Here is a 115,343-nt window from a genome sequence, read left to right as displayed (position 1 = left end):
CGATCTTATACATTCCCGCGCGTTTCACGTCGATGTTGTATTTGAGCCATTCGCCAGCCTGGTTCCATCCGACGTTAAGACTGTTGAAATTATTGTTCGTACGGATATCGACGGAATCGCCTCGATAGGCACCGCCGATGTTTTCAGGCGTATTATCATGGTAGGCTATACCTTCACCGCCCGTATTGTAGAAAGGCGCTTCGATGATACCCGGGACCGGCTTGGGAATGTCAAACGGAGTTGCTTCCCCGGTATCTACCCGCCAGCCCTGTTCGAATTTCATCCAGTCAGAATCGTTGCCGTCATTGAAATCATCGGATAGGGGGATCGCTGCAGCGGAGCGGCCCAACTTCAGAGAGGCAACATCAAACGCCCCCCCGACGGCTATCACTTTGAGCTTATGCAGCCCTTGCGGAAGCTTGACATCCTTTATCACCAGATTGTTCCATTGATCCGCACCGCCTGTCGAAGGAAGCCGTACCATGTCCGTCAGTTCGGTTGATTCATCGAGTTCAAGCTTCACTCGCGCATCGGCTGCTGCGGCATACCTGATTACGACATCATAGGTACCCGCTTCGGATACATTTACGTTATATGACAAATTCCCCTTATTGAACAATGCGACATGGTAACCGCCATCCGGATCTTCGGCGATTTTGGATTGATCGGCATTGCCATCGGACTTGCCATTTCCATTTGGGTTGAAATGAACGGCCTGGATCTCGCCGGGAATCGGCTTGTAAGCGGCGTTGGCGCTGTTTCCGCCCACCTTATTGCTAAACGCGACATATCCGAAATCCGCATGGGCATCCGTTGTCGTGTAACCGATCTTGCCCTTGCCAAGACGTTCGACGGGACGGGTTTGTTTCAACATGCCGTCTACATGGATGCGATAGTCGGAGCCCTCCTTCTCCACACGGATCTGATGCCATTTCGTATAATTATAGCCATCTGGAAGAGGAGTAGTTACCCGGTCTGTATCCTTGCCATCCACGCGGAACACGGTCTCCAAACGATTTTGTTTGGGGTTAAGCACGGCAATACCATAATTGTTCTCATTCGTGTAGGAGAATACTGCACCCATCAGCGGGTTCGCACTGTTCCCCTTATCTGATTGCTTCAGGTTGAACTCCGCCGTGAAGTTGTCATCCGTCGCTTTCTGGGATAGAAGTTTATGAGATTGTTCCGGTTCACCCATTGCATCTTGATACAATGTACTACCGTCCCGGATTCCCCAATTTCCTCCGCCTACAACCCTCCAATCATCACCCAGTCCATTTCTTTGGAACCGGTCACTGAACTCAGGCATTGCCGGGTCGGGCTGTTCGGATGTCGTGGGACCCAGCACGAGCAACTTATCCCCGTTCCATACGATTCGGTCCAGGTTCAGATTTCGCCCCGGTTTGGCATGACTGTGGTATACCATATAATCGGAGTCCAGATCGGGACCACGAACAATGGAGTTATGCCCAAGCCCGACATGGTCTCCTTCCGTATCGAGAAGAATCGGGTTCTGGGATGTGGCTGGCACGAAACCCGTAACCGGATTCGTGCTGCTTGCATAATCCACCCTATATGCATCGCTCCATATGTGGTTTCCGGTATATGTCATATAGTATTTTCCATTGCGTTTGATTAACGTCGGACCCTCGGTCCAACCCTTCATCACGGCTCCCGTATTCACTTTCTCTCCGAACGTATACGGATCGGACATCGGACGAACGTCGATATTGCCATTGCCCGTGCTGTAGAAGTACCATTGTCCGTCATCGTCAATGAATACGTGCCCGTCAATGCCATTTACCTTGTTGCCCGTTTGGGCTGTAAAGGGACCTGTAGGACTTGAGCTCTTCAGCACGCGATGACCTCGCTGCGTGGTACCGTCATCCCGAAGCAGAGCCGTATACATGTAAAAATCGCCGTTCCAGTAAACAACCTCAGGGGCATAGGCTCCCATAGTAACAGGTTCCTCAGCGCACAGTCCGCGATATTCCCAATGCAACAGGTCTTCCGACGACCAAACCTTCACACCCGGCTTATCGTCTACCGTACTGGTGTATAGATAGTAGACTCCGTTAAATTTCAGGATGAACGGATCGCCTTCCCCATAAAAATTCCCATTTTCCCAACGCCATGAGTCCGGAACGATTTGCGGATTGCTGTAAGAGAATCCTGATGCAGGAAAAGAAAAGAGTAAGACAAAAGCAAGCAGTCCCATCAACCATTTTTTCATTTATAATCAGCTCCTATTCATTGGGATTCATGAGAGTACCAGGATCGCTGGAAAGACCGTCGCCCTTGTTCGACAGGACCACGGCATCGCTGCCGTCAGGCGTTATTCCCGAACGAATGACCGGATTGCCGTCGCGAACATCATGAACGGCTTCCATCGCGCCGGGTACCGGTTTGATCGCCTTCATATCTTTAATCTGTAGCATCCGTTTATCCTTTACTCCCGTTAGCGAGTGATTTCTAATACATAGACGGATGACGCCTTCAGCTGACAGGTCACTTGAGATTTCATTACTGATAATTCATGAGCTTCGCAGACCACCGCATCCGGATTTTGCACACTATTTATTGATTCATAATCGTCCGCTGTTACTTCCAACAGACGAGCTGTGCCCGACTCTGCAAATCCGTCCAACTGCACGTCGGTTAGCGTATCTTCGAGACTTCGATTCACCATAAAGATTGTCAGTTTATCGCCACGATCATTCGTACAAGCCACGACGTCCAAATTCGGCAGGTTATCAAGCTGTGGTGCAGCAGGCGCAAGGCTACCCACTTGAAAGCTGCCGCAATCGGTATGGCTCTCCACCACATAGCCCAAGTCTCGGTTCGCATACATTTTCATGACATAATAGCTTGGAGTGCCGTACACGGTCAAGGAATTCTCGCTTCTGCCAGCGGACTTACCCCGAAACTGATCCGCATAGAAATCCCCTACTCGGATACATCCGCCAAGCCAGCCGTTGACGAGGTCGGAGAAGCTGCCTATTTCAATCAAATCGCTATTTCGAATGTATTCATTCAAATTCGCTGCATTTGCAGCCGCTGCTTCTAAGGTGTGTTCATTCGGAAGACCCTTGCGGATGGTATTCGGATAATACATCATATTGTACTCGGTGATCGCCAATTTCAGGTGAGCATAACGGGCGGATGTTCCGAACATCTCCCTTAATTGCCTTACGGTCTCCCTCGTCCATTCCGGATAAGAGAGGATGGCCTTATAGCGCTCTTCTTTCGGCGTATGAGCATTCATCCCAAAACGGTTATATCCGTGATACAAATGCAAGGTTAAGTAATCGATCTGCTCAGCAGCTCGTTCCAGCAAGGTTATGTTCCAATCCATTTTCTCATTACCGCAAGCGAGCAGCCTAATCCCTGGATCGATTGCTTTCATAGATTGGGCAAATCGCATGTAGCGTTCTGTGAATTGCTCGGCGCTGCAATGCCCGACCTGCCATGCTCCCCAAACTTCGTTGCCGATCTCCCAGTACTTCACACCATACGGCTCGGCGTGCCCATTAGCAGCCCGCAGTTTTCCCATAGGGGAATTCGTATCGCCATTGCAATACTCAACCCACTCGGCAGCTTCCTCCGGAGTACCTGACCCGTCGTTTACACAAATCAGAGGCTCCACATTCAGTTCACGGCAAAACCCAATAAACTCATCCGTACCAAAATACTTATTGGTCCATCCTCCCCATGCTTCATTGACTACACAGGGCCGCTCATATACAGGGCCAATCGCCTGCTGCCAATGATAGGCACTAATATAATTCCCTGCAAGCCGCATCATGCCGGCGTTTAAGTCCCTAGTCATATCCATGACTTCTTTACGAACATTGCCTACGCTGTCAGAAGGCAAGAGTGAAATATGATCAAGCCAAAGCATCCCCGTGGATACATGATCCAGCCAGCGCTCATGATCCGAAGGTACATATAATCTGAACTCCGCTTGCTCACAAGACCGACTGACCGTCAGTCGCGATTCATAATGCTTCCAGTTATGGCTAACCAGATCTATTCGCGTCCGCCCAAGCACTTCTCCACTCGTCGTATCTACAATCTCTGCTACAACATACTTGATTTCGATAGAAGCTCGTGCATACAGAGCCAAATAATAGCCATCCCGATCTTGTTTCACAGCAATCGCTTGACTTATACCTGCGTATTCCTCGTCGTCACTATAGATACGTACCAACTGACTATGTCCGGAATGATGCGCAGCAGCAGACTCAAGGCCATACATGGTGCTTTTCCCATTCGTATAAGGACGCCAGCGTCCGGAGAGCCCCCTACATGTCACGTCTGCACTTTCAAAATCCATATCCGCAAGTGGATAGGCCAACATCGCATTCATATGATCACGGATATCTTCCACAAAATGTCCGAATATGTAAGGATTAATTCTGTCTTTACGGACTTGATTCGTCTTCACCTGGATCTTAGCTCTTGCTTGCATAAACACAACGCTTCCTTCCATCCATTATCCTTTTAATGAACCAATCATAACGCCCTTCACAAAATGCTTCTGTACAAAAGGATACATTAGCAGTACCGGTAAGCTAGAAATAATAATAACCACATATTTGATACTCTCAGCCAGCAGTACTTTGGATTCCAGTCCCACATTGCTGTCAACCGCATCCGCCTGACTGACCATCAGCACTTCACGCAGCACAAGTTGTAACGGGTACATATCTTTGCTCCGAATATAGATCAAGGCATTGAAGAATGAATTCCAGTGACCGACAGCGTAAAACAGGATCATGACTGCCAAGATCGGCTTGGAAAGCGGCAATATCACGTGTGTCAAAAGCTTCCAGTTCGAACATCCGTCGATGTGTGCCGCTTCTTGGATCTCCCAAGGGATATTGGATTGAAAATAAGTTCTCATGACAATCAGATTATAGGTGGCAATTGCGCCAGGTATCACTAGCGCCCACATCGTATCCACCATACCTAAGTTTTTAACGAGGAGATAAGATGGAATGAGCCCCCCGCTGAAAAACATCGTAAGCGTTACGAAAAACATGATAACACCCCGCCCAGGCAGGTCTGGTCTTGAAAGCGGATAGGCCGCTAATGTTGTCATGATTAGATTGATCGCCGTACCAACAATCGTATACACAATGGTATTTCCATATCCGTTCCATATTTGAGCGTTTTGAAATACATTCTTGTATGCCTCTAAAGTAATCTGTTTAGGAAGTAAAAGCACTTCGCCATTCAGCACCAAAGCTGGGTCACTGAAGGATGCACTAACGATAAATAGTAACGGGTAGAGCACCACTACCAATATAATGACAGCCAATGAGTTAACGACAGCATCGAATATTTTCTCATCCGAATTTCTTTTCTTGGGCGTTTGTTCCCTCATCACATAGCCCCTCCTTACCATAAGCTTGTCTCTGCCTTTTTACGGGCAAAGCGATTTACGAGTATCAGCAGCATTAAGTTAACAATAGAGTTAAACAGGCCAATTGCTGCTGTATAGCTGTATTCTCCTTTAAGAATACCTGCTGAATAGACGAAGGTAGATATGACATCACTAGATTCCAAGTTCAAATTATTTTGCATTAACAAAATTTTCTCGAAACCGACATTCATGAAATGTCCAACATCAAGAATGAGCAGGATGACGATGACAGGGAGAATGCCTGGAATGGAGACATGCCAAATGCGCCGCAATCGACTTGCACCATCCATTTTGGCCGCCTCGTACAGCTGCGGGTTGACTCCGCTAAGAGCCGCAATATAAATAATCGATTGCCACCCCATATTTTGCCATATGTTAGATCCAATAAAGATGGACTTAAACAAGCCAGCTGAATCCAGAAATCGAACCGGTGCCCCGCCAAATGCTTCAATGATCGTATTCACAGGACCCCCTTGCGGAGATAAAAACACCATCAGCATGCCTACCATGACGACGACAGATATAAAATGAGGGATGTAAGTAATGTTTTGCACAATTTTGCTGAATGCTTTGTTACGGATTTCAGTAATAAGTAAAGCCAGCAGTATTGGAATAGGAAAAGCAAACAATAGGGAGAACAAGTTTATCGAAATGGTGTTCCACAGGAGCCTCCAGAAATAATAAGATTCTACAAAGCGTTTGAAATGATCCAAACCCACCCATGCACTGCCACTGATCCCCTTGGCCGGGCTGAAGTTTTTAAATGCAATCTGCAAACCATACAAAGGTCCATAATGGAACACAAGGTACCAGGCGATAGGTATCAGCAGCATCAGGTAGAGATCGTATCGACTACCCATCGATTTTAAGAGGCTGGAGCGCCTCGTTTTGGATCGAGACGCAACGCCCACAGTATTTGCCGTACTCTTCATCTGTAGTCCTCCAGCCTTTATGAGGCGCTTATTTTTACTTTTTGAGGTTATCGTAAGCGGCCTGATACAGCTTTTGCAGCTCGTCTATTTTCATTTTCTTCAAAGTGGCCTGGAACTCTCCCCACTTATCGAAGCTAAGGGCGCCTGCAATAAACTTGGTGCTCTGCTCATCGTAATATTTATCAATATCGTTCCGCAGCATATTGATTTGTTGGGCTGTTTGCTCGTCAAACATAGGCGCTGCATAGCGAATCTTCGGCATGAAAGGATCGAGTTTCTTTTGAGCTTCCTGGACCTGTGGCGGATTGATGTAAGAAGCAACCTTCTCGCTGATCAGATGCGGTGCCCCGCCTCCAGCGTAAGGGGTGATTTTGGATTGATTGCCTGTCGCCAAAAAGGCATCTGTATAAAAGGGAATCCCATTGCGCATTTCATAATTCTCATTCAGACGACCGAATCGCAGCAAAGTGGAACCTTCGTCGCCGTAGAAATAATCTACCCATCGCATTGTTGCTTCCGGATTCTTGTTAACCGAGGTGATGGCAAAAGCTCCAAAATCCCTTGGTACCGGAGCGGCTAACTGCAGTCTGTCACCATGCGGTCCCTTAACCGGGGCTATGCCAATATATTGATCTGCAACTTTCGTGTCCAGCATGGGATTGTTCGTCTGATCAAAGAAGAAGCCGGTATTTCCTGACCCTTGCTTGGCCAGATATTGAGCTTCTTTCGCAGTAAATAGTTCCTGATCCAGCAGTTTTTCCGAGTACAGCTTGTTTAAATACATCAATAATTCTTTATTCCGATCACTGCCCATCCAAATATTAACCTTGTTATTCTCCAAGTTAATGTTATAACCTAACTGAAAATCCAGACCAAAAGATCCGGCCATGATAGGTACGATACTTAAGGCGTTGCGTGCTGTCATCGGAAGCTCGTCTTGCTTACCGTTGCCATTAGGATCTTTATCCCGGAAAGCTTTTAGCACCTCGTACAGATCGTCCGTAGTCTCAGGTTCCTTCAGGTTCAGCTTCTTCAGCCATGCTTGATTCATCCATCTTTTGTCAGTTCTGGCAGCGTTGACGCTTACAATACCCGGGATGGCATAAATATGGCCTTCGGGTGTTGTAATGGCTGAACGAATCTCAGGATAGGTATCCATTAATTTTTTCAGGTTTGGAGCGTACGAATCAATCAGCTTCTCGAGCGGAATTAATTGGCCGCCTGAACCGTAGCGGATTGCTTCTAAAGGTGTAAGGCCTGAGCGGTACATCGCATCAGGGAGCTCATTAGATGCAAACAAAAGGTTCTTTTTCTCAGGAAAACCATCGGTTGGCGCCTCGATAAATTCAACCTGAATATTGCTCAATTTTTCATAGTCCTGGAACACCGGCATATCCTTAAAGGGTCCGTTGGATGGCGCAATTCTTGTGAACATCTTCAGCTTAAGCGGTTCATTGACAATGGGAAATCCGGCTGTAGACACACTTTTCTCTGCATCTGTATTGGATTTGTTCTCATTCTCCTTGCTCGTCGTATCCGAGCTGCATGCGGTAAGTGTCATACCTGAAACTACTAATGTGGAAAGCAGTAAAGTCCCCCAATTTCTTTTCATGCTTACGTTCCTCCGTTCGAGATGTTTTCTTCCCCCTAAAGAAAGCGTTTTCTTAGGGTTGATCTAATTATAGTCAATGTTTTTCTCTTTATGGTTCAACATATATGACTTTCCATTCTACTTTTTTGACTGTTTGAGGTTATCCATGTACACCTGAGGTGTCATTCTGTTTATGATTTTAAAAACTTTAAAATAGTAAGTATAACTCAAAAAACCGACTTGACTGCTAATCTCTTTCAAAGAATAAGAGCCGGATTCCATGAGCATGCAGCTTGTTTTAATACGAACTCGGTTCAAATATTCCGTGAACGTCAAATGCGTTTCCTCTTTGAACAATCTGCTTAAGTAGGAAGGATTCAAATTAAGGGCACTCGCCGTGATGTCCAAAGAAATGTTGGAAGCATAGTTGTCCGTAATAAATTGTATGGCTTTCGAAATATGACGCGAATAGGGTCCTCCTGCATGCTGTTGCTTGATGACTTCAACCATACGTGCATAGTAATTTAACAACCATTGCTCAAGCTCGGCAATGCTTCCTATTCGCCCAAGTTCACTCCGTGAAGGGATGAGTTCGTTTTTTTCTATGGGTGTATGAGGAAAATGCCGCTTCAACGATATTTCAACAATATGCAGCATTTCGCTTACAATGATTTGCACCGTCATGGCGTAGACAGGCAGACTCCGTACTCCAGCAAAAATGGTTGAAATGATATGGTTAATCCTTTCCCCATCCAACTGTTCCAGAAAAAGCAGTAATTGCTTCTGCTCTTCAATAAACAGTGAATCCTTCAGGATGGATGTATGCGAGGTTTGATAGAACATGTCGTTCATATCCTGGTTAGCTTTGCTATAACTGACACCAAGCTGTCTTAAACTTCCGCATAGCTGCCCTATCGCATAGACACATTTTAAGTTAAGGAATTTCTCGAGAGAATGGGAAAGGCTGCTCATAGCTTGATTGATTTGGGTTGTAATCGTGTGCTCGCTTCGATCCGCAGAAGAAAATAGGACAATAAAGCGTCCCTCCCCCACATAGCCAACCGTCCGCTTCTGAATGTCACCAATTGCCATCTGCATGACATCCGTAGCCTGCTGTACAAAGCGATTCTTCTGTACATCGGTCAAGGACTCCGTCAACAACAGAAAAGGAACGATTTGTACGGCAGCGGTTCCATAATTTATGGAATGGGTATAGAGCTCATTGTCCCGTGCATAAGACTGCAGCTCTTCACCGGCTTCTTGGACATCTCTAGCCAAATTAGCTACGTGCTCGCGAAGTATAACCGGACTTAGACGTTCAATCATTTTGGTTTGAGCACTGCGAGCTTCATGCTCCCGTTCTTCACTCTTCAATTCCTGAACCGCTTTATTCAGAAGCGACAAAAGCGCAGCCGGGTTCAAGCGATGTTTGAGCAAATAATCCATAGCACCGTTCATTAAGCAAGTCCGAACATAATCGTAATCGTCAAAGCTGCTCAGCATGATCATTTTAACCTTGGGAAATCTGTCTTTGATCATACGGCTCAATTCCACCCCATTCATTAAGGGCATACTTACGTCCAAAATGGCGATATGCGGAGCATTTTGCTCCATCATGGAAAGTGCCATAGATCCGTTATGTGCTTCACCACATATGGTGAACCCATGCTTTTCCCAGTCCAATATGCTCTTTATATCGTTGCGTGCCAAGGCCTCGTCATCCACCAATAATACTTGAAACATCTATCATTCCCCCTTTTGCATACGATCCGCACTCGGCAGCAATGGGAATCTGATCTGCACGTTGGTATACGAATCAGGCTCACTATAGAGGAACACGCCGTAAGGCTCCCCGAACAGTCGAACGATGCGTTCGTGCACATTACGAACTCCCATGCCGCTGAAGCGTGTGCTGGTCTGGTCTTTATTTACTTCTAAAAGAGCATCGATCTGTTCCTTCGACATTCCTTTTCCATTATCTCTGACTTCGATTCTCAGTTCTTTGTTTTCCTCATAAATGCGAATTAACACCAGACCTTCATGCTCCGAAGATGATATGCCATGAATGATGGCGTTTTCCACAAGAGGCTGCAGCATTAACTTTAAAACGCTGTATTGTAAAAGCTCTTCATTTTCGACTTCTATGTTCACATGTAAGGGTTCCACATATTTATATTTTTCAATATTTACGTAGCTGCGGACATACTGCAGTTCTTCTTGCAGGGAGAGAAATTCATTCGTATTCCCCAATACACCGCGCATGAGTTCAATCAAAGATTCCGATACCTCAACAATATTCGGCACCCCGTTAAGCTTAGCCAAATACTTTACCGTATTCAGCGTGTTATAAAGAAAATGGGGACGGATTTGAGCCTGCAAAACAGCCAACTCCGCTTCACGCTTCTCCTTCTCGGTGGTCACGATTCCCTCAAGTAAACGCTTTAATTCTTCCACCATACTTTTGAATACCTGATAGAGCTGACCTATTTCATCCTTAGAATGAATTTCTATGGACGGGAGCGTCATGTTGCCTTCCATGACATGCATCATCATGGATCTCAGCCTTCGAATATTTCTTGTAATTCTTGATGAAACTTGTAAAGTGGCGATTACGATAATCATAAACACTATAATGGCTACTGTGGCTAATACATTACGGATCCGCGTTGTTTCCGTTAAAAGCGACTTCATCGGAACGAGTGCTACCGTGGACCATCCTGTATAATCCGATTTTCGCGTGACGACCAGATAAGATTTCTGGTCGATGACCCTTTCAACCGAACCGTCTGTACCGGCCAGCTCCTGTTTTAGCCCCATGATCGTTTCCTTGTCAAGGGCGCTTGTTTGGGGTTGATAAATGAATTCGTTGTTCCTGTCAACCACAAACAACATACTATCCGACGTAGGTTTGACATCATATATTTTCTTAATGAACTCGTCATTCAGATCGAACATCACCATACCGATTAAATTACGGTTATATCGGAGCTCGCGCCCGGTCACAATGGAGTCACTGACGCCGGTTTGATGAAAATAAGCATGACCTGAGCCATTTTGAAGTAGATAATCCATCATTGGTGTGTATAAAACGTTTTTGTCGAGCCAAGGGGAGCCGACGAAAAACACCTTTTCGTTCAACCCGATGACGGCAACGCGTGAAATATATGGCTTATAGGCAATCAAAGCGGATAAAAACTCCTCGATACGCTTTTGCTCCTGGAACCACTCGTAGCTTGGTTCCTCCGTCTTGCTAAGCAGCGTATCCAGCACTGTTTTATTGGTAGCGACCACCGTATTTAAGCGACTAACTTCCTCCAGCCGAAGATTTAATGATTCGTCCGCTTGTCGTATGCTTTCCATGACGGAAGTAATCGCATTATTCTTGACCGTTTCTCTCATATACAAATAAACAATACTCGTCACAGCAACGATTCCAAACAGAGTAACCAGACTGAATGCGACAAAGATTTTCCCCTGAATGCTTACAGTAGGTGAAATCAGCTTTTTTATGGAGAATAACTTCATTAACCGGCACCTCCTTTTCATATGATCAATTAGTAGAAAAAACATGAATCCAGCCCGAACAGGAGCTTGATTCATGTTTTTATATTACTCATAACAAGGTGCAATGCATAGCCCCTGTCCATCCTCTTCAGCAATATCCTCACTCTGCCAAGGAATTGCTTGTTCTCTTTTTCCGGTATTCCCCCGGAGTAATCCCCTCTATCTTTTTGAAAAAACGGATATAGCTGTTTACATTGTTGTAGCCAACCGCCATGGAGATATCATTCAAGTTCATATTTGTATCCATTAACAGCTTTTTGCTTTCTTCCATTCTTTTCAGCGTTAGATACTCAAGGATGGTTTGGCCCCTATGCTGCTTGAATATACGGCTCAAATAAGAAGAGTTAAAGCCTACACCTATGGCAATCATTTCGATGGACAAGTCTGTTTGATAGTGTGCATGAATGTATGCAACGACTTTTTCTACGGTTTTATTGTTTTTATTGTCCTGCTCTTGAATGAATGTTGTGATTTGGGCAACAATACCCGAGATCCACTGGTGGATATGATCAATGGTTTCCCGTTTGGCCAGCTCCCGGTAAAGTATGATATCTGGACCGAATAATTGACGCGGGTGGCCATTATGTTCGAGTAACGCTTCAATACTGGCTTCAAGTACACGATTATAAGCCATATAAACCGATTCTGATTGAAGCTGCTTTTGTGTAATTTCCGTTTTCAGCTTTTCTAGAATCGACAAAACCTCTTCCGTGTTTCCCACCTTTAGGTTATTCGTGATCTGCTTCTCGGTCTGCAACAATGGATAATAGTCTCTATCCTGCTCTTGAATGTGTATTTCGTTTAATTCGTACAAAAGTACAGATTTAGCACCATGGAGAAGCTTGCTTTTAAGTACCTGGAGTGCCTCTTGATAAGATTTATGCGTTTGGGTGATATCCAGATAGACACTGCCTATGCCGATCGAAATCGATAATTTTAATAGTTCACCAATGACAGACTGCACATGCCCGGCGAGCTCCCGAAGCTCTTCCGCCTCCATTATATCGAAAACATTGATAATAACGGCCTGCTGGTGCTCCGATACATCCGTGATGACAAATCGATAATGGGTTTGCGTCTGAATCAACTCTGAAATGATATTCGAGATCGCATATTGATACAAATTCAATTCTTTACTTGAAAAACGCTGCGTTAATTCGGCGGCATAGTCCATTTCGATGAGCATAACGACATACCCTCGCATCGACAGCTCCAAACGATAAAGTTCAATTTGCTCTTGAATGTCCGAATGATCTGTTAATCGTTGATGCAGCAGCGCCATCGCAAAGCGATCGAGCATTGCCGGTGTCTGCTTGAGAAAAAGCTGGTCCAGCAGTTTCTTTTCCCCTATGGCTGTCTTCAGTACATCGGATACCAAACTCAGTTCGTTTGTATGAAGTAACGGATTTTCTAAAGAGAGCTCCTCCATGTATGTTCTTGTTCGCTCCATCAATTGTTTGATCGGATCGTACATTTTACGTGAAAGCCAATATGAGATCACAATGCCAATTATACTTAACATCACGCAGAATCCTAATGTGAGCCACCCAATATAGGAAAGTCTTTCGTAAATATTGGTTAGAGGCGTTTGGGACACAAGCCTCCATCCATTCCATAGTTGGGTCGAATAAGCGACCAGCAAATGCGGCTGATGGGCTTTATCTGTAAAAAAGCCCTCACCTGCAGTCGAAGCAACTTGCTTCATATTTGCTTGAGTCACGTCATTGCCTATATTCGCCTGCTTGTATGACGTAATAAATTGACCGTCCGATGCGACGATATACGTGTTAATGTGCGCAATATTTTGCATTTGCGTAAGCAGTTCCTGCAGTTGATCCTCATAAAGATGTATCGCCAGATATCCGATTTTTTCATGGTAGCTGATAGGTACCTTGCTAATAAATGTGATAATACTTTTTTCCTGTTCGTCATTATTGCTTATTAGCCTGGGGGGAAGCCAAAGATGATCATGATCCGTTCTCCGAATCGCCTCCACCCAACGGTCAGCCATGCTGCCTTGGTAAGGATGAATGAACACATCGGAAGAAATCATTACCTGACCGGATTCGAAAAAAAGCTGGATGGATTGAATCTTCTGATCCTGTGCGACGGCTTGCTTGAGCATATCTTGAAACTCATTAAGCAAGTAACGATTTTCATGATCGGCGGAATAACTGTTCAATCTCCCATCCAAGCCAATAGCCACTGTCAGCGAGTTGATTCTTCTTAGTGTATCGTCAAATGTTGCCACCGTGTGCCGCAATGAATTAGTATGAGAACGGCTGATTTCATCTACAGCCGTGTACAAAGCAAGACGATATGAAAAGAAACCGATTCCAACAACAGGCATGAGAATAACAATTATATAGGAGATGAAATATAACAACAGCAACCGATTCGTTTTTTTCCATTGTGTCCATTGCCGAGTAAATGTTCTCATGATAGTTACCTTTCTTTTTATGCAATATGCCTTAATTATGCCATAACTCATCCCGTTTATGATATAAAGTGTCAGAAAATCATGACGCACGTCAGTAATGTATGATGCTGAGATATGACTTTTCGAGATGAACATACGAATACTTCCCATATACAGCTAAGAATCAAGAACGATATGATAAATGTGCAAGTCAATTACTTGTCAGGGGGATTGAAAATGAGAAAATATGTAAGCATTGTATTAACGGGCTGCTTAACAGTTTCATTATTAGCTGCTTGCTCGTCACAGGGAAATAAACCGAGTGAATTGCCAAAAGGGAATGATCAAGCATCTGCACCCAGCACTTCCAGTTCACCCGTTACATTAAAGTTCGCAAGCTGGAGTATTAATGAAGCAGCAACCAAGGATGCGCTGCAGCAAATGGCTGACACTTACATGAGTTTGCATAAGAATGTCAAAATCGAATTTATTGGTATTCCGTTCGGAAACATTAAAGATCAAACCTTTGTGATGGCATCAAGCGGCGATGCTCCTGATATCATCCAAACATTCACCGCTTCATTCCCAACCTATGCCGCCTCCGACATCGTGGAACCGCTTGACGATTTGCTTGGAAAAGATTACGTAAATGATCTACTTCCTTCCTATAAAGATGATTATACTTATAATGGCAAGCTGATGGGGATTCCGTGGGCAGCTTCGCCTTACGTTCTGTATTGGAATAAGGAACTGTTTAAAAAGGCGGGATTGGAGCAAAAACCGCCGAAAACCATGGATGAAATGCTGGATATCGCCCGTAAAATTTCCAAGCTAAAAACCGACAGCGGAGAAAATATATATGGGCTGGGCGAACCGACGGATAAGCTGCCCATCAACGGTATGATCTTCTTAAAGACGCTTTACAGCTTTGGCGGCTCTATCTTAGATACGAACGGTAAGGTAAACGTAAATACACCGGAAACAATCTCTGCCTTTAAGTACTATCAGACATTGATAAGCGAGAACTTGTCGCCACAAGCGGCGAAACTGAAAGACCTGCGCAATCTGTTCGCGATCGGACGTCTCGGCATGTATGCGGACGGATATTACGGTAAAGCCGTGTTCCGTTCGTTAAGCGGTAAAGGAGAAGCGTTCGATAGCACTTGGGAAGCAGCTCTGATGCCTGCTGGCAAATCGGGCAAAAGCGTCTCCATAGGCGAAGCCCATGGACTCGTCATCACCAAAGATTCCAAAAATAAGCAAGAAGCAGCCAATTTCATCAAGTTCTTAACCGACAAAGACATGATGCTGCTTTATCATCAAAAGAGTGATGTCGTTTCCGCCAGAAAATCGGTAAGTTCACTGCCCGAATTCAACAGTAGTCCTTTCGATAAAGCGTTAAACCAACAAATGGGTGCTATTAACGCATTGCCCAAAAATAATCAGGGCCTAGAGCAATCGTATCTGGATATGGCGGATTCCATTCTAAAAGTTACTATTGCTAAAGAATCGCCGGAAAAAATAGCGTCTGATTTGGATGCCAAGCTTAAACAAGCGCTGAAATGACCCCTTATAGAAAGAAGTGAACAACTTTGAAAAGCATAGCAGATACAAGTGTGAAACTCGAGAAACCTTTCAGAAATGCGTGGTTATCGAGTCGCGCCAAAGACAGATGGTTTCTTTTCTTTTTGTTAGCGCCACCTATGGTGCTGCTACTGCTGACCCTCGGCATTCCCATCGTCAAATCGATTTATATGAGTTTCTTTGATGTCACACTGGTGCGAATGAATGACTACAGGTGGAATAACTTCGCCAACTACTTACATTTGTGGACCGAAAATGACTTTATTCAAGCACTGCGAACAACTCTGATATATGTCGTAGGTATCGTGATTCTTCAATTTGTACTAGGTATCCTTCTAGCGTCGATGCTCAATCATGTGGTTCGAATGCGTAAATTGCTGCGTACTGCCATCCTGATTCCATGGACGATTCCGACAATTGTAGTCGCATTATTATGGATGTGGCTGTTTCAGCCTCAATACGGTGTTTTGAACTATATCCTTGTAAATTGGGGGATTATCGATAAACCTTACGAATGGCTGAGCAGTCTCCATCTTGCATTGCCGGCTGTTATGGTGGCTGCCCTTTGGCGGCAGCTGCCCTTCATGAGTACCATGCTGCTTGCCGGTATGCAGGGAATCTCCGCGGAAATTTATGAAGCATCCAAAATTGATGGAGCGGGCAGCCGACAAACGTTCTGGTACATTACGCTTCCGCAGTTGAAGAATACGATCAAAACGGTCACTTTGATCTCCATGATCGAGAATTTCAAAATGTTTCCGTTATTCTGGATTATGACTGGCGGAGGACCGCTGAACGCAACCACAACGTTAGCGATTCTAAGCTACAAAACTGCGTTTATCAAATTAAACTTGGGCGAAGGCGCAGCTATTGGCGTATTATGGCTTCTATTGTTACTTTTCATATCGTGGGGCTATAATAAGCTATTTTCGATTGGTGAAGACAATCAGGCAAGGGGGCACTAACATGAATAACACCTGGAAAGAACGATTGCTGCGCTTAGTCGCGACCCCTGCTCTGCTGACCGTTTATCTCGCATTTTTTCTATTCCCCCTTTATTGGATGGCAATCACGTCAATAAAACGCAATTCCGAGCTTTTCGTGCTGCCACCCAAATGGATCGTCATTCAACCTGTCTTTGAACATTACGTCAAACTGTTAAGTGAATCGGCATTTCTCATCTATTACAAAAATAGTCTGATCGTCAGCCTGTCGACAACGTTATTAACGCTGCTTCTTGCCATCATGGCAGGGTATGCCTTCTCTCGGTTCCGGTTTCCTTTCAAAGGCTTCGCCATGCTAACGATCATGTCGACGCAAATGCTGCCCGTCGTTTCCTTGCTCATCGCGCTGTATGCGATGTACAAATCATATGGGCTCCTTAACACCCATTTAGGGCTTGTTATTGCCCTAACGACGTCTGCGCTGCCATTCTCCATCATGATGTTGAAAGTATTTTTCGATCATATTCCCATCTCTTTGGAGGAAGCTGCTAAAATGGACGGCGTAAGCCGTACGGGGATCTTGTTTCGAATCGTGATACCTTTATCCAAACCCGGTATCTTTGCAGTGGGCATCTATTCGTTCATCATGTCTTGGGACGATTTGCTGTATTCTCTCACGCTCATCACCAAGGATGCTCTGCGAACACTAAATCCTGGTATTTCCATTCGCTATATGGGCGAAGTCGCCTACGATTGGGCCAACATTATGACGGTTTGCGTCGCTTCCACCATTCCCATTATGCTGCTATTCTTATTTTTCCAAAAATATATGGTCTCCGGCATGACCGCAGGTGCGGTTAAGGAATAAAGAACTTCACCGTATCGACCCGAACAGTCGATACGGTGCTTTTTTTTGCGGTACCGCTTCATAGACATGAGGGTAATATTCATTCACATGTCCCTAATACTCACCTTGGCATCGTTATTCCACATTCACTTGCACATGGTGAACCTGATACAATCTGGATTGATTGCGTTTACAAATGATGAAAGGGTGATCCGTTTGAACAAAAGTTGTAGGAGAAGACTTTGGGTTGCATTCATGTCAATTGGAGTCGCTTTGACTTCCACATTAGTCCCTAGCGGGGTACAGGTGCAAGCTTCAGGCACCGTTCCTTTGCAAAATTATTTTACTGTCGATTCGGGAGGCGATCAGGGAAAAAAAATGCCTTTGTATGACGGGACCATTGAGAAATATAATGGTTTCTATTATGTGGCGGGAACGGGAACAACCGGCAACCTGTACAAATCAAAAGATATGGTTCATTGGGAAGGCCACACTCGCTTTATATCAACCGACCCGGCTACTTTGCCTCCCTTTGCTCCGAACGATCTCACATTCCCGAGATACGGCGCATCGGATTTCCTCTTTCATAACGGCGTTATGTTTTACGGTTTCAACAGCTCTAATCTGATTCATGGAAACCCTGCGACGATGTCCACAGACCATCCTGATTTCAGGCACAGCTTCTGGGATAAGCAGTATGACCGAGGGATTGATCTCCAATTTTTTATCGCCCCCAACGGAGATCAGCTTTATTTGCGCAAATTGAATCCAGGGGAGTCTGATCCTAATGTAGGCGGAGCCGCCTTAGGCCGTCCGGGCGTTTGGCTGTGGAACGTCAAATCATTTTTCAATGAGCTTGGTAATCCGGACCGAGGACTTGGGAAAGAGTTGCTCTTCACTTCGCCCGGATATTGGAGCAATCTGAACCATTTTAACTTTGAAGGGCCTGAGCTTTACTATCGGAACGGCCAATATTACTTGTTATATGCTTCCAACCAAATGGATCCCCGGTCGGGACTGTATGATACAGGCATTGCTCAATCCGATGATTACAACACCTTCAACAACAGCAAAAATCTACCTAATAAGCTTCTAGGTCGTAATATAGAGAGACTGCTGCTGAAGTATACTCCGATCTTGCCAACTGCGGAATTCGGCAGTCAGACGTACACCTTTACCTACGATAAGCCAGGTGACGGCTGGCAAAACATCGATTTTGATACTGCAAGCTGGAAAACCGGTAACGGCGGATTCGGTTATCCGATCTATACAGTAGCACCGGCCAGAGTACCGAGTATTTATACAACATGGGGTTCTTCAGATACACCTGAAAATCTGTGGACTCGAAGAACATTTACATTAACCTCTGTCCCGGATACCGTGGTGCTCCGTCATCGATTGGAGGGTTATGGCAAGCTGTATATTAATGGTCAAGAGGTGGTTAGCCAACAAGGAATCCAGCCCGGTTATGCCATGGTCGAAGTGCCTAAGGGCATTCTCAAAACCGGAACGAATGTCATTGCCGCCACGATGAGCCGAACCGGTCCTCAGGTTTTAGCTGACTATCACCTCGATTTCGGTCTTTATGATACAAAAGGCGAGCCGGTAGAAGCGGATATTGTCGGACCTTCGCAGCCTAACATCATTGAAGGACCTAACGGCTTTGAGACATGGATCACTTACAAAGCATTTTGGGATGGTGTGAACGGCCAAGGCAAAGACCGGGTCTACTTCTGGGGTGACGAAATGGTCGTTGACGGGCCGACATCATCCACCTCATCAGGCGTACACTTTGATGCCTCCGCCCCGTCCTTTGAAGATCGGTTCAACAATGAATCCAGCTTGAAAAACTATATGCATGTACCTGCTGATACTCGCATCCATGAAGGCGTTCTATCGATAAACAGCCGGCAAGGTCAGAAGCAAATGCTCCTGAAAGAGGGGGCGTTATCCAATTATTATTTGGAATCCAATATTCGATTTGATGACTCTAAAGGGCTTGCAGGAGTAACGGTATGGTACCGGAACGATGCTAACCAAATCCAATTGCAAATTGATCGTGAGAGAAGAAAATATGTAATAACTACGATTCTAAACGGTCAAGCCTCGACTCAGGAAGCGGAACTCCCTTATACGTACCAATTCCTTCATGAAGACCCGCGCGCAGCCGATTTCGGCGAGCAATTTCATACGCTTAAGGTATATAAGAATGGCTCCAAGCTGTTCGCGGAACTGGATCATTATAAACTGAATAACGATCTGCCTGTCATGGAAAATGCTTTGTTGAACAAACCCGGCAAGGTGGGGCTTGTGTGCCAAAACTCCGTGTGCAGCATAGATAACGTCTCCTTGACATCCGGCTGGAGCGAGTCAGGAAACCAGATCAACAATTGGAGCAGCCCATGGACTTTGACCGGACAAGGCCTAACCTCATCTGCTGCCGGTCCGTCTCTGAATGTAAAAGGTGATGCTTTAAGCGAGTATGAGTTTTCAGCTAACGTTAGCACGGATACACTCCCTGCAACAGGCAAAGCCGGCATTATCGTTGAATATATAGATGAAAATAATTACGTAGCAGCATTCACTAATTTTGAAACCCGGCAATTCGAGTTATACAAAGTCGTGAATGGTCAAAGCGAGCTTATTCAAAGCGCTTCAACCGCTCGCGATACGATTTATGGACATAACAATTACGATCCGGCTAATTACAATCTAAACTGCGGTGGAACCGCTACGCCGGCATGCGATATTGGGCAGCGGGAATATATGTATAAGCTGCGGGCGCCAGCTGAAGTGTCCCGCGCGAACATTCTTTGGACCGCTGGAGAGTTCAAATATTTAAAAACCACGTTCTTACTGCCGAATGTGACTTCATCTAATTTTGGATTCGATTCATGGAATAAAGACACGGGGCCTGGTCTCCTGCTGGATTTACATACGATGGCAACGGTAAGAAGGGCATCTACCAGACCGCCACATTCAATTCGAACCTGACGACAGATCAAATCCGCCTCAAGGTTCCGGCAAAAATCAATCGCCCGTTTGCGTTCTCCGTTCATGAGGAAATAAGCGCCCAAAACTTTTACCGCACGGTTCGCAAAGATGGGCAGCTTTACGTATGGGTTAACAATCAACTCATCTTTAAGCAAGCCGATCCGTTTGCCGGCTCACCGGCAAAGGCAGGGTTGTATTCGAACGATTTGGCCGCCAGATTCAATTCTATCACTACATTCGAAATGAACCCCCCCGGTTGGAAGTCTTCGCCCCCAAAGCGGATCTAGCCAACGGAGAGCTCGTTTCAGGTACGAGCGTAACCTTGTCCACCTACACGGAGGGAGCCCGTATTTATTATTCTATGGATGGAAGCGCGCCAAGCCCAAGCAGTCAGAAATATAAAGGACCAATATCCATTACAAAGCCTGTAACGCTGAGAGCCATCGCTGTGAAGGGCGGAATGAATGAGAGTGAAGAATTAGTTCAGAATTATTCGGTACTTGTACCATCCGCTCCCTAACTACACCCTGTGATTCTTGGATTTAGCAGCGAAAGACGCCTCCATCCCCACTCAGATCGTGGTAATGGAGGCGTCTTTCATGGATTACGGACATGAAGGAGCTAGCCCTTCGACTGATTTCTAAATTTCACAACAAGGCTCTATGCACAACCCCTGTCCATCCTCTTCGGCTTGAAGGAGGACAATTCCCACACGGGTCCGAAATGGAGCCGTTCGATCATTACCGAAAAATGTAGACAGGAGTCTGCCGTCATGATCGATAAACATCGTTCCGTGGCCACCGTGAGGTACCGCCAACTGTCTCGGGGTATAAGGGCCGTACAAATCATCAGCAACGGCATACATCAAATCGTAAGTGCCGTCCACTCGTTTATCGCCATTCCATTCCGCCGCACCAAGAATATACTTACCTTTATACTTCACGATAAATGCACCCTCATATCCAACGCGCTGTCCATCTGAGCTTAACAGCTTACGGGGGTCTTCTGCAAAGCCCGTCATATTCTTCTTCATCCTGGCAATTTTACCGTCCTGCCATACAAAATACACTTGACCATCATCATCCTGGAACAGACTGGAGTCGATATCCGTATTCGTCATTCGTCCCATATCGATATACGGTCCCTCTGCATGTCCGGATACACTTTTAATCAACCCGGTGCCTCCGCCTTGAAGAGAATAAGTGATCCAGAAGGTTCCGTACAAATAGATCATCTCCGGAGCCCAGAGACAAGGATTCTCATAGATGTTGTTCTCCCATGTACCATTTTCGGCTAAATCCCATACTTTCGCCACACGATTCCATTCCTTCAGATCTTTAGAACTCCACAAGTGAAGCTGGTTATTCCGGTCCCAGAAATTTCGATGCGGCATGTCTGAAGTCCCCGTCAAATAATATGTTCCATCCGGTCCTTTGCTAATATGAGGATCCCGAATCAGAAAGTCCGCGACAGGTTTAAGACTTCCCACAAGTCCCTTCTCCAGCACCGCTTCCTCAATCGGCCTTATGAATTCCGGGCTTACAAAGGACATGGGTACAACGGAAGGAAAATGCTCAACCGGTGAATAGCTGCCGCAGCCCGTGAAGGAAGCGTATAATTGATTGTCCGGTCCTATAAATAAGGAGACTTGTCCGCCATGAGGAAGCGCCAGATACCGCCTGCTGTATGGACCATAGATCGATTGGCTCACTGCCACAAAGGTATCAACAGCATCGCTGCCCATCCTCTCAAGCGCATCTGCACAAAACATAAAGTAGTACCCATCCCGCTTGTATAAAAAAGCCCCGTACGTTCCTACCTGTAAATTCCGGGTGTACGATGGATGATCCTCTCGCCCCGCGACCTTCCAAGGCTGCACTTCTACCATCCGGGGAATTTCCGCAAGTCCTGTCATGTCCTCATTCATTCGGGCAATCCTGCCATTGCTGTAAACCCAATACACAACCCCGTCTTCATCCTCAAATAAAGAGGCATCCTTCCCGTCAGAAGTTATCTTCCCCATATCCTGGTAAGGGCCATTGACGGAGGCAGACAAGCTTTTGAGCAGGCCGGTGCCGCCTTGATTCAATCCATAGGTGATCCAGAACGTTCCATTCACATAGTGGATTTCAGGAGCACAAATACGAGAGAGGTCCTTGCTCTCCTTTTGCCACGTTCCCTCTTGCTCCAAATTCCATACTACGGCAGGTCCCGTCCATGACTTTAAGTCCGTAGATATCCATACCTGCAAGCATGTGCCATCTGTCGTTCCGGTCATATAGTACGTCTGATCCGGGCCTGTGCAAATACTGGCATCTTTGAATGACACATCCAAAATTCGTTCTATCATTACTGCAGAGTCAGAATAGCCTGTACAGGCGGACCATTCCGTTTCAGGATGAGGCGGCTGGATGATAAAATCGCTGTTCATTGTTTTCTTCCCTTCCTATCGTTTTGAGAATCTTTTAGGAGCCTGTAATTAAACGAATATCCTCGCTCTGCAGTGGAACAGAGTAGATACGCACATTCCTCATTCCTCCGTCAAAAGCGTCTTTGCTTCCTTGGTCGCCAAAGGCATCTGTTCCAAATCTTCCACCGTAGCCGCCTGCGCTATCATGGGTTCTTACTAAAGCAAACGAAGCGTTGCCTTCACCGACAAGGGTTCCGTTTATATACAGGCACAGGTTTCCTTCATCATAGGTCATCGCAACATGGCTCCATTGCGCTAGTTCCAGCTGCACTGGCTCACCGGAAACGAATAATTGGTTACCGTTAGAGCAAACCGCTGCTTCCAAACGTCCATCCCGTATACGAAGCGATAGACCGTTTGTTGAATCACCTTCATCCAGCAAAACGTGAGTGCCGGAAACAGACTGCGGCTGAATGTCCATCGTAAAGGATCGCATGGAAAAGGCATCGTGGAAAAAGCCGTACGTTCCCTCCGCTGCAACTCTGACAGGCGAAAAAGTCGGCGTCCTGTACTGTACCAGCAAAGCATACTTATCCAACAGAAGCTGAAGCTCCTGTTCACTGATAGGAAACATGGTTGCATGTCTCGCACGGTAAGGGAACCGAATCATCTCCTCATCCAATTCATTGGACCAGTGGATCATATCTGTAGATTCCATCACGCCGAACTTGCCATAAGCCCAATAATCATAGTACAACAACCATTTCTTCTCGCTGTCCACCCAAAGAAACTCCGGCCCCTCTGTGTAATCCGGTGTTTGAACACCCGCAATCCTTTCATAAGGACCTTCTAGTTGATCAGATACAGTCAAAAAGTTCATCGGCGGATGCGTATATGTTATTGGCTCATAGACATGACTTTCATCTTTAATGGCCATGTAATATTTCCCTTCATGCTCAGCGAGACTTGCGTCAATCGTTTGAAAACCCGGGTCATAGAACAATTCCGTCTTGGAGAATGTTTTCCAATCTTTCGTTCGCGTGCAATAGTGCTTGCTGTTACTAAGGTCTTTGCCTACGCTGGAAGCCCAGTAAATAAGAAAATCCTCCTGAACAGGATCATAGGCAAACTCAGGTGCCCAACTGTTGAAGGTATCTGGAATATCCTTCATGACAGGCAGCGCTTTTTCTTCTTTCCAGTGGATTAAATCATCCGAGGTCGCATATCCGATCGATGGCCCAAGAGGGCGAATCGTAAATACAAGATGCCATTTACCATCTGGCCCCTTGCTAATAAACGGATCTCTCAAAATACCTTCCCCTAAACTGGAGGCCCAGACCGGTTCATTATCGTTAAGTTCATACCAATGCAAGCCATTGCGACTATAGGCATAATGCAATTCTTCAACCTTGTGACTCTGCCCGGGACCAGAGCGAAAATACCCCATGAGAAATGTGCTTTGATGATTATTGCTTGAAGTAAGCATGGATGTTTACCCCTTTCGTGATTGTGTTTAGGTTAAGTATATCGTGGTTTGTACAACATTAAAATGGAGAAAACGGTACGTTAGGTGAGGAAAATGGACATAACAACGTAAAGAATCAAAATTTCATCATCCAGAGACGGTCGGTCGGGTGAGGATTATGGACGCCTATTATTGTTCCATAAAACAAAAACATGCCGTGAAGAATCATTCACAATTCCTGAACAATTCGCGGCATGTTTATTAGATTTTAATAAATTGCTTTCGGAAGTCGCTTGGTCTCACTCCGGTTTTGCTATGGAACAGGTTCGAAAAATAATGGGGATCGACATAACCAAGCTTATAACCAATATCACTTATGGTCAGATGTGTGTCGAGTAGCATCAGTTTAGCGGATTCTATCTTTTTGGAGATGACATAGTTATAGATGGTAGTCCCGATTTCTCTTTTAAACAAGCGATTTATCTGCTTATTGGAAATGCCCATCTGTGAAGAGAGCTGGGTAGGATCGAAAGGATGAAGGATGCTGTTATCCAAAAATTGCTTTATAGCTTGAACCGTTGATGTTAACGCTTCCCCTTTTTTACGTAAAGTTTCGGAGAGGCTGACGATAATTCGCATAAGGATGATCTGAAGCTCACTTTGCATTTCTTCTACTGATTTTTGCTTAGCGCTTTCAATAGCCTCTTTAAACAAGCGCTCCAATCCACTATCGGACGTCACGACATGTAAAAGCAGATGGTAGACTTCAAGCATCTTCAGAATCCAGCTTCCGCTAATGTTTAGCCATATATAACTCCATTGCTCCTTGTGGTCTAGGTCTGAAGCAACTTCATGGTAATAGCCTGCAGGTAGGATGAACATGTCTCCCTGACGAGCCATATAGGCTTGGGGACCGACCTGAACACTGCCTTGCCCTGATAGTACAAAACCGAAAACGGTAATTTTTGAAATCTTTCGAATATTGCGGTAATCCGTATCACAGTAATTAACCCCTAAGAACTGGACGCTCAGAGGAGGCTCTCCTAACGGAGGCAGGTGATATACGGGCCCATGCTTGCCGGGTTTATTTATCATCGTCATTGGACCTCTCTTAACAACTTGGTTCCTAGTTCCCATGACTATATTTTAGCACAATTTCAAGTATGGAGACATGGAGTTGGATGGAAGAAAGAGCATTTAGGTCCTACATCTCCCTTTCCATCCGAGCTATGGTAACGCTATCATTTTATCCGTTCGTCTACTTCCTGACAATACGATGAAAGTGGCTGTCCAAAAAGTAGTCGAAGATGTCTAAGAGATAGGCAGTTCACACAGAGTTTGCCGACTTGTGACGCAATGATGAAAAGTATCGTTACAGCATTAAAACGATGATTGAGCTCCATTGCAACAATGTAAACCATCGTTCCATCAACCTTATATGAACAGTTATTCGCCCAATCTCCCTCGTAACGATGTAAAACATCGATGCAGCAATCGTAATTACCTCAACTTGAATCTAACAATGAAATACATCATTGCAACAAAAGTGGTTGTGCAAAAAGTCGCCGACTTTCGCTTGCCCACAACTTACTGAAGAAAGCGGCAGTGGACGCCAAAAACAAAGGAGCTAAGCACATACAAGCCGCTTAGCTCCTTTTTCATTCAAGTATTCATTATTTTTAAACAATTGGATCTGTCCCACACATCAATAATGTTACTTTCGAGTCAGCCTCTTGTTCCAAGCGAAAAGCTGAAGTTTATTGTTCCATGAAATAATGCTGCTGTTTCCAGCCTAGAACTGCTTTGATCTTAGCATTCGATAGAAAGCTGGCACGTCCAGGCAAATGTTGGACGTGTTTAGCAAGCTCAGGCATAAACCTATGAACTAGCTCTTCACTAGACAGATCGGATGAAGTATCGTCAGCTGCCAAAATGAGTGATTGTGCGCCAAGCCCATCTTTCTCCACAGCCAATCTACAGGCTACTGCCATATCCCTAACATCGATATAGCTCCAAAGAATGCGAATTCGTTCTTCTGGATTAGCGAAGGTTAGCCTTACTCGCGGATAATCCTTCGGTTCCAAAATATTTCCTAGACGGAAGGAAATGACCTGCATGCCTGTCCTTCGATGGAAAGCTTCCCCAGTCATTTCATTAACCATCTTGGATAATCCATAGCTATCTTCCGATAATTGAGGATGGCTTTCATCAATTGGAAGGAAATTCGGCGCGAAAAATTGATTTGCAAACACGATACCATAGGATGATTCGCTGGATGCGAGTACCACCTTGCGGATACCGAGATTCGCTGCAGCCTCCAAGATGTTATACGTATTCATAACATTATTCCGAAATGTCACGTCATTCGGATAAATAAACGCTTCCGGTATCGCAGCGAAATGAATCACCGCTTCCACGGGTTGTCTATTCCTGACACTGTATTGTGATAAGGCATTGTGAACCTGACCCAAATCGTTCAGATCTACAATCTGTGTCTTGCATAAGGGTTCTTCCGGCAGCTTCCAATCCAAATTCAATACCTCATACCCCTGCTCAACCAACTCTTTCACAATCCATTTACCGGCTTTTCCGCTTCCGCCTGTCACGATTATTCGCTTTTTCATCGATATATCGCACTCCTAGTTTCATATCGTCGGCATTACGTTGCCGCCATTCACGGGAATAAATGCTCCCGTAATAAAACTCGCCAAATCTGATGCCAGAAACGCTACCACATTGGCGATTTCCTGATCGGTGCCGCGGCGTTTCAGCGGTACATTGCTTTCATACGACTCTTGGCGTTCCGTAAGATTTTCCCGATCCTTATCACTGATCGTCCAGCCTGGCGCCACTTGGTTAACAGTCACCTGATGTTCGCCGACTTCCTTTGCCAGTACTCGGTACAGCCCGTCCATCCCTCGTTTGCCGCTCACGTAAGCGGATTGGGAAGGGAAGTTTTGCATGGAGCATTCCGTATTAATACCGATAACTCTGCCCTTTTTGCGTTTCACCATGTCCGGCAAGAATGCTTTTGCGAGCAGTACACTTTGTAAAACGCACGATTCAAACTGGCTGATGTAGTCTTCCATTGGCTGATCGAGTACCGATGTCCATTTGTACTGTACAACGGCATTGGCAACGACAATATCTACAGCCCCCGTAAGTCCGAGCGCGCGCTCCTTCATCGCGGTGACCTCATCCGCTTTGGTCACGTCGGCTTGAACAATAACAGCCCGGCTCCCGATACCTTCGATCTCAGCCTGTAACTCTGCCGCCTTCAACTCATTCTGATTGTAGTGAATGACAATATCCGCTCCACATAGAGCCAATGTTCGGGCCATGACACGGCCAAGCTGTCCTGAAGCCCCGGTAATAAGCGCTGTTTGACCTCTCAAATCAATGTTCATAAAGACTCTTCCTCCGATCTGGATGAACGTGTGTTTATAGCAGAGTGTGTCATGCCTTATTCGACAGCTATTGTACGAATTTCCGCAAGTGTAGCTTCATCCAAAGTCACATCAATGGCTGGCAGTACGCTTAAGATGTGGCTCGGCTTCCGAACGCCTACAAGAGCGCTGGTCAAAGCTGGATGAGCGAGATCATACGCAATGGCAAGCTGAGGCATGGTCATGCCGAACCGGCTCGCGATAACTTTCAACTTCTCGACGCGATCCACGTTTTTCCTCAAACCTTCCCCGGTATGTGCAGCGTTGCGGGAGCGCCAATCATCATCTGAGAATTTGGTGTCGTAGGTATAATTTCCTGACAGGAGACCTGAAGTTAGCGGACTGTAGGCGACGACACCGATACCTTTCTCCAGACAGAACGGCAGAATTTCCTTCTCAACGGCAGGCCTCAGGATGGAATACGGCGGCTGAAGAGAATCAACATGTCTTACGGAAAGCGATGCTTCCAATAACGAAACATTGTAATTGCTTACGCCTACATAACGTACTTTTCCATCTTGTACAAGCTTATCCATGGCGCGCATAGTCTCTTCCGCCGGAGCATTAGCATCTGTATCCGGCCAGTGCATTTGGTACAAATCGATATAATCGGTACCGAGACGACGCAGCGATGCTTCCGCTTCGCGTAGGATGGAATCGTAGGTTCCGTTCTTGGAAATGTTTTGGTTCTCGTCCCAAACCAGACCGCATTTGGTCGCCAACACCACTTTGTCACGGTCGCCCTTTAACGCTTTCCCGATAACTTCCTCGGAATGGCCCAGACCATAGACAGCCGCAGTGTCAAAAAAGTTGATCCCGTTGTACAAAGCAACGCGCACGCTTTCGGCTGACTGATCATCGTCCTGGTTGCCCCAAGCGCTGGCCCAGCCTCCTCCACCGATTGCCCAAGAGCCGAAGCCAATAACTGAAATTTCCGGACCATTCTTGCCAAGTTTACGATATCTCATGAGTATAACTCCTCTATTTTTTAAAATATTCCGCTCGTTTCATAAAAATCTGCTCGACGCGTTCAACAATTTTCCCGTCCTGCTCGGATTGTTGTTTCACTTCGTTCCATTCCTTGTCCTGCGAGAAAGTTTCCCACTGTCTTGTCCGTTCCTCCATGCTTTCGTATTTCATCGTGTAATATAGCTTGGGTTGTTCCTCCAAATCGTCCTCCCAGAAATCACACACCTGCATGCCGAGTCTGACAAAAATACCAAACGTATGATCGGAAAAGCGCTTTCGAATCGCATCTATTCTTCCGGGAAGAATCGTATAAATTCTCAATTCGTAAATCATTCGTCATTCACCTCCGATCACGTACATTTTCAATTATAAATAATGATTTCTGTCATGAGAAGAAGTGAATAAATTTAAACTAAGTTACTTTAAGTTAACTGTAGGCATAAAATAGGCAATAAATCAGATCACCAGTTGCTAAGATGTGCCCCGGCCTATGCAAATACTACGCGGTTGCTTTCGTGGAAAAATGAGAAAAAACGGCCCATGTTCGCATCTATTTCGCGATAGGCCGTCTTTATTTTTTTTGATATTTTTTTGTTGGATTAAATATTAAATTACAAAAGCTGATGTGATGATGACCAAAAGAATAAAAAGAACCAAGATAAATGCGCTTGAACGTCCATAACCTTCATAACCTACTGCTCCCATGTGTACTCATTCCCCTCGGTGATTTTTCACTACGGTATAATTATATGTACGGTACATACTGCTTGCTTGGACGTTTGCCACTGGGAGGCAAACGCCCAGGAAAAGCGAAAACGTATATAAGTAACGGCAAGTTATGTCCGCCATATAAAAGCCCTTACTGAGAGGGCTTGATGCATTCTTTTAACCTAGCAAAGTTCAACTTTCGATGACTCAAGGTTAACAGGAATATGCGGGTCCAGTCTCAGCTTTCACCGATTGTATATCTCAATAATTTTTTATCATTTACACACAATACTTGTTCTTATTTTTGAAAAAGCAGTTCGATTCCCTCAGTAGTCCCATGATTAATTTTGCTCTGAATTGACAGTTACCTTGATCTTGGACGAAGATAACCAAGCCTTGGTTGGATTGATTTTGGAATGATATTTGTATCCCCCCCCCATTAGGCATAGACTCTATCTTCAAAAACGACCACCATCCTGATTGTGTATAGCGTTACCTTATCTAATCCGATATTCTTGGAAATATTTAGGGATAATTGTCGTCGAAGCACCTGGCATTTGAGGCAGTACATAATGCCCTTCCTTCACCGTAGCCGGCTCTTCAAAAATATGACGAATCCATGGAATGTACTCAAGCATAATTGCATTTTGTGTAGATGCTACAAGGTGTTGGTGAATTTGGCCCATATCACCCACGTGCGGACAGATCGGCACATCATAAGAAGCTGCTAAACCTGCTACTTGCAGCCATTCTGTAATACCCCCGACACGCGTTACGTCAACTTGGCAATATTCAATTGCGCCTTGGTGAATATAATCTCTGAACGCATATTTGTTATAGACATGCTCTCCTAAAGCAATCGGAACATTTAACTCGTCTGCTAGCTTTTTGTGGCCCATAATGTCATCAGGATTAAGTGGCTCTTCCAACCAGAACAAATCGAATTCTTCAAGCTTTTTGCCCCACGTCATTGCGGTATTAATGTTCCACTGTTGATTGACGTCGATCATGAATATCACATCGTCACCAATCGCCTTACGTACTGCCTTACAACGATCATAATCCTCACGCGAATCCGGTTTACCGACTTTGATTTTAACACCCGTAAAGCCTGACTCTACAATTTCAGCACAATCTTTAACCAAACGCTCTTTCGACCAGTTCAACCAGCCGCCGTTCGTATTATAGGCTTTAATCGGTTTCGATTTCGCCCCGCCAAGGTACTGCCATAGCGGCTTATTGGAAGCTTTTGCCATAATGTCCCATATCGCGATATCCACAGCTGCAAGCGCCATGTGCGTTACGCCGGATCTGCCGATCCAGTGCATTTTGCCAAAACGCATGTCATTCCATAGTTCTCGTACCATAAATGGATCTTTCCCAACCAAAAGCGGCGCATAGTATTTATCGATCGTATCGACGATCATATCATCACCATGGGCACAAGTACCTGTGTAACCGTATCCAACAAAGCCTTCGTCTGTATAGATGCGAACACCAGCTAATCCCCAGTGTGTAGCTACGTTGATGGCGTCTGTAATTGGCGGTGTAATCGGTACATGCAAAACAAAGCTTTCTACTTTTGTAATTTTCATTGAATCCATCTCCCTAGTTTTTATGAGTACATTCTATTAGTAGCCAAGTGAAGCTCCACCATCGACGGGAAGAGCAACACCTGTAATGAAACCGGATTGAGCGCTTGCAAGAAACAACGCAGCTTGAGCAATTTCTTCCGAAGTTGCCGGTCGGCCAATGGGATGCATATCATTCAAAATCTGAATCGTCGCAATCGGATCATCCTGCTCTTGAATCCAATTCTGCAGCAGAGGAGTAGAGACACCGGCCGGGCAAATACAATTCACCCTGACGCCATCTGGCGCATAGTCGAGTGCTAATGCCTTGGTCATGGCGACGACACCGCCTTTCGTTGCAGCATAAACGGGATTCATCTTTTGCCCAACCAAACCGTTTAGGGAAGCCATGTTAACGATAGCACCACGCGTTTTTCTTAATTCAGCAATGGCGTGCTTGATCATCAGGAACACACTTTTCAAATTGATATGGAAGAGTCGATCCCACTCCTCCTCCTCGACGTCTTCCAGAAACTTAGGTAAAATAACCGCTGCATTATTGACTAGTACATCTAGCTGCCCAAACCTATGTAGGGTTTCTTGAATAAGCTCCCGGACATCCGAATCTCTTGAAACATCGACTTTTACCGCCACGACTTGATGTCCGGAAGATGTTAATTCCTCAGCTAGCTGCGATGCCCCCTTCTCATTCCAGTCGGCTATGATAACCGCTGCGCCTCGCTCAGCGAACAAGCGGACAATCGCTTCGCCGATACCCGAACCGCCTCCCGTTACAATGGCTACCTTACCTTGTAGGTTCATTATCGTTGCCTCCATTCTTTCAAATCATATATCGTGTGTCGCGGGCGAGTTGATCAATATTGATTTTTCCACCAGAAGTAATTTCATGGTTAAGGATTCGTTCCTTTATTAATGTATAGATTTCATCGGTTAATACATAGCGGCTTAGGCTCTTTTTCATATCAATCGCCTCAATATCTTGATGGGATTTATGTTATTAATTTCCACTTCACTCATATCGTATATCATACATGATTTATTCGATGAAATAAATAGATTTTCTGATGCAAAGAAAAAAAGCAGTCCGATGCGTGAACATTTTGGCGCTTCTTTTCGTATTTGTACTTTTCTCCTTCCTTGGGATAGCGGATTAAGCTTCCATATACTTTGAATTCAATCAAGTTTGTCGATTTTGTTAGTCTATTAATCCCTTTCCGTTGACTTATACAGTTTTTTCAAAACATTTCTTGCCCCTTCTCCCTCGGGCCAACTATTCATTTTTCTGAAATCTGTATTGTCTGTAATCTGATCTATATTACCAATCAAACATTTGTGGGATAACTTTTTAATGTCTGAATCACTGATTTTATTTGCTATGAGGCTAGCAACTTCTGAACCATTCATTACTTTAAAGGGACGATCAAAAAAGAATGAAACTTCTTCAGGAATCCTTTCTGTTATCCCAAGTCCATTATGCATTCTTGATAAATGTGTGTAAGCATTATTCAATGCATGCTCACGTTCTCTCCAATGAGTTCCTGTTTGAGCCTCCCATAAATAAGGCATCATTTGATCACTGCACTTCAGATGCTTAAATGCCGTTCCAAACCATTTTGGATACGGAGCATATTGACGCTCCATAAAAAAGCAGAGATTCATAATATCTCGAATAAGGCGTGAAGCTATAATTCCTGAGCCAAGCTCGTCACCAATAAAACCAGAACGCAGCATCAGATGTTCTTCTTGACCGATTCGCTGCCAACTGGATGCCATAAGGTACAACCAAATATCCGGAGGGTAATATTCAAATTTATTGCGTAACGCGGAAAGTTGACCGTTATCGTCCTTATATACTTCTCCCCTAATTATTTCGAGAAGTGATTGTGAAGGAAACGTAAGCCAATCCACTAATTCGAATGGTTCATTTATGTTAATAGCCAAGTAATTTTCGATGAAACTCGGCACCGTTGTAATTAGACTCTTCCTTAAATCGATCGGGAAGCCATAGAACTGTTCCGGAGCTCTCTCTTGCAGAGATATTCGTATTTGTTCTGAATATCCAACATCTTGTTGGTTAAGAAAAAGATATGTTCGAGGCACCCAATCGTGATCCGTTGACATCTCCGTATCATATCCGAGTACTTCACTACCGGGACCGATAAGAGCTGATGAATAGGATAAGAAAGAATAGGAATCCGTCATTACAGGTTCGACGATTTCCATATGAAACCGACGGCATAATTCTATTCCTTTAATAAAAGACATTCGCCACGCCTCCTTATTCGTCGTCCAGTTCTTCATACAGTTTAACACCAGTTAAGCCCGGTGTCGGCATGTCTTTTAGACAAACCTCACCGGGCATTCCTAACATTTTATACTCAAACTACTTTTGAGCCGACCGCTTCTTGTACTCTGCATTCATTTCTTCTATTATTTTTTGATAATTAGCGTCCTTTTTAAGCTGTTCGACGTATTTATCCCATTCCTCCATAGGAATTTTTCCGATAATGACCTGCGTTTTCATATCCGCAATTTTCTTCGTGTAGTCTGCCCCCATCTTAAGCTCCGTCTCAGAAACCAAACCAATGGCCGGATCACCAGTAGAAATTTTGCCTCTTTCTTCAGCAATTTTCATGTTTCTTTGATAAATCTCTTTAGGCATACCTGCCGCATATTGCCATAAATCCACCACAGGCGTGCTGAACATTTTCCCCCAAGAAGCGGTTCCTACACTGTCTGCTACGGCCTTGTCGTTAGCTACCTTCAGACCGTCCACAACACTGTAATGAACATCTTTAATACCATAAAGTGTCAAATCGAGACCATCACCACCTGAGCCGTAATTAATGAATTTCAAGATAGCTTTCATCTTTTCCTCAGGCACTGTTTTCGGTATAGCCAGAACGCCATTCATGCCAGTGCTCTGAGATACGTATGCCTTTCCTCCGGCTTTAGGACTTAAGGACACCATTGGGGTCCATGCTACATTCGGGTCTTTCTTCCATTGGTCCAATGTATATCGGAACAACGCCTCAGGAGTTTCTACTGTAACCCCTGCTCTTCCGCTAGTTGCGAGCTCCCAAAATTGTGTTTCTTTCAGGACAGGGAAATCTTGCGGAATCAATCCTTCTTGATACAATTTGCGTTGATAATTTAATGACTCCTTTACCTCAGGCTCAAGATTCATGTTGATGAGCTTGCCATCCTTCTCTTTCCATTTGCCAACCGTCCCTGTAAACACTTCCTCTATAACATTTGCGCCTCGCATTGTGAAGCCTACCGTATCTTTTTTACCGTCAGGTGCCTGATCCTTGAAAGCCTTCATTACGGTATAAAGCTCATCCATCGTCTGAGGCATTTTCATGCCGAGCTTATCCAACCAATCTTTACGAATAGAGAAGAATCCTCCCCCGTTCAGAGGCCGTCCGGCTGGAACTGCATAGTTTTTGCCATCGATTTTAGTATTGTTCCATACTTTAGGATCTAGTGACACTAAGTTCGGATAGTCCTTTACAAAAGGAGTCAGATCCCAGAATGCGCCCTGCTTCACCATTTGACGGAATAAAGGAGTTGTGATGCTTGGGATTTTAATTAAATCAGCAATATCCCCTGCAGCCAGCGCCACATTAACACGATCCGCATAATCGCCCCCTGGCACCCATTGAACCGTCAGCTTCGTATTGGTTCTTTTCTCAAACTCCTTCAGCACCGGATTATCGGGTGATGGAGGCTGAGCTATCGTGTAGTCCGCCATGATTCTGATCTCAGATGGCTTGCCAGGTTCTTTGGCCTCCCCTTTCCCGCTCGCCTCGTTGGTGGGTGCAGTTGTCGGGCTGGAGCATCCTGCAGCAAGTGAAGAACAAATAACTAGGATGGATAAAAAGGTCGTTGCCGGCTTCTTCAGAATACCTGTATCACACATTTTCATAGTTATTTCATCCTCCTCATATCATCGTTGAAACGCTCACAAGGTACGCATGACTATACGATCCAACCGTTTTCACGGACCTTACTAGTATAGTTAGCTTCGTCTATATGCAATCCGAACCCCGGAGCGGAGGATACTTCTATTCTGCCATCCTTAATCGAATAGCCGGACGTATCAATTCCTGGAATTTCGGCCTGATCCCATTCTACAAACATAAATCCTTCAATAGCAGGATACACCTGGGCGGAAGCAAAGTTGCCATAGAAGCCGCCGTAATTATGCGGAGCCGCTTTAACACCGCTTTTGGCAAGTCTTTGGCTAAGCTTCAACCAGTTGACAATGCCATAGTCCTTCAAATCATACTGGATGGCATCGATCAGGCCTTGCTCCGCCCATTCAACGATAGGTCCGGCTGCTAGTCCCTCCCCATCCGTAATTAGAACATTTAGCTTCTGTTCGGCCAGCCATTCCTTTAGATTACGGTACAGCCTGTCATCCTCATGAAAGGCTTCCTCGATCCAGAGCAGCTTGGACTGAGCCGTCTCTTTCAATACGTGCTTTGTCAGGTTCAGATTGTATCCGTTGTTTGCATCGATGGAGATATGACAGTCTGGACCTACCACATCTCTGATCCCATTGACGATGGCGATATCTCTTTTCGTACCCTCCATCAAATCCATATGCATGGCGCCGCGGCCCACTTTGATTTTGAAGCCCCTGAATCCTTCATTATAGCCCTGCATTGCTTCTTCTTGAAGTAAGCGTACCGCATCGGTCTCTGAGCTCAGATGTAGGTCATCAAAATAAAGGGAAGTATCATAGCATGGAACACTCAGCGGAGTTGTCCACTGTTTATTCGTCAGCAGCTCATAGACTGGAACTTCCCTTACATGTCCAAGCCAATCGAATAGCGGGAACTGAATTTTCTGAAAGCGATCCTGAATCCAATGCTCCTCCGAGAAGATCTCGTTAACAGTTGCCCCAATCAAATCTTTTGCGGCTTCACACGAAATATTGGACCAACCATAACCTGCAATTCCACCTATTGTAATCCGGAGCAGCGGGAAGCTGACTTCTTTGCCGTGAACTCCCAGTCTAGCATTACAGCCTGCCAATCTCCGGCGTTCCCCCTTCATAAGCACACGCTCAATTTTCTCAATTCGCCAGCTGCTTTCCAAGTTATTTTTCATTTTTTCATTCTCCTTTTCTTATGTGTATAGTATCTTTTTTCATTTTAATAATAGAGCGTGCCTATCCTTTGACAGACCCTAACATAACTCCTTTGGTAAAATGCTTTTGCAAGAAAGGGTATACCATTAATATGGGAAGGGTGGATACAACAACAGCGGCCATCTTGATCGTTTGAGTAGGAAGCTGTTTATCCGAAGCCATTTCCACTGCCGACGCTCCCCCCATTGCGGTATCGGAGTCAATGAGCATATTGCGTAAAACGATCTGTAAAGGCACTTTCGTAAAATCATTTATATAGAGTACAGCGCTAAAGAAGGTATTCCAGTAGGCTACGGCATAAAATAACCCGAACGCAGCGAGCGAAGCGGCAGAAAGCGGCAATATAATTCTGAAAAAAATGCTCAAGTCATTACAGCCATCTATCAAAGCCGCTTCCTCCAGCTCAACAGGGATGCTGTCAAAGAAGCTCTTCATTAGGATCACATACCAGCCGCTGGTCAAAACAGGAATGATCAAGGACCACACACTGTTGATTAGACCCAAATCACGCACCAACAGGTAGATAGGAATAATCCCAGGATTAAAAAGAATCGTGAACATAACCAAGAACAGCATCAGCTTTCTGCCACGCAGTCTTTTCCGGGATAACCCGAATGAGAAGGCGGATGTCACTATGAGGCTTAAGACGGTCCCAACCGTTGCGAGAAAAGTGCTGATTCCGGTAGCCCGTATAAAAGCCGAAGTAGACATTAAATACTCATAGGAGCTTAAGCTCCATTTGCTCGGAAAAAGTACAAATCCATACTTTTCGATGTATTCATGAGGCTCCGTAAAGGAAACGACGAATACATAGTACAAGGGAAACAAGGTAACGATTCCAACCATAACCAGCAGCACGATGTTAGCTATGCCAAATAGGCGATCCCCTAGGCTTTCTCTCATTTCTGGCTCCCTCCTAAAAGTTTTCTTAGAAGCTTACTCGTAACTCCATCTGCCTCTCCTTAATACACACCTTCTTCTCCAAAACGCTTCGCCATCCAGTTGGCACCAACAACAAGCGCTAATCCAATAACAGATTTAAATAAACCGACGGCTGTTGTATAGCTGAATTGACCCTGCTGAATGCCGTTTCGGTATACATAGGTTTCAAATACGTCAGAGACATTCGATACCGCCGCATTAGACATCAGAAACACCTGTTCAAAACCAACATCCATAATATGACCGAGCCGCAAAATTAATAAAATAATAATGACATTGCGAATACCCGGCAGTGTTATGTGCCAGATTTGCCTTATCCGGTTTGCTCCATCCATCTTCGCTGCTTCATACTGCTGAGAGTCGATTCCTGTTATGGCAGCCAGAAAAATAATGGTTCCCCAGCCGGTATCCTTCCATATATTCTGTCCTGTAAGCAACCCCCAGAAGAAGCTCTCGCTCGTTAGAAAAGGAACCTTACTGTATCCCATGTATTCGAGCATCAGGTTGATGATGCCATTGGACTGGGAAAACAGTAGAAAAGAGATCCCTGCGATAATAACCCAGGACAGAAAATGCGGTAGATACACAACGGATTGAATAACTCGCTTAACATATTTGTTTCCCACCTCATTCATGCAAAGCGACAGAACTATAGGTAAAGGAAAGAAGAACACCAAGCTTAGTAAGCTGATCATCATCGTATTTCGAAACAGAATGTAGAAGCTTGGATTTGTGAAAAATCGGATAAAGTTCTCGCCCCCTACCCAAGTGCTTTTCAATACGCCCAGATATGGGGAGTAATCTTGAAAGGCTATGACGATGCCCCACATCGGATAATATTTGAAAATAAGAAAATAAAGGATTCCCGGTAACACCAGCAGATATAAATACTTATCACGTCTAAGATCTGACCAGAGCATCGTCTTCCTTTTTCTTTTGGCAAGTGGCTGTGAAATGGACTTCGTTACTTCAATCGCCATCTCCCTTTTCCCCCTTTCTTGTTCATACAATGATTAGCTGCTGTCTTCATTTCCTAAGGCATTTCCTTTAACATTTGAAGTGAATAGATTGATTCCCCCTCTTCCATTTGGCAGTCTGTGCTGTGTGATCTGGTGACATCTCAAACTTTAGAGCGCTTTCAATCAAACCGCAATAATAATAAATTATCGCTATGTCTTTTAAAAATTTCCGGCCATCGTCTTTTTTTGAAATGAACAAAAAAAGCCCTTCATACCGTATGAAGGGCGCCTTATTACGCAGACGAATCTGCTTGATTTCCTTGGGTGTGCTTTTCGCGATACTGCCTCGGAGTAATCCCTTCACTTTTCTTAAAGATACGAATTAAATGGGAAGGTTGATAGTGAAGCAGCTCAGCAATGTCATTAATTTTCATGTCCGATGTGACCAACAGTTCTTTACATTTCTCAATTCTTAAACGAATAACAAAATCGATAAAATTAGTGCCATGGATATGCTTGAACGCTTTACTGAGCTTGGATGAGCTCAACTGCAATTGCTCCGCATACATGTCAAGTGAGATATCAAGGAGAATGTCATTCTCGATTTGCCTCATCAGCTTATCCATGATTTCTCTCGTATTGCTATCATAAGCTATGCTGAGCGTTTTGATAAAAGGGTGAATCAACTTCCCTTGAAACCAGTCAACAATTTGCTCCGGCTCCGATATCTGCATCAGCTGCTCATAGAGATGAACCCCTTCATATAACGTGTACAGGTTCACATCATGCTTGATGATCGTATCGTGCAGAGTGCCTAACAGCTTCATCATCCCTTGATGAACCATTAATTCGGTGCTGTTGTTGCTCTGCAGCTCATGCATAAATTGCTTAATAAGACGTACTGCTTCCTCTTCAAGACCCATGTTTACCGCATGCACGATATCTCTTTCTAGTTCCGATGGAAAATGCTTCTGACTCGTTGGCTCCATCATAAATTGATTCATGTCCAGCATTTGGTTGGAAGTATGGAGATCCCGGAAACGCAGCGCTTTGCGTGTTTGATCGAGCACACTCGGCATCTCCAGGATAGAATCGGAAATTCTTCCCATAACAATCGTAATCTTGAGACGAAGAACGTTATTCACCGCAACGATATAGTCATGAGCCAGCTTATTGAGTACGGCCTTAATCTCCTCATTGGAATAGCTTTTGTCCAGTACGAAGAAAACACCTGCCGACAAATCCTGAAAGTTGATGACGTGGACCATCTTCAGCTTCTCTGAGCAAAGTTCCAAAATGATATTGGAAGCAGCGAACGTAATAAGCTGCGCATCCCGCTCCATAAATTTCCCGCCTAGCTCCGAAAGGCCGTGCAGCTGCGCGACCATAACAGCAAACCTTTTATCCTTAACATCCCAATCCAGCTGCTTCATCTTGTCGATAAGCTCTGATTCCGTGTGGGTGTAAAGATGACCCTGCAAAAATTGCAGAATAAAGCTTTCCCGCAGCGCTGGAATGGATTGTTTGATTCTTAAAGCTAGCGCTTGCTGTTCTTCCAAATGCTGCTTCCATTGATTTTCAATATAAATAATTTCATCCTTTTCTTCTGTCCTACCATTTTTAGAAGTCTCGAACAATCTCTTCAATCGATGGATCGGGGCATACATTTTATTGGAAGCGAACCATGACAGGAGTAGCCCAATTGAAAGTCCTACTATACTGATCCATAAAATGAGACTGGATAAGTAAGTCACGGGAGCTGTGATTTGTGACATCGGAGTTGCGGAAACAACCGTCCATTTGCTGCCTAGCTTAGCTATTTTCCCATACGAAACTGTATAGGTTTTATGCTGCCAGTCAAATTTGAACATATGCTCATTAAAATTTTCTTCCATAATTCGTTTTTTTAACGCATCCTCCAGAGTCAGCTGATGAACGTTCTCCCCTTGAACAGGAGGTGTAGTTAAAAAGTCACCATATTCGTTAAATAAAAAAGCAACCCCTTCTCCTGAAACGAGCTTATGTACCATCGCATTTAATTTATCCTGATCCAAATAAATAATAAATGCGCCGTAAGAGCCGTACATTTGTCCCCCGGGAAGCTTGATAATGATGGCTTTATTCTGGGATTCCGGTCTATTGATCTTTCTTAATGAATAATCCCAATAGATCGTTCGCTCTTTATCCAACAAGGCATTCAGGACCCTCCGGTCCTCTTCGCTTCCTATGGATTGAAATCCGACCTCATCGCCAATCAGTTTATTGGCATCACGCAGATATAAGCCTACACTGTTAATAAGAGAATTCGATTCGGTTATTAATGAGAACGTTTTCATTAATTCGTTTGTTTTACTGAATTCTTGAATTAAATCCATATGCTCTAGCATTTCGTCCAAGCTTCGATCGAAGGCAAGCCTCACGACAGAATGCTCCAGATTAATCAAGTAATCATTCATTTGCTGAATCGACTGATTGAGCTGATTCTGGTGAGCTCTGTTCACTTCCGCTTCGATTCGGCTTGTTCCCATGGAATATAGAATGGCGCCTATGAAAGCAATAGGGATGCAGGTAATCAGTAGAACCAGGCCTAAATTTTTCCAGAAAATAATCCCTCTACTTTTACCTTTCGCCTTGCTCAATTTCTCACTTCACATCCTATCGCATAAAGGTCAGAATATTCGAAGTTCATATATATACTGCCATAGTCTTCTCGGATTGACAACTCTTCCTCCAACTCCAAACAAAAGAGAGCCGACTCCATTGTCAGCGCTCATTCTATCTCGACTAACGTCACAACACTTTTACTGCTTTTTCCTGGTCACCTTTCTAACAACATATCGGGCATCGCCCCCAACTCCACGCAGTGTTGCAGAGGCAATTGATCTTTGCCCAGATAGTCCAACAATATATAACCCATCCGTAACATGACTCACTCCAACCTTATGTTTTGGAAAACCACGATCATCCAACGCATTCAATCCCGCCAAAAAAGATAAATTCGGCCGAAAGCCCGTTGCAAAAATAATTGCATCAACGCTCTCTTTCTCCCCATCTTCCCATATAACACCATCCTCGTACAACGAGGTAAACATTGGTCTTTGATTTGGCTTTCCGCTCTCTAATCGTTGTTTAAACCCTGCTGAATCAATAACAGTAGTTGGCTCAGGCACAGAACGGCCAAACAAAGGAAACGGGAATTTATCTAAACCGGTAGCTATCAACCAAAAGTGCAGATCACGCCCAAATTTAACCTGGGGTAGAAGTTTAACCGGTGTCCGAACCGCTAGGGTCGTAGTGGATACTTCCGAGAGTTCAACACCTATCTGAACCGCTGAGTTCCCACTCCCGACTACAATAACACGTTGACCTTGATAGGGAGTAGTATTCTGATACGCAGAGGAATGAATAACTTCACCTCGAAACTCTGGTAATCCAGGGATGTCAGGAATATAAGGTTTATGAAATGAGCCCGTTGCACAAATAACGGATTCAGCTTCAAGAATCTCCCCACTCGTTGTCGTAACTTGAAAACTCCCATTAAATTTCTCTACTCTTTCAACACGAGTGTTTGTCTTCACCGGCATATTATACTTAGATGCATATTCTCGAAGGTATGAAATCACTTCATCCCGCGAGGGATAACGATTGCCCCCACCTGGGAATGGGAAACCTGGCAAAGAAGAATACTTAGCGGGTGAGAACAGCTTCAGGCTATCGTAATAATGTGGCCATGATCCAACTGGTTCAGGTCCTGCTTCTAAAATGAGAAATGACAGTCCATATTGTCTAAGGTAATATCCTGCTGCAAGTCCAGCTTGCCCTCCGCCGATGACAATGGTTTGATACATAACTCCCTCACAACCTTACTCTTCTTTTTTAAAGACACCTGATTAAATGATTTTTGTAATAGTTGATAATAGCAACTAATATCCCAAAAATAATCTCCTCTTTTAAGAGGAGGAGCAACAATTTTGATTCATAACCTGACTCAAAAGGCCTAAGCTTTCAATGACTTGATCCCGCTTATTTTCCGGTATGAGTTGTAAAATCCCTTGAACATAATTGTCCATTGTTTTGGATATGGCTTGATGCTGCTCTTCCCCCTTTGAGGTTAAGGAGAGAACCACATAACGCCGATCTTTAGGATCAGGAGTTCTTCGCACCATCTCCAACTCGACCAATTGCTGAATTTGCCTGCTGATTGTGCTTGTATCGGTGGAAAGGTTTTGGGCTAAATCATTTAAAGCAATATTAGGATGCTTCATGAGTTCATAAATGATATGACTTTGTATGACAGAAAAACCGCAACACTGTGCGCCATCTTTCTGAAGCAGTCCGAATCTCCGAACAAGTATTTGCAGCACTTCTCTCACATCTGGGAATTGTGGATTATTGTTCATATTCGATCACCTAACTATTTTATAACACATATTAATTGATAAATGCAACTATTGATTTGCGACGATATTCCTCCTCATTCCTACATGACCTTTCATAAACCAAAAGATACTTAGCAGCAAAAGAAGCGATGCAGAAAGCCAATACGTCATGCTTAGACCAATGAAATGCTCAGATACATAACCAAACAACGGTCCCATGGACGCCCCCACATCGGATACGACTACATACATGGTCATTATAAATGTTCGAGCAGATCCGAATGCGATATCCGAAACCATTGCATCCATAATTGTGGATAACAAAGTTCTAACAATGAGCAGTGCTAGTAGATCAAGTAACCAAAGGCCAAAAGGAATCTCAAAATTTGTCGCAGCCATACATATCGCAGCCAAAGCAAGCGAGCCGGTAAGCAGCGGTCTGCGTCCCCACTTGCGGTCTGATAATCGACCAAACCAAGGAGACATAAATGAGCCGAGCGCCCATCGTACCGCCTGGAGAGCACCAGCTAGGGTAGCGGCTCCAATAACTATTTCATAGAACATAAAAGACGTCTTATGATGAACATCAATCAGGTGACTTAACGTTGCAGTGAGCATGCCGTCAAGACACATCCCAACTAGAAACACAGAAATTAAAGTCCCCTGCAAGGCTGGAAGTTTTATAAGCACCCTCTTTTCGAGTGGAGCATCTTCCGATTTAATTTGTTTTTTCGCCTTGGGAACAAACTTGTAAACAGCAGGAAGTACAAGGAATGCCAGAACACCAAAAGTTATAGCAACTGCCCGTAATCCAAATAACTCCACACAGATACTACCAGCAAGCATGCCCACTAAACTGCCTATTCAATAAAGCCCGTTATAAGTCCCCATGAAGTAACCTCGGTTAAGATCATCCGATAGTTCGAGGATCATGAAGTACGAGCCCAAACGGAGTAACGACCAAGCCACACCCCAAATACACCGCAGAATAAGCCAACTATAAAAACCATCTACCCATCCATAAAGTAATGTAGTCATTCCTGCTAGGAATACGGCCAAAAACACACCATTTCTGATACTGTTTTTTTTGTACAACCATCCAATCAAGGGACCGAGCGGTAATCTCACAAAGCGATTCACCGAGAGCAAAATGCCAACTTCAATGAGGGATGTAAGTCCCACATCGTACCAATGAATCGGTAATACAACGTATAGCATCGAATCACCACATAGTGAGACCGCTGTGATAAGTGCCAAAAAAATTATAGGTTTGAGATTAGCATTTTCTAGCTGCAGCATGAAGATTTCGATGCCACCGGTTTGGCATTTGGTGAACAACAAGAACTTACTTCATCAGATTCCACTTCCATAACTTCGCTTTTTTCAGGTCCACAGCATGAGTTACTTTGGGTACTACATACTCCCGTTTCAGGCAGTTCAAGTTCAACCCTCTCAGCTGCTTCACGATCGCCAACTAAAGCTGCTACTACGGATCTTACTTGTTCATACCCTGTCGCCATCAAGAAAGTCGGTGCTCTACCGTAGCTCTTCGACCCAACAATATAAAAGTCCCTCTCTGGTTGTCTTAGCTCATTCTCTCCATGTGGTCTAACCGTACCGCAGCTATGAACATTCGGATCGATTAAAGGCGCTAACTCCAAGACGCTTTCCAAGCCTGGATCTGCAGTCACCCTAACTTCTCTTAAGAAGGAAAAATCGGGACGGGAACCTGTATTCGAAACGATCTCATCAATGGCATCAATTTGGATCAATTCGCTGTTCAAAGAACCAACTACCTGAATTTTTTCCCCATCCTTTTTTAATTCTTGAATATGAAATGGCGTCATCACTTTAACATTTCCTGATTCAACTAGCTTCTGAATACGCGTTCCGAGTTCTCCTCTCGCAGCAAGTTGATCTTGCTCCCGCCCCCCGTAAACATCCTCTAGCCTAGATTTTCTTAGTACCCAGACAATTTCAGTCTCCTGTACTTGCCCCTTAAGCTCCCCGAGTTCCAAAAGTGTATTGATCGCGGAATGACCGCTGCCAACAACAAGAACTTTCTTTCCACTATAGCGATTTTTATGCTGACCAAGTACATCGGGAATACCATAAAATACTTGTTTATTTAAATACTGTTCCTCAGGTGTCCATACACCTTCAGAAATGACTGGATTCGGATTTGTCCAAGTACCCGATGCATCAATGATAGCTTTGGCCTCAACCATGAGGTGCTCTCCATTCTTCTGAACATGCAAGACAAACGGAAGGTCTTCGCGGCCATATGTTTTTACCTTGTTCAAGCCTTTGCGGCTCACAGCGATCACTTTCGCGTTCAAGTTTATGAAAGGTTTGATTTCAGGCAACTCGGCGAAAGGCTTAAAATAGTTCTCAACCATCTCTAATCCCGTAGGGATTTCTGAATGATTCGGAGCTATCCAACCATGTGAAGCAAGTAGCTGCCGCGCTGCTTTATCTATATTATATTCCCATTGAGAAAAGAGACGTACATGAGCCCATTTAAGGACACTGGCCCCCACCTCATTCCCTGCATCAAACAATACAAAGGATTCTCCTCGGTTAACTAAATGTGCCGCTGCCGCAAGGCCGACAGGCCCAGCACCTATGATCGCTACAGGTAATTTTGCTTTAGATAGAACTGTATTTTCACTCATTAAAGATACCTCCATATTTTTGTTTTCTTTATCATCATTTAAGACGTTCGCTATTTTCGAAAGACGCAAACTTATTCCCTCTTAAGAGCAAGCACATGCACAGCAAACATTTTGTTTTTTGTTAATACGGAATAACCTTACTAACTCTTTGAGGTTAAAGCTAAATTGTTTTTGTCCCTGAGCTTGAGCCACTTTCGCTATGATGACTTGTTTATCTTGCTGTTCTACATACATCAGTTGTGGATTGATATCGTGAAATAACATGTAAACCACTCCTTAATCAAAATATATTGATATATACATCAAAAAAAATTGATATAATGTTTAAAAAAAATTAAGAACGACTCGGTCTAAAAATGCAGCACAGCTCTTCTGAAAGCAACCCGTTCACTTCAGAATTATTGATCTCGTAATAGCTCCAGGTGCCAATGATTTCTTTTGTAATTAGATTGGCGTCTAAAAGGATCTTCAAGTGATAAGACAACTTGGATTGAGCCATTTCCACGATATCGCATAGGTCGCAAACGCACGTTTTTCCCCGCTGTGTTAACTCATACATGATTTGCAATCTCTTGCGATCCGCCAAGGCTTTAAACTTTGCCTCATACGTTTCAAAAAAGGAGTCGTTTGGTGACGTATTTATCTTTACCTCGTGTATTGGGATTATGGTTTTCATTATTATCACCCGATTCATTAATCAATTATTTTTGATTTAATAACAATATATACCATCGCAAATCAGATTGCAATAACATAATCAATTTTTTTTGATTAACTGATTAAAGTAATTTTATATGTGTCCAGCGTATCGGGACATCAGCACATTGAATATGTTATTAAGGAAAATTAGAAGTTCCTTAAAGGAGTGCTATAAGTGCCAGTTCAAACAATGACGCCTGAAATGCTAAAGATGCTTCATGACTGTGCTGCTATGTGTGAACATACCGTTCATTTATTACTTCATCGAGCAGATGCACATTTACGAAGACATCAAATCAAACTTTTAACTGAATGTGCTTCAATCTGTCATTTATGTGCAAGGTCAATATCTAGTCATAGCCCAGTTATGAAAGCCATGTGTGATTTTTGTGCTTATGTTTGTGATGTATGTGGCCACGAATGTTTGAGGCATAATGACCACGAATCCCAAATGTGCGGTCAAATGTGCTTGGTTTGTGCAAGAGAATGCCGCTCGTTTGCAATGGCAGCATAATAATAGAAACCCTTTCATTATGAGAATTCCCCACCGATATGGGTGGGGAATTCTTTTTGACTACAACATCACTCTGTAAAGCCTCCTATTATTTCGAAATTCCTTTGCCCTTATCGGCAATTTCGGTCCATTTCGCTCCTACATCTTTGCTTATAAATATATCTTTATTGAAAGTTGCCAACGCGATTTCATTCGAGTCAGTAGGATTTTGAGCAATATAAGAAATGGCATCCCCTTTATCCAAGGTAGGAAGTTTGATTTCTTTCTTTTCTTTACTGCTTAGATTGAATTGAAACATCGTCGGAGAATTGGTCGCCGCTATAAACAATTCACCGGTATTGCTAAATGCTAAAGATGCTACAACTAATCCAGGAAACAACTTTTCGAAGTGATTTCCAGAATCATTGGAAAGATATAATCCTTCCTTGGATCCGAGTGCTATCACCTTATCGTCGGATGGATGAGTTGCCAAGGTTAAAGGTTCTCCTGAAAAACCATTCATTTCTGATTTACTCCACGTTTTTGCATCATCTTTTGTATAATACAATCCCGCCGATTTCATCTTTGGATTGGGTTGTGCATTAAAGACATAAATGGTATGAGTCTTATAACCCACCGTCATTCCATGGAAATCGCTACTGCCCTCCAAATCGAGTTTCGTTATTGTTTTCCCCATATCGGAACTTTTCACGATTCCTATGGGGTTTTTCAGGTTAGAACCGACTCCGGGATGACCACTGCTATAAAAACCATTATCAACAGCGACAAAGCCCATATAATCGTTTTGCGGAGCGTCGACATGACTCCATTTACTTCCCGAATAAACAACCAAACCTGTATGCGCAGGAATCATAATTTGTTTTCCATCTGTGCTATAACCCAATCCGTGGATATGCTCCATTGACAGTTTAGAAGCAGAGCAAGCTGATAGCATTAATGAAGCTGCGACTATTGAAGAAACGAGATTAACTTTATATTTCATTTTCTTTCCCCTTTTCTTGGTTTGATACTTTCTATGTCATGATTTTGAAGCACCTTTTCTATTCACAAAACTCTTATGAGTTCTATCATTCGTTTATTCCTCATAGAATAATTAATAGATTCAAAAATTAACGGAGGAACAAACAATGAATTGGTATAGCTTGTATCATAAAATAAAGCGATTTCTTTGTGACATAGCTATAAATTCCCGAATATTTTTATTTTTATCTGTATTTTCATTCACTCTTTTTATTTTCCTTAGCATTTCTATTCTACTACAAAGTAAAGTTTCTAGAGCACCAATTGCTAGTATGCATTCACTAACCTCGAATGCTTCTCCCGCTATCTTATATAATTTATTTTCGATGGAAGTTCCTAACTTAAATAGGGATGAAAAAAAGGAAGTTCTTTCTCCCACACGTATATACAATTCCTTAATACAAAGAGCTCCAAAAAGTAATCAGGATGCCCCTGAAAAATCAAATAATGCCCAAGATGTTCATAATGACAATTCAAAATTATTAGTTGGTGAAAACACATCTGATATTGATTACCCGTCGGATATTAACGATGTACCAGCCGATGCACTTAAAACGAAACCCTCATCCCCACCAGAGACAAAAAGTAACGATCAACAAAAAGAACAAACTGAGCCACCTAGTAAAGAAGCAATGACATCAAAAAGTAAAGCTGTACTCATTTACCACACCCATAACCGAGAGTCTTGGTTACCTGAACTAAAAGGGGTTAAAAACCCTGATTTTGCACTCGATCAGAATAAAAACATAACGCTTGTGGGGGAAAGAATTAAGCAAAAACTTGAAAAGCGTGGAGTAGCAACTTTACACTCTGATAAAGATTATCCTTCTTCAGTTAAAGATTTTAAGTACCCGAGTTCGTATAAATACTCTAAAAAAACCGTACAAGAAGCATTTAGTTCTCATCCAAACATCAATTATTTATTCGATATACATAGAGATTCACAGAAACGTTCAAAAACGACAAAAAGGATTAATGGGAAAGATTACGCACAAATTTATTTTGTCATTGGTGAAAAGAATCCTAACTGGGAAAAAAACTTGGAATTTACGAAGAAGATCCATGATCAGTTAAATGCAAAATACCCAGGGATTTCGAAAGGGATTTATCAGAAAAACTCTAATGGCAATGGTGAGTACAACCAATCTATGAACCCGAATAGCACATTAATTGAAATAGGTGGAGTGGAAAATACATTAGCTGAATCTTACCGAACTGCCGACCTATTAGCGGAAGTAGTATCTAATATTTATTTTGACGCAGTAGAAGGAAATACAATCGTTGCAAAAAAGTAAGCATGTTTATGAATAGAAAAGGATAACCCACTTGTCAGGGCTGTTCTTTTCTATTTTGTTTCATCTTTACCCAATATTCGCTTCAAATGTTTTTGTGAAAAAACTCTACTTTACGGTTTCGGAATACATAAAAACGAGTAACAACTTTTTCACGTAAAACTCCTTCTCTAATCAATTATATTACTCACCGTGTGATCTTTTGATTTTATGAAAACTTGTACATATTGCACTTATACCCTACATATGTATCCTATAAAAGGGGGAGAAACGATGACCGGTTCCTTAATATTTATAATTGAATATTCCTTGCTTTCCTTTTGGATTATAGCTTTCATTATTCGATTTAGATCCAGAATTACCTGCATGGTAGGTATGATGAGCGCCATGAGTCTTGGAATGACGATAGGTCTTGGAGCAGGTACACTAATTGCTGCATTATTTCCTGGACACTTTTTCCAAGCGTGCATGATCAGTATGTTACTTGCCGGAATGATTGGCGCTATGGCTGGAATTCCGATCAGCACCATGGCTGTACTTGATGGCTTGTTATCAGGCATGATGGGCGGAATGATGGGTGCCATGCTAATTGCAATGTTACCAGCTGCGTATATTACACCCACACTTAAAATTGCGGGGGTATTCACTGCATGTATTATTTTCATTCTGTTCATCATGTTAATTGGAGAAGTCAGAGATTTAGGTTCAACACCGCGATCACGATTATTCTTCTTACCACAAACGATGTTTGCAGTTGATATCTTATTGTTTATCTCCCTTTTCTTTTCCCAACCTCTCCCCGCCCATATGGATAATATGAGCCCAGAAAATCACCATCATGAAAAGTCAAATAGCAATTACACAAAAGAACTTGTTATCAAAGCTACTGATTTTGCATTTTCACCTCAACACATAACGATAAGTGCTCATGAATATGTAAAAGTTACTTTAGTAAATAGCGGGAAAAATGAGCATGATTTTGAAATTGAAGGAGCGAACATCCATATCCATGCAATGCCGAGAACAGAAGATAGCGATGTCATTCGTATTGATAAACCAGGCATCTATAAAGCTGTCTGCACGCTTCCGGGTCATAAGGAATCAGGAATGGTGATCACGCTTACTGTAACTCCCTAAAACTAAAAATAATGAAGGCGACGACAAATGTGAAGTTATTGTTTATGATTTAAATAAAAAATGTGGTACCACCGAATCCGAGGATAAAGCCAAAGCTTACGGCATTCAATCTGTTCCGGCTATTGCGATTAATGGAAAATTAATAGCTCTTGAATTACTGAATAAGTCGGCGCATTCCAATTCACATACTCCCCAGCAAAAAAACGAGCGAACTCCGCAGGGCGGTCCTCAGCCTCGCATTGATTTCGCTCTGATGCCTCATCACCCCAGTTTTCCGAGAAAACTGGGCATTACTCATTACGGTACTTTTACAACAAATGGTACAGTAAATACTTTACCATTCTGCTGGAATTGTCCCCAAATCTTATATACGCCGCTTTGCGGGAATGTTGTCATAAATTTGGCATCAGGTCCCTTTGCCTTTTCTTCTGTCGGATGCACGTGGAGATAGTTTTCTGCATCTTGGGTTAAGATCACGACGTGTCCTACAGCTCCTAGGTAAGGCTGGAGGTCTGTTACGGACTGCTTCGTCTGAGCATCTTTAATGTTGAAGTTCAAGTTCAGTTCCTTATTCGCCATTAGATGATCAATCGAAAGGGTTACTTCTTTTCCATCAACCACTTTGGTTAGTGTTGCATCTGGATCAATAGCTTTTGGTGCCGGTACGTTTCCTTGGATTGTAAACCACTGACTCTTATTCATTGCCCCCATACCGGTTGGCGTTATATCTGCAATCACCTTGTAATCGCCAGCTGTTGGAAATTGAGTCGTAACTGTAAATTCGCCGTTTCCTTTATTCTCAGGGTGAATGTGGTTAAAGAATGACAAATCCTTACTTACAATGATAAGGTGCATCTGTTTTTCATGGACGGTATCCAACTTATCGATCGGTTTGCCGTTTTTGTCCTGAATCTTAATCGTAATCGCCGTTTCTTGGTTCGGCTGCGGTTTATCGGTAGAAAGCTTAAACTGAGCCTGGACATCTTCTTGCTTCGAGTCAGTTTCTTTTGCCTTCCCGCTATGATCCATTCCCGCTGTATTACCATGCGCAGCATTATTCGTTGATCCTGAAGTTTCATTATGTGAAGAATGGTCCGTCGAACTGCCTGATTCTCCGCATGCCGTTAAGAGGGCAGCTGTAAGTAAAATTGAAATCGCTACTTTTTTCATGATTTCCTCCTAATATAGGGATCTTTGAGCTACGCTCAAAGTCTCTCTGCTCTGGGATCTTTGAGCGTAGCTCAAAGTCTCTCCTCTTTCTATCACCTTTATTATAAAAGGGACTTGTGTAGATCTTGTGAGGATCGGTACTAAGTCTTAGGTAAATGTATCTCTACAGATGTTCCTTTACCCAACTGACTTTCCATTCGAATGGTTCCTCCATGGGCTTCCACCAATTTTTTCACAATCGTTAAACCAATCCCACTCCCTCCTGATTTACGATCGCGGGATTTTTCTACACGGTAAAAACGTTCAAATATAAATCGTAGATCATCTTCATTCATACCAATCCCAGTATCCGATATACTAATAAGCACCGCGTGTTCTTCTTCCTTCACTTCAACAGATACTTTTCCCCCTTGAGGCGTAAACTTTAGCGCATTCGTTAAAAGGTTCACCACAATTTGACCCAGACGCTGCCTATCCAAGGTAGCTTCAACTTTTGTTAAACCTTCAAATAAAAGGTTAACTCCCTTTTGATCAAAAGAAGCCCGGCTTGCTTCGATATTACGATGAACAATTGCTGAAACATTTTCTTCCTGCAGCTTCAGCTTGAAATGTGGGGATTCCATTTCCGTTAATTGCTCTAAATCACCAACAAGGAACCGCAAACGTTCAATCTCCTCATAACAAGACTCCAGGCGCTCTGGAGTTGGCATCCAAACGCCGTCAATCATCGCTTCCATGTGGCTTTTAAGGGTTGCAAGCGGCGTTCTTAATTCATGCGCCACATCAGCAGTCATCGTTTTGCGTAACTGCTCCTGGTGGATGAGCTGTTCGGCGAGATGATTAAGGGAGCCCCCAAGATCGGCGATCTCGTCATTGCCTTTGACTGTCGTTCTTGCTCTAAGCTCTCCATTTGCCATTTGCTCTGCGACTTTTTTCATGTGTATCAGCGGGGCTGTGATCCTCTTAGCGACGAAAAGACTTAACAGAACCGAGAGCAAAATACCCAAGATGGCAGACCAAAGAACAGACTGTACTAATGCCTGCTCAAAATGGGCATCAAATGCTGGAGAGTTCATATCCGTAGCCTGATGTTGATACAAGGAGAAGTGGTAGTGAGTCTCTAAGATAAACGCTATAGTTGAAATGAGCAAAACACCGGAGGCTACCCCAATAAATGCGATGACAATTCGTGCATATAGTCCTTTTATGAGGATTCGCCTCCAGTAAACCTGTAGCCTACGGAAAAGACGGTAACGATGTATTTAGGCTTTTTGGGATCTGATTCTATCTTTTGACGGAGGTTTTTGACATGCTGATCGATCGAGCGAGTATCACCTTCAAAATCAAACCCGAGCAACTTTTCAATTAGTTCCTCCCGTGTAAAGGTTCGGTTTGGATGATGCGCCAAAATCAGTAGCAATTTATATTCGTTTGGTGTCAGACTAATCAGATTCCCAATTTTATAAACTTCATGTTTCATCGGCCGAATGACAAGGTCGTCATTATGAAACGAGATGACTTCTGCAAGAAGCGTATCATCTTGCGTGCGACGCAAAATGGCTTTTACTCTTGCTGTTAATTCACGTGGGCTAAATGGCTTCACGACATAATCATCGGCACCAAGCGTTAATCCTTGGACGCGGTCATCTTCAGAAACTTTCGCTGTTAGCATGATGACAGGAACAGGAGAAAACTGCCGTATCACTCTGCATACATCTTCCCCAGACATGTCCGGAAGCATCAGATCCAAAATAAGAAGATCAACATTTCCGCCACGAACGAGTTCAAGTGCTTTGTTCCCAGTACCGGTTTGAATAGTAGCATATCCTTCATTTTGCAAATAGGATGCAACAACTTCGCGAATCTTTTCTTCATCATCAACGATTAAAATTGTCTTCATAAATCGAACAGACCCCCGTTACACTTACTCTACAATTGCCTCGCGCAATGCCTCGATTGTTACCCGATTGATAAATTTCGAAAACTTTTCCTTCATTTTGCCATGTTGCTGATAATGATGGATGAGTTTTCGAACTATCGGAATCAACCTGTCTGCTTGAACTTCGGACATTAGCAAGACCGCAAAAGATGGTTTTAACGATTTGGGCTCGCCACCGACATAAATATCAAACATATCTCTCATTTTGACCACACCGATATCTTTCAAAAGCGGTGCGCTCGTTCCGAGCGCACAACCCGCATATCCGATTCTTATAGGTGTTGGCGTTTCGATCCCAGAGATCGCTTTGTTTAACGATTCAGCCATTTCAAGCCCTGCATCTTCTGCTCCACGGCAAAAGTTACACGTAATGAGGCTCTTGGTCACGAAGCCAGTAGGATATATTTCTAAGCCGATGCCAGACAACTTTTCCTTCACTTCATCCATTCTCTCTTCTTGCATTTCAACATACAATTGTTTGAATGTCGTTAATTCTATTTTGGCATCCTCACCGACGATAGATCCAAGAACAGCCAATTGTTCTGGCTTAAATAAGGTGCCCCCAGTATGAAACCCTGGGGTAACTGCAAACTTCATCATCTGCATGTCTTCCCCTCCCATGTATGCCGATTATAACTTCACTCGTTGCAAGCGTAAGGCGTTTAGCACAACGGATACCGAGCTTAGTGCCATAGCAGCACCGGCTACCCATGGTGCTAAAAGTCCAAGAGCCGCAATCGGAATCCCGAGCGTATTGTAACCGAGTGCCCAAAACAGGTTCTGTTTAATGTTCGTCATCGTTTTACGACTCATATAAATGGCGTCTGTAATGCTTGTAAGTTCTCCGCGCATCAGTGTCACGTCCGCTGCTTCCATCGCAATATCAGTGCCGGTGCCGATAGCTATGCCGACGTCTGCAGTCGCAAGAGCAGGAGCATCGTTGATGCCATCACCCACCATGGCCACTATCTTTCCTTGTTCTTGAAGTTTCTTCACTTCTTCGGCTTTGCCTTCCGGAAGAACTTCCGCAAGAACATGATCGATGCCAACTTGCTGTGCTATTGCAAGTGCCGTCCGTTTGTTGTCACCTGTCATCATGATGACCTCGATGCCCATTTGTTTTAAGCGAGAGACTGCTTCTTTCGATGTGTCTTTGATTGTATCCGCTACGGCTACCATACCTGCGTACTTGTTATCCACGGCTACGAGCATAGCGGTTTTACCTTCGGATTCAAGCTTTTCCATAGCCGTATCTGCTTTTCCAAAGTCGATGGCTTCACGCTGCAAGAGCTTACGGGTTCCAACCAGCACTTCCTTGCCATCCACGATGGCTCGAATTCCGTAGCCGGGAATGGCTTCGAACTGCTCAGTAGCAGTAAGTAGGATACCTTTAGCAACAATCCCAGCAACAATCGCCTCAGCAAGCGGATGCTCTGATTGTTTTTCGGCAGAGCCGATTAGTCTAAGAATTGTATCTTTTTCATCTATGTTTTCAATTTGAACGTCTGTAAGTTCCGGTTTGCCTTTCGTTACCGTACCCGTTTTATCAAGCACAATGGTTTGCACTTTTTGCATCGATTCTAAATGTTCCCCGCCCTTAAATAGGATCCCAAATTCCGCCGCGCGACCGGATCCAGCCATAATAGAGGTTGGTGTTGCAAGTCCTAAAGCACAAGGGCAAGCAATGACAAGGACTGCAATCGCCTTTTCCAGCGCAGTTGCAAACTCACCAGGAGCAACCCAGATATACCAAATCAGAAATGTTACAACAGCAATTCCTACAACAATCGGGACAAAGATACCCGAGATCACGTCAGCGATACGCTGAATAGGCGCTTTTGATCCTTGGGCTTCTTCTACAACTTTGATAATTTGAGCAAGAGCTGTCTCTTTCCCAACACGGATTGCTTTTATTCTTAAGCTGCCGTTTTTATTAACTGTAGCGCCAATAACGGCGTCACCGGCTTTTTTCTCAACAGGGATACTTTCCCCCGTAAGCATGGATTCATCAACAGCGGACAAACCGTCTACAACTTCACCATCGACTGGAATTTTCTCACCCGGTTTTACAAGAACAATATCCCCAATGATAACTTCTTCAACTGGTATAGCCATTTCTTCACCATTTCGAATGACTAACGCTGTTTTCGCTTGAAGCCCCATCAATTTCTTGATGGCTTCAGAAGTTCTCCCTTTTGCCAACACTTCAAATAATTTACCTAAAATAATCAAAGTAATAAGTATCGCGCTTGTTTCATAATACATATCAGGCGCATGGCGATGGGCATCAACTGAAGTTACCCACTGCAGCGTTAGGTATAAACTATAGAAGTACGCGGCTGATGTTCCCAGAGAAACAAGCACATCCATATTGGCGCTTTTATTACGAAGGGCTTTGTATGCCCCTACATAAAATTGCCAACCGATAAGAAACTGTACAGGTGTGGCAAGCACGAGCTGCACCCAAGGATTCATCAAGAACTCGGGCAAGTAGATCCACGATGTAAACGTAAAGTGACTCACCATTGCCCACAGAAGTGGTAACGAAAGGATTGCCGATACCGCTAACTGTAATTTCTTGTGGCGTATCTCTTTTTGCTTATAATCGCCTTCAGCTGCCACTTCCTCTTTACGTACGGCTTTGTATCCGAGTTGATCGACCTTGTTAACTATATCGCTTACCGAAACTTCCGCAGCACTATACTCAACATGGGCAGTTTCTAATGCAAGGTTAACAGTAGCTTTGCTAACTCCTGGCATTTTATTTAAGCCTTTTTCAATACGTGTGGCGCACGCTGCGCATGTCATACCTACGATATTAAAATCCACGGCATCCTTTACGGTGCTGTAACCCAGATCCAGTATTTTTTCTTCCATGGCAGATACGCTGATTTGACTCGGATTATAAGTCACTGATGCCTTCTCGAGGGCAAAATTAACATTGGCATCTGATACACCGTCTAATTTCTTCAATCCTTTTTCTATCCGGTTCGCGCAGGCCGCACATGTCATGCCCGTAATTTGCAAACTCGCTTGTTGCTGCTCTAATGGTTTCGCCATTTCAGTCCCTCCTGTAGTCACATACCCCCATGGGGTATAATTTTTTCAAAAAAAATAGGTGTTACTATTGAGCCGCATGCAGCGGCTCATCATCCTTTATTTTGCAACGTCATAGCCTTGATCTTCGATTGCTTCTTTAATAGCGTCCAAAGTAACTTTAGACTCATCGAAATCTACAGTAACGGATCCACCATTCAAATCAACTTTGCCGGAAGCACCAAGTTTCTTAACTGCGCCTTCAACGGAATTCACGCAATGACCGCAGGACATACCTTCAACTTTAAGTGTAACTGTTTGCATGTCTTATCTCTCCCTTATTATTTCATTAATTTATTCATGGTAACCATTAGCTCTTTAATAACCTCATTATCGCCTTCTTGAATGCGTTCGATCACACAGCTGTTTAGATGATGCTCGAGAAGCAGTTTCCCAACACCGTTTAAAGCTGATTGAACCGCGGCGATTTGATTTAACACATCATCACAATACGTATCCTTCTCAATAAGACCTTTAACACCTCGAATTTGTCCTTCGATGCGATTGAGCCTAGAGATCAAATTGTTTTTTGTTTTATCAGAATGATGACTTTTTCGATCACTGCCCGAATGACAACCGTCCTCATTTAATTCTTGTTTATCATGTTGTTCCATAGCATTTCCTCCTCACATTTAGAATATACCATACCCCCTTACCCTATATCAAGCCCTTTTTAAGATTTTTTTCCATAAAAATTGACTGGGTCCACTTATAGAGTTTACCAACCAAACTTCACAAGAGTATACATGATAAAACCTAATGAAATCGTGGCAGAGAGAAAAGTCATAATAATCACCCAGGGCACCTTAGACTTATGTTTAAATAAACGATACATCGATACAAGCATCGTTATAATGGTTGCAATGATCATGATACGTCTAATCCAAAGTGCTGCTGACATTGTCGCCATCATATTCGTTGAGCCGCCCAAAAGAAGTAAAATCCCCATATGAAGCCAATGATGGGATGAAGCCAGAAAGGAAAAAATAAACGATAATATACTTGTAGCTGTTTGACTTTTTTTATATTTCATCCTGTTTCCCCTTGTTTTTTAATAAAGCAGCAGTAAATTTATGAAGTCCCTCGCGAAACAGTTGCTGATCATCTTTGGTCATATGTTGCAAAACATTTTGATAAAATCGAATGGACTGCTGACGAACCTGCTCAATTGTCCGTTCACCTTTTTCTGTAAGAGAAATTAACATTTCTCTTCGGTTTTGTTCGTTGATTTCCCGGCGTACGAAGCCTCCTTTTACTAGCCCATCAACAAGTCGGCTTACTGAACTTCGTTCTAGATGCAGCCTATCTGCTAATTCACCAAGTATTAGAGTGGAGTTCTCAACTTCTTGTAAAGCATATACCTGTGATACTGAAAGTTGAAAACCACATGGGGTTACGGTTTGCTCTAATAAACCAAAAAGCCTGATAAATTTTTGTACATTCAATCGAAGTTCCAAAATATCGTTTATTTCCAAAATAACCAACTCCTTATGTGTATAATACATATAATGTATTATACACATAAAACTCGATATTGGAAATACACAAAATCAAACTTAAAATCTTTAACATCATAAACCTCCTAAAGAACTTGTTTCACTGGAATTTGAACAATGCAGCACCATGTTGGCGTATCAAACATTATATTAATGATATCAGTGATCAAACAAGAAAATCGAGCTCATTAAGCTCGATTTATCTTATTTATTGAAGACCTTCACCAGCGATCAAAAAATTGATTCTTAATTCTCGGCTATATGCTTTGCATCAACTCCAACGCCACCGATCAGTGCAGATCCTCTTCTGTATTGCCACGGTAATCCCAAAAAGTATAATCCTTTAACCTTTGAAACCCCCCTGCTGTGAATCGGCTTCCCTTTTCCGTTTTAAAATGCCAGGGATCTGGATCCAACTATAATCCGAATGGAAACCCGTTGCCCATATCACATTTTCAACTTCCACTTTACTTCCGTCGTCAAATGATATTAATTTATGATGAGTTCCATTGGTTCTGGATTTGATTGTTACTTTTCCTTCTCTGATTAAGGTTTTAAGTTCAAGACCAAATATCGGATCACCCTGTTACTAATTAATTGACCTAGTTTACTATGAATATTAGCGCTCAATACACCCAGCTTATCAAACCACCAAAAGATACTTTTTCCCATAATATCGAGCGGAAAGAACTTCAGTTTATGCCCGATCGATAAATAAACATCTCGTTCTTGGTAGCGAATCCGTTAGGATCACCTTCAAGCGGAAGACCTGGCAAGGAACTGTAACATCTAGGCGTGAACAAGACTAAGGAATCATAGCGATTTCTCCAGACATCGCCAATGTTTTGTTCTTTACCGATGATGAGAAAAGATATGTTCTTTTCTTTTAGGAAATGCGCCGCGGCTAATCCTGCTTGACTAACACCAATAATTATGACGTCAATCTCAGTTTTCATTCATCACCTCTTCATTCATAATTCGTTTCACCCCTTAACTTTCACTAATCGCATACTATTCATAATTACAATTAAAGCTGCGCCTGTATCACTAATCACAGCAATCCATAGGGTAAGTAAATCAGGGAAAATCAAGATCAAAGCAATAGATTTAACGATGAGCGAGAACCCAATATTTTGTTTGATTATTCGTATTGTTTTACGGCTCAATTTAACAGTATGGGGTAGTTTTCCTAGATTGTCAGCCATCAACACGATGTCTGCGGTTTCCATAGCTGTGTCAGTTCCTGCTCCACCCATTACAATACCTATATTGGCAGTTGCAAGCGCAGGAGCATCATTTATGCCATCTCCAACCATCGCTACAATGTTGCCTTCTTCTTGAAGTTGTTTAATGGCTTTTACTTTATCTTCGGGTAATAGCTCTGCAAAATATCGGTTTACCCCGGTTGCAGAAGCAATTTTTTTAGCGGTACCTTCATTGTCGCCTGTTAACATCACAACTTGGTTGATGTGGGCGGCTTGAAGTCCTTTAAGAGCTTTTACGGAAGTAGGACGAATAGCATCTGCAACGGCAATTAAACCGAATATCTTCTCTTTTGTTCCAATAATAACGATTGAATTTCCTTCTTGTTGAAGGGATAAGATTCGTGATTCTAGTTCTCCTAGAGAAGCGCTTAGTTCCTGGAACAATTTAAGGTTTCCTGCAAAGTATTCCTTATCTCCGATAATCGCGCCAACACCTTTACCTACGATGTTTCTGAACTTATCGCCTAGAAGGGTAGAGACGCCTTTATCTTTGGCGTACTGGGCTACTGCTTTTGCAATGGGATGTGTAGAGTATTCCTCTAATGTTCGGGCAATACGGAGCAACTCAATTTCACTCGATCCAGCTAATACAACTTGAGATACCTTTGGTTTTCCCTCCGTTAAAGTACCCGTTTTATCAAAAGCAATCGCTGAAATCCTTCCTGCTATTTCTAAGAAGGCTCCACCTTTGATAAGAACCCCGTTCTTGGCTGCATTTCCTATAGCTGAAACAATTGCCACTGGCGTTGAAATAACCAATGCACAAGGACATGCAACAACCAATAATTCTAATCCTTTATAGAACCACTCTCCCCATGTTCCAACACCAACAAGCGGGGGGAAAACCATCACGACGAGTGCAAGAATAAATACAATTGGCGTGTAAATACGAGCAAATTTATCTACAAAAGCTTCCGTAGGAGCCTTTTGTTCTTGCGCCTCTTCGACCAAGTGAATGATTTTGGAGATGGTCGTATCTTCAACCAACTTGGTTACTTTAATCTCTAATGATCCGTGTTCGTTAATTGTACCTGCGTATACACCATCACCAACATGCTTATCAACAGGAATGGATTCTCCTGTAATTGGCGCTTGATTTACACTCGATTCTCCGCTAATTATTAGTCCGTCCAACGGGATTTTATCGCCTGGTTTAACAACAATGACATCACCAACAGAAATCTCCTCTACGGACTTTCTGACAAGTTCCTGACCATTTTTCACGAATGCTTCGGGAGGTGCTAGGTCAATTAAGCTTCGAATCGAATTTCGAGTCTTTTCAATGGACTTCGATTGAAGAACATTTCCTAGTGCAAACAACCAAACTACCAAAGCGCCTTCTAACCACTCACCAATTGCCGAGGCACCAAGCACAGCTGCAGTCATTAATACATTCATATCCAATGAAAGGCTTTTCACAGCATAATAGGCGCTTCTAGCCGGTTTATAGCCACCTATTATAATCGATACTGCGTAAAGCAGAGTAGTAAAGCTTGGTGAAACATTCGCGTAGGAGCCAAGAAAACCAAAAATAAGTAGAACTCCTGATAAACTTATAAGGTTTGTACCTGAATTGTCTGTTTTGACCTCAGCACTTTTCCTCTTGTTCGAAACTAGCGTAGCTTTATAGCCGGATTTGGATACTTCTTTGATGATTTCTTCGACTGAACTGTCGTGTTCAGCAGTCATTTTTCCAGTTGAGAAATTGACACTTACCCTCTTGACCGAGAGAAGGGTTTTCATATGATTTTCTAAGGTTACTGCACAGGAAGTGCAATCCATCCCGCCGATCAGAAAATCTGATTTTTGACCAGATTGGCCTGCAGTATTTTGTACTTGTGGAGTTTCAGATACTTTACAACAATCATCCTCACAACCGGCATTTGTATTTGAACTGGCACTTACATCCAGCAAGATTAGGTTTTTTTTGAATTTCGGTTCTTTGTCCGACATCTCAATCCCCCCGTTTTAGTAAAGGTCTGTATCACATTTGGTAACACCATCATGGACTAGGGATAGTACCGTATCGAACATATGTAACATTTCCTTAATCTTCTCATTGCTTAAACTGTAATACACATATTTCCCTTCTTGCCTTCCAACAATAATCCCGCAGCCCTTCAAACACGCGAGGTGTTGGGAAATGTTCGATTGATTCCCTTGAATTTCATCAACGATTTGAGATACAGGTTTTTCTTTATCTTTAATACATGCCAGTATTTGAAGACGTGTCTTATCGCTAAAGCCGCGAATGAACTTGGCTTTAACATCTAATTGCTCTAATGGAATTTGATTCATTGAGACTACCTCCGCACGAATTAATATTCACTAATATGATTATCATATTAGTGCACTCTAATATATGTGTCAAATTAAAAACCCCAACATTTGTGATGGAGCTTTGGTTTTATGGACTGCACAGCAATTTGTAAGCAAACTCCGCAGCGGGTACCATGGTCATCCCATATAACTGATTTCAAAACAAATTATTTACTTAGTGATAATACTCCAATTACATATGCACCGTACAATTGAAATATCTTATAGTGGCGGAGGCATTGAACTATGACATCCAAAGTAGTGCTTTCATTTGTCTGTTTTTTATTCCTATCTGCTATTGATGTCGCTGCAACAGAGAGTCATGTTGTTGGTCCTTACTCACCAGAACTATACGGTTCAACGGAACAATTTGAATATGAATTTGAGTGGTTAAATGGTACGATCATAGCCAACCCCTACGGTACAAGTAAATAATCTATTAGACCTTCGAGCTTTTCTTATAGAAACAAAAAGGAAGCAGCCGATTTCAAACAGATCCTTTATCAGGTCTGTCATTGAGAATCAGGTGCTTCCTTTTCAATTTATTAGGACAGTTACACTATCCGGCTATCATGAACTATACATTCAAATCGTTGCGTTTCCCTGTAACCATATAAATGACGCCCTCGCCGATATTCGTGCAATGATCGCCGACGCGTTCCAAGAATAGCGCTGCATTCATTAGTTGGGTTATTTGGCGGTTTTTCATGAAATCACCATCCAATAACCGGGTTAGCTCATCTACAATACTACTATATAGCTTATCTACTTCATCATCCTTCTCAGCCAAAGCCGCCGCGCGATGGATGTTACGTTCTGTATAGGATAGAAGGCTTTCTTGGAGCATAATTTTTGTAAGTTCTGCCATCCTAGGAATATCTACGAGTGGCTTTAATAATTCTTCACCGTTCATGCGGATACATATCTTGGCGATGTCAACCGCATGATCGGCGATGCGCTCCAGGTCCGTAGCGATTTTGAGCGCCGTGCTAATGATTCTGAGATCACCTGCCATAGGTTGTTGAAGGGCAATCAATCGGAGAGAACTCTCTTCGATACGTATCAACATCTCGTCAACGAGATCATCCTGCTCAATTGTTTTTTTCGCTAGTTCGTCATCCATCTTTGCGAGTGCTTCAACAGCCTGATGGATTAAATACTCTACTTGGCTCCCCATGTTAAGCAGGTCTTTCTGTAAAGATACTAACGATTGATGATAACTAATTCGATTATCCAAAATGAAGCTCCCCTTTTCCTGATTCTCGCTAACTTAATTATCCGAAACGACCTGTAATATAATCTTCCGTTCTTTGATCGGATGGCGTAGTGAAAATTTTATCTGTTACATTGGTTTCGATGACCTCACCATTTAAGAAGAACGAGGTATCGTCCGAAATACGTGCAGCTTGCTGCATATTATGAGTTACGATAATAATCGTATATTTATCTTTAAGTTCTCTAATTAGTTCCTCGATCTTTAACGTTGAGATTGGATCCAAAGCTGAGGTTGGTTCATCCATTAGAAGAATTTGTGGATTTACAGCTAGCGCTCGGGCAATACAAAGGCGCTGCTGTTGGCCTCCCGACAGGCCATATGCTGATTTTTTCAGGTTATCACTCACTTCTGTCCAAAGGGCAGAGGCTTTTAAGCTGCTTTCCACAATATGATCTAATTGCGCTTTATCCGTTATTCCGTGAATACGCGGGCCATAAGCAATGTTATCATAGATGGATTTGGGAAAAGGGTTTGGCTGCTGGAATACCATGCCAATATTTTTGCGAAGAAGCTCTACATTGACGTCTGGATGGTAAATATGTTCGCCCGCAATTTGGACATCGCCTTCAATCCTGATGCCTTTGATCATATCATTCATCCGGTTTAAAGTACGCAATAAAGTGGACTTCCCACAGCCCGAGGGACCAATAAAAGCTGTAACCGAATTTTTGTTAATTTGCATACCGACATTTTTTAAAGCATGAAACTCGGAATAATATAAATTCAGTTTATCGATGTTAACAATAGACATATGGTAATCCCCCTGATCCTATTCTAAAACTTTCGTTGATACTTATTTCGCAAATAAATGGCGAAAGCATTCATGCTTAGCAGCATGATTAGCAAAATAATAATACCCGCGGCGGCAAGATATGCAAATTCAGCTTGCGGTTGACTTGCCCAGTTGTAAATTTGAATGGGCATTACAGTAAAGGTATCCATAGGAGATTTAGGTAAAAATGCCACGTAGGATACAGCGCCAATAACAATAAGCGGTGCTGTTTCACCGATTGCTCTGGACAAAGACAGAATAGATCCGGTCATAATACCTGGAATGGCAGACGGCAAGACAACACGAACGATGGTTTGCCACCGGTTAGAGCCAAGTGCGAAAGAAGCATTTCTTAACGATTGCGGAACTGTTTTGATCGCTTCTTGGGAAGATACAATAATAATCGGGAGAACCAACAATGTCATCGTTAGAGCACCTGATAGTACGCTTCGCTCTAAGGCAAGCAACCGTACAAAAACAGTTAGTCCAAGTAAACCGTAAACAATGGATGGAACACCAGCAAGATTAGCAATATTCGTTTGAATAAATCGGCTAAACCTTGTGTCTTTTGCGTATTCTTCCAAATAGATAGCCGTGGATACACCGATGATAAACGTCAACGGAGCCGTAATGAGCATTAACCACAATGTTCCTACTAAGGCTGCTTTTATGCCCGAATTTTCAGGAATGCGAGAAGCGAAATTGGTAAGAAAGCCCCAACTTAGCCAGCTACCACCTTGAACAACGACTTGTATTAATAATAAAGCTAGAGCTATAACTCCAAAACAGGTTGAGATGTAAAACAGGGAATGATAGACTTTATTCTTTCTTTTCCGTTTCGTGATATGCTGCAGTTCTTCCGTTGTTGCCATCAATATTCCTCCCTGAACTTTCTAGAGATATAACCAGCTAGAATATTCATAACAAGGGTCATAACGAAAAGTGTTATACCTACGGCATATATCGTCAGATATTCAATAGAACCGTAACGTGTATCTCCCGAACTTACGGACACAATATATGCAGTTAATGTTTGTATACTTTCTAGTGGATTAAAGGACAAATGAGCCAAGTTACCAGCTGCCAAGGTCACAATCATAGTTTCCCCTATAGCACGTGACAATCCCAAAACGAAAGATGCTATAATCCCAGATAATGCAGCTGGGGCAACAATTTTGATCGCTACTTCTAGCTTGGTCGAACCAAGTGCATAGGCACCATTGCGTAATGAGGCAGGAACGGCAACCATAGCGTCTTCACTCATAGAAGATATGATAGGTATGATCATAATACCAACAACAATACCTGCACTTAATGCGTTAAAGATTTCAGTTTGCGGAATGATAAATTTAAGTACTGGTGTAACAAATGTTAAAGCGAAGAATCCATAAACAATCGTCGGAATTCCCGCAAGAATTTCAAGAATAGGTTTAACGACATTTCTAACCTTGGGTTGAGCATACTCACTTAAATAAATAGCGCTTCCTAATCCGATCGGGATAGCTACAATGCTTGCAATAACAGTTACAAGTAAAGTGCCTGTGATTAGCGGAAGCACGCCAAATTCTGGGTCACTAAACAAAGGGGTCCATTTGGTTCCACTTATAAAGTCCCATATTGGAATTTCTCTAAAAAATCCAATGGATTCAAACACCAAGACAAACACAATGCCAACCGTTGTTAAAACAGAAATCCCTGCGAAAAATGCTAATATTTTCGGTATCAGCACGTCAGATGAGAGCATCTTTTTTTTCTTTTTAAAACTTGTTATCTTATTTTGTTCTTGATGATCCAATGTTGAGTTGATATTCGTTTTCGTTTTAGTTTTCATCACATGTTCCATTCCCATTAGCATTTCCCCCACTTATTGCATTTAATATCATGAAAACCGTGACATTCCATAGGGCTTGCGCTCTAATGGATGCCACGGCTTTTCTTACATGTATTGGGTGGATGGTTAGATTATTTCAGAAGATCCAAGTTTTTATTCATGGTATCTTGTGGAAGTTTGATGTATTTAACAGCTTCAACCAGTTTTGCACCATCAGCGCTGTTATAATACTTCAATAATTCTTTAATATGCGGTTGTTCCATAGATTTTTTCGTCGGATAAATATAAATGTAACGAGCAAGCGGAACGTAAGTCATTTTTTCGATTGATTCATGTGAAGGCAAGACAGCAGGAGCATTCGCATCTTTTTTGATGGCAACTGCATTTAATTTTGCTTCATTTTCTTTGTAGTAGGAATAACCGAAGTAACCCATTGCAAATTCATCACCAGAAACACCTTTTACAAGTACATTATCATCTTCAGATGGTGTGTAGTCGCTGCGGGATTCTTTTGCTTTCCCGTTAATTGCTTCCGTAAAGAATTCGAAAGTACCTGATGCTGTTCCTGGACCATACAACTTGATTTCTTTGTCTGGGAATTCAGGGCGAATTTGGTTCCATTTTTTTACTGTGCTATCTTTGGACCATATTTTTTTAAGTTCATCAACTGTTAATTCTTTAGCAAAAGTATTCTTTTTATTAACAACGACAGTAATACCGTCAAGAGCTACTGGCATTTCGATAGCTTCTGTACTTAGCTTTGTTTTTAATTCATCAAGTTCTTCTTTTTTGAATTTACGGGACATGTCAGCAATGTCAATCTCACCGGCGATTAATTTCTTCGCGCCGTTCCCAGACCCAGACTCAGCGACAGTAATTTTAACATCTTTATTTTTTTTCATAAATTCCTCGGCAACCGCTTGGGAAATTGGGAATACCGTGGAAGAACCATCAATCTTTATGTCACCTTTTAAACCAGCAGGAGCCGGAGCAGTTGTTGCAGTAGTGCCTGTAGTTGGTGCTGCACCTTGATTTTGATCGGGTGCTGCTTTACCGCATGCAGATAAAGATAAAGCTAAAACAACGGACGTTATTGCGATTGTACTCTTACGCGAAAAAACCTTAAACAATTCAACCACTCCCTAATATTTTCTTTTTTCAACTCTACTACTTCATAATACCCTGCAATTGTTTTCTTTATTTAATACATTTGTAAACGGAGTGTAAAATATCTGAAATTCGAGTTTATTTTCATAGAGTTCGAGATTCGCTCTTTATTCGACAATAATTTACATCAAATTAACATACTAACGATATTGAATTAATCCTCTACTAGTACAATTGAACTATTACATAGACATACCTATATATAGGAGGAAACTTATGAAGAGATTAATTCATTTCAAGAACAGGATAACATTTACTATGAAAGCCAAATTAATTGTAAGCTTTTCTTTATTATTTATTATTTTCACAGCTGTATCTATTTTTAATTTAACTCAAATGAATCAGATTAAGCGGCAGTTTTCTTTTCAAAATATACAGTCAGATAAACAATTGCTTTCTTTAAATCTCAAAATAAAGGTAAATGAATTGGATGCTTTGAAATCCGCGATGATAATTTCAAAGAATACGGAACTGGTTAGTCCATTCAAACAAAAATCAGAAGAGTTTTATACATTGGTAGCTCAGATTTCAGCTACCGCCTCCAATTCCGACGAACGAAATTGGAGCGCCCGTCTAACGAATACTTCAAAGGAATATACAGTTACATTTGATACCGCGCTTTCCGTTGTTGAGAATAAAAGTCTATCCGCTCAGGATATTGCTAAGCAATTAGAAGCTATACATACCTCTTCACAAGTACATAAGGAATATATATTTGAACTCGTCGACAAGTTTAGTCAAGCATATATAGATGATGCGGCAAATGCAGTAATTAGCTCAGGCAAGCTTCTAGATAACACCGTTAAAGTGGCACTTATTACTTTGTTCCTTGTTTTACTCTTTACCCTTTTCATATCATTTGTACTTATTCGATCCTTCATGAAACCAATTCAGCGTTTGCAAAACGCAGTAAAACAGATAGCAAGCGGGGATTTGCGCAATAAGATTAACAGCAAGGCGAAAGACGAACTCGGTCTTCTTAGTCAAAACTTTGACCATATGATTGATGGAGTACGCAATATGCTGCAACATACACAAACGATTGCCTCCTCTATGTCTCATCACTCTCAAACGTTTCGAGAGTTTTCAGGAGCGACAGCTACAGCCAATCAAGACATCATTCGATCGATTCAAGAGATTTCTACTGGAGCGGAGAAGCAGGCAGACTATTCGGACAAGAGCAGCGCTATTCTAACTGAGTTGTCCAAAGAAATACGTCAAATATCCGATTCTACAAACATGATGCTCCACACTAGTCGGGAAGCTGCTTATAATACTCATCTCGGCTCGAAGTCGTTGGAAGCTTTGAAATCTGCGGTGGTTCACTCCGAGGAAATCCTTCACCAGGTCTACATGGCGATGGAAAATCTATCAAATAGCTCTGCGCAAATTCGTAAAATTGTAGGGACCATCACCGAGATTTCCACCCAAACTAACGTGTTAGCCTTGAATGCTGCGATAGAAGCAGCAAGAGCGGGTGAGCATGGTCGCGGCTTTTCCGTCATTGCTGAGGAAGTTCGGGTGTTATCTGTGCAAACGAATAATTCTTCCAAGGGAATTGATCAAATCGTTCAATCGCTGCTTTCGCAAATGTCAGGGCTTGAATCGTCATTAGCTGCGGCAAAACTCTCTTTTGGTGAGCAAAACCAAAAGATGAACGATAGCCTAGGGGCTTTCAATGAAATTCGTGAATCCATGGACGGTCTTTCGAATCAAATTGATCAGGCACACGTATTGATTGAGCAAGCGGAAGAGAAAAACGCCACACTAGTTGAATCGATTCAGCAAGTAGCTGGCATTGCTCAAGAAACTGCAGCAGGCGTTGAAGAAGTCAATTCCTCATCAACTCAACAAGATATAGCCATTCAACATATCGCAACGCAGTCGGACGATATCTTAGGGCTTGCCTTACAACTGTCTGAAGAAATCAGCAAGTTTAAAATCTCAAATGAAGACGATCAATAGAACAAGTTCCTTCTAATTTCTCTAAAAAGTGCATCCATTTGCAAATTCGTACGTCTCTATAATAAAAACAATGCTGGGGGAAGAGTATGAACACCGAAGAAGTATGGAGATCATTTTATAGTCCTTTGCGGAATTTCATTATTAAACGGGTAAAAAGTGAGCATGATGCTGATGACATTCTACAGAATGTTTTTATCAAAATACACGCTAGTCTAGATACTCTAAAGGACGATCAGAAGCTGCAATCTTGGATATATCAAATTACTCGAAATAGCATTATTGATTATTACAGAAGAGAACAATTCCAACTGAAGGCTGAATTACCAACAGATTTACCTTTAGAGGAAACTGAGGATCTCAATGAGGCTATTAAGGAAATAGCCTCTTGTATCAGACCCATGATCGGGCAGCTCTCCGATAATTATCAGCACGCTCTTGAACTAACCGAATTAGGGGACTACACTCAAAAACAACTAAGTGAGCAACTGGGTATTTCTTTTTCTGGAGCAAAATCTAGAGTACAGCGCGGCAGGGAGAAGCTAAAAGAGCTCTTGCTTAATTGTTGTAATTTTGAATTTGACCGGTTAGGTAATATCATTGATTACACTTCTCGAAATAATAACAAAACTAAATGCAGCGCATCGGATTGTTGTTAATAAGATAAAAACGAATTGCGTCCTTACGTATTATCGTGCGTCTACAGATATGTAACACACACTTTAATCATTAGGGAGGAAAAGAATATGAGCAAACAAAATAATAAGGACGAACAAGGAAATTTAAGAAATGAAAGCTGTTGTGGGGGACCTGCACCGATTGAGACAAATGCGTGTTGTTCAGAAGATGCGAATGCGAAGGCTGCTGGGCAGGATGGTTGTGGTTGTAATTCGAATTCAGTTACAACTAAGACTGCTTTAAATTCCTGCTGCTAGTACAATCTAAATTAATAAAATAACGCCAGTGTAACGGATATCCCGCTGCACTGGCGTTATTTTTATTACGTCATTATTCCTCTATGATTAATGCCGAATAAGCAAGTAAATAATAGGTTTCTTGGTCCGTTCCGAATACGATAACTCGCCCTTCACTGTCGTAATCCATATCATTAACTTCTGAATGGAGCAGCGATGTTACGTTGCCCGTTCTCTTGCTGATTACGTGATATTTCATCGCGTATGCCTCCCTGATTCATCTAACAACGATTATACAGCAAAGCTATTTCGCAAAGATGCGGGAAATAATGGATTTGGCATTACAAGTCACAATAGGCGGCGACGTTAAAACTTTCCGATCCGACTTGGCTGCGTGTATGATAGTCTATTGTTCTCCGGTAGCATAAAGGGGCATTTGTTTGGTAAAATGAACGTTACGAGCAAGAACGTTTTTTGAAAAGTTAACTGGGTCTAATAGGAACTATTTTATACCAACATTTATAGATAAACTTTTAAATGGGTTGAAGTTTTGGGAATAATAATGGACGAGGAGTGGTTTCTACGATGTACGAACTAAAAACAAAAGAAACGGACAGCAGTGTCCTTGAGTTTATTGAAAATGTCGAAAGCGTTAAGAAGCGTGAAGACGCATATAAATTATTAGATATTTTTACTGAAACGACAGGTTATGAAGCGAAGATGTGGGGACCTAGTATTATTGGATTTGGCTCCTATCATTATAAATATGAATCCGGTCACGAGGGCGATGCACCGCTAGTTGGTTTTTCACCTAGAAAAGCCAAAATAAGTTTATATTTTGCGACGGGTGACACCAAACGAGAGGAGTTATTAAAGGACTTTGGCATACATACGGCAGGAAAAGCGTGTGTATATATCAATAAAGTAGCAGATATCGATGTTGAGGTATTAAGGGCCTTAATAAACCAATCTATCCTATTTTTGAAAGAGTTTTATCCGAATTAATAACCTCAGACTTAGCTCTTTTACCATTTTCACAACTTCAATTTCATAATTTAGATGTTTATAGAAATTCACGGCACGATCGTTCTTGATAAAAACATTCAGGATTAACTGTCGGTAGCCTTTTTGGCTTGACCACTCTTCTGCTTTGGTCATTAGTGCCTTGCCGACCCCTTTGCCTTCACCTTGTGGAGAAACTGCAATCGCCACTATATAACCTTGTTCTATACCGCTTAAATTATCTTTATGTGGCTTTACTTCCAAAAAACCGAGCAGCTCCCCCGTTTCTTCTTCCGCCACAAAAATTTCTGTACCAGGAGTACCTCTTACTATTAAAATTATGGTTTGCATGTTCAAACCTTAACGTCATATGCCGTCGTGTGTTCGAAAAGGACTTCATCGATAGCGCGTCGGGATATTGCAGCGAGTACGGGGTTCGTATCTAAGTAGTATGCGAAGGCGATCAGCCCGAAGGACAGTGCCCAGCCGCGACCTCGAGCCCAGGTCGCGTCATCAACCGTTAGCGCTGCGCGGAATAAATCACGGTTTTCGGCGGAGAGGAGAGTCCACGCGACCATTAAGTCGCATGCAGGATCGCCTACGCCCAGAGTACCGAAGTCTATGACGGCGGTTAACCGGCCCTGTTCAACCAGTAGGTTTCCCGGTTGGAGGTCTCCGTGGAGCCAGACTGCCTTACCCTGCCACACTGGTGCCTGGAGGGCTGCTTCCCACGCAGCGGTTGCCACGTCCGTATCTAGCATGTTGTTCAAGGTTGCGATTGCGTTCCGAACAGATGCATCTCGCATAGCCAATGGCACGCCTCTGCCAGAGTTGTGCGGTCCTGGGGCTGGCCCCCCAGCGGGATCGATCCGCTGCAAAGCGGCTACGAATTGACCCAATGCGGTCGCTGCTTGGTGCGGATTGTCGATTCGCCCGATGGTTGCGTTCTCTCCTTCGAGCCACCGATACACGGACCAGCGACAAGGGTAGCCCTCAGCGGGCATCCCCATCGCGAGCGGGGTAGGAATCGAAAGCGGTGTTAGCGGGGCAAGTTTCGGTAGCCAACGGTGCTCCTTCTCCACCTGCGCAATTGCCCATTCGACGCGGGGTAATCGTACGGTCATATCCTCGCCGAGCCGATAGATCGTGTTGTCCGTCCCGGCTGATTCGACCGGCTGGATGCGATGGTCTGCCCATTGCGGAAATTGTGCAGCGATCAACCGCTTCACGAGAGCTAAGTCGATCACTATCTCATTCGCTTGGCTCATTTGAATACATCCTTCCGCAATTTTGATTTATCCACTTTCTTGCTCTGAATGAAGCAAATTTCCATTTCATAATAGCATAGTAAGGTTTTTCAATACGTAGTAAAGGATAACTATAGCTAAACTTTCCTGCCCTTACTTGAATAATCAAAAAGGAGCTGCCGCGAAGCACACTCCTCCATTAATAATTTCGTTAGCGTAATAGGAACCTAGATGACTACCACTTGGCTTCCTTGGTTTATTTCGTACGAATAGGGAAATACAAGTCTATCTCGGAGTTGGGATCATCCGGCTGGGTATAACGCTGATCATAAAACTCGAATTCATATTTACCCGTGCGGGAACCACCGTCGTATTCGTAAGGACTGTTCGGCAGCCAATGTCCCCAAAAATGCCCAAAGGCATCGCCTATACCGTCAAGAGGACCCCGACGCGTCAGCACGATATAGCGCGCAGCTGGTACTTCGATGCGCGTCATGCCCTCGGGAATGTCACCATCCTGAGAGATTTGTACAGAGGCCGTATAATTGAATGGTTCGCCGGGCGGATTGTCCGGATTTTGCAGCATAAGTCCGTAGCTTCGCCAACCGAGCTGACTAGAAACTTCTGGATTGCGCTTATTAAATTCCCCCCACAGCTTGGCAATGGCGTTCTCGGACGGTGGCACAGACATATCAAAATGAATCTTTTCGGTCATTCCAACAACGATGAAGGCTGGTTTTTCGATAATTTTAGTTTCGATAATCATGAGTGGTTATTCTCCTTATTTTGGGATGTGGGGATGTTACGCACTTGCTTATTCTAATAATGGAATTTTTATCCATACGCAAATTATAGAGTACATACGTTCCCTTGTAAACGTTTTTTTATGTTTTTAATACGAATACATCTTTGAAGAAAACGAAAATAGGAGCTGCTACAAAGCAGCTCCTATTTTCGTTTTCTTAGCGGAATGACAATCATTTTCTTCCAATACTTCAATCCCATTCATTTTTGGAAATTGGGAGCGACAGATTCTTCCCGCATATTTGAAAGCTTAATTAATCCTAAGCACAATTTTCCCGCGACCGTGCCTGGTTTCGATAGCCCGGTGTGCATCTTCCGCCTGGTCCAACATGTAGATCTGCCTGATCTGGATGTGAAGCCTGCCCTTTGAATGAAGATCCACTAGTTCTGCAAGCTGGGCTGCCGAACGTTCCCCGCGGACGACGCGAAGTCCGAGCTCCTCAATGAGGTCGTACGCGAAGAACGTACAGATGCGGTTCTTGTCCCTCACCAATTCCACCGCCGCTCGAATCCCTTCACCTCCGGCCGTATCGAACACGGCGTCAACACCATTCGGTGCGAGTGCCCGTACCCGCTCGGCCAGACCTTCCTCATACGTAACCGGTATGGCGCCCAGCGAACGGAGAAATTCGTGGTTGCTCTCGCTGGCTGTGCCGATAACGGCCTTGGCTCCCAACTCCTTAGCCAGCTGTACGGCGAAAGCGCCTAGCGATCCGGCCGCGCCGTTGATCAGGATTGTATCGCCCGGTTTCACTCCAATCGCCTTCAAGGCGATGTAAGCACCCTGACCGTTGCCAGTCAACCCGCCTGCTTCTTCCCAGGACATGGTATCTGGCTTGCTCACGATCTGATCGGCGCTGACAACAACATATTCAGCGTAGCCATTCAATGTTGTGAAGCCGAGCACTGGGTTGCCCACGGAGAAGCCGGTTACACCGTCCCCAACCTGATCCACGATTCCTGCGAATTCATTACCCGGAATTTGCGGAAGATTCACCGCGACCCCATATGATGGCGTCCAGCCGCTGCGTATGGCGCAGTCGTAATGCTGTACACCAGCGGTTTTCACGCGGACCCTAACTTGACCCGGACCTGCCTGCGGATCCGGAAACTCCATAACTCTCATGACTTCCGGTCCTCCGATTGAAGTAAATGCTGCTGCTCTCATAGGATATTCCTCCTTGTTTGTTCGATCAGAATGTCAAAATGCAACGTACAATTTCCCGCTGAACGGATCCTTTACGATTGTTTGCTTTTGAATAAGATCATCGTCATGTCGCTTTCCTCTTGCGTTCGGCTCTGCCGAATTGAAAATAATAGATCAGTAAAATCATCGCATGCAAGAAGGCAAGAACAAAATAAATATTGCTGTAAACGAACGCGACCGGAAACGAATTTGCCGCATTCCAAACGGAACTTGCGCCTTGATCAATTGTCGTGCTGTAAATACTTGCGGAAACGGCCCCAGCAACAAAGTTCAGCATCGCGAGCAGTCCCATGCCGACCCCCGTCTGTTCCTTCGGCAGTGTTCGGGAAATCGTATTGGACAAGGCAATCATCATGAACGATTGCCCCACATTGCCGAAGATCAGAAAGACGGCGATATAAACAGGTGAGATTCCCGCAAAGGAAGACAATAGAGCAAAACAGGTCAATAACAGCAAAGATGCCACGTAATAAAGGAATGGATTACCTTTTGCATCCGCCAGCTTGCCTGCTTTTCGACCCAGAATTGCAGTCGTGACGGCTGCCGGAGCTATCGCGAAGCCGATCAGTCCCGGTGCCAGATGGTTGACTTGGGACAATAGCTGGGGGCTCAGAAACGCTAGTGAATAACCGATCCCTGTCGTCAGAAAAGCAATCGCCAGCACAAGGGAATAGCTTTTATTACGGAACAGTTCTGGCCGGATGAACGGTTTCGCCACAGAACGGATTCTTGCTATAAACAAGACGAACAAAATAAGACAGCCTGCAGCCGGCATCCACGCCTCGTACGTGATCGCAAGTAGCAGCAACGCCGCCGTTCCAGCGAGCAGTCCGCCGCCTATCCAATCGATGTTGCCTGCATCTTCATGTTCATTATCCAAATATTTGCGGTAGTAGGGCAATGTGAATAGAGTAAAGAGCGGCATGCAGAACAGCCAACGCCAATGAACTATACTGACCACCAAAGTGGCCACGAGCGGGCCGATTGCACCGCCGATTGCCAAACCGGTCATTGATATCCCCAGTGCCCGTCCCCGGCTCTCCGGAGGAAAATAACGAACCGGAATAATGCTGGCCGTTGCTGGAACTACCGCAGCCCCTGCCGCCTGCAAAATCCGGCTAAGCAGAACCATCCAGTAAGCTTGGGCAACGAGGCCGATCAGGGAGCCGAATACAAAAAATATCAGACCGAACGTCAACAGATTTTTGAGCTTATAGATGTCGGCCAGCTTCCCATAGATCACGGTTCCGACGGCATATATTAGTAAAAAGGCTGACGTAACCCAACTCACTTGCGCAAAGGAAAGCTGAAATTCCGCGCGGATCTCGGGCAATACGATATTGAACATAGACGCACTCATCACAGAGATGACAAGCGTGAATGCGAGAATTCGAATCAATTTTTCTCCTGCTTGCTGTTGAACTCCGGTTTCCATTTCTTCATCCTGCTTTCCGTAAGGTGGAGTTCCGTACACCGAATTCGAATGGCAAGCCCTTCTTCCCGGGAAGTTTTTTATTTCGCTTGCATAGTTTGATTTTACAGCGGATAATTGATAAATAAAAATACATCTTACTCTATATCATACATTCCTTTGAGTATATAAGAGGAGGGATTATAGATGGAACTGCTGCAATTGCAGTATTTTCGTACGGTTGCCAGAATGGAGCATATGACGAAGGCAGCACAAGATCTGCGGATCGCGCAGCCCGCTCTCAGCAAGACGATCGCCCGGCTAGAGAAGGATGTAGGCGTGCCGCTATTTGACCGTCATGGCAGGCAAATTCGGCTTAATACGTTTGGCAAAGCGTTTTTGGATAAAGTGGAAGCGGCGCTCACCCTATTGGAAGAAGGACAGAAAGAAGTATCCGATCTTGCGGGATTGGAGTACGGGAGCATTCATTTGGCGACATCGACGCTAGATCGTCTGTCAGAACCTTTGAGCTCTTTCCTTACTCTTCACCCGAATGTTAATTTTCGGATCACTCAGGCCTCGCTGGAAGAAATGGCTCATCTCCTTGAAGTCGGAGAAGTGGATATTTGCTTTACACCTTTGCCTATGGAAAGGCCGGATTTCAGTGTGTCGTCCGTATTAAACGAAGATGTATATCTGGCAGTTCCTCCGTCGCATCGATTAGCGGGCCTTCACAGCGTTCGCTTGAACGAGGTGGCTGATGAACCGTTTATCGGTTACAAAGAAGGTTTTCCTTTTCAAAAAATGAATGATGATTTCTTCCGTAGAGTAGGGATATCGCCAAATTACGTCTGTCGGGTAGACGAACCTGCCGCCATATCCAATCTTGTCCGCGCCGGACTAGGCGTTGCGTTGGTCGGCAATTGCGGAGGGCCGAATTCCCCTCTTCATCTGTTGTCCATTGAATATCCTGTTTGCCAACGTCATTTTCAAATTGTATGGCATAACAAACGTTACCTCTCCATGGCCGCTCGCAAGTTCAGGGATTTTGTGATCCAGTATTTTGCTGCTTCATAAGGATTTTCCTTACGGGTGAAGGGGTAAATTCAATTGATAGAAATTTGCGGACAAAAATGCAAATAACTCTCCACGTCTGGAGAGTTATTTTTTATGCAGAGGGATAACAATTTTACTCACATTTAGTTGTTGATATAGCGCTCGAAGATGTAACCGAAATCCTTGATCTTTAACTCAGAGTGCTTATTCTTCAACCAATTGTAGGTTGATTCGTTGATTGCATCGAATTGGGCTACCGGGGAAGTAGTTTGAGTTGTGATACGACCTGTCGCTTCCTTAGCAATAACTACGCTTTGCTTCGCATAACTAAACAAGTCCTCGTTATGTGCTACCGTCTCGGAAATCTTAATTAAGGCTTTATACAAGTCTTTGATCTGCTCGATTTGCTTCTTGTCGACATCAATCGAGAAGTTGACGTCACCGATAATGAACTTGATCTCGACGTCAAGATCGATAGTTCCTGCAGTTTCCAAATACACCTTGGAAATTGCATTTGTATGGTAGCTGTAACGTTTCAGCATACGCTTGCTGCTAATAGCACTATCTCCATCAAGGTGGATTAGGGCAAGGTTGGTAAAGCAGTATTCGTCCTTCTTCGACTTGATGATGAAGAAAATCTTCTCGCCATCCTCATGCATGACATAATCATCTGAATCTACCTTGTCGAAATCACTCGGACTAATAACCTTACCTATATCACTTAAACCTAATGCATCTGCCGCAAACTTCTTGAACAATGGAATCATCCTCTCATTTTGAAAATAAAGATAAGTCAGTTTCCAACTCGGGATTTAAAAAATCGATCCCTTAGTTTAACCCTATTATACATTAATGGTATAATTTACATAAGTAGTTGGATTGCTGTGATTAGAGTATTATGAGTCCGTCAATGTCTTTGAGGTTACAGCAAGAGTTCAATCCTGCGAAAAATTGAAATTTTCAGGTTATATTAAGGTTGTTTTCAGTAAATATTCAGATACTATTGTTAGTATAAAAATCAAATTTAACAACACTATACAATGTAGTGTTAATAGATTTGATTTTTTGCAATCGAAAACTACGCCATGTAGTGTTCATGAAATGGAGGTTAGGTTACAGAGGCAGTTCATTTATAAAATAGTTTTTTAGATTACATCTACAAGGAGGAATAAAGATGAAACTTAAACTAACCGCGTTGGCTGTTGGAGCTGTTGTTGTATTAGGTGGAGCTTATTATGCTTATGATTACTATGCCGGTAATCATGTGACCATTCAAGAAGCTATTCCTGTGAATGGTGCTTCTACTCAGGTCAGTACAGCTGCTGCTGTTGATACAGGTAAATTGAACGGAGACTGGAGCATTCAGCCAGATTCTAAAGTCTACTTCTCAGTAACTACATCCAAGGAAAAAGTAAACTTCGAAGGCAGCACAGTGATAGGGAACTGGGCATTAAACACCACTGATCTGGCCAAAATGAAAGCTGAAGCCGTCGTTGGTATCGATACGCTGCAATCTGGAAATTCCCAAAGGGACGGTCACATTAAAGGTCAGCAATACTTAAATGCACAAACGTTCCCTGAGGCCAAGTTTACGCTCAAATCAATCGATAACTTTCCTAAAGAATGGAAAGAAGGTGAGAAAGTTTCCTTTGACATGCTAGGAACCCTCACAATTAAAAATACAACGAAAGACGTAGTATTTAAGACCGATGCTGCTTATAACCAGGGTGTTATTAAGCTAGGGGGCAGTACGGCCGTGACTTTTGATGATTTTGGGATGAAGAATCCTCATACCGTTGTTCTGGACACAGAGAATAATGTGACAATCACTCTGAGTCTGGTCATGGGCAAGAAGACAACTTCATAATACTCTTACACAAAAAAGAACAAAGCCGCATTCTCTGCGACTTTGTTCTTTTTATTTTTGTCACTAACAGCTTCGCGCATACGTTTGTTTGCCCCTCATGGTCATATCGCCCCCACTTTCACACTCTTTATTAACCTAAACTAAGATCACATTGATGCATGATAGAAACAACTCTGCCCCAATATCGGTCTAGAGAACGATCATAAATAACTGAGTATATAATATACTGTTTACATGATCCGCAATTTTGAAAAAGGGAGATACAAAATGAATATCAATTCCATTGAAGTAAACGGATTGCGCAAAAGCTTCGGCAAACAAATCGTTCTGGACGGCATAGATTTGGCGGTAGCCAAAGGTACGATTTTCGCGCTGCTCGGGCCGAACGGCGCTGGTAAAACGACACTGATTAACATCCTGTCAACGCTGTCCGAGCCGGACGAGGGATTCGCACGAATCGAAGGGTACGACGTCGTATCCAACCGATACGAGGTCCGTAGGTCGATCAGTCTCACCGGCCAATTCGCGGCAGTTGATGAAGTATTGACTGGTCACGAGAATATCATCATGATGTGCCGGCTGTCTGGTTTATCGCGGGGGGAGTCCCGCTTACGGACAGCAGAGCTGCTGAAACGTTTCGATCTCGAAGACGCCGCAGGCAAGCGTGTGAAAACATTCTCAGGCGGCATGCGCCGTAGGTTGGATCTTGCCGTAAGTCTAGTCGTTAACCGTCCGGTGCTCTTTCTGGACGAACCAACGACGGGACTTGACACCGTCAGCCGCCGCTCTCTTTGGGAAATCATCTTGCGACTTAAGCAGCAAGGAATGACGATTTTTTTGACGACACAATATTTAGAAGAAGCCGACCAGCTTGCAGACGAAATCGCGGTGATGGGTCGCGGACGAATCGTTGCAACCGGCTCCGCCGAGGCTTTGAAGGCGCGCGTCGGCGGCGAAGTCATCGAGTTGCGGAATCACATGGACGAAGTCATTCGATCCATACCGACGAGCGGCAGTGTTCAGGATGTTCGCCACACGTTGAGCGAGATCGCCCACTTATGCCCACCGGATACACGGCTCTTCATTCGAAAGCCTAGCATGGATGACGTCTTTCTTGCCTTAACATCCATCGATCAAAAGGAGGCTTCACTCACATGAACGATCTTCAACCAGTTCCAAAGCCCGCTTCTTTTGCAGCAACCAATACCGTCTTCATCGGTCGCAGTATCCTTCATAGCTTGCGCAACATCGAGTCGCTCCTTATGGCGATCATGCTGCCCATTATGTTAATGTTGCTGTTTACCTACGTATTCGGCGGTGCAATCGATCCGAGCGGCGACTACGTGAATTATGTCGTGCCGGGTATTATTCTGTTGTGCGCTGGTTTCGGCTCGTCCAGCACGGCTGTCGATGTCGCAACAGACATGACGAATGGCATTATCGACCGGTTCAGAACAATGCCGATCCGCAGCATAAGCGTAATTACGGGGCATGTCGCCGCTAGTCTCGTCCGGAATTCGCTCGCTACTTGCATGGTCATCGGGGTGGCGTTGCTTGTCGGTTTCCGCCCTTCCGCCAACCTGTTGGAATGGCTAGGAGCTCTTGGGGTCATCTTATTGTTCATTCTGACCTTTACTTGGTTGTTCGCCGCGATCGGCCTCGTAACGGGCAGCCCTTCCGCCGCCAGCGGCTACGGTTTCGCTTTGCTATTCCTCCCTTACTTGTCCAGCGCTTTCGTTCCAACTAGCACGATGCCTGCGTGGCTGCAAGGGGTCGCTAACCATCAGCCGATTACGCCAGTCATTGAGACGATTCGCGGGCTGTTAACCGGCACACCGGTGATGGATAACGGCTGGTGGGCCATCGGTTGGTGTGTAACGCTCCTGGTGATTGCGATCGGCTGGTGCAGCCTCGCTTTCCGCCGTATTGGCGGAAGGCGATAAAATAAATAAAAACAGCGTTCCTGCGATGCAGAAACGCTGTTTTTATTTAAATGTTAGCACTGGATGCCATTTATCCTTGACCCGATATTTTTTGCTGTAAATAATGCTCGATGCCATCCAAAATCCGTTCGAGTCCGAAATCGAAATCGTCACCAATGGGATTATCCGCTTCGTCCGTGTAAGCACCTGACATCAAGATGGGATGTAAATATGGAAACCGATCTGGCTTGACCAACTGTTTGAGGGCGCTGCTGTAGCCCACGCCGCTAAACGTTTCCGGACTTGCGCCTTCACGGATGGCACGGTCCATGTCTCGCGCAATTAGGCCGCATGCCCGGCTATAGCTGCTTACAAGCAGTAGGAATGACATTTTCTCAAAATCGTTAAGCAGGAAATCCCGCATTATTCTAAGCATCCAATCGATCACTTGTAGATTGCCTGGCGTGAGCGGTACGCTCGTAATCGGGATATCGCCATACCATGGATGTTTCCTGAAGACATCCACGCAAGCCCAGACGTATTCCCTCATTTCCTGACGCCACGTTTTACCCGCTACTTCAGGTGGAATCGGAATGTCGCAGACCGCGTCCTGCATGAGCACCAACAGGTCTTCTTTACTCGTAATGTAGCGATACAAAGACATCGTGGTAAAACCCAAAGATTGGGCGACTCTGCTCATCGAAACAGCCGCAAGACCATCCCGATCGGCAATGACAATCGCTGCGTCAACGATTTTCTTGACGCTAAGCTCGCCTTTGGGCCCCCTCCGAGGCTGCTTGACGATTCCCCAGCTCAGGGTAATCCCTGACGGTAACCTATTTAATGTTTCTTCATCGATCCCATCGCCGGTCTCCATGTTGTTCGATCCTCCATCATCAGCGTAAGTCCCGAAATTGTATACTTCGTATACAGTATATCACAATCGCTATTATAACGCTCAGATGGAGTTCATCCCTCTTTCCATAATTACATCAAGTTTTACAAGGGGATACGTTCTCTCTGCCGGGTGGCTAGCTCCCTCATTCGCTTTATTTTGTTATCGTTTACATTCCTTTAAAAAACAAAAAAATGATCCATAAGATCATTATCATAACTATTACTTCGACGGAACAAGGTGTGGCATTAAGATTTTATTCTGTACAGGATCGGTTTCACCACTTAAGCGTTTAATTAACAAATCACCAATCGTTTCCCCTAGCTCCTGAGGATTTTGCATAATGACAGATAGTTTATGATGAAACAAAGAAGAAAATTCAAGATTGCCGAATGAGACCACTTCGATGCTATCCAGCGGCATTCCTAATTCTTGTAAACCCAAATAAACACCGAAAGTCATTTCATTATTTGCTGAAAAAATAGCTGTCGGTCGATCAGGTAATTGGCTGAAGTACCGTATAGCTTTAATGCCCGATTCTCTAGTGTAATCACCTTCAAACATGTATTCATTCGTTGGCGTAATCCCCGCTTCCTCCAGCCCGATAATCGCGCCTTGCTTTCTTTCCCTTGCGGTGCTGATGGTCTTGGGGCCATTAATAATACCTATTCGCGTATGTTTTTTCTCCAGTAAATGCTCAATGGCAGACTTAGCGGCGTAAATATTGTCTTCTGTTACTGTATCCAGTTTCAGGTTGGAAAAACGGCGGTCAGCCAAAATAACATGTATGCCTGAGTCACTGATTGCCTGAATTTGATCTCTGTTTTCACCGGTACCGGCAAGAATAAGAGCTTCAATTCTTTTTTCCATCAGAAATTCGAGAGCTTCCTTTTCTTTCTCAGGATTCTCTTCGGTGTCGATAAAGAGTAGATGATAGCCTTGCTGGAAACAGCGATGCTGAATCGTACGGGCAATTTTCATAAAATAAGGATTCGCCATATCAGGCAGAACAATCCCCACACTGCGTGATTTTTCTTGTTTTAAGCTTCTGGCTATCGCATTTGGTTGGTAGTTGAATTTGCGAATGACTTCCAACACCTGCTGCTTGATATCCTCACTCACATAACCGGAATTGTTCATAACACGCGAAATCGTTGCTGTGGACACCCCTGCTTCTTTAGCTATATCCTTGATTGTCATTTTGACCAAGAGGATCCATCCTTTACATCAGCGTCATCGAGCCGATTCTCCATGTTAACGTTACCACATTAATACTATCTGGAGAACTCTGATTCGTCAACGACCGTAAATGCGAATAACCGCAGCCTTCAATAATGAGAGCAGCGGTTATTCAATTGGATTATAATCAATAATCAAAACATGGTTTCAAGTCATTCTGATTGAAGGTTAAAATATCAGCAAGCGGCAATCTTTTTGCTACAGGCAAAATAATGGGATGATCTTTATGAGGCTCTGTCTGATACCAATATGCGGTACTGGAATAATCGTCACTGCGATGGTTATTATGTCCATGTTCAATTGTCACTTTAATGGACGTGTCGAACATCACAGGATCTTCAATGTGGAACCGGTACGCTGAGATTTTGCCTGACCAGTTCGGGCCTCCACCGAGTATAAGACCGTGATTCGGCGTACATTGTTCCTGCTGCGGGCACCATGCCGTATTAAAGTAATCCTCCATCCCCGTACCGTGGAGTGAAGGGGGCCATGGTTCCCCATCAATGAAGATCATATCGTCCCCTTCTCCGTACCAGTTCCATTCCCGCGTCATACGCAAGTTATGAATGTTCAGGTTGCAGCCGACATAATGGCCCTTTCCAACTGCATCCAACATCACATAATTGCCGTCGCCTGTTATATTTTTTCCGCCGAATTCAAAAAGCGCATTGGAAATGGTATCTTCGATACCATCCGTAAGTTCGCGGCGCCAGATGGCATGAAACCTAAGCTCGCTATCGATCGGGAACGCATATTGTTCGTAATCGACATAGAAGTAAAACTTGATCGGTTGATCGGCATCGGATTCAACTTCAATCCTGGCATTGCTTCCAAACGGCATCGGGAAGAAGCAATTCAGCGCTCTTCCGTCTTCCGGACTCATCGCAAGCGGCGCTGAGCTGAAGTTTTTCGTAATGCCATGACCCATACCGAAGAAATCACCGATCGGAGCCTGTACACTCGGGTTTTCTTCGCCATCCCAATACATCTTGAGTACGACTTTTCTGTGCAGGTACGTTTCGATCGCAGCGTCGTCGAGCGGCGCCATCGTCATCCAGATATGGGTAATACAGCCGGAGCCGTCTACATCAAAAATTGTGATCTTCTCTCCTGGATAAAGCTTGCTATAGTCACGATTCCCGCCCGTTGTATCATAACTTGAAGCTCTTTTGCGCTTTCCTTGGCGAGTTCGGTATAAATCTCTTAAAGATGATCCTAACATAATCGTATCAGCTCCTAGTTGTTATGGAACCGGCATCATTTGATACCGGTCATTTTGATGCCTTCCACCAAATATCTCTGCATAAAGAAGAACAATAAGAAAGTAGGCAATGCAGCAATTACCGCCGCTGCAAGCACGATATTCCATGGAGTCACATAACCCCCGCCAACCAAATTAGCCAGTTGAACCTGAATGACCCACATCGTCTCTTTTTGTGTAATGATAAGAGGCCAGATATAGGAATTCCAGTTAGCCAGGAAAAAGCCGATTGTTAATGGCGCGATAATCGGCATCGACAGCGGCAATGCGATTCGGAAAAACGTCCCTGCCTGAGAAAGCCCCTCTATATAGGCTGCCTCTTCCAACTCCTTTGGAAATTCCCGATAGAACTGGCGGAACAGAAATATTCCATACGCGTTAAAAATGGCAGGAATGATCAAACCGGCAAATGAGTTGGTCATGCCTAAGTTTTTCGTTATCAAATACAACGGCAGCATGATGACAGCAAAGGGAATCATTAGCGTGCTGAGCATCCATGCGAAGATCACATTTTTCCCGGGAAATTGAAACCGGGCAAGCGCGTATCCGGACATCGCATGGAACAGCATAGCAATCACCGTTACGCTCGTAGACACGATAAGGGAGTTCATAATGGATCTGAGCAAATGCGATGAGGTAACAGCCTCAACAAAATTGGCAAACTCAAATTCCGTAGGCCAAAGTTGAATGTCAAAAACATGCGTCTCGGAACGAAGAGAGCCTATGAATAACATGTAAATTGGAAAAATCATGGCGACCCCGACAATAATCGACACCGTCGGTATTATGAATCGGTTCATTATTCGCAAAGTAGCACCGCCTAATCTTTAGAAGAGAAAAATTTAAGTTGGATCATAGAAAACGCGAATACGATCAAGAACAAAACGAAAGCGAGCGCAGAAGAATACCCCATATTCAACATTTGGAAAGCTTCTTTAAAGATATAAAGCACGCTAACTTCCGTTGAATTCATTGGGCCCCCTTTTGTCATAACAATGATATGGTCGAAAATTTGAAAAGAAGCGATCGTCGTGACGATCAAAATAAACGTATTCGTTTCTCTCAGTAAAGGGAAAGTAATATAGCGAAAGCTTTGAAAGCGGGTAGCCCCGTCTATATGTGCCGCTTCGAAATAATCGATCGGAATTTCCTTAATAGCCGATAAAAAAATCGTCATGTTATAGCCGATGTTGATCCACAGCAATGTCAGAATGACACAATAGATGGCCTGTGTAGGAGAGCCGAGAAACTGTTGTTTTCCGATACCGACAAGAGAAAGCAGTTGATTGGCAAGGCCGTTTCTCGGATCAAGCAGGAACATGACAATGATAGCTGAAATAACCGATGTGACCGCAAATGGCAGTAAAAACATCGTTCTAACCACACCTACTGATTTACCCCGCAGCCCGTTTACAAGCAGTGCAGAAAGCAATGCGAGGCAAAACAACAATGGCACATAAACAACGCTAAAGAGCAATGTTCGTGTTACGGAATGCCACCACTGCTCATCCGAGATTAAGGTGACATAGTTCTGAAATCCAACATACACTTTAGGTGATAATGCGTTCCAATCATGCAAACTAACATAAAAAGCATAGAGAATCGGTATAAAAACAAATATCATTAATCCCAAAATGTTGGGAAGCAAGAAACTGTAAGCTGTAACCCATTCTTGAATCATACGGGCATTGCTGCGTCTTGGAGTCACTCTTTACCCCTCCCGAATTGAAAAGGAGGAAACGTCTTGCAGTTTTACGGAGCAAGACGCCCCTCTCCCCAGATTCCTGTTATTTCTGTTTGCTTAGAATTTCCGTGATTTTTGCATCGACGGTTTTGGCGGCGTCAGCACCTGACATTTTACCGTACATGACGTACTGCATCGCATCACCGACGGCCTCGACCACTTCGGATGGATAACGCGGTTCTGGGATCGCGGAGTTATAAATTTCTTCAGTGAACACTTTACGCAGACCTTTGTTGTAAATGTCCTTCCCTTTTTCGACTACGGATTTACGCGGGGAGTAAGCGAACTTCACTTCCGTACCCCATTTCAATGCATGGCTCAGATCCGATGAACCGAAAGCCCACATGACAAACTTGGCAGCTTCAGCCGCATTCTTGCTTTGACCGTTAACAGCCATTTTCCAACCCCCTGCATCCGTTGCAGCTTTACCGCCGGCAGGAATCGGAAGCGGTGCTAGACCAATAGGCACATCTTTATATTTCTCTTCAATTCGATTGATCGCCCATGTTCCGACAATTTGCATGGCTGCAGTTTTGTTACCCAGGTTATCGATCTCCCAAGGACCGAGCTGCAGTTTTTTCGGAGACAGACCGTCTTTGAAGAAGCTTCCCCAGAAATCGAGTGCTTTGGCCGTCTCAGGCGTGTTGAATGTTGATTTGGTTCCGTCTGCGCTCAGCACGTTACCGCCTTGCTGCCACAGGAATGGATACCAGATAAAGTTGAAGTATGGTCCTTTGTCTGGCGGAATAATCAGACCCGCTACCTTATCGGTTGTCAGTTTCTTCGCTGCGGCATGAAGCTCATCCCATGTCTTAGGAACTTGAACACCGGCTTTATCCAGCATTTCCTTGTTATAGTAAAGACCTAGTGTTTCCAATTCGAATGGCAGCGCCATAATCTTGCCGTTATAAGTTACAGCTTCAAGAGATGCAGGAAGGAAATCCTCTTTCACCCCTGCAGGGAAATCAGGTGTCAAATCTTTCATCAAACCGGATTTGGCGAATTTCATAAAATCGCCCGGGCTGATCATATAAATATCCGGTCCTGCACCGCTTGCAAAACCCGTAGGGAGCTTCGTCGTCGTGTAGGAGGCCTGGTCATAAGTCGAATACTCAATTTGTACTTGATCTTGCGATTTGTTGTACGCATCGACCAAATCTTTGAAGAACTTACTCTCAGCTTCGGTGTGCATATCCCAGAAAGCCAGTTTAACTTTGTCTTTCTTGGCGGAGCTTGTTTCCTTGGCGGCTTCTGTGCCTTTCGGTGTTGCTTCGCCGGCTTTTGGAGCTTCTGTCGGTGATGAACCACAGCCTAGCTGTAAAACAAGTACGGAGCTAATCGCCGCAACCCCTAACGTTTTCCATTTCCGTTTCATCTGTTGTATCCCCTTTCATTTCGACTACACCTTGAGTATAATCCGGGGGGACAACTGTACATAACGAGAAATAATTTAGCTAGGTGGACTATTTTTGGATTTTGGACAGGAAGCGGTCGATCTTCTCTTCCATGCTCTGTGCCACTTCTTTACCGGATAGCCTGCTGTACAGTAAGCTCTGTAACGACTGGGTAAATATCCGGTTGATTTCTTCGGGATATTGCGGTTCCATCCGCTCCGTACCGAAAATTTCATTCGTAAAGACCTCTCGAAGACCGCGCCGGTAATAGTCAGAACCCGCTTCCATGACGGACTTGCGCGGGGAATAAGCGAACTTCACATCGCTGCACCATCTGAGTGGTATGCTCGTATCGCCGGAAAAAGCCCACATCACAAACTTCGCGGCTTCGCTTGCATAATCGCTTCGCGAGTTCACCGCAATTTTCCATCCGCCTGCAATCGTAAGACGATTCCCGCCATCCGGCGTCGGCAGAGGAACGACTCCGATCGGCTGATCGGCGTATTGCGTTTCCAGCATGCGAATATTCCACGTCCCGCTCACCTGCATCGCCGTTTCACCATTCGTCAAAATGCCAATATCCGTTGCCGGCCGTGATGGCTGCATATTAATCAACCCTTGATTCACCATACCCCGAAAAAAATTGTACATCTCCTCGCCTTTCGTATGGCTCAGTCCGAGATTCTTACCGTCATCTGAGATTAAATCTGCACCGGTTTGCCAAAAAAACGGAAGCCAGGAGAAGTTCTGATACACACCGCCGAACGTCTCTATCGTTAAACCGCTTACACGTGAGGATCTCAGCTTCTGCGCCGCCTCCATCATCTCATTCCAGTTTTTGGGCGGCGATATCTCATGCTTTTGAAACATTGATTTATTGTAAAATAAACCCATTAATTCGGTTTCGATCGGAACCGCATAAATATTATTATACAAAGTAACGGAATCCAGGGCTGCTGGGTAGAAATCCTCTTTCATTGCCGGTGTAAAAAACGAGTCGAGCGGCATTAACATGCTGACATCCGCTAGACGTTTAATCATGGGCGACGATACAAAAAAGATATCCGGACCCGTTCCGGATGCAAATGAAGCGAGCAGTCTTTCCCCCGTAAAATAATCATCGCTGGACACGTACTCCACTTTGATTTCTATATCCGGATGCAGCTGCTGATACTGCTTGCCCAGCTCCTGCCAAAATTCAAACTCCTTGGACGTATGGAACGACCATAAGCGAAGCACCTTCTTAGGCGCATTCGTATCCTTGCTTTGCCCTCCCTGCGGGCGAAACAGCTTGTCGAGTTCCGGTGATTTTGCTGATTCCGTGCTTTGCTCGCAGGAAATTAGCATGCTGAACACAGCCACTACAAGCAGCAGCTTTTTGGCAAGCATTACCCTCATTGCCATTGATTTTTTCATGTCAATCCTCCTTCCGGAAGAAAAACTGTCGGTATTCCACGGGGGTGACACCCATTTTTTTCTTGAATAACCGTGAAAAATATTTTACTTCCTGATAGCCGACCATTTGCGCGATTTCATACAATCTTAATTGGGCATCCATCATCAATGTTTTCGCCTTCTCCATACGAAGCCCAGTTAAATATTCAACAAACGAACTGCCGGTTTCGAGTTTAAAATAAGAGCTCAAATAGCTCGGATTCATTTGCACATGCCGCGCTGCGTCTTCTAACGAAATGTCTTGCGAATAGTTCGATTGCATGTAGGAGAGCGCCTTCTCGATAGTCCGATTCTGCTTCTGCGTTCTATTCCATTCCATAGACACAATACATGATTGGGTAAGACTTAACATAAATTCAACATACTCTTCGAGTGTAAAGTTCCTGTCAAATAAGTCGATAGGACGAGCCATATTCGCGAGAACTAGATCGTACATTTTTTGTTCATAGGTCAATCGAATAACGGCGGAAACCAATTGTAAGCAAAACCTCCGAAACAACCGGAACGAAACATTTCTTTGTTTGACCGTTTCTATGAACTTGGTCAGAACGAGCGAAGATTGATGGGACTGACCGCTTCGAATCGACTTGACTAGCTCCATTTCCAACGCGTTCGGGTAACCAACCTCAATGATGTCCTCCATTTTCAAATCGTCGTAATCGCTTACTGTTCCGCACCCGTAAAGCCATTTATTTTGTAAGGCAACGCGTGCATGCTGCAGAATTTCCGGCAGCTCGAGGTAAGAGTCCGTGACGTCGCTGATCCCGATGGAAATCGATATTTTGAGCCAGCGGCTGACTTCCTCAATACTTGTTTTGGCTAACTGTCTCGTATCGTATTCATTAATCGTGAGAAAGAACAAGTGAGCACCGCTCACGAATAAAAAGTGAGAATCCGAGTTTGTTTTCATCTCGGTAACATCCTGGACAATATTACGGACGGCAAACAAAACCAACTGTCTGTCCCCCCATTGATCCTCGTTGATCAGTTCATCAATGAGATCCACTTCAATGACCATGATCCGAAACGTAGAAATATCGTTAGGGATTAAAGGGCTGAGCTGCTTCGGAGGCTCTTTCTCCTCTTGGAGTCCGAGCAGCCAATCCTTCCACAGCTTCGAATAATTCGGTCGGCTGGAGCTGGTCTGAGATACCGCTGGAACCAATTGTCGTTCCTTCTTCACTCTTTTCAGCACACTCTCGATGTCCTCAGGCTTTAGAGGCTTTAACAAGTAATCGAAAGCGCCATATTTAACTGCCGTTTGCGCATATTCAAAATATCCATATCCCGATAGGATGACGACATGTACCGGATATTCCTTCAAATGACTGAGAAGATCCAACCCGTTCATATGCGGCATGCGGATATCCGTGATGACCAGATCAGGCATCTCTTTTTTGACCGCCTCCAGCGCATCATACCCGTTCTTGGCTTCACCAATCACGATCCAATCGCTGTCAAGCTTCGGAATTAAACTCGTCAGTCCTCTGCGAACTCTCGGCTCGTCATCTACCACTAAGACCTTGTACATGTTGATCTCCCCCGTTGTGTCTTAACGAATATAAGGCAGGACAATGGTGACAATGGTACCTTCTCCAAAGACCGAATGTATCGTCGTCCCGTAACTCGGCCCATGCTCCATCTTCAACCGCTCATCCAAATTGTAAATGCCGATGCCATGGCTTCGGCGCTCTTTAATTTGTTGGAGCTTATCCGCTGAAATACCGCCGCCGTTATCTTCAACGATGACCGTAAGCTTCATCTCTTCTTCACTCCCGGTACTCTGAACCGTGATCCGAATGACGCCGCCTGTATCGATATCTTCCATCCCATGGATGATCGAATTTTCTAAGTAAGGTTGAAACAGCAATCTCGGTACTTTTAAATCCAACGTGTCAATTTTCACATCAAAAATGACTTCAAATTTATCTTCAAATCTCATTTCTTGCAAGTAAGCATAATTTTGCGCCCACTTTAGCTCCTCTTCGATCGTAACCAGCTGTTCGCCCGGCTTGATCGCATATCTCATAATATCGCTCAGAGAGGTAATCATACGGCTGATTCGGCTTTGGTCATTCTCGATCGCCATCCAGTTAATCGCATCAAGTGAATTGTAGACAAAATGCGGATTAATCTGAGCCTGAAGCGCCCTGACTTCAGCTTCTTTTTCCTTATTGGAAATCAATCTAACTTCCTTAATCAGCTCATTTATCCTTCCACGCATACTGAGAAACGCGGCCTGCAGCATGCCCATTTCATCTGAAGATTGGGTTAGCTGCGTCATTTCGAAATTGTCTTTTTGAATATGCTTCATCGCTAGAGCCATTTGGCGGATCGGACGTGTAATATAATTCGATGTAAATGCAGCCAGAAAAATGAATAAAGCGGCGAAGGCAACGACCGTTGCCGCTAGGAAACGCTTCAGATCATTGGTTTGCGCGTTCAAATCGGATTGCGGCACAAAGGAGAAATAATACCAACCGTTATAAGCGGAACGCAGGAATGTGCCTCGATAAGGACTGCCGTTAATTTCCTGAGTAAAGCGCCCGTCTTCCTTTTGATCCAATTGATTAAAGAAAGGATAAGTCGACAAATTAATGCCGTAGGCATCTGGATTTCGGTTCCATATCAAGTTGCCTTGATGATCGGTAATTAATAATACGCTATTCGGGCTCACTTGAACGTTACTGATGATTTTATCCAAAGCATCGATTTTTACGTTAGCAATTAAAGTGCCTAACGTTTGAAGAGAATCATACACATCCTTGACCTGCATGCCTACTGCAAAATAATGCGAAGTCTTGGAATTGTACTGATTAGGCGGAAGCTCATAGCTTGGCAGCCAAACAGCCCGTCCGGTACCTAAAGAAATGAAACGATCCCACATCGGATGATCTCGGTAAAATTGCGTAAAAAGGTTAGGTCCTTTAAAATCACCGAAATACGTAGCTTTAAGCGTGAACAAATAGATGGAATCCAAATCATCCTTCCCTCTCAGGAAGTCGCGAAGAAAGCGATTCACGGAATCGTCGCTCAGTGATATCTGATCACTTGACTTCGTTTCAATAGAATCACTGAGTTGTTTAATGATATCTTCATGCTCATAAATATCGTTCAATTGGGATTCGTATCCCTTGAGAAGCTGGCTAACGTTTTGATTGACGAGTGTGAGTACCTGCAGCCCCTCTTTATCTGTTCTTTGTGACACGAGGTCTTTGGAGCTTTGGTAGAACAGGATGCCGAATATCATTAATGGCGATAAAATAAACAACACGAGAATAATCATTAATTTCGTCCGCAGATTCCAAGTTTTCAGGAACGATAGATGCATGGACCCCTTCTCCAATTCACGTAGTCTTTGACAAAAGTATAACATAAGCTATCTGGAACGCAGTCAGAAAAATCATCCATCTCCATCTGCGAGATGAAAGAAAAAGTGCTTTACACCTTGGTAGGTAAAAGCACTTGCAGCCTATCTATGCGTTTCTGATCCGTCTCACATTTTTCATAAGACTATCTATATCTTTACCAAATACATCATGAAGCCTTTTATATTGGTTGTATAAGTCCTCATAAATCTTAACATTCTCAGGAATCGGGCTTACGGTCTCCTCTTTGACTCTGGCCATAAACACGGCTGCCTCTTGGATAGAGCTGTAACCGCCTGCCTCAGAACCGGCTACAACCGCTGCAAACATCGCTGCACCGATAGCGGGAGTTAATTCGGTGTCAGACAGCTTGATCTCCATATTGTTTACATCCGCGTAAATCTGCATGAGAAGCTTATTGCGTTTCGGCAGGCCTCCGCAGGCATACAGTTCGTTCACGTCCAGGCCACCCTTGCGGAAAGCTTCTACAATCGTACGCGTACCAAAAGCTGTGGCTTCGAGAAGCGCCCGATAAATGTCTTCAGGCTTCGTGCTAAGTGTCATCCCTAGTATCAATCCGGTCAAGTCTGCATCCATTAAGGTGGAACGATTGCCGTTGTGCCAATCCAGCGCCAACAACCCGCTTTCGCCAGGTTGCAGCTGCGAAGCCTTTTCCTCCAAAAGTTCATGGATGGAAATGCCTTTCTCTTGAGCTTCAGCTTGCACATATGCCGGTACGGACTCCTCAACGAACCATGCGAAAATATCACCTACGGCTGATTGTCCAGCCTCGTAGCCAAACAAACCTGGAATAATGCCGTCTTCCACAACGCCGCAAATGCCCTCAACGGATCGTTCTTCCTCGGCAAGCAGCATGTGGCAAGTGGATGTGCCCATCACCATGACCATCTTCCCCGGAGAAACTACGCCTACGGCAGGTACTGCGGCATGCGCGTCAATATTACCCACTGCAACCGCAATTCCTGGGCAGAGATTCATTTGTTCGGCAATTTCGGGCAGCAGGCTTCCGGCCAAGCTTCCGAGTGGCGATACCTCACCACGCAGCTTCGTCGCATATAAATCTGCTAAGCCGGGGTGCAGCTGCTCCAAAAACTCGCTGGATGGATATCCTTCGTTTTTGTGCCAATTGGATTTATACCCGGCTGTGCAGCTGTTTCTTTTCAACTGACCTGTCATTTGCGCGACGATCCAGTCTGCGGCCTCCACGAATAAATCCGCCTCCGTGTAGACTTCTGGATCTTCTTTTAATATTTGCAAGCTCTTCGCCAGCATCCACTCCGAGGATAGCTTGCCACCGTAACGCTGCAGCCACCGTTCTTCGCGGGCTTCGGCCAGCTTATTAATAGCCGTCGCTTCTTCTTGCGCCGCGTGGTGCTTCCATAGCTTTAACCATGCGTGGGGCCGTTCCTTCCATGCGTCTTTCAGGCAAAGCGGTTGAAACTCCGTATCTACGGGCAGCATGGTGCAAGCCGTAAAATCGATGCCAACGCCGATCACCTGAGACCGATCGATCCCGGAAGCTTTGATCACGGCAGGTACGGAAGTGCGCAGCACTTCCAAGTAATCATTTGGATGCTGCAAAGCCCATTCCGGCTTCAGCTTCATGCCGTTAGAGGGAAGAAACTCATCCATCACGCCGTGGCGATAGGGTGTCACATGTACGGCTTCCTCATGTCCATTCTGAATATCAACGAGCACCGCGCGGCCCGATTGGGTTCCATAGTCAATTCCGATTGTATAAAGCCTGTTTGATGCTGGCATAAGTACCTCCTTAGAGTTTTGCTTTAGCAAAACTTTCTTCGTAAGCGTAAGCTAGTTAACGATATAACGGCCCGAAGTTCGCGCATGCGCGGAAATCGGCACCCGTAGGTTCCATCACGCCGAATGCGGTCCACGTACTCGGACGGAAAACGCGATCTTCCGGAACATTATGCATGCAAACCGGAATGCGCAGCATGGATGCCAGCGTAATCAAATCGCCGCCAATGTGACCGTAGCTGAGCGCGCCGTGATTGGAACCCCAGTTATTCATCACAGAGTAAACATTCTTGAAGACACCTTCACCCGTAAGGTTCGGTACGAACCATGTCGTCGGCCATGTCGGATTCGAACGTTGGTCGAGCTTGTCATGAACGTCGTCCGGGAGCTCAACCGTATAGCCCTCAGCAAGTTGAAGAACGGGACCAAGCCCTTTGATCAAATTAATGCGAGCCATGGTAACCGGCATTCCTTCGCGTGTCGTAAAGTCGGTGGAATACCCGCCTCCGCGGAAGAAGTCAACGGCTGGGCACCACTGCGTCGCTTCCAGACATTGCTTCGCTTCGTCCTGCGTAATTTCCCAGAACGGCTTCATGGCAGGCTTTCCGTCTTTCTCTTGTCTGCCGGTTCCATCCAGTGCCGCCGGGCCGGAGTTAATGAGGTGTATAATTCCGTTTGCTGTCATTCCTGTCAGCTGATGGCCTGTTACGCGCTTCACCGCATCCGGACTCCAGTACGTGCGCACATCAGCGAAAATTTGTGCCGCGTCGGTCAAGAGGTGACCGAAAAGCATCGTAATTCCATTGAGCGTATCGTTCTCAGTCGCAAGCATGTAAGGCTCGCGGATGCCGTTCCAATCAAAGGAGCTGGTCAAAATTGCTTCCATGAAGTCACCGTTCGGGAAGTGATCCGTCCAAGCCCGTTGGCCTTGGAATCCCGCTGCAATCGCGTTGCGTCCGAGCGCTTCCTCGCCGTAACCCAATTGCGCGAGCTTCGGATTGCCCACCATCATGTCACGGGCGATGAGCGTCATTTTCACCACAGTCTCCCAATCACTTTGCTTCTGCTCATCCGTCCTTGTCAAATGCGGCGGGTTCACGTCCTGACCAATTTGACAGTTTTCTTTGGTCCACCCGAGAGCTTTCTCAAACTCCTCAGGATCATAGATTCCTCGTTCCATTCTGCGCACGAATTCGCTCATATCCACGTACTCGTTTCTCATGCCCAAGTAGTTTTGGAAAAAGTTCTCGTCTACGATGCAGCTTGCGATTCCCATCGATACAGATCCCATCGACAAATACGACTTCCCTCGCATTGTTGCTACGGCAAGACCCGCTTTGGCGAATTGCAGCAATTTAGCCTGTACATCCTCAGGGATGGAATTGTCCCCCATATCCTGCACATCTTTGCCGTAAATGCTGAATGCAGGCAGTCCTTTCTGGTTATGAGCGCTCAATGCTGCAGCCAAGTATACGGCCCCAGGACGTTCCGTTCCATTAAAGCCCCAGATCGCTTTGGGCAAATGAGGATCCGTGTCCATCGTTTCAGTCGGGTAGCACCAGGAAGGAGTTACTGTGATCGTTACTCCGACGCCCGCGCGCGTAAACTTTTCTGCTGCCAGTGCAGCCTCCGCAACACCGCCGATGCAGGTGTCAGCAATTACGCATTCCACGTTCAACCCGTTCGAATGTTTCAAATGGTCGCTCAAGAAACGAGCCACTGTAACGGCCATATCCATCGTGACATCTTCTAACGATTCACGGATTCCTCCTCTTCTTCCATCAATGACAGGACGAATACCGATTTTCGGCATAGAACCTTGCAAACGATTTTCAACTTTAACATTTCCCATGATTGATCACTCCAGCTTTTCTGAAATTTGTGTGTTACTGGTCATCTGATGTAACGAGACCTTTTCTTATCATTACGTTGGCATATAAGGCGCCTTCACTGGTAGCCACTACCGCGTAAGCATTTCTGCATCGCTCATAAAAAGCGGAACGTTCCAACGCCACGATTGGAACAGGTTGATTCGCGGCACGCTGAACAATTTGCTTGTAATCTTCCCAAATGCCAGGCACAACAGGGTCGCCGGGATCTACTTGCATGACGGTGACTGAATCAGCAGATATATCGAGAGGAAAAAGCTTAAGCACAGCCTCAAGAAACGCGGATATTCCGTGCCCGTCTGCCCTTAATAGTCGCTTGGCGCAACTGGCCGCAGGAAAATTGCCGTCGCCTAGAACAAGTTCATCCCCATGTCCCATCTCCATGAGAATTTTAAGCATCTCGGGTGATATAAGACTCGGTATCCCTTTTAACAAGATTCTCAACCTCTCTTCTTACAGCTGCAAGGATCTAATTTAATAATGTGTAATCGATTACGTAATCGTTTACACATATTCTAATTCCGCAAACATTCGTCTGTCAACCACATTTTTCTTATTCATCCCACGCATTTTTCGAGAACAAAAATAGTCTCCCCCGCCTAAAAAATTTCCCGTTACATCTCCACTTTCGTTGCATATATAATGAAATATTCGCAGGTCATACCATTGCAAAGAAAACTGCAGAATCCTCCGTTGTTTTTATGAACCCAAACACAACTAACCACCTTTAAGGACATGAATAGTCCGAACAGGTGGTCTGAATTGTGCCTTTATAGTTTGTAACCTATTTATTTGCTATATCCTGTCCATGCCTTGCTCAGCCAAACGATCCGTCCTATCGGCCACATCGTTAAATGACTTCACGTTCATCATTCCCTGGCAGCTCAGGAAACTTCACATGAGGCTCAGCCTGATACCAGAACACAGTTGAGGCAATATCGCTTTGCTGCGGCAAATATCTTCTTCCGGAACGCCAACCCAAATCTTGGATCGTCACCTTTAGCTCCTGTTCGAAACGGATCGGATCCATCACATGCCAGCGATACATGCCAAAGCGCTGCTGGCTGCGGTACAGACCGTCAGGCTTAATGACCTGGTGCATCCCCAGAAATGGTGTCGAATATGTGCCATACTGCCCTTGCGGCTGTTCCCAATTCCAAGCCCCGCCAAAATAATCCTCGGTTCCGGTACCGCATATCGTCGGGAATTCATCGTCACCGTCCATGTAGAATTTAATTTCTCCTTCTCCCCACCAGCCTGTATTGTTGACCTGCCAAGCCAAGTAAGTGCCTACGTAATGTCCTTTACCATTCACGCCGTCGATAAGCGTATGAACACCCTTATAAGGGACAGGGTTGCTTCTTCTCCATTGCGCATGCAAATAAGCCATGTCTTCCGGTACCTCAGTCAACGTGTAGTCGACTTGGTAATACAGAACGATCTTATCCGGTTCAAGGTTTTCAACTGTAATCTTGGCAGATTTGCGGAAAGGCATTAACCAGTAGCTGTTCATTCCCCCTGCCGGGTTGACAGCTATCGGAATCGAATTGACATTACATCGTTCCTGCCAGCCATTGCAAAAAAAGTCGCCGAGCGGGACTTCGATGGAAGGCTCCGTCTCCTCATCCCAGTACATACGGATAATGAGGTTGCGCCAATGGCTGGGGAAGCAGGTTAACCATATATGTTGAATGGCTCCCGGCCCTTCGATTTCCGCCATTGTAAAAATCGCTCCGGCCTCAATCTCTACCGATGGAGATAACTTCCAGCCGATGCCCAAATCCCTTGCGCAATCGGCGCCCGTTCCCTCTACCGCCATGCCCCCTTTTCCATTGTCACCTTGGAAATTCTCCGCGCTGATGGATCGAGTCTTGGCATTCGATAGTCGCGCCAAACTTCCCATTCCCATATCCAAACCATTAAACATAACCATGCCGTCTCTCTCCTATCCGTTTTTAATTAAGGGTTACCTCTTGCTCTCCACCTGTTAATCCATATATAATGTAAACGTTTACGGTAATAATAGTATCAAATTTGTCCGTCCTATGCTTTGCCCGTAATTGTTAAAACATGTCCATTCTTGCTTTAATGGAGGCGAAGATTTTCATGGAAACAGATAAAAAAAATCTCCTCATGCATCTCTCTCCGAACGTACGCAGAGCGTGGAACCATCGTGTACCTGAGATGAAGATGAAACCAAGAATTATTTTCGATTATGAGCTCTTGTATTTAGAACGAGGCATACTTAGTGTCCGGATTGAAGAAACGGTCTACACCCTTGAGCCGGGCGACATTGTTCTTTTTAAACCTGGGAAGGAACATGAATTCCTAGGGTCAGCCGGTGAAAGCTGGATGCCGCACATTCATTTCGATGTGCTGTACTACGACAATTTTGAGGATGTTCCCATTAATTTCAAAAGGAAGACCGAATGTCAGGAAATCGAGACTACCTGGATTCGTCCGGACGTGCTTAGCCATATTTTAAACATTCCCGATGTCATACGGATTAAGAATCACAGTGAGATTCATGTAAGCCTGATTCAATTGATTCATGCCTACGAAAGAAGTGATACGGACTTCCCGATCCTTCAAAAATCCCTAACGCTTAAAATCCTTTATCTGATCTTGAAAGGCCTGGAGCCGGCCGCGAGCTCCCCGTTTGTCCTTCATCAAACCGCTTTGGAAAACACCGTCACGCACATTATAGAAAACTATGGTCAGCCTATCAGTCTTGATGATTTATCAAAAATAGCCTGTCTGAGCGTTTACCATTTCTCAAGACTGTTCAAGCAAAAATTTGGACTCTCCCCCCATCAATTTCAAATGAAATACCGATTTGAAAAAGCGAAGGAACTCATGATCAACAGCCAGCTTTCCTTGACATCCATCGCCGAGAAGATCGGCTATAGCAGCGTTTTCGCCTTCAGTAAGGCATTCAAACAATCAGAAGGCGTGTCACCGAGGCAATTTATGCAGACGTTTCCAGGTATCTAGCTGCGAATCCAAACCCTTGTCATTTAGCTGTAATCATTGTGCTTAAAACAAAGAACCATGTGTTCCTTGTCGAGATGGACCTTTTGGGGACTCCTCGAGCGGCAAATATCCTTGGCATAGGTACAGCGATTTGCAAATTTACAGCCGTCAAGCCCGTACTCCTTGTCTTCCATATCAGGAAGCACCCTATCTTCGTTCCATTTCTTTCCCACTCTAGGTATTGAATCTAACAATAATTCCGTATACGGATGTGATGGCTTATTTAATATAAGTTTCGCATCGCCGAATTCAATTAATTGCCCGCGATACATCGTCGCAATATAGTCGCTAACATAGTAGGCCGTTGAAAGGTCGTGCGTAATGTAAATAAAATTAACTTTGTACTCGTCTTTGAGCTTTTTAAACAAATTCACAATATTCATACGCATGGAAGCATCAATCATCGCTACAGGTTCATCGGCGACAATCAAACTCGGTTTAGGAATCAATGCCCGCGCGATAGAAATCCTTTGCAGCTCTCCACCTGAAAATTGATTCGGATACTTCCCCCTAATATGGTCAAGTTCAAGCCCGACTGAATGCAAGACTTCACTCACAACCGTTTGGGCTTCTTGTTTATTCTTGGCGATATCCAGGTTCAATGCCGTTTCAAATAAATAGGTGTCCACCGTTTTTCTCATACTGAATGAGGTGAAGGGGTTCTGGAAAATGGGTTGTACTTTCTTTAGAAACTCTTTTCGGTTTTTTCGTTTGTCGTAATGAGTCAAAGGGATTCCATCTAACTTAATCTCGCCCGATGACGGTTCTTGCAGGCGCAGAATCATTCTGGCCAATGTCGTTTTCCCGCATCCGGATTCGCCTACGATACTCAAAATTTGCGGTTTGTCTCCTGGCAGTATCAGATCGATCTTGTCTACAGCTACGATTTTCTTGCCCAGCAGCATGCCGCCGATTTTAAATTGCCGCGAAAGATTATTGATTTCTAAGCGATTATGCGCCATGCTTATCCACCTCCGCGGCAATATCCACATCACTCAGCAAGTGGCAGCTGGCAAAATGATCTGCCCCAATCTCATATCGGGCCGGTTCCCTGGTACGGCATAAGTCCATAGCAACAGGGCATCTTGCCGCAAACCTGCATCCTGCGAGGGGCTGTTTCAAACTAGGAGGCGTGCCAGGAATTCCTTCCTTCTGACTGTTGTCACCTACTTTAGGCAGTGCGCTAATTAACATTTTGGTATAGGGATGCTGGGGATTAGTAAAGATCTGTTCCGTCGGCCCAACTTCGATCATTTGCCCCGCATACATAATGCCCATTCGATTCGTGATTTGATAATGGACACCCATATCATGGGAAACGATAACCATTGAATTCCCCATTTTCTTTTGGACGCGGGACAGCATGGTCAAAATTCCTCTTTGGACGATAACGTCCAGTGCAGTTGTCGGTTCGTCAGCCAGTACAATTTCCGGATGGAGAAATGTAGCCAATGCAATCAACACACGCTGCCGCATCCCTCCGCTTAATTGATGGGGATAAGCGTTCAACACTTCAGGCGAAAGCTCCAATTCTTTCAAATAGGCCGCGATTTCGGCTTCCAGCTCTTTTTTGTTCTTTTTATCATGGTATTTGCTGATTGCATCGAAAAACTGGCTTTTGATTCTGGCCACAGGATTCATTACGTGCATCGCACCCTGCGGTACATAAGAAATGATCTTCCACCAACTTTTGTGGATGTCACCGTTTTGATAAACCAGCGGATTGCCATTTTTATCTGTCGAATGGATCTCTACGGAGCCTTCTGAAATTTCCAGGGGATAGCTGATCAAATCGTACATGACTTTCAATAATGTCGATTTGCCGCAGCCCGACTCACCTGCAATGCCAAAAATTTCATTTTTTCGAACTTCAAAATTGACATGGTCCACGGCTTTCACGTATTCAGTCAGCATGTTGTATTGTGCGCTTACGTTATTTAATCGCAGCATGTTATTTCCCCCTCCTTAACGCAGAATATTGTTGATATCCTGTCATAGTCAGGAATAGAGCAATGAAAATCAAAACAATGGCGATTACGGGTGAACCGATCCACCACCATCGTCCGGCTAACATAGCCTGATGCTGGTTTGCCCAGTAGATCATCGTTCCCAGTGTCGCTTTCTCGTTGCTGGACATTCCGATTACGGCCAAACCGGATTCGGAGCCTATGGCAACCAGGATCGTATTAACGAAGTTCGCAACGGACCAACCCGCCACATAAGGAAATATTTCTTTCACAATAATTTTCATTGTGCTTTCACCTGAAAACACAGCGGTATTGATAAATTCTCTCTCACTCAACGATAATGCCATGGAACGAAGCTGTCTTGCCGGCCACGGCCAGTTAAAAATAATTAATACGAGTGCGATGTAAAATAACGAGGCTCTTCCTTTCATCAAGCTCCCTAATAGAATCAATATCGGCAGGGAGGGGATCACGATAAAAGAATCCGTAAGCAACGTAATCGCTCTGTCGAGAAAGCCACCTTTAAATCCAGCCAAGAGACCGAGCAGCGCGCCAATCACCGTTGCGAAAAAGGCAACCACAATCCCTATAATAAAGGAGTTTTGTACAGACTTAGCCAATAACCAAAATGTATCTTGACCAAGATTGGTCGTACCGAAAAAATGTGCCGAACTCGGTTTTAAGTTTTTCGGATATGTCCCCCACTCGGTGGGGTTGCCCGGGTGGAAAAGAGGAAGGATAAATCCTAAAATCAGAAAGATCCCCAAAATGAACACCCCGGTTTTCAAACGAAAGTTCCAATTTTTCATGCGTATTCCTCCACTACTTATAACGCACCCGGGGATCCAGGAACGGATACAAGAAATCTATAATAAATGTCGCGCCTGCCACAGCAATAATCGAAATGGTAATCGTTCCCATAATTAAATTATAATCTGATTGCAAAATGGCTCCAAAGATTAAAGTTCCTATCCCCGGATAGCCGAATAAGTATTCCGTTATCAATGCGCCGTTAAAAATACTCCCGAGCTGCAGAGCAAGCATGGTAACTTGAGGCAATGCGGCATTGGGCAGCACATATTTGGTCATGATTTTTCTTTCTTTCAGCCCTTTCAAGCGGGCGAAGTGCACGTAATCTTCTTCTGCAATGCCAGAAGACAATGTTTTCATACTAATGACCCACCAGCCGGTTCCGACTAAAATAATAGAAAGCGCCGGAAGCGCCGAGTTCACAAGCAGACTCTTGATATGCTCCCAGGAAAAGCCTTTCCCCATAAAATTCGCCGAAAGCGGGAATATGGGAATGATGTAAGCAAAAAGCATGATTAAAATTAACGCAAATATATAATAGGGAATTGGATACAAGGCGATAGAAATGGCTTCCAGTACTTTGGAATACGCTTTCTCCTTGCGGAATCCTGACAAGAGACCGATGGCATTTCCGATAAGCCAGGAAATCAATGTGGATATAAGCAGCAATCCCATTGTCCACGGCAATGCACGACCAATGAGCTCGTTTACCGGTGTCGGGTAATTGGCCAGAGACGGTCCGAAATCATGGGTAAAAACAACTCTTTTGATAAAACCGAAATATTGCTGCACGATCGTACCTTGCAAACCGAACGATTCGTTTAATGTTTTACGCATGGACTCAACTGCTCCCGGCTCCATAAAAGCCGATTTGGAAGTCATTCGACCGATCATTGCTTCCACGGGATCAGAAGGTAAAAATCTCGGCACAAAAAACACCGTTGTGATGCCGATAAATACGACGAGTACAAACGTTATTGCTCTGGAAAGCAAAAACTTATAAAATCCCACAGGAGTCACTTCCCCTCTTTTAACATCTAGATCCAATGGTAAGGCTAAAATCGCATACCGAGCCAAACGGGCCCGGTATGCGACCTATGTTGGTAAATAAGGCTTTACTTACCCGTAGGCTTGAAGTGAGGCGTGTAGTATTTAAACTGTGACCACCACCACCACGGGCCTTCAAATGCATTTTTAGATGTTTGGAAACCAGTCCAATAATACGTATCGACAGGAACGAATTTCGAGGTGCCGAACATAGGGATGAACGGCATACCCTTAACGAATTCCTTATTGATTTCAGTAATATGGCTAATAACCTTAGGGTCGCTGCTTTGCATGCCGGCTAACTCGTCGATCAATGAGCTTACTTTGTCGTTGGCCCAGCGATTGCGGTTACCTGGCGCTTGTTTTCCGTTATCAACAATGTATTGTTTATGCCATCCTTGGAAGTTAGCGGTGCTGTCAGGCAGCAAACCGCAAGCCGGCCAATAGGAACCAACCTCAAATGCGCCTGTAGATTCACTATCCCAGAATGTAGCGCCATCCATTTGTTGAACATTTGCGTCAATGCCGTTCTTTTTCCAGCTGTCTGCTACCGCAAATGCAAGTCGCATAGATTGCACTTCGAAGTTGGCAGGTGCGTTGATCGTCACTTTCCATGGTGTGCCGTCAGGTTTCAACCATTTGTCGCCTTGCTTCTTGAATCCTGCTTTTTCAAGCAGTTTACCGGCTTGGGCAGGATCGTATTTATACCAACCTACCCCAAAGGTGTTCACAGCTTCTTTCGTATCTGTCGGCAAACCTTTAATGCCTTGCTGCTTCAACATTTCCACCATGTCTGTCGCATAGCTTTCGTCAAATGGCTTGTAACCGTCGCTTAGTTGGAAGTCTTTAAGCCAACCTACCATAGGCTTGTGGTATTTCTCTTGCAGCACAGAGATCGGCGGAAGTTGAATCGGTGAAACTCTCAGCATCCCGCCGAAAGTAGCCAAGGATACGTTCTTGATATCCGTCATCAAAGCCATCGCCCAGCGTACGTCCTCATTGTTGTACGGGGCTTTCGAAGCGTTAAAAGACATACCTCGTTCACAAGGGTCATTCATATCTGCGTAAGGGAAGTTTTCATACCAGGCAAGAGCCGTTTTGTTCTTTTGACGAAGTACATCCCAACTCTCAGGCGTAATATCCTGCAGAATGTCCATCTCATGTTGAATGGATGCGATGATCCGTTTTTCTTCCGGCCCGAAGAACTTGAACAGGATGTATTGCGCGCCGGGCTCACCAACGATTTTACCGATATCGCTCTTTTGCCAGTCTTTGCGTTTCTCATAGAGGAACCAGTTCCCCTGTGGATCACGTGATTTCAACGTATACGGTCCGAGACCGACAGGATCCTTGAACTTAAATTTCGTCGGATCTTCTTTTTCCCAAATATGTTTAGGCATGACTCGGAAGGCAGTTCCCCAGATGACTACACCTAATTTTTGGGCTAATCTAGTTTCAGGGTTAACCGTTTCTACCTCGATCGTATATTTATCTAGCGCTTTCATACTTTTCACGAGGCTCGCGTAATAACCGCTATATCCGAGTTCTTTCGTTTTAATGATCATATCTGACGTGTACACGACGTCATCTGCCGTGAATTCCACACCATCGGACCAAGCTAATCCCTCTTGCAGCTTGAATTTGAATTTCGTATTGGTGTTGTCCAGAGGCTCCGGAAATGTCGCCGCCAAGTCAGGAATTTGTTCCCCTTTTTCTGTATTAATTTCCCATAAGCTTGAGAAAATCAATTGATGGAACCCGGCATCCATCGGCACCGCACCTGGCACATAAGGATTCACCAGATCCGGGTCAGCGGTTTTACCGCTCAAAATGTCAACAATCAGTGTTTGATTTCTTGGCGTACCGACATCGGTCATTTTCCCGCCGCCCACAGTGCTTGCAGCAGTTGCAGCTGCGCTTGCCATTGGTTTACCTGAGTCCGTGCTTGCAGGCTCTTTCGTATTAGACGCTTCTTCACTACATGCACTCATCAGCAGCATTAACGTTAAAACCAAGCTGATAAAACCTTGTTTTTTTCTCACTTCGACTCCTCCTTTGTACGATTTATTAGATTGTATCAGCTGTGCAAAATTAAAAATTTTAATAATCTTTGATTTCTTTTAAAAGCATTAGCACTTTTATGAAACCGTTTTCTGAAAATCCTTGGGGCTCATATTTTCAACGTTTTTAAACACGGTGCTAAAATAAGCAGCATCTTGAAAACCTACCATTTCTGCCACTTGATACACTTTTAAATCCCTTTGTCTTAAAAATTGCTTCGCCATACGCACCCTGACTTGATTCAAATATTCACTGAAAGTGATATTCATATATTTCTTGAATTGGGTGCTAAAATACCATGGATTCAGAAATACGGTGTCCGAAACCGTCTTCAAGCATAGATCTTCCATATAATGAGTTTCAATATATTTCTTCACAACATGAATGTATTGAGGCGTAGGCCCTTCGACATGCAAATTCGTAACGATGTCCATGATCATATTTTTCAACCAATCTAATAACGTTCGGCAGGTGGGCAACAGCCTGATTTTTTCAATATAATCCGCAAATTCACCGCTAATAGGTTGAAGTCCATGATCCATCAATTGATGTTCCATATACAGTACTTCTTTCACTGCCTCATTCTTTAGCAATTTCGGATCCCAGAAAGAATCCCTGTGATACAGTTGATTCCACTTCGTTTCTAGATAGTGACTCAATTTTTCAAAATCTCCATTCAACAAATATTTTCCCAGTATTTCGCTTGAAAAGTAATGGCTAAAATGCAGCGTTTTTTGCTTGTCCACATATTTCTGGTACATCTCCACATCCAAAACTAGGGTCATTTCATTGAATTGTAAAAAGTCAATCATTTCCACACAAAAATCAAACGTATGACTCAAGCGCGCCGGGCCATGGTGGCAGTCGGCAACGACCCAGTTCGTGGAATAACCTCTCTGGAACAAGCTTTGCCGATAACCGTAAAATCGCTGCCTTGCTGCGGTTACATCTAAGGAATGTTGAAAAAGGATTACGTAATGAGGATCAACCGCGATACATTCAACAAATTCCTTGGGCATATTCCCTTTCTTCAATTCTTGTTTGAGATGCTCCATAAATCCCGAATCTGTGCATCCTTGAACGGAAACAACGGCCATTTTTAGGTTATCGTAATCGGCATACTTTTCGAACCATTCTTGCTCTTCCGAAATAACCGCTTTATTATCACGCTGTACGATACCTTCTTCAAGCTTACGTAAAATATCCAAAATACTCTGATAGTGACACGGCTTTAATAAATAATCATACGCCCCGTTCTTCATTGTCTGTCTGACGAATTCAAAATCGTCGTATCCGCTCAAAACAACCACTTCGGTTTGCGGGTATAACGTCCGAATCTGTTTTGTAAGTTCAATTCCATCCATATCAGGCATTTTCACATCCGTAATCACGACATCGACGCAAACATCTTGGAGAATGGTCAGTGCCTCCGCAGCGCTTTGAACCATGCTTATTACTTCGTAATTCGGGCAATATTTGTTCAAAATATGTGAAATTCCATGTAAAACAGTCTTCTCATCATCAACGAGCATCATTTTGAGCATATAAAGGTACCCCCTCTTTATATTTAATGATAGCGCTCACATCACTGCCGCCAGATTTATCTCTTTTCTTATGCCCAGTCTCACTTTAATTGTTGTTCCTTTTCCGACTACACTGTCAATAGAAACCCCATACTCCTCTCCATACATATACTTCGCTCTTTGATGAACGAGTTGGATCCCCAACCCCGCTTCCTCGCTTACAGACTCGCAAGTTGACAAGAGCATCTGAATTTTCCCCTCTGACATGCCAATCCCATTGTCGGCCACCTCAAAATACAAACCATCCGCATCCATATAACCCCGAATTTGAATAATTCCATCATGCTTCATATCCTGGAAGGCATATTTAATGGCATTTTCAACCAATGGTTGAATGACCAGCTTAGGAATTTTATAGTCCACTATCTCATGTTGAATCTCAAATTCATATTGCAATTTATCTTCATATCTCATTCTTTGGATCATCAAATAATTCGCTAACTGTTCCATGTCTTCCGTCACTGTCACAAACTCATTTTGATGCGATATCGAGTACCTGAGAATATTGGAGAGGGCAACAATACTTCCTCCAATCTCCTCTTCTTCTTTCATAATGGCCTTCCAATAAATCATATCTAACGAATTGTACAAAAAATGAGGATTTAACTTGGAGAGTAAGCTCAGTAATTCTGCTTTCCTATGATGTGTCTGCTGCTGATAGATCGTTTCAATGAGATGATTAATCCGTTCTACCATGTAATTGAAATGAGAGAAGATCGTTCTAAATTCATCATTGCTCTTATGATCCAGAACAACGTGTAAGTTGCCTTGCTGAACACTTTCCATCCCTCTCATGATCTTTCTTAAAGGCCGCAAAACGACCTGTGCCGTAGCGATCGCGAATGCCATAATAGCCGCTAGAATACAGATGACCATGAAAATAAAAATCCGATTGAATTGGTCGATTTGATGTAGAATTTCGGCTTGAGGCACAGCTCCAATGATCTTCCACCCCTTTTCCTCGAGCTCAACTTCCACTTGGGTACTGAGCATATTGTCCAGAACGGACACCGGTTTTCCAATGAACTCCCGATTTTTCGCGTAAATGATCGTATTATCTTTGGCAAGGTAGGCCTTCCCTTCCTTTCCCAGATGCACTTCATCTAAAATCTGACTAAAAAGGAGTTCATTCAGACTAATTTTGAGTATGCCCAAACGATCTTTTTCATGAATCAGACAAAGGGCGGAGAAAGAATACGGTTCCGACTGTAAATCCGTCCATACCATTTCATCTGGATTGTTTTTGAAACCCTCATTTAACAACTTTTTAATCGTTTCATCCGCTTCAAAAACAGCAGTCGAGTAGTATAAATTAATCGGCTGTGTGCTGACTGGAAAGATGTAGATATTGTCTATCCATTCCATATTGGTTGTTCTTAATATTTCATTACTGATTTTGTATTTGGCGATATTGTAATTAATCGTATGATTTTTAAGATCCGATAAATAATTTTTCACAACTTGATTATTTCTCATCCCCACTGCCAAATTATTAAACTGCTTCGTTTGAAGCTCTACCCGTTTTCCAACCTGATTAACGGTTTCTTGAAAATAGGTGTCCGACTTTTTCAAAATAATGGCGCCCATCCAATGCTGAAATATCCCGATCTGCAACAGTAAGATAAGACTAGAAAAAAGTATAAAAAATAGGATGATCTTCGACTTGAGCGAAGTATGCATGCCGTTCTCCTTTGCAATGAGGTTCATACTCAAATTGTAATCCCATTTATCAAATAAAGATTTAGCCGAACTGAACAAAACTTATCCCAAATTGCTCAATTGAATGATGACGTAAAAAAACAGGCCACCCGTAAGAGGCGGCCTGTAAGAAATTGATTCAACGATGAGTGAAGCGAGTATTTTGAATCGATACATGCTTTTCACCATCCTTGTTCTGCTATGGTTTTTCCAAAACGATATCATCAACTTGAATCCATGAGTCAACCCCCGGAGCCCAATAGCCAACGAAAAGTGTGACGGATGTATTAGAGCCAGAATTAAAGGCGATTGTTTGCTGTGTATAGTTCAGTAAACCTCCATAATTAACTTCGCTAATGACGCCTCCAGACGAGTTGCGTACGCCGAAGAAACCGCCCGAGAAGTTGTTCGAGTTCCGAATCCAGCCCTTCAGCACATAATTGGTGTTCGGCAGCACGTTCACTTGCTGCATCAGGGCGTTCCAATTCGTTGTCGACGTTCGGATCCAGGCGTTATTCGCCCCGCTATGCGCAAAACCGCTGCCTCGGTCGATGCCTTTGCTGTCCGGCCCATCCGTAGTCCAAGGTGCGGAAACCGTTGAATTCGCTTGATTCTCAAAGCCCGCATCCTGCACGACACCGCTGGCATAGTAGACCGCCAATTCACTGATGGAGGTAAATTTTGCACTGCCTCCGGGCGTACCGATGATGCGTATGCCGTCTCCCCAAGTGTCGTCAAACGTAAACGTATATGACTTATTGGGACCTGCCGTATTGTTATAAGGGTAATTCGGCCCGACCTGCACGTTCGTTGCGTCTACCCATTGCGAGTTACGGCGTATCTGCACCTTCAAGTCGCCACTGAACCAGCCGCCGTCGCTAAACATTTGCCCGGTTGTGTAAACGAGTTTGTTCATGTTGTAATTCCGAGGCCACATATAGCCCCACCAGTCTGTCGTCTTATTCTCTTGATCCCAGCTATCCTCATTTTGCGTGGTGCTGCCGTCGTTGTAGAATTGTGTATTGCCGTAATGCGCAACCTTCTCGATAGGCTTCGTACCGTTTGCCGGAGCTGCCAAATTGATCGTGTCACTTTTCAAGTTCGCCGCTGTAGTCGAAACGTATGGTTCTACGACGAACTTGCGCAGCGAGAAGTTATAATTGGTCGCTCCGCCGACGAATGTGTTGGACTGTACGTACATCGTTTTCCCGTCGGCGCTAATGTATTTGGAAGGGATAACCGTCGTGTATCCGCCATTCTTCGTATCCGACCAAGGATAACCGCCAAAATCTTTGGTCATGAACTTTTTCCACGGCCCCCATGGCTGCGGCGCTTCGTAAAATTCAAATGTGTACTCCGTCCAGGACGTATACAAGTAACGATTTAATGCTTTATTATAGACAATACCGCCCTGCGACAAGACTGACGTATTGCTCGGATGGGCGGAATCGCGGGTGCTTGCGTAAATGCGCCGGTCGTCCTGAAGCACAGGCTTTCGCAGGTTGATATCGCTCGACCAGGTCGCGTTCCCATTCAAGTCTCCGGTGTAAAACTCCCAAGTCGTACGGTTTTGGATACTCGACTTCGGTATTCTCGCGAGGAACAGCTTGTTGGGATCGGACACCGTATTGTCGAACGAATCCCGCCAGTTATTATCGAGCCCGTAAGCGTATACATAATTGTCAAACGTATTCCACGCTGAATTTTGTCCATAGTCAAGGAACATAATTGTAGTGAATGTATGATTGTTAAACATCGGAGCTGCTGTGTTCCATGTCCAAGTCGTACCGTGATCTGTCGATTTCGCGATCGTCGCATTCGGCGCATCATTGAAGTCGAGGTTTAAATCCTGCACGGCCAAATAGAGCTCTCCGTTCACGCACACCATCCCGGTCGGCTTGCGGTTGTAAGAGCCACTTGTGTTCCAAATTTGTCCAACTGCATGATTAGTGGCAAGCGTCGCACCGCTAAGGCTGCCAATGCTGCCGGAAATGCGGTTGACAGCGATGTCAGGGTTCGGTGGCGCAGGCGGTATGCTGTTTGGTGATGTCGAACCGAGCGTAAAGCCTTTTCCATCTCCGTTGGCCGCATACAGATGGCCGTCATCTGCCCAGCACGATGCCCATAAGTCGCCTTGTGAAGCCGTATTGATTGTATCCGACGACTCGATTGCTGTTGTGGAGAAAAAAGTGCTGTCCTGCGGCACGACTGCGTGCGCCGGTAATGACGGCGCACCTGCAAGCATCCAGCAAGAAGCCACTGAAACCAGAATTACGCATTTGCTTTTTTTCCTAAATGTCTTCATATCACTTAGCCACCTTCTTTTTTAAAATACTCTCGGATTTTCTGCTGAGGCTATGTTCTCCGACCTTCATTCAACAAGGCATGTCACACCTCCTTGTAACCGTAACCATTCTCCGATTACATGGCTAATATTATCAGACTACTTACCTATTTTCTTTGTTGGTATTTGTTATTCATTGTCCATTCTTGCTATTCGCGAAAACGTATACGTACTTTGCCGGGTACATACAATCAAAAAAGCCTTTCAAGTGAATATAATCCACTTTAAAAGGCTTCGATTTGTTCCTCTTATTATAAATTTCAGCTGACTCTGCAACTATTTCCTGGGTAATATCTCCCTGATTCTGAGTAACTTGGTATCCCACATCGGTTACATCTTTCCGTCAGCCCTTTGTGGCTCCTGCTGCGACTCCTTTGATGAAATACTTTTGCAGCGCGATAAATGCGATAAGAACAGGAACGATAGACATGGCTGTACCTGCAAACACCATATCCCATCGAGACGCATATTCACCTACAAAACCAAATATTTCTACAATCATCGTTTTTGGTTTATCGGATGGAAGCACGAGGCTAGGCATCAAGAAGTCGTTCCAAATTCCGAGGCCTTGAAGTACCACCATACTCGCCGTACAAGGTCCCAGCAGCGGGAATACAATACGCCAAAATATACCATATTTGGAGCATCCGTCAATTTCTGCGGCTTCCTCAATCTCGCGAGGAATTCCCTTCAAAAAGCTGGTATACAGCAAGCATCCGAAACCGACCGAACCGGAAATATAGATGAGAACGGGGGATCCCAAACTCCCATAAAGCCCTAGCATTTTCATTTCCTTGAATAACGGAATCATATACACTTGAAATGGAATCATCATCCCGGCTAGAAAGTATACATACACAAGATATGTCCACATTTTGTTCGTTCGTTCAATCGCATAAGCCGCCATTGGAATAACACCGACCATGCAAATAATCGAGACTAGGGTCAATAGAATACTATTCAACATAGCATGAGGAAAATCAGTCTCTGTCAATAAATATTTAAAGCTTTCTACATACAAGCTGGTTGGAAATGCGATCGCATCTCGCAAGATCTCTCCATTGCTTTTGAATGCCGATATGAGAGTGAAATAAATGGGAAAAAAGAAAATAATAGCGATAAATAAGGTTATGATAAAGAGGAGCAGATCTAGCCCTTTTTTTTGTCTTAGTGTTTTCATGTTACATCTGAACCTCCCTTTTGCGAAGAACCTTAATTTGAATAATCGAGACAATCATGATCAATATGAATAGTACAAGCGATAGTGCCGTTCCATAACCTTGTCTTAACTCACCAAAACCTACTTTATAGATGATATAAGTCAATGTTTCTGTCGAGAAACCAGGACCACCATCGGTCATAACGGCGATTTGATCGAATATTTTCAAAGATCCAATCATCGACAGCATCATACATACCGTAAAGGCACCCGCAAGCAAAGGAAATGTGATATGTCTGAATTGCTGCCAGCGGTTGGCTCCATCAATACTTGCCGCTTCGGTTAATTCAGGCGGGATCCCTTGAAGACCGGCTAAATAAATAATCATATAGTAGCCTGATGCCTTCCAAACTGTAAAGATGATGATAGCGATGAGTGCATAATCTGGATTTCCAAGCCAATCAAGCTTTAGAGAAGATAAGTTTAACTTATCCAGTATCTGCGTAAGCACACCGAAGTTATAGTTTAAAATAATTGTCCAAACGAAACCCAATACGATACCGCTTAATAGAACTGGCAAATAAAATATGCTTCTAAAGAGGTTTCTGAACCATTTCACTTGATCAACCAACATAGCCAGGGCTAAAGCAATGATATTCTCTAAAACAACCAAAACAATGGAAAGAATGAGTGTATTTTTGAGAGCGTTATGCACGCGGTCACTGTGCCACATTTCTACAAAGTTATCAAAGCCAATATAACGGATATCATTACTTATTCCATCCCATGAAGTAAAACTTAGATACAAACTGCCAAATGTAGGAACAATTACGAACATGGTATATAGAATAAAAGCTGGTAGAAGAAATAGTACGGAATAGGAAAGCCACGACTTCTTTCTCTTTTCTCTTTGTATGGTGGTTGCCATTCTCTCACGCTCCAATAGGCTTAAAGAAGGAGAACCTCCGCTGCCTGCAGAGGTTCCTCCATTTGTAGCCGAGTATTATTTTTTCATTGCTTTAACGGCAGCATCCCATTCCGCGTCTGCTTTTTTCATGTAATCTGCGCTGAAGTCCTTTTTAATTATCCAATCCTGAGCAAGCTTATAGAACCAGTTGCGCCATGTTGGAGGCATTTGATTCTCACCCCAGAACGCATTGATTTGAAGGGATTTAATTGTCTTCGGATCAGCCATCAAATCGAGAACCTCTTTAAGCTGGGGACTGGCTTCATAGCTGATTTTCTCTTTGGTAGAAGGAATTGCGCTCGCTGATTTCAGATAAGCCGCATAGTTGTCTTTGCTGAAGAAGAACTTAATAAATTCGCTCATCGCTGCCACTTTATCCGGATCTTTAGCTGCCGCAGCGGATAGCGTCCATCCAGAAGGTTTCGCCAACCCGTTGACAATAATTCTGCCTTTTTGATCTGGAACCGGATAGAAACCAAATTCGAATTTAGGATCCGCTTGCGCAATTTGCGGGAACATCCAAGGACCGGAGAACAAGCTGGCCGCTTTGCCTGTTACAAGCATCGAAGCCGTTTGGTTATCAGCTGTACTCATAAAGCCCGGATCTACATATCCTTTAGTAAAGAGTTCAGTGAAAAGAGTCATCGCTTTCGTAGGTCCTGCGTCCGCGAAGCTTACTTCACCTTTAGAACGCTTGGAATTCCAGTTAGGGTCATCGCCATGAACTTCGTCCATGAAAAATTTATTAATCCAGAAGCCCCAGTGGAAAATATCCTTGCCGCCCATCACGATCGGCGAAATGCCTTTGGCCTTCAACTTGTCCTGTGCTGCAAGAAAGTCTGCGTAAGTTTTAGGCTCTTCTGTTATACCTGCATCTGCATAAGCTTTTTTGCTGTAAATAATCCCGTGTGGCGGTTCCAGAGCGATTGGCGCATTATAGACTTTACCGTTTACTTGAGGAATCGATTCGAACAAACCTTGCAATTCCTTAGGTAATTCTGCAAGTTTACCATTATCAGCGAATAGCTGCGTGTCACGCATTTCAACCAGATCCGGGAATTCCCCTACTGCATCCTTCGTTTTCAAGAAATCCAGGTAGGAAGCCGATGTAGTTTCACTAAGATCTTTAATTTTGATATGAGGATTAGCTTTGGTAAAGGCTGATATCGAATTAGCTACCGCTTGTTTCGTTGCTGGATCACCTGTCGCGTAAATAACGCTGAAGGTCACATCTTTCTTAGGTGCTGCACTTGCAGCTGTTGAAGCTGCTGGAGAGCTTGAGTTCGTAGTTTCTTTACCGCCGCATGCTGTTAGAACAAGAGCAATCGCTGTCGTTCCTACTAATACTTTTGTCATTTTTTTGGACATGTCTGATAATCCTCCCTTTATGAATCCATTGACGGTGACCTGTCGATTTACATCTGATTCGGCCCTGCATCTATTCCGTGATTTCAATTTAACACATGCAAATTTGCTTTAGAATGAAGTTTTTTAAGTTCCATATGCATGATTTTAAGATGTGTTGAAAAATGTCGTTTTAACAAACTCAGAATAGAAAAAACCTCCACCAACTTCTATTATCAGTTGGTAGAGGATCATTTAAAGAGGGTCAAGCGCATGTCATTCTTTCCGTGTCTTATATTCTTGAGGCAGCTTGCCATAGCTTTTCTTGAACATATCGCTAAACTGCCTGGCATTATTGTACCCGACCTGCTCAGCGATTTCATAAACCATCAAATCCGTTTGCAGTAATAATTTAACCGCTTGCTTCAGGCGAATATCGGTCAAATACTGTTTAAAATTCTCATTCGTATGTTTTTTGAAAAAGCTGCTGAAATAATAGGGATTCATATACACCATGGAGGCAATGCTTTCGAGCGTAATGTTTTCACTGTAATGCTGCTCCATATATTCTTTCACAAACTTCATTTGCTGAGCTTCCTTGCCTCCACCTGCTAGATGCAGCTGCTCTAGCATATCTGTGATTTTGGAGGTTATAAATGCTTTCAACTCCTCGAAATAATTGAATGCATGCATCGAAAGAGTCCATTCCTGCTGCTCCTGCTTCGAAGCGCTAGGCCCTATGCCGACCCCCGTTAACTCCTCTGTCAGCTCCATGAGTACCGTATAGCAGCTCATCACTGCTGCCTCTTTACTTCCACGAGCTAATGCCTCTACTTGAGTGAACAATTCTTCAATTCTCAGCGTCAGCTGCTCTCTCTTTTTAGCAAGCAGATCTTGCATGATGGATTGTCGAATCTCATTCAATTGTCGTTCCGATTCATGTCCTGCTATGGGCAGCGATAGCCGCGGAATCACTTTGCCGCCGCCGGTGAAAAAGCTGCTTTTAAGCGCTTGCACCGCTGATGAGTAAGAGCTCTTGATTTGATTGATGTCCGAAACCGTTTCTCCTACGCTAATGGTAAGGCTTATTTTCAAAAAATAACGGACCTTGTCCAGAATTTCTTCGGCTAAAGGTAATATACCACGTTCTGCCGGATGATTGACGATCGCGCATAGGTTATCAGACTTACGAATGACTAATCCCAATCCATATTCACGAAGCAGCTCATCGGTCAGATTCGAAATCGCAAATAGCAATAGACGTTTCTCATGCTCCTCCCATTTACTGTTTAATACCTGAAGCTGCTCTATCTCTAGCATCATAATGGTAAAACATTCTTGAGGGAAGTGCGCGTCTAAAGCCTGCAGCTTGCGTGCTGCTTCTTCCATACGGATATCGCCTTCCGTTAACCGATCGAACAATTCCTCTAGCTGCGTGTTTTTATCCTTTTTCTCATAAACAGTTAACTTGCCTTTGAAGGTTTGTTCTTCGCTTTCTTCCTGCAGCAGGGCTGCAGCTTTTTGCACGGCTTCAAGAAGCAGGTTCTTCTCGATAGGCTTCACTAAATAATCTACAGCACCGAACGCTAGCGCATCCTTGGCATAAGAAAACTCTTGATACGCGCTGATAAAAATAATTTTCGTATGAAGTCTACGCTTTTGTACTTCCTTAATAACATCAATCCCTGTACCATCGGGCATACTAATATCCGTTATGACCAGATCCGGACTTTCCTTCTCAATGAGCTCAATGAGCCCTTTTCCCGTCCATGCTTCCCCAATGATTTGAATGCCGAGCTCTTGCCAGGGGATCAGCTTTCTCAAGCCTTTAATAATAATCGGTTCATCATCGGCTAGTATGGCGTTCAGCATACGTAATCACCTCTTGTCCAAGCGGAATAACCATCCTTACGGAGGTACCTATATCCTTACTACTAGTAATCTCAATACCGTAATCCGACCCGTACAACGTTACGATGCGATCGTGAACATTTTTTAACCCGATGCTGCTGCTCCCTGATTCCACCGAATAGCTGTTCTCCAACTTCTGACGAACCTGTTGCAGTGTTTCTTCCGTCATCCCAATACCATCGTCATCGACCGTTACGCTAAGAAGATGATCCGATAGCTTCTCAGCTATAACTCTTATGGTTCCTTTGCCAGACTTAGGCATGATACCGTGATACACCGCATTCTCAACGATGGGCTGTATTGATAGTTTCGGTAACACGCAGCCCAAGACATCCCCTTCATAGCGGAAATCCATGGCTAGCTTGTGTTCACCATAACGAAGCTCCATAAGCCGGAAATACTGCTCTATGTTCGTCTTCTCTTCTTGCAGAGTCACCGTTTCTTGGCCGTAATCCAGCACATATTTCAACTGATGTGATAGTGATAAAATCATATCCCCAACTTCATTATCGTCATTGGCTACCGCACTCATTCGAATGACTTCCAAGGTGTTATACAAATAATGCGGCCGGATTTGACTCTTTAAAGCGTTAAGTTCCGCTTGCTTCTGCTTAATCTGGGCGACATATACCTCGTTGATGTAATCTTGCAGACGAACCACCATTTTGTTAAAGCCGCGGGACAATAAACCGAGCTCATCAACCGATTGCACGGTCACTTGCGTATCAAAATTGCCTGATTCTACCTTTGCCATTTCTATTGTAATACTGCGAATCGGTTTAGAGAACCGTTTGGAGAACCATACGGCAACCATGATTAGTGATACCATACATAACCCGATCACAATCGTGATGGTTCCAATGATTTGCTGAATTTTCTGAAACATCTCTTCCTTATAAAGCTCGCCTACAATTTTCCAGGAAACATTCACATTATCTTGCTGCCTATAAAGATAGTCACTGGATTCCGTAGGGGTATAGGTTAACCCAATATTGGCTTTGTTA

Annotated in this window: 101 protein-coding genes and 2 pseudogenes (2 of these 103 running past the window's edge); 18 read left to right on the top strand and 85 right to left on the bottom strand. The window is 44.0% G+C overall.

The features are described 5' to 3' along the window. From QFZ78_RS34885 to QFZ78_RS34845, 9 genes are all read right to left on the bottom strand, one after another. Window positions 1-2,233: the 5' portion of a carbohydrate-binding protein gene (locus QFZ78_RS34885; RefSeq protein ID WP_307554204.1), read on the bottom strand. 1,622 nt of this gene lie to the left of the window's left edge; the window shows 2,233 of its 3,855 coding nt (coding positions 1-2,233); the start codon lies at window positions 2,231-2,233; its stop codon lies beyond the left edge, outside the window. 13 nt (window positions 2,234-2,246) lie between these two features. After that, complete coding sequence (locus QFZ78_RS34880) at window positions 2,247-2,438, bottom strand: hypothetical protein (protein WP_307554202.1); 192 nt, start codon at window positions 2,436-2,438, stop codon at window positions 2,247-2,249. Window positions 2,439-2,458: 20 nt separating this feature from the next. Continuing rightward, window positions 2,459-4,471, bottom strand: coding sequence for an alpha-L-arabinofuranosidase C-terminal domain-containing protein (locus tag QFZ78_RS34875; protein WP_307554200.1), 2,013 nt, complete (start codon window positions 4,469-4,471; stop codon window positions 2,459-2,461). A gap of 24 nt (window positions 4,472-4,495) precedes the next feature. Beyond that, window positions 4,496-5,389 carry a carbohydrate ABC transporter permease gene (locus QFZ78_RS34870; protein ID WP_307554198.1) on the bottom strand — a complete coding sequence of 298 codons (894 nt, stop codon included), beginning with the start codon at window positions 5,387-5,389 and terminating at the stop codon, window positions 4,496-4,498. Window positions 5,390-5,403: 14 nt separating this feature from the next. Next, window positions 5,404-6,360 carry an ABC transporter permease gene (locus tag QFZ78_RS34865; RefSeq protein ID WP_307554196.1) on the bottom strand — a complete coding sequence of 319 codons (957 nt, stop codon included), beginning with the start codon at window positions 6,358-6,360 and terminating at the stop codon, window positions 5,404-5,406. Window positions 6,361-6,394: 34 nt separating this feature from the next. Next, window positions 6,395-7,972: an extracellular solute-binding protein gene (locus tag QFZ78_RS34860; RefSeq protein ID WP_307554193.1), complete on the bottom strand. Its 1,578-nt coding sequence runs from the start codon at window positions 7,970-7,972 to the stop codon at window positions 6,395-6,397. A gap of 117 nt (window positions 7,973-8,089) precedes the next feature. After that, window positions 8,090-9,694: a response regulator transcription factor gene (locus QFZ78_RS34855; protein WP_307554191.1), complete on the bottom strand. Its 1,605-nt coding sequence runs from the start codon at window positions 9,692-9,694 to the stop codon at window positions 8,090-8,092. Between the two features lie 3 nt (window positions 9,695-9,697). Then, complete coding sequence (locus QFZ78_RS34850) at window positions 9,698-11,476, bottom strand: cache domain-containing sensor histidine kinase (protein ID WP_307554188.1); 1,779 nt, start codon at window positions 11,474-11,476, stop codon at window positions 9,698-9,700. 139 nt (window positions 11,477-11,615) lie between these two features. Then, window positions 11,616-13,955, bottom strand: a complete 2,340-nt coding sequence (locus QFZ78_RS34845; RefSeq protein ID WP_307554186.1) for a helix-turn-helix domain-containing protein — start codon at window positions 13,953-13,955, stop codon at window positions 11,616-11,618. Between the two features lie 216 nt (window positions 13,956-14,171). Between QFZ78_RS34845 and QFZ78_RS34840 the strand changes: the two genes are divergently transcribed. The 5 genes from QFZ78_RS34840 (at window position 14,172) to QFZ78_RS34820 (ending at window position 20,823) form a co-directional block, all read left to right on the top strand. Further along, a complete protein-coding gene (locus QFZ78_RS34840; protein WP_307554184.1) occupies window positions 14,172-15,500 on the top strand; it encodes an ABC transporter substrate-binding protein in 1,329 nt (442 codons plus the stop codon). A 26-nt stretch (window positions 15,501-15,526) separates the two neighbouring features. Further along, on the top strand, window positions 15,527-16,483 hold the full coding sequence (locus QFZ78_RS34835) for a carbohydrate ABC transporter permease (protein ID WP_307554182.1): 957 nt from the start codon (window positions 15,527-15,529) through the stop codon (window positions 16,481-16,483). 1 nt (window position 16,484) lies between these two features. Continuing rightward, window positions 16,485-17,330: a carbohydrate ABC transporter permease gene (locus QFZ78_RS34830; protein WP_307554180.1), complete on the top strand. Its 846-nt coding sequence runs from the start codon at window positions 16,485-16,487 to the stop codon at window positions 17,328-17,330. Window positions 17,331-17,564: 234 nt separating this feature from the next. Then, window positions 17,565-20,303 (top strand): glycoside hydrolase family protein, encoded by a 2,739-nt coding sequence (locus tag QFZ78_RS34825; protein ID WP_307554178.1) that lies wholly within the window; start codon window positions 17,565-17,567, stop codon window positions 20,301-20,303. 256 nt (window positions 20,304-20,559) lie between these two features. Next, window positions 20,560-20,823, top strand: a complete 264-nt coding sequence (locus tag QFZ78_RS34820) for a chitobiase/beta-hexosaminidase C-terminal domain-containing protein (RefSeq protein ID WP_307554176.1) — start codon at window positions 20,560-20,562, stop codon at window positions 20,821-20,823. Window positions 20,824-20,943: 120 nt separating this feature from the next. Here QFZ78_RS34820 and QFZ78_RS34815 read toward each other — a convergent pair whose 3' ends face one another. From QFZ78_RS34815 to QFZ78_RS34700, 24 genes and pseudogenes are all read right to left on the bottom strand, one after another. Beyond that, window positions 20,944-22,734 carry a family 43 glycosylhydrolase gene (locus QFZ78_RS34815; protein ID WP_307554173.1) on the bottom strand — a complete coding sequence of 597 codons (1,791 nt, stop codon included), beginning with the start codon at window positions 22,732-22,734 and terminating at the stop codon, window positions 20,944-20,946. A gap of 34 nt (window positions 22,735-22,768) precedes the next feature. Continuing rightward, complete coding sequence (locus tag QFZ78_RS34810) at window positions 22,769-24,199, bottom strand: LamG-like jellyroll fold domain-containing protein (RefSeq protein WP_307554172.1); 1,431 nt, start codon at window positions 24,197-24,199, stop codon at window positions 22,769-22,771. A gap of 240 nt (window positions 24,200-24,439) precedes the next feature. Next, window positions 24,440-25,273: a helix-turn-helix domain-containing protein gene (locus QFZ78_RS34805; RefSeq protein WP_307554170.1), complete on the bottom strand. Its 834-nt coding sequence runs from the start codon at window positions 25,271-25,273 to the stop codon at window positions 24,440-24,442. A gap of 662 nt (window positions 25,274-25,935) precedes the next feature. Next, complete coding sequence (locus tag QFZ78_RS34800) at window positions 25,936-26,802, bottom strand: NAD-dependent epimerase/dehydratase family protein (protein ID WP_307554168.1); 867 nt, start codon at window positions 26,800-26,802, stop codon at window positions 25,936-25,938. 21 nt (window positions 26,803-26,823) lie between these two features. Beyond that, entirely contained in the window at window positions 26,824-27,585 is a 762-nt protein-coding gene (locus QFZ78_RS34795; RefSeq protein ID WP_307554166.1) for an SDR family NAD(P)-dependent oxidoreductase, read from the bottom strand. A 56-nt stretch (window positions 27,586-27,641) separates the two neighbouring features. Further along, entirely contained in the window at window positions 27,642-28,592 is a 951-nt protein-coding gene (locus QFZ78_RS34790; protein ID WP_307554164.1) for an aldo/keto reductase, read from the bottom strand. A gap of 13 nt (window positions 28,593-28,605) precedes the next feature. Beyond that, window positions 28,606-28,926 carry an NIPSNAP family protein gene (locus QFZ78_RS34785; RefSeq protein ID WP_307554162.1) on the bottom strand — a complete coding sequence of 107 codons (321 nt, stop codon included), beginning with the start codon at window positions 28,924-28,926 and terminating at the stop codon, window positions 28,606-28,608. Between the two features lie 273 nt (window positions 28,927-29,199). Continuing rightward, window positions 29,200-29,298, bottom strand: coding sequence for a YjcZ family sporulation protein (locus QFZ78_RS34780; protein WP_307554160.1), 99 nt, complete (start codon window positions 29,296-29,298; stop codon window positions 29,200-29,202). 500 nt (window positions 29,299-29,798) lie between these two features. Then, on the bottom strand, window positions 29,799-30,896 hold the full coding sequence (locus QFZ78_RS34775) for a mandelate racemase/muconate lactonizing enzyme family protein (RefSeq protein WP_307554158.1): 1,098 nt from the start codon (window positions 30,894-30,896) through the stop codon (window positions 29,799-29,801). Between the two features lie 36 nt (window positions 30,897-30,932). Next, complete coding sequence (locus QFZ78_RS34770) at window positions 30,933-31,694, bottom strand: SDR family NAD(P)-dependent oxidoreductase (RefSeq protein ID WP_307554156.1); 762 nt, start codon at window positions 31,692-31,694, stop codon at window positions 30,933-30,935. A gap of 19 nt (window positions 31,695-31,713) precedes the next feature. Then, window positions 31,714-31,854, bottom strand: a complete 141-nt coding sequence (locus QFZ78_RS34765; protein WP_307554154.1) for a hypothetical protein — start codon at window positions 31,852-31,854, stop codon at window positions 31,714-31,716. 242 nt (window positions 31,855-32,096) lie between these two features. Next, a complete protein-coding gene (locus QFZ78_RS34760; RefSeq protein ID WP_307554152.1) occupies window positions 32,097-33,158 on the bottom strand; it encodes a DUF4037 domain-containing protein in 1,062 nt (353 codons plus the stop codon). Between the two features lie 118 nt (window positions 33,159-33,276). Beyond that, complete coding sequence (locus tag QFZ78_RS34755) at window positions 33,277-34,821, bottom strand: extracellular solute-binding protein (RefSeq protein WP_307554150.1); 1,545 nt, start codon at window positions 34,819-34,821, stop codon at window positions 33,277-33,279. A gap of 53 nt (window positions 34,822-34,874) precedes the next feature. Beyond that, on the bottom strand, window positions 34,875-36,011 hold the full coding sequence (locus tag QFZ78_RS34750; protein ID WP_307554148.1) for an enolase C-terminal domain-like protein: 1,137 nt from the start codon (window positions 36,009-36,011) through the stop codon (window positions 34,875-34,877). A gap of 61 nt (window positions 36,012-36,072) precedes the next feature. Next, window positions 36,073-36,954: a carbohydrate ABC transporter permease gene (locus tag QFZ78_RS34745; protein WP_307554146.1), complete on the bottom strand. Its 882-nt coding sequence runs from the start codon at window positions 36,952-36,954 to the stop codon at window positions 36,073-36,075. A gap of 59 nt (window positions 36,955-37,013) precedes the next feature. After that, window positions 37,014-37,973, bottom strand: a complete 960-nt coding sequence (locus tag QFZ78_RS34740) for an ABC transporter permease (protein ID WP_373460135.1) — start codon at window positions 37,971-37,973, stop codon at window positions 37,014-37,016. A gap of 272 nt (window positions 37,974-38,245) precedes the next feature. Next, window positions 38,246-40,591, bottom strand: a complete 2,346-nt coding sequence (locus QFZ78_RS34735; protein ID WP_307554144.1) for a helix-turn-helix domain-containing protein — start codon at window positions 40,589-40,591, stop codon at window positions 38,246-38,248. A 162-nt stretch (window positions 40,592-40,753) separates the two neighbouring features. After that, the gene (locus QFZ78_RS34730; RefSeq protein WP_307554143.1) at window positions 40,754-41,800 is read right to left on the bottom strand and encodes an NAD(P)-binding domain-containing protein; all 1,047 of its coding nucleotides are present in this window, start codon (window positions 41,798-41,800) and stop codon (window positions 40,754-40,756) included. Between the two features lie 102 nt (window positions 41,801-41,902). After that, window positions 41,903-42,352, bottom strand: a complete 450-nt coding sequence (locus tag QFZ78_RS34725; protein WP_307554141.1) for a MarR family winged helix-turn-helix transcriptional regulator — start codon at window positions 42,350-42,352, stop codon at window positions 41,903-41,905. A gap of 48 nt (window positions 42,353-42,400) precedes the next feature. After that, window positions 42,401-42,877: an MFS transporter gene (locus tag QFZ78_RS38735; RefSeq protein ID WP_373461156.1), complete on the bottom strand. Its 477-nt coding sequence runs from the start codon at window positions 42,875-42,877 to the stop codon at window positions 42,401-42,403. Further along, window positions 42,860-43,630, bottom strand: a pseudogene (locus QFZ78_RS38730) (MFS transporter); the annotation flags it as partial. The pseudogene QFZ78_RS38730 and the gene QFZ78_RS38735, both read right to left, overlap by 18 nt. Beyond that, window positions 43,618-45,006, bottom strand: a complete 1,389-nt coding sequence (locus QFZ78_RS34710; protein WP_307554135.1) for an NAD(P)-binding domain-containing protein — start codon at window positions 45,004-45,006, stop codon at window positions 43,618-43,620. The pseudogene QFZ78_RS38730 and the gene QFZ78_RS34710, both read right to left, overlap by 13 nt. Before the next feature lie 81 nt (window positions 45,007-45,087). Further along, window positions 45,088-45,270, bottom strand: coding sequence for a hypothetical protein (locus QFZ78_RS34705; protein ID WP_307554133.1), 183 nt, complete (start codon window positions 45,268-45,270; stop codon window positions 45,088-45,090). A gap of 70 nt (window positions 45,271-45,340) precedes the next feature. Continuing rightward, window positions 45,341-45,682: an ArsR/SmtB family transcription factor gene (locus tag QFZ78_RS34700; RefSeq protein ID WP_307554131.1), complete on the bottom strand. Its 342-nt coding sequence runs from the start codon at window positions 45,680-45,682 to the stop codon at window positions 45,341-45,343. Window positions 45,683-45,895: 213 nt separating this feature from the next. On the opposite strand from QFZ78_RS34700, the gene QFZ78_RS38795 reads away from it, so the two are divergent. Beyond that, window positions 45,896-46,219 (top strand): four-helix bundle copper-binding protein, encoded by a 324-nt coding sequence (locus tag QFZ78_RS38795; RefSeq protein ID WP_483874843.1) that lies wholly within the window; start codon window positions 45,896-45,898, stop codon window positions 46,217-46,219. Window positions 46,220-46,307: 88 nt separating this feature from the next. Here the strand turns inward: QFZ78_RS38795 and QFZ78_RS34695 are convergent, their stop codons facing one another. Beyond that, window positions 46,308-47,201, bottom strand: coding sequence for a F510_1955 family glycosylhydrolase (locus QFZ78_RS34695; protein ID WP_307554130.1), 894 nt, complete (start codon window positions 47,199-47,201; stop codon window positions 46,308-46,310). Between the two features lie 145 nt (window positions 47,202-47,346). Here QFZ78_RS34695 and spoIIP point away from each other — a divergent pair, with 145 nt between their 5' ends. Continuing rightward, on the top strand, window positions 47,347-48,534 hold the full coding sequence (gene spoIIP, locus QFZ78_RS34690; RefSeq protein ID WP_307554128.1) for a stage II sporulation protein P: 1,188 nt from the start codon (window positions 47,347-47,349) through the stop codon (window positions 48,532-48,534). A 270-nt stretch (window positions 48,535-48,804) separates the two neighbouring features. Then, window positions 48,805-49,668: a cupredoxin domain-containing protein gene (locus tag QFZ78_RS34685; protein ID WP_307554126.1), complete on the top strand. Its 864-nt coding sequence runs from the start codon at window positions 48,805-48,807 to the stop codon at window positions 49,666-49,668. 297 nt (window positions 49,669-49,965) lie between these two features. On the opposite strand, the gene QFZ78_RS34680 is transcribed toward QFZ78_RS34685, so the two are convergent. The 13 genes and pseudogenes from QFZ78_RS34680 to QFZ78_RS34620 form a co-directional block, all read right to left on the bottom strand. Next, entirely contained in the window at window positions 49,966-50,838 is an 873-nt protein-coding gene (locus tag QFZ78_RS34680) for a FixH family protein (RefSeq protein WP_307554125.1), read from the bottom strand. A 140-nt stretch (window positions 50,839-50,978) separates the two neighbouring features. Beyond that, window positions 50,979-51,914 carry a sensor histidine kinase gene (locus tag QFZ78_RS34675; RefSeq protein WP_307554123.1) on the bottom strand — a complete coding sequence of 312 codons (936 nt, stop codon included), beginning with the start codon at window positions 51,912-51,914 and terminating at the stop codon, window positions 50,979-50,981. Between the two features lie 128 nt (window positions 51,915-52,042). Then, window positions 52,043-52,738, bottom strand: a complete 696-nt coding sequence (locus tag QFZ78_RS34670) for a response regulator transcription factor (RefSeq protein ID WP_307554121.1) — start codon at window positions 52,736-52,738, stop codon at window positions 52,043-52,045. Between the two features lie 24 nt (window positions 52,739-52,762). Continuing rightward, window positions 52,763-53,383 carry an NAD(P)/FAD-dependent oxidoreductase gene (locus QFZ78_RS34665; RefSeq protein ID WP_307554119.1) on the bottom strand — a complete coding sequence of 207 codons (621 nt, stop codon included), beginning with the start codon at window positions 53,381-53,383 and terminating at the stop codon, window positions 52,763-52,765. 24 nt (window positions 53,384-53,407) lie between these two features. Next, window positions 53,408-55,837: a heavy metal translocating P-type ATPase gene (locus QFZ78_RS34660; protein WP_307554118.1), complete on the bottom strand. Its 2,430-nt coding sequence runs from the start codon at window positions 55,835-55,837 to the stop codon at window positions 53,408-53,410. 96 nt (window positions 55,838-55,933) lie between these two features. Further along, window positions 55,934-56,137, bottom strand: coding sequence for a copper chaperone CopZ (copZ, locus tag QFZ78_RS34655; protein ID WP_307554116.1), 204 nt, complete (start codon window positions 56,135-56,137; stop codon window positions 55,934-55,936). A gap of 17 nt (window positions 56,138-56,154) precedes the next feature. After that, window positions 56,155-56,487, bottom strand: coding sequence for a metal-sensitive transcriptional regulator (locus QFZ78_RS34650; protein WP_307554114.1), 333 nt, complete (start codon window positions 56,485-56,487; stop codon window positions 56,155-56,157). Window positions 56,488-56,591: 104 nt separating this feature from the next. After that, on the bottom strand, window positions 56,592-56,906 hold the full coding sequence (locus QFZ78_RS34645; RefSeq protein WP_307554113.1) for a hypothetical protein: 315 nt from the start codon (window positions 56,904-56,906) through the stop codon (window positions 56,592-56,594). Next, window positions 56,896-57,348 (bottom strand): MarR family winged helix-turn-helix transcriptional regulator, encoded by a 453-nt coding sequence (locus QFZ78_RS34640; protein ID WP_307554111.1) that lies wholly within the window; start codon window positions 57,346-57,348, stop codon window positions 56,896-56,898. The genes QFZ78_RS34645 and QFZ78_RS34640 overlap by 11 nt, the downstream gene beginning before the upstream one ends. 267 nt (window positions 57,349-57,615) lie before the next feature. Continuing rightward, window positions 57,616-58,325: pseudogene (locus QFZ78_RS34635) on the bottom strand (NAD(P)/FAD-dependent oxidoreductase). Between the two features lie 27 nt (window positions 58,326-58,352). After that, window positions 58,353-60,587, bottom strand: coding sequence for a heavy metal translocating P-type ATPase (locus tag QFZ78_RS34630; protein ID WP_307554109.1), 2,235 nt, complete (start codon window positions 60,585-60,587; stop codon window positions 58,353-58,355). Window positions 60,588-60,602: 15 nt separating this feature from the next. Further along, window positions 60,603-60,932, bottom strand: a complete 330-nt coding sequence (locus QFZ78_RS34625) for an ArsR/SmtB family transcription factor (protein WP_307554107.1) — start codon at window positions 60,930-60,932, stop codon at window positions 60,603-60,605. Between the two features lie 74 nt (window positions 60,933-61,006). Then, window positions 61,007-61,114: a PCYCGC motif-containing (lipo)protein gene (locus tag QFZ78_RS34620; protein WP_307554105.1), complete on the bottom strand. Its 108-nt coding sequence runs from the start codon at window positions 61,112-61,114 to the stop codon at window positions 61,007-61,009. Between the two features lie 85 nt (window positions 61,115-61,199). Here QFZ78_RS34620 and QFZ78_RS34615 point away from each other — a divergent pair, with 85 nt between their 5' ends. Continuing rightward, the gene (locus tag QFZ78_RS34615) at window positions 61,200-61,388 is read left to right on the top strand and encodes a hypothetical protein (protein WP_307554103.1); all 189 of its coding nucleotides are present in this window, start codon (window positions 61,200-61,202) and stop codon (window positions 61,386-61,388) included. 142 nt (window positions 61,389-61,530) lie between these two features. On the opposite strand, the gene phoU is transcribed toward QFZ78_RS34615, so the two are convergent. From phoU to QFZ78_RS34590, 5 genes are all read right to left on the bottom strand, one after another. Then, complete coding sequence (phoU, locus tag QFZ78_RS34610; protein ID WP_307554101.1) at window positions 61,531-62,190, bottom strand: phosphate signaling complex protein PhoU; 660 nt, start codon at window positions 62,188-62,190, stop codon at window positions 61,531-61,533. A 37-nt stretch (window positions 62,191-62,227) separates the two neighbouring features. Next, window positions 62,228-62,980, bottom strand: a complete 753-nt coding sequence (gene pstB, locus QFZ78_RS34605) for a phosphate ABC transporter ATP-binding protein PstB (RefSeq protein WP_307554100.1) — start codon at window positions 62,978-62,980, stop codon at window positions 62,228-62,230. 23 nt (window positions 62,981-63,003) lie between these two features. Further along, window positions 63,004-63,873, bottom strand: coding sequence for a phosphate ABC transporter permease PstA (gene pstA / locus QFZ78_RS34600; protein ID WP_307554098.1), 870 nt, complete (start codon window positions 63,871-63,873; stop codon window positions 63,004-63,006). Next, a complete protein-coding gene (gene pstC, locus QFZ78_RS34595; RefSeq protein WP_307556044.1) occupies window positions 63,873-64,745 on the bottom strand; it encodes a phosphate ABC transporter permease subunit PstC in 873 nt (290 codons plus the stop codon). Before pstC ends, pstA begins: the two co-directional genes overlap by 1 nt. Before the next feature lie 218 nt (window positions 64,746-64,963). Beyond that, on the bottom strand, window positions 64,964-65,971 hold the full coding sequence (locus tag QFZ78_RS34590; RefSeq protein ID WP_307554096.1) for a PstS family phosphate ABC transporter substrate-binding protein: 1,008 nt from the start codon (window positions 65,969-65,971) through the stop codon (window positions 64,964-64,966). 244 nt (window positions 65,972-66,215) lie between these two features. Between QFZ78_RS34590 and QFZ78_RS34585 the strand changes: the two genes are divergently transcribed. The 3 genes from QFZ78_RS34585 to QFZ78_RS34575 all read left to right on the top strand — a co-directional run bounded on the left by QFZ78_RS34585 (window position 66,216) and on the right by QFZ78_RS34575 (window position 68,896). Beyond that, window positions 66,216-67,964 carry a methyl-accepting chemotaxis protein gene (locus QFZ78_RS34585; RefSeq protein ID WP_307554094.1) on the top strand — a complete coding sequence of 583 codons (1,749 nt, stop codon included), beginning with the start codon at window positions 66,216-66,218 and terminating at the stop codon, window positions 67,962-67,964. An 86-nt stretch (window positions 67,965-68,050) separates the two neighbouring features. Next, complete coding sequence (gene sigZ / locus QFZ78_RS34580; RefSeq protein WP_307554092.1) at window positions 68,051-68,620, top strand: RNA polymerase sigma factor SigZ; 570 nt, start codon at window positions 68,051-68,053, stop codon at window positions 68,618-68,620. A gap of 87 nt (window positions 68,621-68,707) precedes the next feature. Then, complete coding sequence (locus QFZ78_RS34575) at window positions 68,708-68,896, top strand: hypothetical protein (RefSeq protein ID WP_307554090.1); 189 nt, start codon at window positions 68,708-68,710, stop codon at window positions 68,894-68,896. A gap of 73 nt (window positions 68,897-68,969) precedes the next feature. Here the strand turns inward: QFZ78_RS34575 and QFZ78_RS34570 are convergent, their stop codons facing one another. Continuing rightward, a complete protein-coding gene (locus QFZ78_RS34570) occupies window positions 68,970-69,134 on the bottom strand; it encodes a hypothetical protein (protein ID WP_307554088.1) in 165 nt (54 codons plus the stop codon). A 326-nt stretch (window positions 69,135-69,460) separates the two neighbouring features. Between QFZ78_RS34570 and QFZ78_RS34565 the strand changes: the two genes are divergently transcribed. Then, on the top strand, window positions 69,461-69,880 hold the full coding sequence (locus QFZ78_RS34565; protein ID WP_307554087.1) for a DUF1801 domain-containing protein: 420 nt from the start codon (window positions 69,461-69,463) through the stop codon (window positions 69,878-69,880). Here the strand turns inward: QFZ78_RS34565 and QFZ78_RS34560 are convergent. The 5 genes from QFZ78_RS34560 to QFZ78_RS34540 form a co-directional block, all read right to left on the bottom strand. Continuing rightward, a complete protein-coding gene (locus QFZ78_RS34560; RefSeq protein WP_307554085.1) occupies window positions 69,851-70,228 on the bottom strand; it encodes a GNAT family N-acetyltransferase in 378 nt (125 codons plus the stop codon). The two genes, QFZ78_RS34565 and QFZ78_RS34560, sit on opposite strands and share 30 nt — an antisense overlap. A gap of 2 nt (window positions 70,229-70,230) precedes the next feature. Further along, entirely contained in the window at window positions 70,231-71,145 is a 915-nt protein-coding gene (locus QFZ78_RS34555) for an aminoglycoside phosphotransferase family protein (protein WP_307554083.1), read from the bottom strand. Between the two features lie 235 nt (window positions 71,146-71,380). Further along, window positions 71,381-71,890, bottom strand: coding sequence for a GyrI-like domain-containing protein (locus QFZ78_RS34550; protein WP_307554081.1), 510 nt, complete (start codon window positions 71,888-71,890; stop codon window positions 71,381-71,383). Between the two features lie 288 nt (window positions 71,891-72,178). Continuing rightward, window positions 72,179-73,096 carry an NADP-dependent oxidoreductase gene (locus tag QFZ78_RS34545; RefSeq protein WP_307554079.1) on the bottom strand — a complete coding sequence of 306 codons (918 nt, stop codon included), beginning with the start codon at window positions 73,094-73,096 and terminating at the stop codon, window positions 72,179-72,181. Between the two features lie 103 nt (window positions 73,097-73,199). Continuing rightward, on the bottom strand, window positions 73,200-74,570 hold the full coding sequence (locus QFZ78_RS34540; RefSeq protein ID WP_307554077.1) for an MFS transporter: 1,371 nt from the start codon (window positions 74,568-74,570) through the stop codon (window positions 73,200-73,202). Between the two features lie 183 nt (window positions 74,571-74,753). Between QFZ78_RS34540 and QFZ78_RS34535 the strand changes: the two genes are divergently transcribed. Beyond that, a complete protein-coding gene (locus QFZ78_RS34535; protein WP_307554075.1) occupies window positions 74,754-75,623 on the top strand; it encodes a LysR family transcriptional regulator in 870 nt (289 codons plus the stop codon). A gap of 122 nt (window positions 75,624-75,745) precedes the next feature. Here QFZ78_RS34535 and QFZ78_RS34530 read toward each other — a convergent pair whose 3' ends face one another. Then, complete coding sequence (locus QFZ78_RS34530; protein ID WP_307554073.1) at window positions 75,746-76,360, bottom strand: PH domain-containing protein; 615 nt, start codon at window positions 76,358-76,360, stop codon at window positions 75,746-75,748. A gap of 416 nt (window positions 76,361-76,776) precedes the next feature. Here QFZ78_RS34530 and QFZ78_RS34525 point away from each other — a divergent pair, with 416 nt between their 5' ends. The 3 genes from QFZ78_RS34525 to QFZ78_RS34515 all read left to right on the top strand — a co-directional run bounded on the left by QFZ78_RS34525 (window position 76,777) and on the right by QFZ78_RS34515 (window position 79,412). Then, window positions 76,777-77,469, top strand: coding sequence for a YceI family protein (locus tag QFZ78_RS34525; protein ID WP_307554072.1), 693 nt, complete (start codon window positions 76,777-76,779; stop codon window positions 77,467-77,469). A gap of 267 nt (window positions 77,470-77,736) precedes the next feature. Continuing rightward, on the top strand, window positions 77,737-78,627 hold the full coding sequence (locus tag QFZ78_RS34520) for an ATP-binding cassette domain-containing protein (protein ID WP_307554070.1): 891 nt from the start codon (window positions 77,737-77,739) through the stop codon (window positions 78,625-78,627). Next, window positions 78,624-79,412, top strand: a complete 789-nt coding sequence (locus tag QFZ78_RS34515; protein ID WP_307554068.1) for an ABC transporter permease — start codon at window positions 78,624-78,626, stop codon at window positions 79,410-79,412. The genes QFZ78_RS34520 and QFZ78_RS34515 overlap by 4 nt, the downstream gene beginning before the upstream one ends. Window positions 79,413-79,482: 70 nt before the next feature. Here the strand turns inward: QFZ78_RS34515 and QFZ78_RS34510 are convergent, their stop codons facing one another. The 13 genes from QFZ78_RS34510 to QFZ78_RS34450 all read right to left on the bottom strand — a co-directional run bounded on the left by QFZ78_RS34510 (window position 79,483) and on the right by QFZ78_RS34450 (window position 96,348). Then, window positions 79,483-80,268 carry a TetR/AcrR family transcriptional regulator gene (locus QFZ78_RS34510; protein WP_307554066.1) on the bottom strand — a complete coding sequence of 262 codons (786 nt, stop codon included), beginning with the start codon at window positions 80,266-80,268 and terminating at the stop codon, window positions 79,483-79,485. A 240-nt stretch (window positions 80,269-80,508) separates the two neighbouring features. Next, window positions 80,509-81,486: a LacI family DNA-binding transcriptional regulator gene (locus QFZ78_RS34505; protein ID WP_307556042.1), complete on the bottom strand. Its 978-nt coding sequence runs from the start codon at window positions 81,484-81,486 to the stop codon at window positions 80,509-80,511. 166 nt (window positions 81,487-81,652) lie between these two features. After that, window positions 81,653-82,747, bottom strand: a complete 1,095-nt coding sequence (locus QFZ78_RS34500; protein WP_307554064.1) for a glycoside hydrolase family 172 protein — start codon at window positions 82,745-82,747, stop codon at window positions 81,653-81,655. A 35-nt stretch (window positions 82,748-82,782) separates the two neighbouring features. After that, window positions 82,783-83,586: a carbohydrate ABC transporter permease gene (locus QFZ78_RS34495; RefSeq protein WP_307556040.1), complete on the bottom strand. Its 804-nt coding sequence runs from the start codon at window positions 83,584-83,586 to the stop codon at window positions 82,783-82,785. Between the two features lie 20 nt (window positions 83,587-83,606). Next, on the bottom strand, window positions 83,607-84,494 hold the full coding sequence (locus tag QFZ78_RS34490; protein ID WP_307554062.1) for a carbohydrate ABC transporter permease: 888 nt from the start codon (window positions 84,492-84,494) through the stop codon (window positions 83,607-83,609). A 79-nt stretch (window positions 84,495-84,573) separates the two neighbouring features. Beyond that, window positions 84,574-85,905, bottom strand: coding sequence for an ABC transporter substrate-binding protein (locus tag QFZ78_RS34485; RefSeq protein WP_307554060.1), 1,332 nt, complete (start codon window positions 85,903-85,905; stop codon window positions 84,574-84,576). An 88-nt stretch (window positions 85,906-85,993) separates the two neighbouring features. Further along, window positions 85,994-87,340: an ABC transporter substrate-binding protein gene (locus QFZ78_RS34480; RefSeq protein ID WP_307554058.1), complete on the bottom strand. Its 1,347-nt coding sequence runs from the start codon at window positions 87,338-87,340 to the stop codon at window positions 85,994-85,996. Window position 87,341: 1 nt separating this feature from the next. After that, a complete protein-coding gene (locus QFZ78_RS34475; protein ID WP_307554056.1) occupies window positions 87,342-88,910 on the bottom strand; it encodes a response regulator transcription factor in 1,569 nt (522 codons plus the stop codon). Between the two features lie 21 nt (window positions 88,911-88,931). Beyond that, window positions 88,932-90,710, bottom strand: a complete 1,779-nt coding sequence (locus tag QFZ78_RS34470) for a cache domain-containing sensor histidine kinase (RefSeq protein WP_307554053.1) — start codon at window positions 90,708-90,710, stop codon at window positions 88,932-88,934. 145 nt (window positions 90,711-90,855) lie between these two features. Then, window positions 90,856-92,529: a ribulokinase gene (locus QFZ78_RS34465; protein WP_307554051.1), complete on the bottom strand. Its 1,674-nt coding sequence runs from the start codon at window positions 92,527-92,529 to the stop codon at window positions 90,856-90,858. A 55-nt stretch (window positions 92,530-92,584) separates the two neighbouring features. Then, on the bottom strand, window positions 92,585-94,378 hold the full coding sequence (locus QFZ78_RS34460; protein ID WP_307554048.1) for an L-fucose isomerase: 1,794 nt from the start codon (window positions 94,376-94,378) through the stop codon (window positions 92,585-92,587). 34 nt (window positions 94,379-94,412) lie between these two features. Beyond that, window positions 94,413-94,850, bottom strand: coding sequence for an RbsD/FucU family protein (locus tag QFZ78_RS34455; protein WP_307554046.1), 438 nt, complete (start codon window positions 94,848-94,850; stop codon window positions 94,413-94,415). 415 nt (window positions 94,851-95,265) lie between these two features. Next, window positions 95,266-96,348 carry a glycoside hydrolase family 172 protein gene (locus QFZ78_RS34450; protein WP_307554044.1) on the bottom strand — a complete coding sequence of 361 codons (1,083 nt, stop codon included), beginning with the start codon at window positions 96,346-96,348 and terminating at the stop codon, window positions 95,266-95,268. 173 nt (window positions 96,349-96,521) lie between these two features. On the opposite strand from QFZ78_RS34450, the gene QFZ78_RS34445 reads away from it, so the two are divergent. Continuing rightward, window positions 96,522-97,409 (top strand): helix-turn-helix domain-containing protein, encoded by an 888-nt coding sequence (locus QFZ78_RS34445; RefSeq protein WP_307554042.1) that lies wholly within the window; start codon window positions 96,522-96,524, stop codon window positions 97,407-97,409. Window positions 97,410-97,432: 23 nt separating this feature from the next. Here QFZ78_RS34445 and QFZ78_RS34440 read toward each other — a convergent pair whose 3' ends face one another. From QFZ78_RS34440 to QFZ78_RS34380, 13 genes are all read right to left on the bottom strand, one after another. After that, window positions 97,433-98,410: an ABC transporter ATP-binding protein gene (locus tag QFZ78_RS34440; protein ID WP_307554040.1), complete on the bottom strand. Its 978-nt coding sequence runs from the start codon at window positions 98,408-98,410 to the stop codon at window positions 97,433-97,435. Beyond that, window positions 98,400-99,398, bottom strand: a complete 999-nt coding sequence (locus QFZ78_RS34435) for an ABC transporter ATP-binding protein (protein WP_307554038.1) — start codon at window positions 99,396-99,398, stop codon at window positions 98,400-98,402. The genes QFZ78_RS34440 and QFZ78_RS34435 overlap by 11 nt, the downstream gene beginning before the upstream one ends. A 1-nt stretch (window position 99,399) precedes the next feature. Further along, on the bottom strand, window positions 99,400-100,224 hold the full coding sequence (locus QFZ78_RS34430) for an ABC transporter permease (RefSeq protein WP_307554036.1): 825 nt from the start codon (window positions 100,222-100,224) through the stop codon (window positions 99,400-99,402). A 13-nt stretch (window positions 100,225-100,237) separates the two neighbouring features. Continuing rightward, window positions 100,238-101,236 carry an ABC transporter permease gene (locus tag QFZ78_RS34425; protein ID WP_307554033.1) on the bottom strand — a complete coding sequence of 333 codons (999 nt, stop codon included), beginning with the start codon at window positions 101,234-101,236 and terminating at the stop codon, window positions 100,238-100,240. 104 nt (window positions 101,237-101,340) lie between these two features. After that, window positions 101,341-103,314, bottom strand: coding sequence for an ABC transporter substrate-binding protein (locus QFZ78_RS34420; RefSeq protein WP_307554031.1), 1,974 nt, complete (start codon window positions 103,312-103,314; stop codon window positions 101,341-101,343). A 96-nt stretch (window positions 103,315-103,410) separates the two neighbouring features. After that, a complete protein-coding gene (locus QFZ78_RS34415) occupies window positions 103,411-104,877 on the bottom strand; it encodes a response regulator (RefSeq protein WP_307554029.1) in 1,467 nt (488 codons plus the stop codon). Between the two features lie 36 nt (window positions 104,878-104,913). Then, complete coding sequence (locus QFZ78_RS34410) at window positions 104,914-106,596, bottom strand: sensor histidine kinase (RefSeq protein WP_307554027.1); 1,683 nt, start codon at window positions 106,594-106,596, stop codon at window positions 104,914-104,916. A 217-nt stretch (window positions 106,597-106,813) separates the two neighbouring features. Continuing rightward, on the bottom strand, window positions 106,814-108,919 hold the full coding sequence (locus QFZ78_RS34405; RefSeq protein WP_307554025.1) for a DUF4185 domain-containing protein: 2,106 nt from the start codon (window positions 108,917-108,919) through the stop codon (window positions 106,814-106,816). A 382-nt stretch (window positions 108,920-109,301) separates the two neighbouring features. Next, on the bottom strand, window positions 109,302-110,138 hold the full coding sequence (locus QFZ78_RS34400) for a carbohydrate ABC transporter permease (RefSeq protein ID WP_307554023.1): 837 nt from the start codon (window positions 110,136-110,138) through the stop codon (window positions 109,302-109,304). A 1-nt stretch (window position 110,139) separates the two neighbouring features. Next, complete coding sequence (locus QFZ78_RS34395) at window positions 110,140-111,045, bottom strand: carbohydrate ABC transporter permease (RefSeq protein ID WP_307554022.1); 906 nt, start codon at window positions 111,043-111,045, stop codon at window positions 110,140-110,142. Window positions 111,046-111,120: 75 nt separating this feature from the next. Further along, window positions 111,121-112,452 carry an ABC transporter substrate-binding protein gene (locus QFZ78_RS34390; RefSeq protein WP_307554020.1) on the bottom strand — a complete coding sequence of 444 codons (1,332 nt, stop codon included), beginning with the start codon at window positions 112,450-112,452 and terminating at the stop codon, window positions 111,121-111,123. Between the two features lie 252 nt (window positions 112,453-112,704). After that, window positions 112,705-114,300, bottom strand: coding sequence for a response regulator (locus tag QFZ78_RS34385; protein ID WP_307554018.1), 1,596 nt, complete (start codon window positions 114,298-114,300; stop codon window positions 112,705-112,707). Beyond that, a protein-coding gene (locus tag QFZ78_RS34380; protein ID WP_307554016.1) for a cache domain-containing sensor histidine kinase crosses the window boundary here: on the bottom strand, window positions 114,275-115,343 show its 3' portion. Its footprint extends 734 nt past the window's final position; only the last 1,069 of its 1,803 coding nucleotides appear in the window; the start codon falls outside the window, past its right edge — the gene reads right to left on this strand; the stop codon is at window positions 114,275-114,277. The genes QFZ78_RS34385 and QFZ78_RS34380 overlap by 26 nt, the downstream gene beginning before the upstream one ends.

The sequence above is a fragment of the Paenibacillus sp. V4I5 genome (genome assembly GCF_030817255.1).
Taxonomy (GTDB): Bacteria; Bacillota; Bacilli; order Paenibacillales; family NBRC-103111; genus Paenibacillus_E.
This window is presented reverse-complemented; position numbering and strand designations above follow the sequence as displayed.

Excerpts from the sequence above, each read along its gene's own strand:
- QFZ78_RS34660 (WP_307554118.1), bottom strand. The coding sequence starts at position 55,837 with ATGGCGAAACCATTAGAGCAGCAACAAGCGAGTTTGCAAATTACGGGC.
- QFZ78_RS34760 (WP_307554152.1), bottom strand. The coding sequence starts at position 33,158 with ATGTCTTTTATTAAAGGAATAGAATTATGCCGTCGGTTTCATATGGAA.
- QFZ78_RS34550 (WP_307554081.1), bottom strand. The coding sequence starts at position 71,890 with ATGATTATCGAAACTAAAATTATCGAAAAACCAGCCTTCATCGTTGTT.
- QFZ78_RS34450 (WP_307554044.1), bottom strand. The coding sequence starts at position 96,348 with ATGGTTATGTTTAATGGTTTGGATATGGGAATGGGAAGTTTGGCGCGA.
- QFZ78_RS34585 (WP_307554094.1), top strand. The coding sequence starts at position 66,216 with ATGAAGAGATTAATTCATTTCAAGAACAGGATAACATTTACTATGAAA.
- QFZ78_RS34845 (WP_307554186.1), bottom strand. The coding sequence starts at position 13,955 with ATGAGAACATTTACTCGGCAATGGACACAATGGAAAAAAACGAATCGG.
- QFZ78_RS34815 (WP_307554173.1), bottom strand. The coding sequence starts at position 22,734 with ATGAACAGCGATTTTATCATCCAGCCGCCTCATCCTGAAACGGAATGG.
- QFZ78_RS34705 (WP_307554133.1), bottom strand. The coding sequence starts at position 45,270 with ATGTTATTTCACGATATCAATCCACAACTGATGTATGTAGAACAGCAA.
- QFZ78_RS34695 (WP_307554130.1), bottom strand. The coding sequence starts at position 47,201 with ATGAAATATAAAGTTAATCTCGTTTCTTCAATAGTCGCAGCTTCATTA.
- QFZ78_RS34445 (WP_307554042.1), top strand. The coding sequence starts at position 96,522 with ATGGAAACAGATAAAAAAAATCTCCTCATGCATCTCTCTCCGAACGTA.
- QFZ78_RS34860 (WP_307554193.1), bottom strand. The coding sequence starts at position 7,972 with ATGAAAAGAAATTGGGGGACTTTACTGCTTTCCACATTAGTAGTTTCA.
- QFZ78_RS34515 (WP_307554068.1), top strand. The coding sequence starts at position 78,624 with ATGAACGATCTTCAACCAGTTCCAAAGCCCGCTTCTTTTGCAGCAACC.
- QFZ78_RS34650 (WP_307554114.1), bottom strand. The coding sequence starts at position 56,487 with ATGGAACAACATGATAAACAAGAATTAAATGAGGACGGTTGTCATTCG.
- QFZ78_RS34795 (WP_307554166.1), bottom strand. The coding sequence starts at position 27,585 with ATGAACATTGATTTGAGAGGTCAAACAGCGCTTATTACCGGGGCTTCA.
- QFZ78_RS34485 (WP_307554060.1), bottom strand. The coding sequence starts at position 85,905 with ATGAAACGGAAATGGAAAACGTTAGGGGTTGCGGCGATTAGCTCCGTA.
- QFZ78_RS34570 (WP_307554088.1), bottom strand. The coding sequence starts at position 69,134 with ATGAAATATCACGTAATCAGCAAGAGAACGGGCAACGTAACATCGCTG.
- sigZ (WP_307554092.1), top strand. The coding sequence starts at position 68,051 with ATGAACACCGAAGAAGTATGGAGATCATTTTATAGTCCTTTGCGGAAT.
- spoIIP (WP_307554128.1), top strand. The coding sequence starts at position 47,347 with ATGAATTGGTATAGCTTGTATCATAAAATAAAGCGATTTCTTTGTGAC.
- QFZ78_RS34470 (WP_307554053.1), bottom strand. The coding sequence starts at position 90,710 with ATGCATCTATCGTTCCTGAAAACTTGGAATCTGCGGACGAAATTAATG.
- QFZ78_RS34400 (WP_307554023.1), bottom strand. The coding sequence starts at position 110,138 with ATGAAAACACTAAGACAAAAAAAAGGGCTAGATCTGCTCCTCTTTATC.
- QFZ78_RS34405 (WP_307554025.1), bottom strand. The coding sequence starts at position 108,919 with ATGAAGACATTTAGGAAAAAAAGCAAATGCGTAATTCTGGTTTCAGTG.
- QFZ78_RS34630 (WP_307554109.1), bottom strand. The coding sequence starts at position 60,587 with ATGTCGGACAAAGAACCGAAATTCAAAAAAAACCTAATCTTGCTGGAT.
- QFZ78_RS34830 (WP_307554180.1), top strand. The coding sequence starts at position 16,485 with ATGAATAACACCTGGAAAGAACGATTGCTGCGCTTAGTCGCGACCCCT.
- QFZ78_RS34880 (WP_307554202.1), bottom strand. The coding sequence starts at position 2,438 with ATGCTACAGATTAAAGATATGAAGGCGATCAAACCGGTACCCGGCGCG.
- QFZ78_RS34435 (WP_307554038.1), bottom strand. The coding sequence starts at position 99,398 with ATGCTGCGATTAAATAACGTAAGCGCACAATACAACATGCTGACTGAA.
- pstC (WP_307556044.1), bottom strand. The coding sequence starts at position 64,745 with ATGCTCTCATCTGACGTGCTGATACCGAAAATATTAGCATTTTTCGCA.
- QFZ78_RS34385 (WP_307554018.1), bottom strand. The coding sequence starts at position 114,300 with ATGCTGAACGCCATACTAGCCGATGATGAACCGATTATTATTAAAGGC.
- QFZ78_RS34765 (WP_307554154.1), bottom strand. The coding sequence starts at position 31,854 with ATGAAAAAGAGCCTAAGCCGCTATGTATTAACCGATGAAATCTATACA.
- QFZ78_RS34410 (WP_307554027.1), bottom strand. The coding sequence starts at position 106,596 with ATGCATACTTCGCTCAAGTCGAAGATCATCCTATTTTTTATACTTTTT.
- QFZ78_RS34440 (WP_307554040.1), bottom strand. The coding sequence starts at position 98,410 with ATGGCGCATAATCGCTTAGAAATCAATAATCTTTCGCGGCAATTTAAA.
- pstB (WP_307554100.1), bottom strand. The coding sequence starts at position 62,980 with ATGTCTATTGTTAACATCGATAAACTGAATTTATATTATTCCGAGTTT.
- QFZ78_RS34855 (WP_307554191.1), bottom strand. The coding sequence starts at position 9,694 with ATGTTTCAAGTATTATTGGTGGATGACGAGGCCTTGGCACGCAACGAT.
- QFZ78_RS34575 (WP_307554090.1), top strand. The coding sequence starts at position 68,708 with ATGAGCAAACAAAATAATAAGGACGAACAAGGAAATTTAAGAAATGAA.
- QFZ78_RS34790 (WP_307554164.1), bottom strand. The coding sequence starts at position 28,592 with ATGAGATATCGTAAACTTGGCAAGAATGGTCCGGAAATTTCAGTTATT.
- QFZ78_RS34755 (WP_307554150.1), bottom strand. The coding sequence starts at position 34,821 with ATGAAAATGTGTGATACAGGTATTCTGAAGAAGCCGGCAACGACCTTT.
- QFZ78_RS34540 (WP_307554077.1), bottom strand. The coding sequence starts at position 74,570 with ATGGAAACCGGAGTTCAACAGCAAGCAGGAGAAAAATTGATTCGAATT.
- QFZ78_RS34560 (WP_307554085.1), bottom strand. The coding sequence starts at position 70,228 with ATGCAAACCATAATTTTAATAGTAAGAGGTACTCCTGGTACAGAAATT.
- QFZ78_RS34625 (WP_307554107.1), bottom strand. The coding sequence starts at position 60,932 with ATGAATCAAATTCCATTAGAGCAATTAGATGTTAAAGCCAAGTTCATT.
- QFZ78_RS34775 (WP_307554158.1), bottom strand. The coding sequence starts at position 30,896 with ATGAAAATTACAAAAGTAGAAAGCTTTGTTTTGCATGTACCGATTACA.
- QFZ78_RS34850 (WP_307554188.1), bottom strand. The coding sequence starts at position 11,476 with ATGAAGTTATTCTCCATAAAAAAGCTGATTTCACCTACTGTAAGCATT.
- copZ (WP_307554116.1), bottom strand. The coding sequence starts at position 56,137 with ATGCAAACAGTTACACTTAAAGTTGAAGGTATGTCCTGCGGTCATTGC.
- QFZ78_RS34475 (WP_307554056.1), bottom strand. The coding sequence starts at position 88,910 with ATGTACAAGGTCTTAGTGGTAGATGACGAGCCGAGAGTTCGCAGAGGA.
- QFZ78_RS34700 (WP_307554131.1), bottom strand. The coding sequence starts at position 45,682 with ATGAAAACCATAATCCCAATACACGAGGTAAAGATAAATACGTCACCA.
- pstA (WP_307554098.1), bottom strand. The coding sequence starts at position 63,873 with ATGGCAACAACGGAAGAACTGCAGCATATCACGAAACGGAAAAGAAAG.
- QFZ78_RS34840 (WP_307554184.1), top strand. The coding sequence starts at position 14,172 with ATGAGAAAATATGTAAGCATTGTATTAACGGGCTGCTTAACAGTTTCA.
- QFZ78_RS34645 (WP_307554113.1), bottom strand. The coding sequence starts at position 56,906 with ATGAAATATAAAAAAAGTCAAACAGCTACAAGTATATTATCGTTTATT.
- QFZ78_RS34875 (WP_307554200.1), bottom strand. The coding sequence starts at position 4,471 with ATGCAAGCAAGAGCTAAGATCCAGGTGAAGACGAATCAAGTCCGTAAA.
- QFZ78_RS34565 (WP_307554087.1), top strand. The coding sequence starts at position 69,461 with ATGTACGAACTAAAAACAAAAGAAACGGACAGCAGTGTCCTTGAGTTT.
- QFZ78_RS34430 (WP_307554036.1), bottom strand. The coding sequence starts at position 100,224 with ATGAAAAATTGGAACTTTCGTTTGAAAACCGGGGTGTTCATTTTGGGG.
- QFZ78_RS34825 (WP_307554178.1), top strand. The coding sequence starts at position 17,565 with ATGTCAATTGGAGTCGCTTTGACTTCCACATTAGTCCCTAGCGGGGTA.
- QFZ78_RS34525 (WP_307554072.1), top strand. The coding sequence starts at position 76,777 with ATGAAACTTAAACTAACCGCGTTGGCTGTTGGAGCTGTTGTTGTATTA.
- QFZ78_RS34615 (WP_307554103.1), top strand. The coding sequence starts at position 61,200 with ATGACATCCAAAGTAGTGCTTTCATTTGTCTGTTTTTTATTCCTATCT.
- QFZ78_RS34870 (WP_307554198.1), bottom strand. The coding sequence starts at position 5,389 with ATGAGGGAACAAACGCCCAAGAAAAGAAATTCGGATGAGAAAATATTC.
- QFZ78_RS34460 (WP_307554048.1), bottom strand. The coding sequence starts at position 94,378 with ATGGGAAATGTTAAAGTTGAAAATCGTTTGCAAGGTTCTATGCCGAAA.
- QFZ78_RS34670 (WP_307554121.1), bottom strand. The coding sequence starts at position 52,738 with ATGAAGACAATTTTAATCGTTGATGATGAAGAAAAGATTCGCGAAGTT.
- QFZ78_RS34725 (WP_307554141.1), bottom strand. The coding sequence starts at position 42,352 with ATGAACAATAATCCACAATTCCCAGATGTGAGAGAAGTGCTGCAAATA.
- QFZ78_RS34800 (WP_307554168.1), bottom strand. The coding sequence starts at position 26,802 with ATGAAAAAGCGAATAATCGTGACAGGCGGAAGCGGAAAAGCCGGTAAA.
- QFZ78_RS34480 (WP_307554058.1), bottom strand. The coding sequence starts at position 87,340 with ATGAAAAAATCAATGGCAATGAGGGTAATGCTTGCCAAAAAGCTGCTG.
- QFZ78_RS34780 (WP_307554160.1), bottom strand. The coding sequence starts at position 29,298 with ATGGGAGCAGTAGGTTATGAAGGTTATGGACGTTCAAGCGCATTTATC.
- QFZ78_RS34555 (WP_307554083.1), bottom strand. The coding sequence starts at position 71,145 with ATGAGCCAAGCGAATGAGATAGTGATCGACTTAGCTCTCGTGAAGCGG.
- QFZ78_RS34810 (WP_307554172.1), bottom strand. The coding sequence starts at position 24,199 with ATGCTTACTTCAAGCAATAATCATCAAAGCACATTTCTCATGGGGTAT.
- QFZ78_RS34665 (WP_307554119.1), bottom strand. The coding sequence starts at position 53,383 with ATGCAGATGATGAAGTTTGCAGTTACCCCAGGGTTTCATACTGGGGGC.
- QFZ78_RS34865 (WP_307554196.1), bottom strand. The coding sequence starts at position 6,360 with ATGAAGAGTACGGCAAATACTGTGGGCGTTGCGTCTCGATCCAAAACG.
- QFZ78_RS34500 (WP_307554064.1), bottom strand. The coding sequence starts at position 82,747 with ATGTTAGGATCATCTTTAAGAGATTTATACCGAACTCGCCAAGGAAAG.
- QFZ78_RS34415 (WP_307554029.1), bottom strand. The coding sequence starts at position 104,877 with ATGCTCAAAATGATGCTCGTTGATGATGAGAAGACTGTTTTACATGGA.
- QFZ78_RS34740 (WP_373460135.1), bottom strand. The coding sequence starts at position 37,973 with ATGGCGATTGAAGTAACGAAGTCCATTTCACAGCCACTTGCCAAAAGA.
- QFZ78_RS34685 (WP_307554126.1), top strand. The coding sequence starts at position 48,805 with ATGACCGGTTCCTTAATATTTATAATTGAATATTCCTTGCTTTCCTTT.
- QFZ78_RS34750 (WP_307554148.1), bottom strand. The coding sequence starts at position 36,011 with ATGAAAAATAACTTGGAAAGCAGCTGGCGAATTGAGAAAATTGAGCGT.
- QFZ78_RS34505 (WP_307556042.1), bottom strand. The coding sequence starts at position 81,486 with ATGACAATCAAGGATATAGCTAAAGAAGCAGGGGTGTCCACAGCAACG.
- QFZ78_RS34495 (WP_307556040.1), bottom strand. The coding sequence starts at position 83,586 with ATGAACCGATTCATAATACCGACGGTGTCGATTATTGTCGGGGTCGCC.
- QFZ78_RS34535 (WP_307554075.1), top strand. The coding sequence starts at position 74,754 with ATGGAACTGCTGCAATTGCAGTATTTTCGTACGGTTGCCAGAATGGAG.
- QFZ78_RS34770 (WP_307554156.1), bottom strand. The coding sequence starts at position 31,694 with ATGAACCTACAAGGTAAGGTAGCCATTGTAACGGGAGGCGGTTCGGGT.
- QFZ78_RS38795 (WP_483874843.1), top strand. The coding sequence starts at position 45,896 with ATGACGCCTGAAATGCTAAAGATGCTTCATGACTGTGCTGCTATGTGT.
- QFZ78_RS34745 (WP_307554146.1), bottom strand. The coding sequence starts at position 36,954 with ATGAGAGAAAGCCTAGGGGATCGCCTATTTGGCATAGCTAACATCGTG.
- QFZ78_RS34805 (WP_307554170.1), bottom strand. The coding sequence starts at position 25,273 with ATGATAAATAAACCCGGCAAGCATGGGCCCGTATATCACCTGCCTCCG.
- QFZ78_RS34510 (WP_307554066.1), bottom strand. The coding sequence starts at position 80,268 with ATGGAGACCGGCGATGGGATCGATGAAGAAACATTAAATAGGTTACCG.
- QFZ78_RS34785 (WP_307554162.1), bottom strand. The coding sequence starts at position 28,926 with ATGATTTACGAATTGAGAATTTATACGATTCTTCCCGGAAGAATAGAT.
- QFZ78_RS34730 (WP_307554143.1), bottom strand. The coding sequence starts at position 41,800 with ATGTATCAAACCATTGTCATCGGCGGAGGGCAAGCTGGACTTGCAGCA.
- QFZ78_RS34675 (WP_307554123.1), bottom strand. The coding sequence starts at position 51,914 with ATGAACTCTCCAGCATTTGATGCCCATTTTGAGCAGGCATTAGTACAG.
- QFZ78_RS34545 (WP_307554079.1), bottom strand. The coding sequence starts at position 73,096 with ATGAGAGCAGCAGCATTTACTTCAATCGGAGGACCGGAAGTCATGAGA.
- QFZ78_RS34465 (WP_307554051.1), bottom strand. The coding sequence starts at position 92,529 with ATGCCAGCATCAAACAGGCTTTATACAATCGGAATTGACTATGGAACC.
- QFZ78_RS34390 (WP_307554020.1), bottom strand. The coding sequence starts at position 112,452 with ATGTCCAAAAAAATGACAAAAGTATTAGTAGGAACGACAGCGATTGCT.
- QFZ78_RS34680 (WP_307554125.1), bottom strand. The coding sequence starts at position 50,838 with ATGAAAAAAGTAGCGATTTCAATTTTACTTACAGCTGCCCTCTTAACG.
- QFZ78_RS34710 (WP_307554135.1), bottom strand. The coding sequence starts at position 45,006 with ATGAGTGAAAATACAGTTCTATCTAAAGCAAAATTACCTGTAGCGATC.
- QFZ78_RS34395 (WP_307554022.1), bottom strand. The coding sequence starts at position 111,045 with ATGGCAACCACCATACAAAGAGAAAAGAGAAAGAAGTCGTGGCTTTCC.
- QFZ78_RS34520 (WP_307554070.1), top strand. The coding sequence starts at position 77,737 with ATGAATATCAATTCCATTGAAGTAAACGGATTGCGCAAAAGCTTCGGC.